Source organism: Brevibacillus sedimenti, assembly GCF_020923495.1.
In the GTDB taxonomy this organism is placed as follows: Bacteria; Bacillota; Bacilli; order Brevibacillales; family Brevibacillaceae; genus Brevibacillus; species Brevibacillus aydinogluensis.
The window spans coordinates 1,667,843-1,783,185 of sequence record NZ_CP064048.1 but is presented as its reverse complement, the minus strand read 5'-3'; the positions used below and the strand labels follow the sequence as shown (position 1 = coordinate 1,783,185).

The window sequence follows — 115,343 nt, the reverse complement described above, 5'->3', positions numbered from 1 at the left end:
CGGAGACAAACCGGCTGGTGTGGAGCGGCCGAATCGCCGAAAACGGCACATTTGCCATACGCTGGACTCATTCCATCAACCGCACGCCCGTGGTGGAGACGTACCGCGTCCGAAACGGGCAGATTATTTTATCCGAACTGACCTTTCAGGATTACGGGATCGGCATGGAAAGCCAACTGGCTCCCGGTGAACAACTGATCAGCCGTAACGGTCTGTTTCGCATCGTCAACATGCACCGCACCTTCCCCGCCCTCCATCTGTTTATCGGACAGGTGAGGGCTCGTCATACACTGCTTTTCGCCGGACGGGAAATCCCGCTCGCCGACGTGGACAATCCCGGCGCGGCGGTCACTGTCCGGGTGGAGAAGCGTTCCATTTTGCAAGCGATTGGAGGGTACTAGATGAGCACGCAACAGATGAGTCAACAGGAAATGGAACAGTTGATTGCGCAGTACGACAAGGAATCCGCCGTGCGTCAACTGACCGGGCCGATGAAGTGGATCACCTTTGTCCTGCTGGTTCTGTTTTCCGTCTACCAACTGGTCAGCACGCTCTTCCTGACGCTGCCGCCGCAGATTCACCGCCCCATCCACCTGGCGTTTGGCCTGGGACTGGTCTATCTGCTCTACGCCGGCCGCTCGAAAGGGAGAAATAGCGGCAAGGTGGGAATCGTCAACATCATCCTGTCCATCGTCGCCGTCCTGGTGTCGCTCTACTGGGTTTTCGATTACGACGGGCTGGTGATGCGTACGGGGAACTACACCACGCTCGACCTGGTGATCGGAGGCGCGGCGATTCTCCTGGTGCTGGAGGGGGCCCGCCGCGTCGTGGGCCTGCCCATCACCATCATCGCCTCCCTCTTTTTGCTGTACACGTACTTCGGCCCGTACATGCCCGGCTTTTTGGAGCACCGCGGCAGCGACATCAGCCGGATCATCGGCCATTCCTTCTACACGCTGGAAGGGATTCTCGGCACGCCGCTCGGGGTGTCGTCCACGTTCATCTTTCTCTTCATCCTGTTTGGCGCCTTCCTGGAAAAGACCGGCGTGGGCGAATACTTTAACGATTTGTCGCTCGTGATCGCCGGACGCCGCATTGGCGGACCGGCAAAGGTGGCCGTCTTCTCCAGCGCCCTGCAGGGAACGATCAGCGGAAGCTCCGTCGCCAACGTGGTGACGTCCGGCGCCTTTACCATTCCGATGATGAAACGCCTGGGCTACCGCTCCGAGTTTGCCGCCGCCGTCGAAGCGTCGTCTTCCACCGGCGGACAGATCATGCCGCCGGTCATGGGCGCCGCCGCCTTCCTGATGGCGGAGTTCATCAACGTTCCGTACATGGAGATCGCCAAATCGGCTGCGCTGCCGGCCATCCTGTTCTTCACCGGCGTCTGGATCATGACGCACTTCGAAGCCAAGCGCCTTGGGCTGCGCGGCCTGACCCCGGAAGAGCTGCCGGACAAAAAAGAGGTGCTGAAGAAGCTGTATCTGCTGCTGCCGATTCTGGTGATCATCGTCGTGCTGATGATGGGCGTCTCGGCAGAGCGCTCCGCGATCATCGGAATCGCGTCCACGGTCGTCGTCGGCGCGTTCCGCAAAGAGACGCGCATGTCGCTCGCGGACATCCTGGAAGCGTTCGCTTCCGGCGCCCGCACCGCTCTGGGCGTGGTGGCGGCAACGGCCTGCGCCGGCATTATCGTCGGGATGGTCACGCTGACCGGCATCGGGCTGAAGCTGGCCAACGGCTTGATTGACCTGGCGGGCGGCATTCTGTTTCTCACCCTGTTCTTCACCATGATCGCGTCGCTGATCCTGGGGATGGGCACACCGACCACGGCCAACTACATCATTACATCGACGATTGCCGCTCCCGCCCTCATCCAGATGGGTGTGCCGGACATCGCCGCGCACATGTTCACCTTCTACTTCGGGATTATTGCCGACATTACCCCGCCAGTTGCGTTGGCGGCGTTCGCTGCGGCCGGTATCGCCAAATCAAAACCGATCCAGACTGGGGTGGAATCAACGAGGCTGTCCATCGCAGCCTTTATGGCGCCCTACATCTTCGTCCTGTCGCCGCAGTTGCTGTTGATCGACACCACGTTTTGGGAATCGGTGTGGGTGTTGATCACCTCCACGCTCGGCATGATTGGCGTTGGCGCCGGTCTGATCGGCTTCTGGATGTCGAAGCTGAATCCGCTGGAGCGTATCCTGGCTGTCTCAGGCGGCGTTTTGGCCGTAATGCCCGGACTTGCCACCGACTTGTCAGGTTTCGCCCTGCTGGCGCTCGTGTTTGGTCTCTCCTACTTCAGGGGGCGCAAGGAAAATCAGCAGATTCAGATCGCTTCCTAAGCCAGGTGCTAGATGGTTTTATAAAACTACAGGCTGTCGATGCCATTTCGACAGCCTGTTTCTTTTTTACGCGAAGCAGTCAAAAAAATAGCTCTCCTCTTATCCCAGACGGGCCAAGTCGGAGAGCTACATTTTTTTATCACGCTGCATCAGTATTGTCCAATGGGGTGAATAAGGGTCTTGGATTTCCCTTCATGTTTCACGGGGTGGTTTGGCCAAATCGGAAGCTGAAAACGGTTAAACACAGCTTGTTACTCTAACATTTGCTCAAGAATTTTTTCACCTTTTTTATAAACGGATCCGTCGAGTGTAAATCGGTACAGAACCATCTTTTTGCTCTTGGTGTCATATATCCATAAAAACCTGCTGCCATCTTCCAAAGTGGAATGCAAGATGACAGCATCACCGCTGGACAACGCCCCATCCTGAGCGAAGAGCGGCTCTGATAACTGCGGTTTCGTCTGAAGATGATAGATGATTTCTCTTGACGTCTCTTTTGCAGTCTCTGCAATCGAAACAATTCCGTAAACAACCGCCACTGTAAGTATCGAAAGTAAAATACCTACCCATATTTGAAACCAGTTGCTTTTCATTGCCAACCTCCTCCTCTCGTGGTCACTATTAAAATATCAAAATTTGTAATCTATTCCATTAATGAATTTTTCCGGGGGGGTATGACTTTTATGAAATGTCCCGAATGCAGCTACGAATTGAATCTGAATGAAAAACATTGGAGTCATGAGGGGGAAAATGTCTACGTTATACACTCACAGTTGCATCATGAAACGATGTACCACGAAATCGTTGAGCATTACTTGGCGTTGCCTGGCAAAGCTCCCGATGGGAACCGCTCATACACTCACATTATCATTGATGATGGTATGTCGCAAATTTGCGGTTGCTCTACCTGCTTTATTCAGAGCCACAGAGTACAAAGCAGAGTGGAGAAGCTCTATAGCGAACAGAATATATATTTTGGTTTTACTTTTTGACAATGTATTATCGCACGGCGGGATGGGCCAAGCGAGTCGCCCCCATCACCCCATGCACCACGGACTTCGTCTACACACTGACGGGCCCCTGTTTAGGGACCCGTCTTTTTACTTGCGAATCAATCTTGTCCAGCCTTCGTCCTGCTCCACCTTTTGCTCCTTCATCAGCTTGCCCAGGGCCCGCTTGAAGGCTGACTTGCTCATCGCGAACTTCTCCCGGATGATGTCGGCCGGGGTGTCGTCCGTGTACGGCATCGCTCCGCCCCGGTCGATCAGGTAGTGGAGAAGCTTGTCCGCGTCTTCTGCGTACCGGACTTCCTTGCGCGCATGCATCGAGCCGTTCAACCGGCCGTCTGCGCGCACGTAGCTCACTCGGCAGCGGACCGACTGCCCCAGGCGAAGCGGTTCCGTCATCTCGTCGCGGTGGACGAACAGCACGTGCTCGTCGTCCGTAAACAGGAACGCTCCCTCCTGGATCACTTTGTAGACCGTGCCTTCCACCCACTTGTTGTGCATGTCGTTGTCGGCCGGGACCGCAATCCGGCTGATTTCCTCCTCCGACACCGGCCTGGCCAGCAGACGTCCCTGCTTGTCCCGCTTCAGCGTCACCAGCAGGCGGTCACCCGCGCGAGGCCATTCCTGCCGCATCTTGGGGAGATCGTCCACGAACAGCAGCAGGTGCTTCTTGATGCCGTTATCCAAAAATACGCCCAGGCGCGGGGACACATCCACCACTTCCAGCCAGCCGTACTCGCCCCACGATACATAGGGCATCTGCATGGTAGCCGCCAATCGATTTTCATGGTCGTGGTAGAGAAAGACGTCCACCTCTTCACCGACCCGGAGCGGACCGTCTGCTTCGCTCCGGTGGAGAAACACCTCCGCCTCTCCCTCGTGAAGAAAATAGCCGAAATCCGTCTGCCGCGCCACCGTCATCGTCACGGTCATGCCCGCCTGGAGGTGGGTCAGAGCGGTGTGCACCCGGTTTTTGTTGTGCCTCTTGTTCATTTGCGTCCTTTCCTCTCTCTCCTGTTTGCATCCTAACTATACCCAACCGGCGGCAATCCATTCCACACCTTTTTGCCCATCCCGCAGAAAATTCGGCTAATCAGGCAAGTCCGGCCGACGGTTGCAATATGTATGGATTGTACCGGTTGTACCTGTTTTGATGTGTAACCAACTGATGACGACTGTCGTAATTACCAGCAGTTATTTCCAGTCTAAATAGATGGGAGCGACTCGTGATGCTTGTGCTTCTGGAACATATCATTCTCGGCATTGTTCAGGGGTTGACGGAGTTCCTGCCGATTTCCAGCACCGGTCATCTGGTGCTGTTCCGCAAGCTGTTCGGTCTGCAGGAAGCCGGCCTGCTCTTTGACACGATGCTTCACTTTGGGACGCTGATCGCCGTCGTCATTGTGTTTTGGCCGGAGATTCGTCACGTCCTGATTAACCCGACCGGCAAACTGGCCCGCCTGCTGGTCGTCGGCACCATTCCCACTGCCGTCATCGGCCTGACATTTGAAGACTATTTTGAGGAGATTTCCCGGACCGGTGTGACGATCGGGTGGGAGTTTCTCGCCACCGGCGTGATTATCTGGGGAGTGGAATCAATGCGCAGGGGGACGCGGAAGTTCGACGAGATCAACTACACAGACGCCCTGATCATCGGTACGCTGCAAGGCGCCGCCATCCTGCCCGCCATCTCCCGCTCCGGCCTGACAATTGCCGGTTCGCTTATGCGCGGCATCAATCGCGCCGATGCAGCTCGCTTTTCTTTTTTGCTGTCGCTTCCGGCCATTCTGGGAGCTACCGGACTGCAGACGCTCAAGCTGGTCAGGCAACCGGTGGAAACGGCCGCGATGATTCCGATGCTGGTGGGTACGATGTGTGCCGCCATCGCCGGATACGTGGCCATACGCTGGATGCTGAAGATCATCAGCACCGGCTCGATGAAAGGCTTTGCCGTTTACGTCTGGATCCTGGGCATTATCATCCTCGGCATGCAGTATTTCGGCGGATAGCCAAACAATAAGCCGGCGCTGCCGCCGGCTCTTTCACTTTATGTGCTCCTTGTCTCCGTACCGGCTGGCCACCAGTTTGGCCACCAGCAGCACGAGGCCGTAAAACGCCGTAGCCAGGAGCGATGTGGCCAGCCAGGTGGCGGTCCCCAATAACAGGTAGAGCAGGACGTGAGCGACAAAAATGCCCAACAGCCAGATCCCGATGTTCATCCGGTTGATAAAGGCGACCAGACTGCGCAACCAACAGACACCTCCCACTTGTGCAGATACTGTTGTTATTGCCCCTGCGGCCGCTTCTTATCCCCGTCCGGCCAAACTTCCGGGTCCCGCTGTCGGTCCTGCACCTGAAAGCCCGCCCGCTCCAGAATTTCGGCCAGCACATCCAACGGTGTGTTGGCCACCTGGGCAAACATCCGCCTTGTATGCAAATGCTGGGCGTGGGGAAAATCGTCCGATAGCTGCCTGCGCAATTTTTTTCCGCTGTGGTCCTCATCCGTAAACACGTACACCTCGTCGGCCGTCTCCAGTTTTTCCGCAAGCCGCCCCGCCTTGTCCGCGCTGTACGACCCGTATGTGCAGTAAATCAATACCGGTTCGGCCAAAACCTGCAGAAGCCGCTCCCTGTCCGTTTTTCCCTCGACAATAATGACACGTTCTTCCACGCGGCCACGCCTCCTTTTCCAGCGAGGTGATACGTTTAGTATACCCGTTACATAAGCGGCCGGAAATAGACCGCCGGGAACATCTGGCTGCGTAACACAGACGCCTGCCGGGGGAAGCTAGAGGTGAACCAGGGGGAAAGGAGCGTGCACCATGGCACAGTGGAAAAGCGCCAAAAATTTGAACCAGAAAGGCTTGGCTGTCACCGGCCTGACGAGCAGCACAATCGCTGACGACACGCACACGGAAGACAACCAGGGAACTTCGCAGCAGCGCAAGCAGAAGGAGCAGCCCGAGCCCCGGCCCATGTAAGGACCGCTTGTCTCTCAAACAGCCGTCTTATACAAGGCGGCTGTTTTGGTACCGACGGAGCGAATCGCTTCCCGCAGTTACCCGTTTTGTCATCCTTCCCACACCCTGCTGACCTCCCGCAATTCTGTGCCGTCAAATGACAATCGGTAGATATCGGGCATGGAAAGTTGTTGCCAGAATGCTCGTCTTCCCACACCCGTGCGACAGCGTATTGAAAATCCTCCACGGGTTTATCAGACAAGATTCTTTCCTTGAACCCTTCCTCGATCTCCACCGCTTTCCCAATGGAATGTGCTATGCCTTCGACGGTTTGAATCGCTCGTCTGTACGGACTTGATATGACATGATCGACGTTTTTCCGCTTGAGCAATTCGGTTACTTTTTTCGCGTCCAGGCAGCCGCGCTCGGACAATGGCCGGTTTCTTTCATCCGGCGTATAAACGGAATGGGCGTGCCGCACAAGATACAGATTGGTTCCCATCAGATGCTCCCCCCAGGGATTCCCATATTTTGTTTTATTGTATCATTTCGGATCCATCTTGACGTGTACCTTAACCCGACACCGACATGTTCGTCCCGGACGGTGCAGTGATTGTCATCATTTCATCTCTTTGCAGAGATGTACGAGCCTTGCGAAAAAATGATTGCATTCCACCATCTCACGTCATATAATCTAACATAAAAAATTAACATGTCAGATTATCTGACACAAAAAAGGAGTGGATTACATGGAACCGACACTGCCTCTTCTCGCTTCCGCAGTGGATGCCACCTGGGTGATGGTCTCCGCCATTTTGGTGATCTTCATGCAGGCCGGATTCGCGCTGTTGGAGGCTGGGTCGACGCGCATGAAAAACGCCGGACACATCGCCGGCAAGACGGTCCTGACGTTTGGAATCTGCACCTTGGCGTTTTGGGCCCTGGGCTTCGGCCTGACGTTTGGCAACGGCAATTCGTTCATCGGACTGACCGGCTTTTTCTTCAACGGAACGGAGGAACAGGCGGCTGCGGCCTACGAATCCCTTTCCTTCGCCAACATTCCGGTCGGGATCAAGTTCCTGTTTCAACTGGCTTTTGCCGGCGTCTCCCTCTCCATCGCCTGGGGCGGCTTCGCCGAGCGCGCCAAACTTTCTGTCTACGTCGTTTTCGGAATATTGTATACGATCTTAATTTATCCGGTTGTCGGCCATTGGATCTGGGGGGGCGGATGGCTGGCGGAACACGGCAAACAGGATTTTGCCGGATCGACGGTCGTCCACCTGACCGGAGCAACCGCCGCTCTCGTCGCCACCATCCTGCTCAAGCCGCGCCTCGGCAAGTACAACAAAGACGGCAGTTCCAACTTGATACCCGGTCACAATCAGGTCTACACCACGCTGGGGGTCATCATCTTGTGGATTGGCTGGTTTGGCTTCAACGCGGGGTCTGCGTTTGGCTCCGTCTCCGGCCTCTTTGGCCATGTGGCGCTGACGACCAACCTCGCGGCCGCGTCCGGTGCGGTTGCCGCTCTGGTCATCGCGTGGGCTGTCACGGGGAAAGCAGACATCCCGAGCATGCTGAACGGCGTGCTGGCCGCCCTGGTGGCAATCACCGCTTCCTGCGCGTTTGTGGAACCGTGGGCTGCGATTGCCATCGGGTCCGTGGCAGGTATTCTTACATTCTATACTGCCATCTGGTTTGATCGGATGGGCATTGACGATCCAATCTACGCCTTCTCCGTCCACGGCATCGCCGGCATCTGGGGAACGCTGTCCAACGGCTTTTTTGCCGCTCCCGCCCTGGTCGAAAAAGTGGGCGTCGGGATGCCGGGCCTGTTCTACGGCGGCGGCTTCCACCAACTGGGCGTTCAGGCGTTGGGTGTATTTGCCGCGCTGGTGTATGTGCTTGTCGCTTCGTACGTCATTCTCGCCATCATGAAGAAAACGATGGGACTTCGCGTAACCGAAGAAGAAGAGGTGATGGGCCTTGACCTTAGCGAACACGGGGGATACGGATATCCCGAACTGCTGCAATCGGAACGCCCTTACGTTTCCGCCCCACAAAGGCGATCCACTCATTCTCTCACTTGAGGATTGTCACCGCATCGCGGACGCCGGTTCGTTTCAGGAACTGCTCTCCCTGCGCCGGGAGCTCTTGGACCTGTACCGGTTGGAAGGGATGAATCGGGCTGGGGAAATGGCACCGTACGCCGTGACTGTCAATCTGATCCACGACAAGGTGATCCGCCAGGGCGTGCTGCTCGCCGTGCGCCACCTGGCGAAAATGGGCGTAGGCACGCCGCCCGTCCCGTTCGCCTTTCTCCAGTTTGGCAGCGGCGGGCGAAGCGAGCAGGCCGTCATCAGCGATCAGGACAACGGACTTGTCTACCGGATTCCGGACGGCATGGACAAACGGGAGATGGAGCGTGTGGAAAACTACTTTCACCTGCTGGGGGCTGCCATCGTGCAGGGCTTGGAACAAGTAGGCTATCCGCCCTGCCGGGGCAACGTCACCTGCGTGTCGGCCCGCTGGCGCGGCAGCACGGACCAATGGATGGAGCGCCTCGCCGCCTGGGCTGCCGATCCGGTGTGGGAGCACACCCGCTATCTCCTGTTGGTGGGCGACGCCCGCATCCTCTGGGGGGAGCCGGATGTGGTCGCCCCGCTGATCAAGCAGTACCGGAGGCTGCTCGCCCACAACCCGATTCTGATCGGCAGGCTTGTGAGCAACACCCGCTTCCACCGGATTCCGCTCACGTGGTTGGGCCGGATCGCTCCGGACATCACCGGCCGCTATCAGGGCGCGATCAACCTGAAATACGGTGTGTATCTGCCGATCGTCAACGTCGTCCGCCACTTCGCCCTGGCTCACGGCATTCACGCCGCCTCCACGCTGGAGCGGCTGGCTGCCCTGCGGGAAGCAGGCATCTGGCCGGTGGCGTTCTGCCGGGAGGTGGAGCACCACTTCCGGCTGCTGCTGGGCCTTAGGCTGATCGCTCCGCTGCACTGGCGGGACGGCACCTACGCCAGCAACAGCTACGTCAAACTGTCGGAACTGTCGTCAGATACGCTCTCAATGCTGCGCGAGGCAATGAAGCTGGCGCTGCGGCTGCAGAAATGGACAAAAAAAATGCTGGCCGCGTACCCGGAGTAGGGAGGTGCCGGCATGCACACCAGAGACCTGTGGGAACGCTTGCGGCAGATGAGCCGGGCCGCTGAGACAGTTCGAATGCCGTCAGCGGACCGGAACCTTGGCAATCCGGGGCTAATCGCCTTTCTCCGCTCGCTGCGGCGCGAACGAAAGGAAGCGGAGGGCCGGCTGCCGCTCGCCGATTTGGAAGTGGTCGTCGTCGATCTGGAGACGACTGGCTTTTCCCCTGACCGCGGTGACACCATCCTCTCCATCGGTGCCGTGGCGATGCGGGGAGACCAACTGCTTTTGGGAGAATCGTTTTACAGCCTGGTCGACCCCGGCCGGCCGATTCCTCCCCACATCGCCTCCCTTACCGGGATACGCGACGAGATGGTTCGCACCGCGCCCGATCCGGCTGCCGCGCTCCAGCGCTTTTTCCAGTTTGTCGGCGACCGGCCGCTGGTCGCCCACCACTCCCGCCACGAGCGGCAGTTTTTTCGGGCGGCGTTATGGAAACATGGCCGCCGGCGGTTTACGCATCGGCTGCTGGACACCATGCTGTTGGTCCGCGTGTCTGGCGAGGTGATCGGCAACAGCTCGCTGGACGCCCTGTGCGCCGCCCACGGCATTCACATCTCCCGCCGTCACCACGCCTACTGCGATGCCGTCGCCGCCGCCTCGCTCTGGGGGATCTACCTGAGAAAGGCGATTGAGCAGGGATATACCGATTTGGGGGAGATCTACGAGGAACTCAGATAAAAAGGCTGTCCGTCAGTCTTGTCGGACAGCCTTCCGTCATGGTTCTTCCACAAATACCTCGTCGCCTTCCGACACCCGCCCCTGGGTGACGACGGACGCGTACACGCCGAAGTGGTTGCGGTGCCGCTTTACCACCGTTTTCAGCACAGCCGGATGCAGCTCCAGCGTATCCGGGTCGATGTTGATGGAGATGCAGCGTTCGCAAGGCTTGTTCACCTGCAGTTCCACGTCATTGATGCGCAGCCGCCTGCCCAGCCAGGCATCCTCGGCAAACGGCGTGTCCTCATCCAGCACGACTACAAAATTGGCCCGAAAGCGGCGAGGGTCCAGACTCTCCCGGCCAATCAGGCGGGCGATCTCCCGCAGCGAGGCATCGGTCACCAGCAGGATGTGATCTTCCCAGTTTTCTCCGCCTTCACGCGGTGTGCTGCGCACAGCAGTCACCGGCCGTCCCGTCGTCTCAGCCACCCTGGCGAACAGCGTCTCCTCCCAGCCGTACACGGTACCGTCCGGCGCGGTCACGCGCACCTCCGGATAGGCGTCCTCGCCGCTCTCCGCTGCCAGCCGGGCGGTGAAGCCCAAGACGCCCGGAACTGCATCCGCACTGAGATACTTGCCGTTCCTGTCCCGGAAGTAATAGCCCCGGTCGCCGTACACGCCAAATGCGTCCACGCGGCACGTCGTCAGCCGCTCGCCGCCCATAGCCTTGACGGGATGACGAAAAATCGCCGCAAGCGTCCCCGCTTTTTTCATCCCAGCCGCCTCCTCCGCCTGTTTTCCAGCGTTTCTCTATCCCGTAATGAACGAATTGCGCACCCGGCTCCAAAACGTGAGCCGCTTGTAGCGGGCAAACTTCACTTTGTCCACGCCGACGCGGCAGGTGATGGAGCACACGTCCTGCCAGACTGCCTGCTCCCGGTCCAACCCGATCATGATCTGTGGATTCATCACGATCAGTTCGACCTCGTGGTGCTTGGGCAGCACCAGCGAGCTGTTGATCGTCCGGTAGGCCTGATTGTTGATCGATGCGATCTCCGAGAGCTGAATCGCTTCGATGGAAGGATGGACGAGCGCTCCGTTCACCGCTTTGTTGTACGCCGTGCTTCCAGACGGGGAAGAGACGATCAGGCCGTCTCCGCGAAACGTCTCAAACTCGTCGCCGTTTATGTACACACAGGCCACCAGCGTGGACAGGGACGCATTGCGGATCACCAGTTCGTTGAGCGCCCATTTGTGAATGATGCGGCCGTCGCGGGTCAGAATGCGGCACGAAACGGTGGGGTATTCGGCGACAAACGGCTTCGTCTGCTCTTTGAGAGCCTGTACGAACGCATCCAGCTCGTTTGGCCGCCAGTCCGCGTAAAAGCCCAAATGGCCGGTGTGGATGCCGACGTATGTCGGTTCAAAGCCGTATTGATGCACCGCTTCCAACAGCGTTCCGTCCCCGCCGATGGAGAGCACGAGATCAGGCGTCTCGCCCTCTTCCCGGACAAAGCAGTACGGGCTGTCCTCGCCCAGCAGTTTTTCCTTCAGCTCCCGTTCTACCTCCCGGGAGTAGTCGTCATTCCGCAGTACGGTGGCAATTTTCATGGTGGTCTACCCTCACTTTACGCACATACATGCCTGCTATTCACAATGTTACAGGAACACTCCGGTGGCCGGGATGCCGACGCGGGCTACCAGCGCTCCGCCGCAAAACGGCCGGAGCGAAACTCCTCCAGCCGCCGCCTCGTCGCAGGCGACAACTGCTCCGGCAATTCTGACCAAGCAAAAAAGCGCATATCCGCCACTTCCGGGTCAGACTTTGGCCGTTCATGCTGGCGGTACCGGGTGACGTGGAACAGCGCGATGTGATCCCGCTTCCCTTCCCGCTCGCTGTAGTAGAGGTGGCAGATCCTCATCTCGCTCGCCTCTATGCCGCACTCTTCCCACAGCTCACGCCGGGCCGCCTCCAAAAACGTCTCTCCCTTTTTCACTCCTCCGCCCGGCAAATACCATCCGCTCACATACGTGTGGCGCACCAGCAGCACGCCTTTTTCATCGTCCGTGACAATCAGCCGGACACCCAGCGTCAGCGGCCTGCGGATACGCCAATACAGTTTGAGCAGCGGGTAGTACCAGGCCATCGTTTTCCACTCCCTGTGATTCCATTCCTGTTGCTACCATTCTACACTACCGCGAAATCCACCGCCATAGCAGGCACACGGCAGGTCAGCGCAGTGCCAGATGGCAGAATCAGGAATTGCAATCCGGTGTTATTCGCAAAAAACGGGCCCTATTCTGGGCCCGTTACAGACTGAAGACAAACGGTTCATTGAGTTAGCGTCCACAAAAAATGATTTCCAGGCCGGAAGGCCTGCCCATTCATCAACCGAAGCGGAAGACAATGGGCATCGCATGGAGGGATGGGCCAAGCGAGCTCCTTTGACGACCGGCTCAGCGGAAAAACGAAGACGCGGGGACCAACAGGGGACACAAGTCTCACTTCCTCGAAATACCCAGATGTTTGTCCCCTGCCCGCGTCTCGTTTTGGAGCGGACATCATCCGCTTCTTTGCTGGGCGTCAAGCGAGCGAGCGGGGCCGATCTCCCATGCGCCGCGGACTTTGTCTACACGCTGAAACGGGCCCTATTCTGGGCCCGTTAATGCTAGGCAAACCGTTTTTCCAACTCCCGGACAATCGCCTCCGCCTTGCGCATCCAGACCTGTTCCACAGGTGCGTCCTTGTCCACCGGCTCCTGAAACTGGTTCATGGCAGCCGAGGCGACAGGCGAGTAATAGCCGATGTCTTCCTCCACACCGGTCTGGTAGACGTGTTTCAGCACAAACGGCGTCCCCAGTTCCAACCAGGCGTCCGGGCTGTCCAGTTCCCCTTCCATGACCGTCACCGGCAGCCGCAGATACACCATCCCCTGATCGTCCAGCTTGCGGTCAAAATACCCCCGGTGGTAATCCCAGTTGGCCAGGGTAAAGCCGTCCGGTTCGAGCGATTCGCGAAAGAATCCAAACGTGCCTCTCGTACCCGCCAAACTGCTTTCAATCGGTTGCATCTCCATCCCTGCCTTTTTCGGATTCTACCCGGTAGTGTGCGACAAACGGCGCGGTTGTACTCAAACATCGGTGAAAATGGAAAAAGCCTCCCGCCGGATACAGCCCGGCAGAGGCTTCGTGCTGGTGTTATGGTCAAATGAGGGAAATCGACAGCAGGGTAAACAGGGCCAGAGGAATCACCTTGCGGCGGCAACGGCGCTTTTTCTTCTTGTGAACAGGCACTCTGAACACGCCGAACGGAACAGGGTAGAAGTATGGATAGCTGGGGTATGGGTATGGACTGAAATCAGTATACGGGCTTACCTGGGAATACGGGTTGCCGTACAAATTGATGTTGTTTTGCAGCGTGACGTTGCCCTGGGGTCCAGCGGTTTCGTAGGGACTGACCGCTTCGTACGGACTTACCATTTCGGCAGGTTGTTCAAACGGTGCGGTTTGCTCGTAGGGGCTCACCATTCCCTCAGATTTGCCGGACGGACCGGCTGACTCAAAGGGACTCACCATCCCGTACGGACTCTCAGCGGGGCCGGTCTCGTAGGGACTTACCATCCCGTACGGACTGACGTTGGGACCCATCTCGTAAGGACTTACCATCCCGTACGGGCTGACGTCAGGCCCCATCTCGTATGGGCTTACCATCCCGTACGGACTGACATTCGGCCCCACTTCGTAGGGACTCACCATCCCGTACGGACTGACGCCGGGCCCCATCTCGTAGGGACTTACCATCCCGTACGGACTGACGTTGGGACCTGTCGTACCGTATGGACTGACGGCACTCTCCCGAGGCGGACATCCGTCTTGCGGTCGTGATTTTTGCGGATACCGGCTGGAGACCGGCTCCACGGCTCCCATAACATCGGCCGGCCCCTCATCGTTTTCCTCAATTTCCACGTAGACGTGGAAATCGTCAACATCGAGAATTTTGCCCTCGTACACGCGACCGTCCATCGCTTCGATCCGTACCTTTTGCCGCGCGTGCTTCTTGCAAATCTCCTGCACGGTTTCACGCATATCCTTTAACATGCTGACCGCCGCCGGTTCAGCCTGAAACAGTTGTTTTTGCGACGACTCCATGAAAACTCCTCCCCTTTTGTCGTTTCTGTATTACGATATACGCCTGCGTGTGGGGAGGTGTCTATTTTTCCAGGCAAGTCTAGCCCATTTTGCGGCCTTGTGACACGACACTCGTAAAGCGTTCGGGCAAAAACGGTTCCAGCCGTTCTGTCCGTCCCTGTTCCAGATAATCCGCCATCAGCTTGGCTGTGATCGGAGAAAGCAGAATGCCGTTGCGAAAGTGTCCGCCGGCGAGCGACAATCCCGACCATCCCGGCACCGGCCCCAACAATGGTTTGCCGTCGGCGGTAGCCGGGCGCAGTCCCGCCCATGCTTCCAAAAACGGGGCCGATGAGAGCGCCGGCACATACGGCATCACGCCGTTCAGCACGCCGGTCAAGCCTTCCAGCGTGACCTCCCGCTGGAAGCCGGCCTCGTCTTCCGTAGCGCCGAGGACGATTTTGCCGTCCCGTTTGGGCGTGATATAGCCCGTGCTGCCAAAAATCACTGTGCGCAGCGGAATCCCCGCCGAGTCGACCGCTGCGATCTGTCCACGCACCGGGAGAACGGGAATGGACAGCCCCAGCCAGCCCATCGCGATGCCGGCCCACGCCCCGGAGGCGATAATGGTTTCGTCGGCAAAGAGCGATCCCGCAGTCGTCTCGACGCCCACCACCCGGCTTCCTTCCGCGACGAAGCCCGTCACCACGCAGCCGGAAAGCAGCGTCACGCCCCGCCGCTTGCACGCCGTCACCAGTGCCTGCAGCAGCATCCGGTTGTTGACATGCCCTTCGGATGGCGAGTGGATCGCCGCGATCGCCCGATCCGTCAACAGCGGTTCAACGTCGCGGATGGCCGCTCCGGTCAGCCAGCGGACATCGTAACCGCTCTCCCGCTGCCAGGTGAACTTTGCGCGCAACTGCTCCGCTTCCTCTTCCGTCAACGCCACGGTCAACAGCCCGTCGATGCAAAGCTGCACATCTCTGCCCGCCTCTGCTTCCAGCTCCGCCGCCCATTCCGGGTAGAGGCGAAGCGACTCGATGCCCAAATCAAGCAGCGGGCCTGGCTGGGAAAATTCCTTGAGCGGAGCCAGCATGCCGGCCGCTGCGGAAGACGCCTGGCCGCCCCACGCCCCCTGCTCTGCCACCGTGACGGACAACCCGCGCCGCGACAGCTCATAAGCCAAACTTAATCCGATGATGCCTCCGCCTACAATCAAACAATTCGTCATGGTTCTTCCTCTCCTCGATGGAACTGCGCCCCGCCCTGCTCAAGCGGCGAAGCCTGGGTAAACGCGCTGTTCTCCTGCCACCCCGCTGATGCCGCCCCACCGGACGAAAGCATGCAAAAAGCCCACCTTCCCCGGCAGGAAAGGTGGGCCGATGCACATCCGCAAACACAGACTGCTCTTTTGCTTGCAACCACTTCCCTGCGCCAGCATGATCTGGATCAGGTGCAAAGGGTCGACGGTCATCGCTTCCGTCCTCTCAGCCCTGCGTGATGGACTCCCCCAGTAGCTTTCCGTTATGTCGTTTACACCCTTCAGTATAGACCTGCGGCCGCTCCCTGGCAAGAGCGCGGCGCTCAGTCCTCGTCTTTCACATCGTAGCTTTCAGGAATGGGCTCGTTTCGGGTCGCCTCCTCCCATTCCCTCAGTTTGCGGATCTGTTCCAGATGATGTTGAAACTGGTCCTTGTTGATCAGGTATTCTTCGCCGTTGTGAACGGCACGGATGCGTCCCTCGCGGATTTTTTCCAGAATAAACGTCTCCGGCAGTTCCAGGTAGGCAGCGGTCTCGGACACAGTCAGGTACGTCTTATTGCTTTCCACGCAGTCTCGCTTCCAGTGCTGCTTTTTGCTGTTCATACCCCGGTTTGCCCAGCAGGGCGAACATGTTCGCCTTGTAGGCTTCCACTCCGGGTTGGTCAAACGGGTTGACCCCGAGCAGATATCCGCTAATGCCGCATGCCTTTTCAAAGAAGTAGATCAGCTCACCGAGATGGTAGGCCGTCGCTTCCGGAATTTCCACCACGAGGTTGGGCACGCCGCCGTCCACATGGGCCAGGAGCGTTCCTTCAAAAGCTTTTTTGTTGACGAAGTCCATGCCCTTGCCGGAGAGAAAATTCAACCCGTCGAGATCGTCCGGATCTTCGCAGATCGTAACGTCCACCGCCGGCTTGGACACAGCCACCACTGTTTCAAACAGGTGGCGCATGCCGTCCTGGATGTATTGTCCCAGCGAGTGCAGATCGGCGGAGAACTCGGCAGATGCAGGAAAAATCCCCTTGCCGTCCTTGCCCTCCGACTCGCCGAACAGCTGCTTCCACCACTCGGCAAAATAGCGGAACTGCGGCTCGTAGCTGACCAGCAGCTCGACGGTTTTGCCTTTGCGGTAGAGCGCGTTGCGGACAGCCGCGTACTGGTAGCACGGATTGTCTTCCAGAACAGGCGTCAGGTAACGCTCGCGGGCAGCAGCAGCGCCCTGCATCAGCGCATCGATATCGGCGCCGCTCACGGCAATCGGCAAAAGACCTACTGCAGTCAGCACGGAGTAGCGTCCGCCGACGTCGTCGGGGATGACGAACGTTTCGTACCCTTCCTCGTCAGCCAGCCGTTTCAACGCGCCTTTCGCCTTGTCCGTAGTCGCGTAGATGCGTTTTTTCGCTTCCTCACGTCCGTATTTTTTCTCCAACCAGGCGCGGAACAGACGAAACGCGATGGCCGGTTCCGTCGTGGTGCCCGATTTGGAGATGACATTAATGGACACGTCTTTCCCTTCGAGAACATCCATCAGATGGGAGACGTAGACCGGGCTGATATTGTTGCCGACGAAGTAAATCTCCGGCGTGCGCCGTTTGGACTTGGGCAGCAGGTTGTAAAAGTGGTGGCCCAGCACATCCACGACGGCTTTGGCCCCCAGGTACGAACCGCCGATCCCGATGACCAGCAGCACATCAGACTCCGCTTGAATTTTCGCGGCTGCCTGTTTGATCCGTTCATATTCATCCTTGTCATAGTGAATGGGCAAATCGACCCAGCCGAGAAAATCACTGCCAGCCCCCGTCTTGTTGTGCAACAACTCGTGTGCCTGTTTGATTGCAGGGGCAAGCTGTGTCCATTCGTGCGGCCGGACAAAGCCCAGAGCATTCGAGCAGTCGAAACGAAGAACTTGGTTCATGGTTCCCTCCATAAAAAGACATGTTTGTATCTGTTTCTCATCTTATCATGTTTACCTTTGAGCCGGCAGAGAAAGAAGTCGGATCTGTCCTGCGGCGAAGAAATCTGCCGCATAATTGTGAACATTTTGTGAACGATTCCAACCCAATTGTTACCTTTTCCCTTCAGCCGCGTAAAACCATTCGAATCTTATCATTTGAATCTTATATCATGATGGATCAAGGAGACAGGATCGTATGAAAAAACGCTGGTGGATCGTCGGCTCCGTCGCTGTCGTACTGGGCGTGGGAGCCGCAAGCATGGCCCTGTTGGGCTCACCGCAGGGAGCAGGAATGCCTGTAAGCGTGGGAAAGGTCACCACGGCCGCGCTGGAGACCAAGGTACTCACCTCCGGGATCGTCACTGTCGCAGACAAGCAACGGGTATACGCCAATGTCAGCGGAATCCTGCGCGAGTTTGCCGTGAAGGAGGGGGATGTCGTCAAAAAGGGACAGGTCATCGGCAAGATCGACACGTCTGACGTGGAAAGCCGGATCATGGAGATCGACGCGCAGATCGAACTGGCCCGGGCCAACCTGTCCAAGGCACAGGCCGGCAGCGAACCGGAAGAACTGGCGCAGGAGCGGGAGCGCGTCGCCCAGGCGGAGCGGGATTACGACAATGCCAAACGGGAGTACGAGCGCATCCGGCAGCTGCATGAGTCAGGCGCCACTACCCAGCAGGAGCTGGACAAGGCGAAGGCGCAGCTGGACTCGGCGCTGTCTCAACTCAACGTGACCAGGCAGCAGTACGCGCTGAAACAAAAAGGGCCGCGCAAGGAAGAGATCGCCTCCCTGCAGGCACAGATCAACTCCCGCCTGGCGGAGAAGGCCCTGTTGGAAAAAGAACGCGTGCAAAGCGTGCTGGTCGCCCCGACCGACGGCACAGTCATCGACCGGGCCGCAGAAAACAGCCAATACGTGAACAAGGGAACGGAAATCCTGACGATCGCCAATCTGAACCACCTGTTGATCGAAGCGGACATCAACGAGTCCGACGTCAGCAAGATCAAACTCGGGCAGACTGCGGTGATCGAAGGCAGCGCGCTGGGCAAGCAAAGGCTGAACGCCAAGGTGATCCGCATCTCCCCGATCGCCGTCACGACGCCAAACAGCTCGGGACAAGGAGAAAAGACCCGGGTAAAAGTGACGCTGGAACCAAGCGGAGACTTGTCCGCCTTGAAACCTGGCTTTCACGTCGACATCGACATATCCGTGCAAAAGATCGACAACGCCCGGCAGGTGCCGATCGAAGCGGTGCAGCAGGAAGCGGACGGCAGCACGTTTGTCTGGGTGGCGGAAAACGGCGCGGCGAAAAAGCGGAAAGTGACCGTGGGCGTGGAAAACGAGCTGTTCGCTGAGATCACGTCGGGATTGAAAGGGGACGAACAAGTGATTCTCGGTCCGTTTGACACCCTCCAGGAGAACGCACCGGTCCTCCCATCCGAGGAACCGCAGAATTCGGGCATCTAACCTGTTCGGAAGAAAGGAGGTCGACCGATGCTGCACGTCGAAGGCCTGACAAAATCGTACAAGACGGGCGAGTCGGTACTGCCCATCCTGAAAGGTGTCTCGCTCACCGTGGAAAAAGGGGAATTCGTCGCCATCATGGGGCCGTCCGGCTCCGGCAAATCGACATTCATGAACATGCTCGGCTGCCTCGACAGACCTGATTCCGGCACCTACACGCTGGACGGGATTGAAGTCAGCAAACTGTCCGACAAGCAGCTCGCGCAGGTGCGCAATCAAAAAATCGGCTTCGTCTTTCAATCCTTTAATCTCCTGCCCCGTTCCACGGCGCTGCACAACGTGGAACTGCCGATGATGTACGCCGGTGTAGGACGGTCGGAACGGCGAAAACGGGCACTGGAAGCGCTGGAGCGGGTCGGACTGGCTGAACGCGTCCACCACAAGCCGACACAGCTCTCCGGGGGGCAGCGGCAGCGCGTGGCCATTGCCCGCGCGCTGGTAAATCGGCCGTCCATCCTGTTGGCTGACGAGCCGACCGGCAACCTGGACAGCCGCTCCGGCACCGAAATCATGGCCATGTTTCAGGAACTGCACAGCCAGGGCGTCACCATCATCCTGGTTACGCACGAGCCGGACATCGCCCAGCACGCGGAACGCATCGTCACATTCAAGGACGGCGTCATCATCCGCGACGAACGGGTGGAAAACCGGCTGATTGCCGTTCCGTCCGACGAGGTGATCACGACATGAACGTCTGGGAAAGTTTTCGCACCGCCCTGGAAGGCATTTGGGCAAACAAGATGCGCTCCGGCTTGACTATGCTGGGGATCGTGATCGGGATTACTTCAGTGATCGCCGTCACCGCCCTGGGGGAAGGCGGACAGAAAGCCATCATCAGCGAGATGGAGAAATTCGGTCAAAACTCGTTCAACGTCTTTGTTGATTACAACAGCAAGCAAGAGCATGCGCCGGAAGACCTTACGGTAGAGGACGCCGACGTGCTGAGCAAAATCAGTCCCAACATCGAACACATCGTGCCGATGAACCAATCCATGGCAATGCTCAAGGGACCAAAAAAGGAAGAGCGCGTCAACCTGTATGCCACGACGGCCGATTTTCCCAAGGTGCAGCCGACCATTAAAGTGTCCAAAGGACGTTTTTTCAGCGCCGCCGATGACAAGGAACTGCGGGCGGTGATCGTTCTGGAGGAAGAACTGGCACAGAAGCTGTTCGGCCAGATGAACCCGTTGGGCCAGCGCGTCCGCATGGGCAGCACCTCGCTGGTGGTGATCGGCACGTTCAAGGAAGACAAGTTTCGCTTTGACGTGGAGCAGTCCTACAGCGCCTACCTGCCCATCCGGTTTGACCAGAGCCGCTACGAAGAGCCATGGGTCAGCTACCTGATCGGCAAGGCCACCGACAAGGAGTCGGTCAATGCCGCCATGCAGCAGGCGATCCAGTACCTGAGCCGCAAGCACCAGAAAGAAAGCCACTACCGGGCCGTGAGCATGCAGCAGCAGGTCAGCCAGTTCAACCAGGTGACCGGCATACTGACGACGGTGTTCAGCGTGATCGCGGGCATTTCGCTGGTCGTCGGCGGCGTGGGCGTCATGAACATCATGCTCGTCTCCGTCACCGAGCGGACCCGCGAGATTGGCATTCGCAAAGCGCTGGGAGCGCGACGAAGTGACATTCTCGTCCAGTTTCTGATCGAGTCGGTGATCGTCTGCCTGATTGGCGGGCTGATCGGCGTCCTGTTCGGTCTTGGCACCGCCGCGCTGATTTCCTACTTTGCCAAACTGCCGCCGCTCATGTCCTGGAACAGCGTGTTGATCGCCTTTGCCTTTTCCAGCGCGATCGGCATCTTCTTTGGCCTCTACCCGGCCAACAAGGCCGCCAAGCTGGACCCGATCGAGGCGCTGCGATACGAATAACGACGCCTTCGCGGGGCACTTTCGCCCAACCGCACGGAAGCGTCCGCCTGCCTGATGGACATATCCCGAATCGAACGCAAAAAAAGCACCTGTAAGCGCTGAAGTGCACTCCATATTGCAGACTGATCAGATCAGCATGTCTCGCCGCCGCACGAAGAACGTCTTCAGCTCAACAAAAAAGCAAACGCCTGCAGCGTACAGGCGTCAGCTTGCTGCCCAACGGCAGGGCGTTTCTTCATGTCTGCATCTATGGGAGTTTGACCATAGCGCTTGCAGGTGCTTTTTCAATAGAGCGCCGGAGTGTCCGTGACCAGTTTCAGGAGAAAAAAGAGCGTTATCCCCACGCTGGCCACCGTCCACCAGAGCCATTTGCTTTCGGGCTTGCCCTCCTTGTATATGCCGATCAGCCGCCAAGTGCCTACCGCCACGCAGAAGATGCTGACAAACAGCAGGATTGTCCCCATGGGGCTCCCCCTTCCCTTCTTATAGCTATATGGGAAAGGCGGGGAAAAAATCCCTGTACGCCTATCTGTCCTTTTTCCCCAGTCGGGACAAGATTTCGCGTCCCCGCTCCTTGAGTGATTCATCCTTGAGTGTGAGCTGCCGCTTTTTCATCAGGCCGTTTTTCGACGTGTCCGGCCGCTGCCTCCGTCCGTCCGCGCCCGCCGTCAATTGTACTTGCCTCCGCCTTTTTTCTCATACTCTTCCAGCAGTTCGGCAAAGCTCTTGTTGCGCTCCCGCTCTTCCTGCTCCCGCCGTCTGCGCTCCGCTGCTTCCTGTTCTTCCCGCTCGCGGGCCGCTTTTACCTCCCGCTCCAGCATTTTCAGCTTGTCTAACGCTTCCTGGCTCAGCATCTCTTTCAGGTTCAGACCCGTTTTCACCTCCGCGGCAGCCGGTTGTGCCGTCGGCCGCTGCGGTTGGCGCCGCTGTTTCTTCGCCATGGTCCATTCTCTCCTTTCACCGTTTGCTTGTTCATCATTACTGCTGCTTCCGGTCATACTAACACCAAGCGACACAAGAGGAGGGCAGATGATGGTACGCAATAAGGAAAAAGATTTCGGCAAGTCCCCCGGAATCAGCAGGCCGAAAGCCCAGTCCGAAGCGATCCGCTCTGACGGCTCCATCAATAGTGAACCACAAGAGCGGCTAAAAGAAAACCGGTAAGAGCAACAGGCGCAAAACCTTCGCCCGGAGGAGATGCTCACGATGGACCGCAAGCAAAAGACGGAACAAAAGACGGAAGTGAATAAAGACGTCTCGATCGATGGCACGCTTCCCCATCAGATTAACGCACCTGATTTTAAAAACTCGACCCGCTCCATGCAAAAACCGTTCGTCAACGAACACGGCGTCGTGATCGGCGACAGCTTTTACAATTCACCCGAATCGCCGCTCAACCAGTGGAGCACAGAGACAGACCCGTTCGTCATGGCCGGCGACAAATGGGTTCACCCGACCAATGACATCGGCTGGAATACGACGGAAAACAAGGAGCTGCTGGAAGACAAGCCGCCCAAAGGAGTGCCGTTCATGCACCCGACTCACGACGTCAGCATGGGCAAGGATTGACGAGAACATGCGCCGCTGTGCCATCAGCGGCGCTTTTTCCCGTATATGGTACAATAGATGGACATGATCTGTGAGAGAGGAGTTCCATCATGAGCATCCACGTGACCATCGAACCGGCGTTTGCCCAGGCCTACCAGCGATACGCTGGATTCCGCCCCGGCGACACGCTGCGCTTGTACGTCCGCACGGGCGGTCCCGGCACCGGCGGCCTGTTTTATGCGATTGAAAAAGACGAGGAGCAGCCGGGCGACGCAATCTTTGAGGTGGAGGGTATGCGCTTTGTCATTCGCCCGAACGACTTCTGGTACTTTGACGGCGCCGAACTGCGCTACAACGCCTTGTACGGGGAATACGGCTTTACCTTTCACAATCCGCGGCTGGACACATAGACACTTCAGCAGCCGCCCGACCGGGCCCGAGATCAGCCGCCCCCTTGCCGGGAAACTTTTCCCGCCGTTGTACGTATACCGAATAGAGTCTAGCATTACCGTTCGGGAGGAACTGGCATGAACAAAACCAGGTCAGCTCTGGTAATCCTTGGCGTTTTTCTGCTGACCAAACTGAAATGGGTTGTAGGACTGTTAAAATTTTCAAAGTTCGGCACGACGCTGCTGTCGATGCTCATCAGCCTGTGGGTGTACGCCTGGATGTACGGGTGGAAATTCGCAGCGGCTCTCGTCTATTTGATATTTGTCCATGAAATGGGGCACGTCATCGCTGCCAAACGCAAGGGGATCAAGGTATCGCCTGCGGTGTTCATTCCCTTTGCCGGCGCGTTTATTGCGATAAAGGACCAGCCGCGTGACGCCGCCACTGAAGCGTATTTGGCATACGGCGGACCGCTGGCTGGCATGCTTGCCTTTTTGCCTGCCCTTCCCCTTTATTGGTGGACGCATGATCCGTTCTGGGTGCTGGTCATCTATCTCGGTGCGTTGCTCAACCTGTTTAACCTGCTGCCCGTATCGCCGCTGGACGGCGGACGGGTCGTCTCTGTGCTGTCCACCAAAATCTGGTTGATCGGCCTGCTGGCGCTGGGGTTCATGATGTTTGTCAGCCCCAGCCCGATGATCGTCATCATTTTTATCTTCGGAGCGATGACCTGGTGGAGCCGTGCGCGGGAAGGGTACCGGCAGCGCGTGCTGCGTTATGAAAAGGAAAAGCTGGAAGGCGTACTGCAGGAGATTGCCCACTGGCCGCAGCTCGACTCGTCGATTGAGACCCGGGAACGGCTCAGCGCCGAAAAACAGAAGGCTTTTGCCATCCCGGTTCCCAAAGGGTTCGCTATCCCGTTTTTGCAGGATGACAAACGTTTTGTCCGCGAACGCATCGCCATGGACAAAGAGTATGCGGATCGGATCTGGGAATTGTTCCGGAAGTGGGAGCACGAACCGGTGCTGTTTGTAGACGGTGATCCGTCCCGTCCCGCTCCCTCTCCGCTGCTCACCGAAGCAGAACAGACCACCCGCCAACAGCTGGCCCGGGTGGAGGAGCAGCTGCACCGTCTGACCACGTATTACGAGGCACCTGCCTCCACCAAGTGGAAAGTGCTGGTCGCCTATCTCGCCCTGGCCGGCGTACTCTCCGCCTTTTTCGTCTACGGCCAGCACCTGCTGGGCGTGCGCTGACAAGCTGCTTTTTTCCGTACAGGCCTCTGCGGTCGGTTGCGGGAGCAAAAACGGGTGAGACGGCCACCTTACCGCTGTTTTTTCCGGACAGCGGGTCCCCAGGGGGCGGAATGACGGTTTTTCGGCTTTGTGCATCAGGGTTCCAATTTTGTAACATAAAAGTATACATCAAAATATTCCAGAGAGGATGACTGTTTACTTGGAGAGTATTCCGCTAGTGCTGAACCTTTTGCTTGTCGCTTTTCTCGTCTTTCTGAACGGTTTTTTCGTTGCGGCTGAATTTGCCCTCGTCAAAGTGCGCCAGACGCGTTTGACCCAACTGGTCAATGAAGGACACAAACGAGCCGGCTTCGCGCAAAAAGTGACGCAACAGCTGGACGCCTACCTGTCCGCCTGCCAGGTGGGAATTACGCTGGCCTCGCTTGGACTGGGCTGGGTCGGGGAACCGGCCATTGCACACATGATTGTCGAGCCGCTGCTGCATAACTTCGCACTGCCCGACTACGTCATTTCCGCGATTTCGTTCGGCGTGGCCTTTGCCTTCATCACGTTCCTGCACATCGTATTGGGCGAACTGGCGCCGAAATCGCTGGCCATTCAGAAAGCGGAAGCGACCTCGCTGTGGGTGGCAGCACCGTTGATGCTGTTTTACAAGATAATGTACCCGGCCATCTGGGTGCTGAACGGAACGGCCAACCGGCTGCTGAAGTGGGCCGGACTGGAACCGGTGTCCGAACACGAAGCGGCCCACACGGAAGAGGAGATTCGCCTGCTGGTCACGCAGAGCCATCAAAGCGGCCACATCGACCAGACCGAACTTTCGCTCGTGGAGCACGTGTTTGACTTTTCCGAAACCCTGGCCCGGGAAGTCATGATCCCGCGCATCGACATGGTTTGCCTGTATACCTCCAACACGTTTGAGGAAAACCTTGAAATTATTCGCACGGAGCGCCACACGCGCTTTCCGGTGGCGAACGAAGATAAGGACAACATCATCGGGTTTGTCCACGCGACCGACTTTTACCTGGCCGCCCTGGAAAACAAGGACGTGCGGCTGGAGAATTACCTCCGCCCCGTGCTGACCGTGCCGGAATCGATGGAGATCAGCCATGTGCTGCGGCTGATGCAGAAAAGACGCTCGCAGTTGGCAATCGTCATCGACGAATACGGCGGGACGGCGGGTCTGGTCACCATGGAAGACATCCTGGAAGAGATTGTCGGCGACATTCAGGACGAGTTTGACACGGATGAACGTCCCGACATCGAAAAAACGCCGGAAGGCCTGTCCGTCGCGGGAAAAACCCTGTTGGCTGATCTAAACGATCACCTGCCCTTTGAACTGGTGTCCGATGACGTCGATACCATTGGCGGCTGGCTGTACAGTCAGCTTGAAGAGGAGATTGCCGTCGGCGCTTCCGTCGAGTGGGAAAACCACCTGTTTACGGTGACCGACATGGACAATCACCGCGTGACGCGGATCGCCATCACACAGTTGGTTCCCCCCGAAGCAGACCAACAAGAATCGCCATTGACCGCAGTGTAACAGCATACGACCGAAAGCCGGCATCTGCATGTGACAGATGCCGGCTTTTTCATGGGGACAGACGTATTCGACCGGATGGATAGCGTGTATGTGTCGCGGGATGCTAAAACAGCAGGAATCCCAGGCTGATAATCGCGCCGGTGACGAACAGCATCATCAGGCAGTACCCCATGATGTCCCGCGCCCCCAGCCCCGCCAGGGCCAGTACCGGCAGCGCCCAGAACGGCTGGATCAGGTTCGTCCAGGCATCTCCCCAGGCGATCGCCATCGCCACTTTGGCATGGGAAACGCCCAGTTCCGTGGCGACCGGCATCATGATCGGCCCCTGCACTGCCCACTGACCGCCTCCGGAGGGGATAAACACGTTGAGCAGACCCGCGCTCCAGAAGGTAAACAGCGGGAAAGTGGCTGGCGTGGAGATGCTGATGAACCACTGGGAGATGCTGGCGGCCAGCCCCGATCCGGTCATCATCCCAATGATGCCGGCGTAAAACGGAAATTGCACAACGATCCCGGCGGTCGCCTTGACCGCTTCGTTCATGGCGTCGAGAAACTTGCGCGGTGTGCCGTGCAGCAATATGCCGAGGAACAAAAATCCGAAGTTGACGATGTCCAGGTTGAGTTTGAAGCCGTTTTTCACAAAGTAGGCAATCAGGAAGATCAGACCCAACGCGGAGACGAGCATGGACACGATGCGGCTGTTCTCCAGCCTGGCGGCGGGGCTGTCCATTGCTGTCGCATCAGACGCGGCTGCCGTCTCCTCATGATCGATGCCCGGCCCTTTGTACACCACCGTATCCTCTTTCGCCGGCATCATCATCCGGTTGATCAGCGGCAGGGCGATCATGATCGCGATGACGATCGTCAGGTTCATCGGCGAAAAGAGCGTTTCCGACGTGGGAATCACGCCGATGACGTCCTGCAGGCTGTGGTTCTCCGTGGCCACCGTCAACGGGACGGAGCCGGACAGTCCGCCGTGCCAGACGACAAAACCGCCATACGCGCTGGCGATGAGCAGACGGTAATCCACGTTTTCCACCCGCCGGGCGATTTCCCGGGCCAGCAGAGCGCTGATGACGATCCCGAATCCCCAGTTGATCCACGCCGCCAAACAGGAGATCAGGCTGGTCAGAACGATTGCCTGCCCCGGTGTTTTGACCGAGGAAGCGACCGCGCGCAATCCCCGCTTGCACAGGTCCGTGCTGGCCAAGGTATGACCGGTGACAAGAATCAGCACCATCTGCATGGTGAAGCTGAGCAGTCCCCAGAAGCCGTCTCCCCAGTACGTTACCATCTCCAGCGGCGACTTTCCGTTGACAGCCATCCCGGCAAAAAACACGACGAATGTAAGGATGATGGCGAAGATGAAGGCGTCGGGCAGGTAGCGCTGCACCAATCGGACCGACGCGTTGGTCAAGGCTTGAAACACGTGACGTTTCCCCCTTTTCAAAAGAATTGGCTGCCTTTCATTTTTGGAAGTAGCAAAAGACATGCCAATCGTCAGGGAGGACAGGAGCCGCAAAAATGTATGCGCTTTCATAACGATGCTTGCGCATCATTGACTACTTTTTGCACACATTGACTCCAGTTTGCACAGTTCGTGTTTGTAACGGTGCAGCCCGTGTGCATGCGGTCGGCGCTCTACTCCCACTCCTGACCGTCCAGCCCATACGCTTCCAGCTTGTACAGGAGCGCGCGACGGGAGATGCCCAGCCGTTTGGCCGTCCGCAGCCGGTTGCCCCGCTCTTTGCGCAGCGCGCGGACGATCGCTTCCCGCTCCACCTCTGAAATGATGTCCCGCATCGTCCGATTCTCGATGCGGATCGCGGTAAGCCCGTCTGCTGCGCCGACCGGTTCGTTTTCCATCGGGTGCACCTCCACGTGCTCCGGCAAGATGGCCGAGCCGGCGGCCAGCACCAGTGCGCGTTCGATGGTGTTCTCCAGTTGGCGGACGTTGCCCGGCCAGTCATACGCCATCAGGACGTCCAGCGCAGCGGGCGAGAGATAACAGCCCTCCTTGCCCAGTTCCCGACCGTATTTGGCGAGAAAATGCTGCACCAACAGCGGGATGTCTTCCTTGCGTTCCCGCAGCGACGGCATGTGAATGGGAACAACATTCAGCCGGTAGTACAGGTCTTCGCGAAACCGCCCCCGCCGAATCAGCTCCCGCAGGTCCCGGTTGGTGGCCGCGATGATCCGGACGTCGACCGGCACGGGTTCCACGCCGCCCAGCCGAACCAGCGTCCGATCCTGCAACACGCGCAGCAGCTTGACCTGCAGCGGCATGCTCAGTTCGCCCACCTCGTCGAGAAACAGCGTACCGCCGTCCGCCAGCTCAAACAGCCCCGGTTTGCGGCCGGCCGCTCCCGTAAACGCGCCCCGTTCGTACCCGAACAGTTCGCTTTCCAGCAGGGTTTCCGGGATGGCGCTGCAGTTGACGGGAATCAGCCGCTTGGCCGCGCGTGGGCTGTTGGCGTGTATCGCCCTGGCGATCAGCTCCTTGCCCGTTCCGCTCTCCCCCTGGATCAGCACTGTTGCTTTGGTCGTGCTGACCCGCCCGACCAGCTTGTACACCTCCTGCATCGCCGGACTCAATCCCACCAGCCCCGGTTGGTCCGTCCGTTCCTCTGTCGGCCTCCTGGCCACCCCTGCCGATTCGTTCGGCTCGCGCTGATGCATCGCCCTGGCCACCACCTGCTTGATCCGGGCCACGTCAAACGGCTTTTGCACGTAGTCAAACGCTCCCAGCTTCATCGCTTCCATCACGTCTGCGGCTGACCCGTAGGCGGTCATCATCACCACGCTGGGACGCGGCCCATCCACCTGCTGCAGCCGCCTCAGCGTCTCCATTCCATCCGGCTCCGGCATCCGCAGATCCAGGAGCATCACCTCGGGCTGAAAGCTGCGCACCAGTTCCAGCGCTTCCTCTCCGCCAGACGCTTCTCTCGTCTCGTACCCCGCTCTGCGCAGCGCCGTCGTCAGCGCCTTGCGCACATTGGCCTCGTCATCCACCAGCAACACCCGTTTTTTCATCCTCATCCTCCTTTCTGTCGGTCCCCGGCAGCGTCACTGTAAACCGGACGCCTCCCGGCACGTTGCCTGCGCTGATCTGTCCCCCGAACGCCTGGACGATTCGCTGGGAGATCGCCAACCCCAGCCCCGTCCCGGCCGGTTTGGTGGTAAAAAACGGCTCAAACACGGACAGCAGGTGTTCTTCGGCGATGGGCGGGCCGTCGTTGGTTACGTGAATGCGCGCCTCCCGCTCGTCTCCCTCCGCCTCCACCCTGAGGCTGCCGCCGTTTGGCATCGCCTGTTGTGCATTGATCAATATGTTGAGAAACACTTGTTTCAACAATTCGGGCGAGGCCAATACAGCCGGCAGCGAAGCGGCGTACGACTTTTGTACCACGATGCCCTGCTTGGCCATGCCCGGCTCCACCAGCGCCAACGTCTGGTCCAGCACGTCGCACACGGACGAGGGGACGTGCCGCTCTTCATTGGGGCGGGCGAACAGCAGCAGCTCGTCGGCAAATCGGTTCAGCCGTTCCACTTCTTCCACGATGATACTGGTGTACTCGCGGTTGTCGTGTCCGGGTGGCCATTCTTCCTCGAGGATTTGCGCAAACGCCTTGATCGAGGTCAGCGGATTGCGCACCTCGTGGGCGATGCTGGCGGCCAGCTCCCCCACCACGGCCAGCCGTTTCGCCTGCGCCAGCTTGGCCTCCATCCGCTTCCACTCCGTCCGGTCGTCCAGCAGTGCGATGGCTCCCAGCATCTCTCCGGCCGGGCTCCGCCAGATGGAGGTGGTGACGTTGACAACCTGTGCTCCCTGCCCGCTGCGGGCGGGCCGCCACTCCGCGTCCCGGACCGTCCGACCGTGATGCAGGGCATCGGTCAGCGCAGCCACCAGCACCTCTTCCTCGGCAAAGATGTCCGTATAGGTCTGCCCCACCGCCTGCTCTACTGCCAGTCCAGTCATCCGGGCTGCGGCACCGTTCCAGGCCGTGATCCGTCCGCAATGGTCCAGGGCGACGATGCCGCTGTCCATGCTCTGCACGATCGTCTCCGTATGGCTGCGGCTCGCCTGCAGGTCACTGGCCAGCTTGTTGATCGCGTCAGAAATCTCCCCCGGCTCTCCGTCCAGCCGTTTCATGCGAAAGGACAGGTCAAACCGCAGCCGCCTCAATCCCGCCTTGATCTCGGCCAGAATCGTTTCCAGACGGTGCATGAGCAGGCCGCTGGCCGCAGCCGCCACCACGCAGCCGATCCCCAGAATGGCGTAGATGCTCCTCCGCATGCCTGCCAGCTGCACGTCGATGCTGCTCATCAGTTCGTTGGCCCAGGCGTATCCGATGATCCGGCCGTCACGGATCAGGGGAAGCATCGCGTTCATGATGTTTCCCCGCACCTGTTGGCCGACCGCCACCTCGATGACGCCGTCGCGCAGTACCCGCCGCCCGGGGTGGTCGGGAGGGATCGGCTCGCCCACGTAACGACCCGTCTCTTCGCTGGGACCGTACGTCACGATCGCATCCAGGCCCGCCGCGTAATAGCCGACCCCGACCCCCGGATGTGCAGCGGCGAGGCGGTCCGTCAGGGGTGCCAGCGCCCGGTTTAACGCTTCGATCTGCTGCTCCCGCGGCGCCGTCAGCATCCCTCGTTCCCGGAGCACGGCGTCAAAATCTTTCGACAATACGTAGTCGAGCTGTTCCGTTACCGCGATCAGTTTTTGCTTTTTCTCCTCCAGCAGCGCCTGCTCGGCCGCTCTCAGCAGCACCGCACCGGTAACGAGAATCGGCAGCACGGTCACGGCGATGACGGAGGCGACAAAGCGGATCCGGTACAGGTATGCTTTCACGCATCAATCACGTCCCTTTTTGCTTTTGCCTTTGGTGTGATCCTATTCTATCATAACAACTGTATCGGAGATTGAGATGCGCGAAAGGAGTTTGTCCATGATTCGAGTCTTGTTTGTCTGTCTCGGCAACATCTGCCGTTCGCCGATGGCGGAAGCCGTCTTCCGCCGGCTGGTGGAGGAGAAAGGGCTGGCGGAGCAAATCGCCATCGATTCGGCAGGCATCGGCGGTTGGCATGCCGGTGAGCCGCCGCACGCCGGCACACGCAAAGTCCTGAGTGAAAAGGGCATCCCGCATGACACCCTGCGGGCCCGTCAGATCACGCCAGCAGATTTTACTGAATTTGACTATATCGTCTGCATGGACGAGGAAAACCTGTCCGCGCTGAAGCGCATGGCCCCGCCCGGCAAAGCTGTTTACCGTCTGATGGACTTCGCGCCGCACCTGCCGGAGAGCGACGTGGAAGACCCGTATTACACCGGCCGGTTCGACTACGTCTACCAGCTGGTGGAGGCAGGCTGCCGCGGCCTGCTCGACCACATCCAGGCAAACGAAAGCCCCTCTGAGTGAGGGGCTTTTGCCTTTATACGGGTTAGTTGCACGTACAGAAACGATTTCCATTTTTATCCGTCCTAACTGGTGAATGGGATTCAAAAGGTGGTCAATTCCAGGCTTTTAATGATTGTTTGCACAATACATCCCTGATCTAATTAGACTTGTATTTTGAAAATAAAAGTATTGTAATTATATACCATTTTTGTTAATACGCGGACGAAAGTGTGTTGTTAGGAGGTAGAATATGTTCAAGAGAAAATCTTATACTTTTGCACTGTCGGGTAAAAAATTATTATCTATATCTATAGTTGCTGGATTGATAATTCTTGCAAAAACGGCAAATGCTTATCCTTCTACATATTCATTGGATGTACCGAATATAAAACAAGAAAAAGATCAATGGTGTTGGGCTGGAACTTCAGTGTCTGTCTTAAAATATTATGGAAAAAGTATCAGCCAAACAAGTTTCGTGAATAAGGTGAAAGGAGCTACTCTAAATCTGCCTGCAACGATGTACGAAGTGAAAAGAGGGCTCAATGCCTACGGGGTAAATTCAAGTGTATCCGAATCTCCAATGTCTTTTTCTAGCCTGATCTCCAATATCTATAGCAATGACAATCCTGTCATGGCACTAATTCAATGGACAAGTGGCGGTGGACACTATGTGAATATCGATGGGTATGACGAGGGATCAACTGATTATATCACTTACATGGATCCATGGTATGGAGATCATTTTGTTAAGTCTTACAAATCTTTTAAAAGTAGCAGTTCTCAAACATGGTATGGTCAAGTATACAACTTTAGATCCTTTTAGGTTTGGAAATATTTAAAATAAGGAGGTACAAATGTGCGAAAAATCCTTTTCACATCTGTAATCGTATTGCTCGCTATTGGCTTCTTTGCAATCGGTTATGCCTCTGACAAACCGGAACAGCAGGCGTTGAAGGATTATCAACGTATTCAGAAACAATTTGAAAAAAGCGTGTCAGCGCAAGCATCAATAGACAATCTGAAACTGTCCAACTTTTCGATCCCCATTTTCTTCACACTCACTGCGGAAGAAATCGCTTCATACGAGGGAAAGGAACTGTCAGATATTCTACAGCCATCGGACCAGTGGCTGTGGTTTATGCAGGACAACGGTGAGACAAAAGGTATCGTAATTGCGGACAGCAAGGAGCCGATTCAGATGGGGGGTGAAAATTACAGTAAAGACTTGATGAAATTGTATAAGGCGATTCAACAAAATGATTCAAAAGACAATGATGTTCGTTACTTTGAATTCCAGGGCGGCGGAATCTTTTTGAGCGTCGACAAGAATAAAGAGGAAGTGTGGTTGACCAGCCGGGCAGTGTCAACGCCGACTTTATTTTGACCCACCATCGCCGGTTTAGAATTGACCCACCCGGCGATTTTTTGTTGGTTAGGTGGTAGAGGGGGAGCCGTAGGCTCCAGTCCTCATCTTCTCACGAAGTCGGTAACTATTCCCCCTAATATTGACGATGTGGGAATGGTGTAAGAGCCGATCCAGGATAGCCGTAGCAAGTATCGGATCGCCCATCAGTTCCCCCCATTCACCGAAACTCTTGTTGCTGGTCAACAGAATACTCCCTCTCTCGTATCTTGCACTTACTACCTGGAAAAAGAGGTTAGCTGCCAAACTGTCAAACGGTAAGTAACCAATTTCGTCAATAATCAGGAGCTTTGGTCGAATATAGATGCGTAGGCGTTTATCCAGCCTGTTTTCCGTGTAAGCTTTTCGCAGATCTTCGATGAGTTGCGAGAGACTGACAAAGTAAACGGATATCCCTTGCGAGATGGCTTCTACAGCCAACGCCACCGCCAGATGACTTTTTCCTACTCCGGGAGGCCCTAAGAACAAGACATTCTCGTGTCGGGTTACAAAAGTCATCGTGGCCAGCTCTCGAATCAACCGTTCGTCAATGCTGGGTTGGAAAGCAAAATCGAACTCCTCTAGTGTTTTTCGGTAAGGCAAGTGTGCAAGTTTGGTGCGTACCTCCATATTCCGTTTTTGACGTTCCGCTATCTCGGCATCAAGGAGCGTGTTAAGAAAGGACAGATAGGTGGGCTGTCCATGACTTGCCGCTTCCAAGTGAGCATCCAAGAGGAGAGCTGCTTGCTGAAGCCCAAGTTCCTCGAGGCGTAGCCGTGCTTGTTCCAGTTCAATCATGCTCCCACCCCTGTTAGCTGCTCATAGACATCCAGCGAACGTACTTCCACTTGCTGCGATGAAATCTGTCGGGCTTGCGGACGTGGATAGGCATATCCTTGAGCGGTCGAAAGACCTGCATACTGGTTTTCGCAAAAAACAGTTGTGCGGGATCGATAGACCTTTTGGTGTCGAGCAATACATGTGCCGTCGGCCCAGATTTCCACCCACCCATTCACTTCTCGAACGGTTACCTCACGTCCACTGTACCTCCATGGAACTCCATATCGTACACCATCGTAGCTAACAAATCCGTCTCGGCTGACCTGTCTTGGTTCATGCAAGTATTTTTCCCACCGTTCAGCTGAAGGGATGGGCGACAGTTTTTCCTCACGGAGTCGGTCAAAGGGACGTTCGCCGGTTGTTCCATGAATACGGCGGTTAATCCGCTCGCACCAGTGTAGGGCTTGTTGATTGAGATCCTGTAAATCAACGAAGCGTTTGCCAGGAAGAAAGTTGTTTTTTACGTATTGAACGCCTCGTTCCACTTTTCCCTTTGTTTCGGGGCGTCGAACTTTGCATACTTTTGGAACAAGCCCAATCGCTGCAGCAAAGTCGGCAAAAAGCGGATGCCAGCGAGGTTTTCGATCATCTTCCATGCCCAGTACGACGGTTTTCATCTGGTCGGTCAGCATTACCTTTGGGATGCCCCCAAAATATTCAAAAGCATGAATCAAGCAACGAAGAAAGCTGTGAATGTCACAACGCTTAGTGAACTCTATATAGGTGGAACGAGAGTACCCCAATACCATGACAAATACCGGCACTTTTCGGACTGTACCGTCCAAATCTACGTAATCACACAGTCCCCAGTCGACCTGTGCGTATTCACCAGGTTTCGTCTCGTAACGAAGAACAGCGGGAACTTGTTTGGGAGGACGGAAGTCCTTCACATAGTCTTTCAAGATGGTACGTCCCCCGGTATACCCCTTTTCTCGTAGAAGATCGAATAAAACCTCGCAGTTATAGATACCTTCTTGAAGACGTTCCTGCAGGAACGGTTTATACGGATCAAGCTTGGAACCACGAGATTTACGGGTTCCCTTTTCGGGGGAGAATTCACCCCGGAGATATCGGCGAACTGTATTTCGAGAATGCCCCGTTAGACGGGCAATTTCACGAATACTCTTGCCTTCTGCCCTCATGGTATGTAACGATATCACTATCCCACTCCTTAGCATGTGTCTCCCTCCGAAGATTAACTTGGCCGTTAATTACGAAGGGGATATATTCGCTATGGGTGGGTCATTTTCTTTCCGGCGAACCTGGGTCAATTATATCCCGGCGGTGACAGGCAGCCGAGCTATTGAACTTATCACCGTACAAAAAATTGTCACCGGAGACGGTCTTGAAGAAGATGAAAGAGCGAATCACAAATACAAAAGATTTATGGGAAGATATATGGGTAAACTCAAGCGAACAAGAGGGCACTGGCGAACAGTATGAATGAGTTCGGGTTACCATTTTCCCCGTCAGCCTCTTCTTCCAACCGTGCTGTCACTTCGCCCGATTTTGCTGTGTCGGCTGCCGCGGCCTGCTCGACCACATCCAGGCAAACGAAAGCCCCTCTGAGTGAGGGGCTCAGCGTGTAGACAATGTTCGCGGCGCATGGGAGATCGGGCCCGCTCGCTCGCTTGACGCCCAGCACAGAAGCGGATGAAGTCCGCTCCAAAACGAGACGCGGGCAGGGGACAAACATCTGGGTGTTTCGATGAAGTGAGACTTGTGTCCCCTGTTGGTCCCCGCGTCTTCGTTTTTCCGCTGAGCCGGTCGTCAAAGGAGCTCGCTTGGCCCATCTCTCCATGCGATGTACGTTGTCTACAGTTTCGGTTGATGAATGGGCACGCCTTTCGGCCTGGAAATCATTTTCTTATGGACGCTTATTCAATGAACCGTTTGTCTTCAGTCTGAGCCCCTCCAAGTGAGGGGCTTTTGCCGATTGTCCCTTAGTGTCCGACACCCGTATCTAGTCGGTGCTGCCCTTTACAGAAGAAAATAAATCACGAGGGCAACAAGATACAAGTAAACAACTCTTATATTGAATCTTTCGCAAACCTTTTGCAACCAACCTGATACGTATTTGTCGACGACTTTCACCACAAGATACAGGATTGCTGCTGCTATTGTTATACTAATAAATCTATTTTGAACTATGAAATCGAACCATTCATGGGACTTAAACGTTACCAATAAGGAAGCAAAATACAAAAACTTGAAATATGGTTCTTTTGCGTTTTCCATTATTTGAATTTGTTTTAATTCCTTCCTGATCTTCTTCTACCGAATGTTTTTGTAGCAATTTATAGAATTCTTCTACCACTTTTCAGAAAGAGGTGAATTACCTGAAAAGTTAATGCCCTTGTAAAAGTAAGAATATTTTTGTTCTATTTGTTGTTCATTCTTCTGAGATGTACTTACTTTAGAAACTGCAGGGGTAGCATTCACAACAACTGGTGCTGTGAGAGAAAATACCGTTATTAAGGTTAGCACAGATAATGAAACTGTCTTTTTCAAAACATTCCCTCCTTATTTTGGGATTTTTCCATTCCAAATTGTATATATATTACAATAATTTGTAAATATCTTGGTAAGTGGATTTACAATTTTGTCATACCGTTAAACACTTGCGGTCATCAGAAAACCGACGTCAGCTTGCTATTAGTCCGCGATGATGGTCAAGACTCAGGTGGTACTGCTCATCACAAAAAAGGACAGGACAGCGTGTTTTGACGCTGTCCTTTCTCCTGCGTGTCTATCAGGAAGCTTGTACCTGTTTGATAAACTCTTTCATCAACTGCGGCAGATCGTTCCAGGCATGGCCGGAGATCAGGTTGCGGTCCACATGGAAGCGGGTTTCCACGTAAGTCGCCCCGGCTGCTTCCACCTCCGGACGGCAAGCAATGTAGGCGGTCATCTGACGCCCCTTGATCTGGTCAGCGATCACCGTCAAGGCCACGCTGGCGTGACACAGAATCATGATCGGCTTATCCTGTTGGAAGAAATGACGGGCGATGCGGGGAAAATCCTTGTGCATCCGGATGTGTTCCGGAGCGCGCCCGCCCGGAATGATCAGCGCGTCGTATTCTTCCGGGTTGATCTGTTCAAACGAAGCGTGGGCTTCCACCTGGTAGCCCCGTTTTTCCGTAAACGTCTGCCAGTCTTCAAAGTCGTGCACGACAGTATGGAGCACCTTTTTATCCGTAGGGGAAGCGATCGTTACCTCAAATCCTTCCTCCAGGCATCGATAGTACGGGTAGTACACTTCCAGTGCTTCGACGGCGTCACCGGTCAGGATCAGCACTTTTTTCGACATTCTGGCTCCACTCCTTTACAATGTGTTTATGTGACAAGCAATATTATAGTCACGTATGCCATACGTCGAAAGCATGCACTTTTTCGTGCGATGGTTACAAAAAGGATACTATTGACGAATTTCAAGCAAACGAGGAGAAGGACATGTCTGACATTCGCAAGGAGATTCAGGAGAAGATCCGCAACGGAGACTTTAACTGCGAGAAGGAACTGACGCTGTCCATTATCAGCGGCAAGTGGAAAATCGTCATCCTGTGGCATCTCGGGGTAGAAGGGCCGCACCGCTTCAGCGAACTGCAGCGGCTGTTCCCCAAAATTACGCACAAGATGCTGACCAACCAATTGAAAGAACTAATCGAGGACGGCATCGTTCATCGGGAAGTCTACCCGGAAGTGCCTCCGCGTGTGGAGTATTCCATGACGGAGCTGGGGATGACCCTGCTGCCCATCATTCAGATGATGTACGAATGGGGAAAAAAACGCATGGCTGCGATCAAAAAAGAGATGGGGCTTGCGGAAGCGGAAGCTGAAACTGAAGAGGTGTCAAAAAAGGGATAGACGCTTGTCGCGCTATCCCTTTGCCTTTGCTTATGGTGATGGTGATGGCTGAACACTGTTTTTCGGTGGTGCCATCAGGTCGCGCAAAATGGCCACTTCCACCCGTCTGTTTTTGGCCCGTCCTTCCGGTGTATCGTTGCTGGCCACCGGATGGTACTCGCCCATGCCGGTCGCGCTGAACTTGCGCGGATCGAGCTGTTTGTTTTCCAGCAGGACTTTTAGGAAGTTGACCGCCCGTTTGACGCTCAAATCCCAGTTGGAGGGAAACTCCGGGCGATGAATCGGGACGTTGTCCGTATGTCCGGTGACGGTCACCTTTTTGGGGTGAGGCACCAGCATCGCTGCCAGTTCCGTCGCCAGCTTCCGCGCTTCCGGCTTAAGGTCGGCCTTGCCGGAATCAAACAGCGCGTTGTCCAGGATGGTGATCAGGAGCCCTTCTTCGGTCATTTGGGTCTGCAGCTTGTCTCCCAGCTTGTTGCTGATAATGTACGCTTCCATCTGCTGCTGCAGCTTTTTCAGGTCTTCCGTTTCCTTGTGAAACGCCTCTTCCAGCTTTCGCTCTTCTTCCGTCTTGTTTCGTTCGGCCTGCTGCCCCTTGTGCAGCGTCTGCTGGGGGAGGGTGGGATCGAGCGGCACCGGGCTCGGCTGATCCAGTACGCTGATCCCGCCGTTTAGTGCGACGTTGAAGGAGCGGACCAGTTGGTCAAATTTTTGCGCATCCAGCTTGCTGGACGCAAACAGGACGATGAACAGCGCGAGCAAAAGCGTCAGCAGGTCTGCGTACGGAATCAGCCAGGTTTCGTCCATGTGCTCTTCGTGACGTACCTGACGTTTGAGTCGTCTAGCCATTTACCACGGCCTCCTCCTCCTTCTTCACATCCCTCGCCTCCACGCGTTCCTGGGTCGGGATGTAGACCAGGAGCTTTTGCTCAATAGCCGCCGGGGATACGCCCGCCTGAATGGAGAGCAGCCCCTCCACCATGATTTTCTTAATTTCGATTTCCTGTTTGGATTTGCGCTTCAGCTTGTTGGAGAACGGGTGCCACAGCACGTAACCCGTAAAAATACCGAGCAGCGTAGCGACGAACGCCGCCGCGATGGATTGCCCCAGCACATCTACGTCGCTCATGTTGGTCAGCGCGGCAATCAGGCCGACCACCGCCCCCAATACCCCGAGAGTCGGGGCGTAGCTGCCCGCCTGGGAAAAAATTTGCGCGCCCGCTTGATGGCGCTCCTCGATCGAATGAATTTCTTCATTGAGCACGTCGCGAACAAACTCCGGTTCGCCACCGTCAATGATCATCTTCATGCCGTTTCTCAGGAACGGATCTTCAATCTCGTCGGAGGTGTTTTCCAGCGCCAGCAGGCCTTCGCGGCGGGCAATGGATGCCCAGTGCATGAACTGGTCGATCAACTCCCGCTTGGACGGCAGCTTTTGTTCGGTAAACAGCACGCGAAACAGCGCCGGTATCCGTTTGATCTCCGACAGGGGAAACGCGTTGAACACGGAGGCAGCCGTACCCACGATGATAATCATAAATGCTGCCGGATTGATTAACGATGTCAGGCTGGCGTTTTTCAGCACCATTCCGACACCAACTGCGAGGATGCCTAGTACAATACCGATCCAGGTCGACTTTTCCATGGTGACACTCCCTACTTCCCGTAATCAAAAATCTCTCTATATATGGTTTCGGTATTTCTGCTCCGGGTTGTGAGAGGAAGTTGAGGAAAAATCGAAACTCTTTGTTACACCGCTAACGCAAAACGGCTTTAGGCAAACCACTGGGTCAGCCCGATCATGACCAGGAGGCCGAGAATAAACGAAAAGGTGGCCGACCGCGCGTGCCCGTCTCCATGACTCTCGGGAATCAGTTCCTTGTAGACAATAAACAGCATCGCGCCGGCGGCAAACGACAGGCCGTAAGGGACCAGCCCCTCCACAAGCGCCGTCAGATGGTAGCCGACCAAGGCAGAGACAACCTCCACCGATCCGGTCAGCGTGGCGAGCAGGAACGCCTTGAAGCGGCTTACCTGCTGATTAATCAGAAACAGCGCGACGAGAAAGCCCTCCGGGGCATTTTGCACCCCGATCGCAAAAGCGATCAGACCGCCCAGTCCGGGATGCTCGGCAGAGTAGCTCACTCCTACGGAGAGCCCCTCCGGTATGTTGTGCAGCGTGATGGCTGACAGAATCAACACCGCCTGCGTATCCATCGAGATGTTGACGCGCGTGTGCTCCAGGTCAATGTGCGGAATGAGGCTTTCCAGCACGGTCAGCACAAGCGTTCCGGTCAACACGCCGAGACAGACGACGACAAACTGCTCGTTCGCCAGCGCCTGCGGAATGAGACTGAAGGTGGCGGCCGCCATCATGATGCCCGCTGTAAAGGCAAGCAGGATATCCCGCCAGCGGTGTGTCACCGAATGAAAGAAGAGAATCGGCAAGGCTCCTAAACCCGTCGCCAACGCCGACAGCAAACTGCCGATGACCAGTTGTTCCATTCCCACTCCTCCAGCGCTTTGAGTCCACGATACCCACATGATACCACGGAGAGCGGACCAGAAGGAAACACTTGGCTGCCCGTCAATCCCGGGTCCTCCCGGCTCCCGCTTGCAGGCAGAAACAGCGCCGTAATAACGGCGCTGTCAGCGTGTAGACAAAGTCCGTGGTGCATGGGTAATGGGGCCCACTCGCTCTCTTGACGACCAGCAACGAAGTCGATAGAGTCCGCTCCAAAACGCGACGCGGTCAGGGGGCAAACATCTGGGTATTTCGACGAAGTGAGACTTGTGCCCCCTGTATTCCCCGCGTCTTGCGTCTTTTCGCTTTGCAGGTCGTCAAAGGAGCTCGCTTTGCCCCATCACCCCATGCCATGTACTTTTTCTCCACCTTCGGTTGATTAATGTGCAGGCCTTGCGGCCTGGAAACGATGGGAAAATCGGTTCCTTGGGAAACTACATCATAAATAAAAGCAGTTTGTCTTCAGTCTGACAGCGCCGTAATAACGGCGCTGTCAGTGTCCGAGAGCAAGTATCTGCTGAATCCGCGATTCTTCGTTCAAAAGCGGGCAGGTGTAGCAGTATCGGCCGCTCGCCAGGCAGTGCTGGAAGCAGCATTGGCGGCGAATGCGAATCTGCCGGTCCGGCTGCTTGGGATGCGAGACGACGGTAAAGTTGGTGTCAAGCGGATTGCCTGTGGTGAGGCCAAACAGGTCCGGCCCGGCTTGACGGCACAGAAAACGGAAATCGGCGGCAAGCTGACCGCGAAGCGCAGCCAGTTCTTCCCGCTGCTGCCACTCCTCGTAATAGTAGTGCACGATGTAGGCGGTATGCGCCCACAAAACCTTGGCGTGAATGCCGGTAACCGCAGACAGGGTCGCAATCAGCGGGTGAATTGTCTCCGCAAAAAAGCGGCGCAGCACCTGTTCCCGCCAGACGTCCCGCCCCTGTCCGCCGGGCGTGCTGACACTCCCATCCCGCAGGACAAACCGGGGAAGGGCCCAGTTTTTCTCAGCAGTCAAAAGAATGTTGCCCAGCGATAAATCAAGCCCGGCCGAATAGACGGACATGGCGTACAAACCGCCGCACAGTACGGTCAGGAAGCGTTTGAAGAAGATGGACGCGGTCACCACGGGCGTGGGGGAACCGATCTGTTCACCCAGCTGGCGCAAAAACGGCTTGACGGTCTCTTTCTGCAGCAGACCGTCTGCGGCAAACACCAGCGGCGCAGTCACTTCGCCTGCGATCGAGAGGCGGTACGTTTGTTCCAAAACGGACAGATTCAATTCGGCGGACATGGGCGACTTCCTTTCGTGTTCTCTCCTTGGCATTATATTCAGCTATAATGATTTTCATTATCATCTTTCTTGCTGACATCCATTATAAGCCGCCCACCCTCCCGGCACAAGGGCACGACGACGAAATCAGCACAATCGATGCATACGATTGCCATATACCGCCAGAATAACAATGTAAGCACGTAAAGGAGGGTTGTTATGTCACTGATTCCTTATGAACCATTTCGCCATCTGGAGAACGTGCGCCGCGAGCTGGACCGTTTCTTTACCACCGGAATGCCCGGCCTCTTCGCCGGCACGGAGGGGTTCCTGGCCACTCCCCGCATTGACGTGTACGAAACGGATACGGAAGTGGTCGCGACGTGTGACATCCCCGGTCTGGAAAAAAAGGAAGACGTGCAGATCGATATCGAGAACAACGTCCTGACCATATCCGGCAGCATCAACAAGGTCAACGAGGTGAAGGAAAACCGGATGCACCGGCAGGAGCGGTTCTCCGGCCACTTTTCCCGCTCCGTTACGCTCCCTGCCCGTGTCTCTTCCGAAGGGGTAAAAGCCACCTACAAAAACGGCGTCCTGGAAGTGCGCATTCCCAAAGCGCATCCGGATGAGAAGCGGCGCATTGACGTGGAGTTTCACTAGGTCCCGCCAGCATGGAAACACGCCTCCCCGCACAGGGAGGCGTAGTTTTTTGGACCAGGCACTCTTTTCAGGAGGCGGAAAACTGTCACGGGAAGATGTGATGTGCGGCGTACGTTCGTTACACCATGTCTCCGACCGGTACGTTTTCCCCAGTTCCGCATGAGCCCAAATAGTGGCGAAAACTGTTCTTTCCACTACTCCCGCCTCTCCTCACAGATAATCAGTGGGGCGAAAGGGAAGCTCGACCTGCGCGCGCTTGTGTAGGATAATGGAACAAACACAAAAGAGACAAAGAATTGCGAAACAGGGTAACGGGAAAAGGAGGAACCCATCGTGCGACACTACGACGCGATTGTCATCGGAGCCGGTTCAATGGGCATGGCAGCGGGGTATTACCTGGCCCGGCAAGGAGTGAAAACACTGCTCCTGGATTCCGGCGATCCGCCTCACCAGTGGGGGAGCCATCACGGGGATACCCGAATCATCCGGTACGCATACGGCGAAGGCAGGCAGTACGTGCCGCTGGCGCTGAGGGCCAAAGAGCTGTGGGCTGAGCTGGCCGAAGAAACGGGAAAGCGCCTGTTCGTGCAAACGGGCGTACTCAGCGCGGGGCCTGCGGACGCGCCGTTCCTACGAGAGGTGCAGGAGAGTGCAGCGCAATACTCGCTGCCGCTGGAAGTGCTGGACGCGGGGAATGTCGGACAGCGCTGGCCGGGCATCCGTCTGCCCGCAGAGTTTCTCGGTTGTTTTGAACCGACAGCGGGCGTTCTCTACAGCGAAGAGTGCATCCGCGCCTACCGCAACCGGGCGCTGGCTGCCGGAGCGGAGCTGCGCACCGGCGAGCGGGTGACCGGCATTCAGGCAAAGAGCGACAGTGTCAGCGTGCAAACGCAAACCGACACCTACAGCGGGAGCGCGCTGCTGATCAGCGCCGGCGCCTGGAGCGCAGGGCTTTTGGTCTCGCTCGGCCTCTCCCTGCCGCTCACTCCCACCCGCAAAACCGTCTCCTGGTTTGCTGCGGACGAACAGCTGTACAGCAGCGACCGCTTTCCGGCCTTCCTTTTCACGCTGGCCGATTCGATGTTTTACGGTTTTCCCAGCCTGGACGGCGCGGGGGTCAAGATAGGGCGGCACGACGGCGGGCAGCCGGCCGACCCGGACCAGCTGGACCGGACCTTTGGCCTTTATCCCTCGGACGAAGCGGATACGCGGTCGTTCCTGGAACGGTATATGCCCCAGGCTGCCGGACCGCTTCGCCAGGGCAAGGTCTGCCTGTACACCTATACGCCTGACGAACACTTCATCATAGATCGTCATCCCGAATATCCCCATATCGTCATCGCCGCCGGTTTTTCCGGTCACGGCTTTAAATTCGCCAGCGCCGTGGGAGAAGCAGCCAGCCAGTTGATCACCCGGGGAACATCAGAGATCGACCTGTCCCTGTTTCGAGTGACCCGCTTCTGAACAAATTGCACGCAAACAGCCTCGCCCAAGTCAGGGGCGAGGCTCAGCGTGCAGACAGCTACACCTCCCAAACGGACGAGCCGATCCGAGCGATAACCAGCTCCCATGCCGGCAGCGGCTCTGCATGTGAAGCCTGGGCGAACGAGCTGCCCTCAAACTGGGACAGGTACGCAAACCCGGGCCGCGTCACCAGATCAGACAGGAAGGCCGACCGGGTGGCGCCCGGTCTCCGCTGCCGGTTGAGATGGCGAATGAACATCTCGGCGGGACCGATGCCGATGCCGTGACCGTAGTACTCCCCTCCTCCCAGCACCACTGCATTCTCTCCCTGCCACTCCGGTGTGGACGGATCGAAGTCGGGATTTTCAAAATACACAATGTCTCCCGGCAGGAAGGACCTCGTCCGAACCGTTGTCAACCGCAGGTCCTGGTCATACCGCCAATCGTACAGAAGCAACCCGGAAAACAGCCGGTCAAAGTCGGACCGCCGTATCGATTGCAGCACGGCGTAGTAGATTATGACCACCATCGCCGTGGCGCATTCCAGCGCGTAGGCCCGGCCGCGGCGGAAAATATCCTCGATGGCGACGGACGGCGGCACGTTTTCCCGGAGCAGGCACCCGCCGTACTCGGTTTTGATCCAAAACTCCTCGTTGCACCTCGTCCGTTCGAAAGTGGCGAATGCCAGTCCGCTGTGGGCAAGTGCCACTGCTGATTTCACCAACCGCTCGCGCAACTTCAGTTCAAACCGCAAGACCTGGGCAGAGGGATAGGCGTATACGTCCCGGCTGCGCGCCATGGCCGTCACCACTTCCCGCTGTCCCCCGGATAACGACCACGCTCCCAGTAACTCGGACGGATCGACCGGCGAACCTGCGATTGTAATCATGCGATCACCCCTCTCTTACCGGATCCTTGTAAATGTCTATGCAACGAGACGGTGAATATCACCCCCATCTCTGCTGCGGATCACAAGTCGAGGAGTGCATTCTCGCTAGGCGAGCCACATCTGAATGGCCGGCAGCAGGAGAAATACCCACACGACCGAGATGAGCGCGCCGGCGATTACGGCCAGCGTCGAGGAGCTTCCCGCCAGATCCCCCCGCTCAAACGCCTTGACCATGCCCAGCACATGTGCCCCCATGCCGTACATCAGCCCGATCGACTCGGGCCGGTTAAGCGCGCAGCGTTTGATGATCACCGGTGCCATAAAGACGCCCGCATAACTGGTCAGCATGCAAAACACGGCTGTCAGCGACGGCACTCCGCCGATCGCCTGCGACAAGCCGACGGCGATCGGCATGGTGACGGAACGGGGGATCACGCTGATGGCCGCCGTTTCCCCCAGGCCCACGAGCATCGTCGTCGAGACACCCGCGATGATGGACACCAGCGATCCGGCAGCCAGACTCAATATGATGATCTGCCAGTTGGCGGCAAGAATCGGCCAATTCCGGTACAGAGGGACGGCAAACGCCACTGTCACGACACCCAGCATTTCGTGTAAAATGGAAGCGTTTTCAATGTACACCTCGTAAGGAAGACCGGAGACAGCCAGCACCCCGATCACCGCCGCCGGAGTCAGCACGGCGGGAGAAAACAGCAGGCCCGGTCTGCGTCGATTTATCCGCTTGCTGAGCCAATAAAAGAGAACAGTCAGCGGCAAACTACACACGCTCCACGCAATCACGCCGCTTCCCCTCCCTCATCCGGTGCAGCCGTTCCGCTATGACACCGGTGGAAACCATCACCAGTGCGGTTCCGCTCAACACGACGAGCAGCACCAACAATCCCTTTGTCCCCAACAGCCACGGGACCTGCACAATCCCGACGATCGTCGGCACAAAGAACAGGATCATCTCGCCAAAGAGCAGCGCCGCTCCCGCTTCCACCCACGTGAGCCGCACCCATCCCGCCTGCAGGGCAACAAACAGCAGCATCATCCCGATCAGGGAGCCGGGCACGTGCAGGTGAAATACCGCCGCGACCGCCTTTCCCAACCAGGAAAACAGGAGCAGAAGCAGCATCTGCGGGATTGCTTGCAGCCATTTTTTCATCGGGACCGCCTCCTACGGACATGCCACATTGTTACGTTCATTCTACGCCGTCCCGATTTCATTCGTACAATACATAATTGTCATCAACTCCATGCCTTGTGGTTATGATGCAAGGTGCTGTTGAACAAAGGCGACAAACGCCCGTGCCGCGCGCGACAAATAGCCGTCCTTGCGGTAGATCAGCGCGTAATGCCAGTCGATCGGCGGCGAAGAGATGCGGACCATTTTCAAAAGACTGTTGTTGAGCCGTCTGGCTACGGAGCGGGGAACCAGTGAGATGCCCAGTCGGGTCGCGACCATTTCCTCGACGAAATCCCAGAGCGAACTCATGTAGGCGACCTGCGGTTCAAACCCGGAGCGCCTGCACGCCTGCCGAACCACATCGTGCAGGGCGTACTCCTCGGTGAACAGGATAAACGACTCGTCCTTCAATTCCGCCAGACTGACCGACTCCCTGGCGGAAAGCCAATGCTCCCGGTGAACGATGGCAACCAGGTCCTCCGCCGCGAGCGGAACGGCGACAAATGATTGCGTGTTGACCGGAAGCACCGTCAGCCCGACGTCGATGTGCCCCTGCTCCACCTGCACCTCCAGCCGCTTGGCGCTGTACTCCCTCATCTCCAGGTCGATGCCGGGGTATTCCTGTTTGAACCGAGCAATCACCTGGGGCAGCAGCAGCGATCCGACCGTCGGCATCATGCCGATTTTGACCCTGCCCCGCTGCAGGTTTCTCATTTCGGCCACAGAGGCATAGAGGCTCTCCATCAGCTGAAGCATTTTGGTCGCATGCTCGTACACCAATTCGCCTGCATCGGTCAGTTTCATCTTCCGGTCGCTTCGCTCCAGAAGCGTCACCCCGAGCTCCGCTTCCAGACTTTTGATCACCTTGCTGATGGACGGCTGGGAGACGTGCAGGACCTCCGCCGCCCGCGTAAAGCTCCGCTGTTTCACCACTTCGGCAAAATACTGAAGCTGCCTGATGTCCATCGCTCTGCCCCCTCTTCGCGCAGCTTGTCTGTCCTTCCAGCTTACCACACATGTCAGCGCGCGCAGAAATCCTCCCGCTCCCGCCTCCAGGTCCGCATCCGATTTCCCGGGGAACTGTCGCGATCTGTCCACGCCCCCAAAAAAGAAACCACCCGCAGTCCGGATGGTTGGCGTCTTCCGGCGCTAGCGGATGGCGTTCCAGTCGTATGGCGTCTCCTGGTAGACGTAGTAGTTGAGCCAGTTGGAAAACAGCAGATTGGCATGGGCACGCCAGTTTACCACCGGCGGCTGGCTGGGATCGTCGTTGGGGAAATAGTTTTTGGGAATGGCGATGTCCAGGCCCTTGCTGCGGTCGCGCTCGTACTCGTCACGCAGCGTCCCCTGATCGTATTCCGAGTGGCCGGTGACGAAGATCTGCCGGCCGTCCTTGGTGGCCACGATGTAAACGCCCGCTTCTTCCGATTCGGAAAGGATCTCCAGCTCGGCCACCTTTTCGATGTCCTCCCGCCGGTTTTCCGTATGGCGCGAGTGGGGGATGTAGAACACGCTGTCAAATCCCCGGCACAGCTTGACGTTTGGCTTGTTTACCGTGTGCGCAAAGACGCCGAACAGCTTCTCGGGCAGCGGGTGCTTGGGCACGCCAAAATGATGGTACAACCCCGCCTGCGCCCCCCAACAGATATGCAGCGTGGAGGTGACGTTGGTCAGCTTCCAGTCGAGAATCTGCTGCAGTTCCTTCCAGTAGGTGACCTCGTGAAACGGCAGTTGTTCAACCGGCGCGCCGGTGATGATCATGCCGTCAAACTTTTCGTCCTTGATCTCTTCAAAAGTCTTGTAAAACGTGGACAGGTGCTCAGCCGGGGTGTTTTTGGAGGTGTGGCTGCCGGGATGGAGCAAAACGATTTCCACCTGCAGCGGCGTGTTCCCCAAAAGGCGGAGCAGCTGGGTTTCCGTCGTCTGTTTGACCGGCATCAGATTCAGGATGACGATGCGCAGCGGCCGAATGTCCTGCGTAAAGGCCCTGCTTTCCTTCATGACAAAAATGTTTTCTCTTGCCAATATCTCTGTTGCCGGCAGTTCGTCAGGTAATTTGATTGGCATGGTTCTCCCCCTTCCATCCGTCGCAGTGATGTCCGCAAGACAGTAATCCGACAAATTCGACAAGTATACTTTTCTTTCCTGCTTCCAGAATAGGTTCAAGGAAAGAAAATGATGACAATTTGTGCAGCAAAAACCCCCAACCACCAGCGGGTCAGGGGCAGATGCCATGTTCGTGTGCAATCGCGGGTTCCTTGTCTCTGTGCGGCCGGCCTGCGTGCCTCACGCCTCAGCCGGCAGCTGTTTCGTTTCGTTGTACACGTCATAATCCAGCTCACCGGTCACTCTGCTGGTAAGCAGGCCGGCCGTCATGCTGCCGCTTACGTTGAGAGCCGTCCGGCCCATGTCGATGAGCGGCTCGACGGAGATCAGCAGCCCGACGATCGCCACCGGCAGATTCATCGTCGACAGCACCATCAGAGCGGCAAATGTCGCACCGCCGCCCACGCCCGCTACGCCGAACGAACTGAGCGCAACGACGAGAATCAGCGTCAGAATGAACGACGGCGAAAGCGGATCGACGCCGGCAACAGGAGCCGCCATTACGGCCAGCATCGCCGGATAGATTCCCGCGCAGCCGTTTTGGCCGATGGACAGACCAAACGACCCGGCGAAGTTGGCAATGCCCTCCGGCACTCCCAGTTCGTCCGTCTGCGTCTTGACGTTAAGCGGCAGCGTACCCGCGCTGGTCCTGGATGTAAAGGCGAAAGTCAGCACAGGGAACGCCTTTCTCACAAAGGTGAGGGGATTTAATCCCGCCAGAGCCAGCAGCAGCAAATGAACGGCAAACATGACGAGCAGGGCCGCATACGACGCCACGACAAATTTGCCCAGGTTCCAGATGGCTTCGTAGTCACTGGTGGCGGTCACCCGTGTCATGATCGCCAGCACGCCGTAGGGTGTCAGACGCAAGATGAGCGTCACCACCCTCATCAAGACCGTGTAAAACGTGTCGACGATGCCGGCGAATTGTTCGGCATGGTCAGGATGCTTCCGCTTCACTCCCAAAAACGCCAGGCCAATGATGGCGGCAAAGATGACGACGGCGATCGTCGACGTCGGGCGTGCTCCCGTGAAATCCTGGAACGGGTTGGCCGGCAGCAGCTCCAGGATTTTTTGCGGCAGCGTCATCGTTTGCAGCTCGCCCAGCTTCTGCTCCACCTGCTCGATGCGCGCAGTCTCCGCTGCTCCCTGCTGCAGCTGCACGCCGTCCAGGTCAAACGCGAATGTGAAGCCAATCCCGATGGCTGCGGCCACTGCGGTCGTGCCCACCAGGATGACGAGAATCAGCGTGCTGATCCTCCCGATGTTCGCGGACAGCTTCATTTTGGTAAAGGCAGCCAAAATGGAGAGAAAGACCAGCGGCATGACAATCATTTGCAGCAGTTTGACGTAGCCTTTCCCCACAATGTTGAACCAGTCGATCGACGTCTGCAGTACGTCCGACTTGATGCCGTATACAGCCTGCAGGATCAGACCGAAAACGATCCCTGCCCCCAGAGCGGCAAAGACGCGTTTGGAAAACGACACATGCTTCTTCTGCATGGCATACAATCCGGCCATCAGAAGCAGCATGAACACAATGTTTACAATGGACAACAACGTCAGCATGATAATTCCCTCCGATTGTCCGGCATGACTTCCTGATTCCGCTCCGATGCGGAACAATACATTTATATGATACAAAAACCGATAGGTCAAGTAGGATTTACACTTACATACATACGCAACACCAGACGCCTATGTCACTATCTCATCTGGCACATACCAGATTGACAGCCAAGGTTACCATCGGTTATTTTATAACCAACGGTTACTAACCATTGGTTATCATATGTCCAATCACATGAAAGGAGCGAGAATTCCCATGCCGAACAGACAGGAAATCCGTTCCGAGGAGACGCGACGGGCGATATTGGCAGCAGCCGGAACGCTGTTTGCCGAACGCGGTTTTGACGCCGTGACCATGCGGGAGATCGCCAAACAGGCTGGATGCTCCCACACGACCATCTACCTGTACTTCAAGGACAAAGAGGCGCTCCTTCACCATCTCTCCATGGAACCGCTGCAATCCCTGCACCAGCAGATGGAGGCCTTCCTGCGCGACCAAACGCTCGCTCCCGCAGACAGCCTGCAGGCAGTCACCCGGACATTCGTCCGCTTTTGTCTGGCGAACCGGAACATGTACACGATTTTTTTCATGGCAAAAGCGTCCCGCGTTGACGAAGAGACGCCGGCGCTGGAGGTCCAGCAGATTCGGAACCGGTTGTTCGGCCTGCTCAGGCAGGCGGTCCGGGCGTGTCTGCCGCCGGATACGCCGGACGATCGGGTGCTGGCCTACACCCGCATCTATTTCTTTACCCTGCATGGAATCATCGGAACGTACACCCACTCCGCCGAGCCGCTCGACCACCTGCTGAAGCGGCTGGAACCCACGTTTGACCTCGCCTGGGACGTCCTGCTGGCCGGATTTCACCATACCGCGACAAAAGGAAGTGGTGCGTAGATGAAGGCGGAACAAATCTCCGAGCACATTTGGAGCCTCAAGGCGTGGCTGCTGATCCCCGTGCGCGTCTGGGTCGTTACCGCTGACGACGGCGTCACGCTTGTCGACGCCGGCCTGCCGTTCATGACCGCCGGCATTTTGCGGTTTATCGACAGGTTGAACGCCGGTCCGCTGCGGCGCATCCTGCTCACGCACGGCCATTCCGACCACGTCGGGGCGATCAGGGGGATTCTGGACAAATACGCCGTTCCCGTATACGCACACCGCATCGAGATTCCCTACATGGAAGGAGCGCTGCCGTATCCCCGCCGCAAGAAACCGGAGCGCAACGTTGCCGCAGGACTGGCGGCACCGCTCGCCGAAAGCGCGGACGGACAGCTCCAACCCATCGCCGGCCTGAAGCCGTATCTGACCCCCGGCCACTCCCCCGGTCACGTCGTCTACTATCATGAGCAGGACCGCGTGCTGCTCGCCGGCGACCTGTTTACCTCCAAAAACGGACAGCTCCGCCGACCAATGCCGATGTTCACGGCGGACATGGCGGAAGCGGTGAAAAGCAGCGCCATCGTGCGGGAGCTGATGCCCAGGCGGCTGGAAGTATGTCACGGCGGACCGGTGTTTGCGGCCGGAGAGCAGGTGGCGGAGTATATGCGCATGTACGGGTAAAGCCGCGCAAGAAAAAGGAGGGGCATCCCCCCTCCTCAGTGTGTAGACAAAGTGACTGCTGGGGGGAGAAGCACATTTCCGGCATCCGCTCCGTGCTTTACCCACCGAACACAAGCTAACGCTCGCGTTCGGCGGGGCCCAGTCAACGCCCAGCCGGGAAGCAGAGACTGCCCGCTCCGCACCGATTTGCGGGGGATCGCCAAAGCCGCATCGCTTTGCAGCCCATTCAGAGGTGGCGCTCCTTTTTCCCGCAAATCGCTGCTCCGCTCGGTTGGGCTCACAAGTCGCTCTGCCTGGAAACATGCTTCTCCTTCGATACAATCGGTTTGCCTACAGTCTGAAGAGGGGGATGCCCCTCCATTCATGGTCTCACCGGTGCAATCGCTACGCCCGCTGCTCCGCTTCCTTGGACCGCCCAAGGAACAGGTTGTCCAGCGCAAGCGCCGGGCTGCCGCTGATCAGCAGGTGCAGCCCCATCGCCATCAGGGCCACGTCCAATTCGTACCCGCCGAGAAATCCGCCTTTCAGCTTTACGGTAACAATCGCGCCCAGCATGATGACGACGAAAGCCCCGGCGATGATCCGCGTGCCCAGGCCAAGCACCAGGCAGATGCCGCCGATCCCTTCGAGAAACGCCACGACATAGGCCAGAAAGCCGGGGATGCCGACGCTTTCAAAGAACCCTGCCGTCTTGTCGAGGCCGCCTTGAAACTTCTGCAGGCCATGCGCAAAAAAGATCACCCCCAGCACCACGCGAACAATGAAAGAGCCGAATCCGTTTTGTTGAATCATCGCCATTTCCTCCCATGATTTTCTAACTACAACCTGTAGTGTAAGCGGTCAAAAAAATTCAGGAGAATTCGATCAGAAACAGGGAACACAGCAAAAGCAGCACCTGCACCGAAATCATCGTCGGCGCAAACGGCAGCCTCAACGGAATGTCCATGTCCGGGTCGAGCAGCCGCAGGATCCGGTAGTTAATCGACGTGTCGGAAAAGGAGACGGCAGCCTGCACCGGAGCCGTTCGTCCGTATTTCAGCATTTTGACCAGGGCGCCTCCCAGGTCCTGCCCCGATCCCAGCCGGTTCACCGCGTAATGGTCCGCCAGCACTTCCCTGGCGATGTTGTAGTGATGTCTGAACCATTTGAGGATCGGCAGGTACCACATCACCGCAGCGACCAGGGACAAGACGAACGTTTTGACCGGGTCCCGATGCTTTTGATGAAACATTTCGTGATAGATGACCGCTTTCAGCTCGTTGTGGTCAAGCAGCTTCACCAACCCGGTGGAGAGGATTATGCGGGGCTTCCACATGCCCATCGTAAAGGCAACCGGTGCCGGGTGTTCCACCACCAGAATCGCCTCTTCCCCCCTGCTGCCGCAAAACGCTTGATTGAGCGCGGTGCAGTGCCCTTCATGCCGAAGATGCCGCAATCGCTTATAGGTTCTCGCGGAGAGGACGATCTGCCTGACGAGCGCAGCGACCAGGAAGAACAGCGTATAAAAGACCAAAGCGTCGAGGACGTAGGCGAGTTCAGGAATAAAGTACGTCCGAATCAACGCGGAGCATACGTCCACCAGGTTGAAATGCAGGTCCCACCCGGCCAGCACCTTCATCGCGTACAACCCCATTTGAACGAGCAGGACACCTGCAATCAGAACCGACGAGCCAAACATCACCTTTGATCGCTTTTCCCACATCGCTTACGTTTCCTTTTTCCACTGCTTCAGTTTTTCTTCCAGCTTGTCCAGAAGTTCCTGATCCACTTCATCCAAGGCGTCGAGCATGTGGTTGACCACCAGCGGACCAAACTCATCCATCAGCTCATGCGTCAATTCCCTGGATTGCGTCTCCATGAATTCCTCCCGCGACAGCACCGGACGGTACAGGGAAGTTCTTCCCTCCGTTCGCTTCACCAGGACCCCCTTCTCCACCAAACGGTTGATGACGGTCATGACGGTGTTGAAATTCAGGTGTTTCTCCCGCTCCAGCTTTTTCTGGACGTCCTTTATGCTCATTTCCGAACCGCTCCACAGCACATCCATCACCTTTGCTTCCAGCGGTCCGAAGAACCGGTTCAGCCCCCTCTCATGACATTTGAAGGTGAGAATTTTCATGATGGTACAACCTCCCACTACAGATTGTAGTGCTGTGATACGCAGTTGTCAAGTATTTCCAAAAGCGAAAGAAAGGACGAAGTTCCCCTGCCCTCTCCGCTTACGATTCAATCCCGGCAAAGGAGAAATTATTGAGAGATGATTCTCACAAATTGAATGATAATCGGAGCGCCTTGTACCGGAACGTCGCTCAGGATCAGGATTCCCGGCTGAATCACATAGGAGTTGGGCGGCTGGAGGATGCCATTGATAAATAGACTGGCGAACGTGAACGTGCCGGGATCAAGAATGCCGGATGTACTGAATTGGAGCACCGCATCTCCGCTGGTATACACGTTTTTTACACCGTCAGCAATCGCCGTATATTGAAACGTTTCGCCTCTCAGCAGCGTCGGACTCTGCGGAGCAGACGGCTGGCGCGGAAAGATTAGCGGGCAGCCCAACGGCCCCATCAACGCCAGCGGACTGCACCCCGCCTGATTTTTGGGGTTGATGTCCCTTGTGACCACATAATGTCTGACCCGATTATGCATGGGTGAACCTCCTTTTCCAACATGACCCTGCTGTTCTCTTTCCCGCTTGTCGGCAGGCTGGAACTTTGAGAGTTGATCCTTTCTGAAACAGGAGAAAAGGGCCTGACCCCAGCAATCCAGCCTTCGGGCAAGCCCTGTTTCCCCCAACCCGTGCCTAGTTTACCACAAACTCAACAATAACCGGCGTAGCGGGGTTTTCTGCATCGCCATCCGGAATGGTGATGGATGTCGTGGTGACGGTCGAGGTATTCCCCGGCTGAAGCACGCCGTTGATGTAGAGGTTGTAGAAAGCAAACGAACTCGGAAACGCCGTGGCGGCTGCGCCCGTGTCGTCGTTGAAGGCGGTTGCGGCAATCGCAAACGTGGCCCCCGTACCCGTTCCGGCTCCAATCGTGGACGTAAACCGCAGCGAGGTCATAAACGGCTTGATGATCGGCATGGTGTCACCCCCTTTTTTGATCGTGAAAGGATCCTTTCACACTGCTATATAATGCTATCTTTCTATCTTCCGAAACGGACAAACGTGATCGGAGAAACGCGGAATTTTGGCCGTGCAGTCACATGCCGCCTCCTGAAGTCGCGTACAGGGACTCTTGTTCGCCCCTGCTTCACGCGGACAGGTTCTTTTTCAGCAGCATGAGACTTGACACCCACTGCGTTACGACGCCGCTCGCGATCTGGAAATAGAAGGGATTGATAGCTATAATAGGGATTGTTTGTTTGTGCAAACCAAGCGAGAGGATGATTGATTCCGATGAAAAAATGGGTAGCGGCTGCATTGTGCGCCTCACTGGCATCTGTCGGCGGTTGGGCACTTGCGAAAAGCTCGGATACCATCGCATTGATCGTCAACGGCAAAAAAGTAGAAACGGATGTGGCCCCGCAGATTATCAACGGACGCGTCATGGTTCCCGTTCGCGCGGTGTCGGAGGCGATGGGCGCTGAAGTGAACTGGGACAGCAAACAGAGGTCGGTGATCGTCAGCAAACCGGAGGGGCCAACACCGATCGCCCGTTTGCCGCATGAGCAGACCACGCTCTATGCCCTGAAACAAAAAGATGACCTGTATACTCCGCTGCTGGCAGAACACCAGGGCCAATTCAAGCTGTTTGACTGGAAAAACGTAACAAACCCCAGCTACGCGCCAACGATCCAATCCAAAGACCTGACGGGTGACGGAAAAGACGAGCTGATCTTCATTCTGACGACCGGATATGGAACCGGGGCACTGACCCAGGACGTCCACGTCCTCCAACCGGACACATGGGAGGAACGAAAGGTGCCTGATCCGGTCGAGACGCTGAAGCAACACATGACGAGCAAGGTCACCAAGGACCACGTCGAGATTTCAATTGACGGAAAGACAACGGTGATCCCCGCAGACAAAATCCCTGCGGAACCATCCAGCTGGTTTTCGTCTCTTGGAATCGGCGGCATCGTGACCTATGAAACGCAGGGAGACGCGCTGCTCGCCCGTGTTCCCGCCCAGTTGTCACCGGCGCATGTCGTGGGCCAGTTTCACATCACCTATCAGTTTGCCAAGGATCAATTCCAGGTAAAGACTATCGAATTCGTGCAGGACTAGCCTGGTCAAACGAAGTTAAAGAAGAAGTGCTAGAGGACAACATCACCCATGACACCACAGACTTTGTTTACAGACTGAACCGGACAGCGTTTTGCTGCCCGGTTTTGGTTTTTTTAATAGCCCTCCACCCGGAAGAAGGTGTGGTTGCCAATCACTTTTTTCTCCACGACCTTCCTTGCAGTGGAACCAGGGAAGGTGAAGTATTCGACACCGTTATTGTATGACACCCTTGTCGCATAGTACGAGTTGGTCACAAACCACAGGCAGTTGCCGATCGGATTGGGCGTCGTGGACATGTTCATGGCGATATTCAAGGAATCCTTCCAGGCCTGCGAGGACAGATCCGGCTTCCGAGCCGCTTCCGTCGTCATTCCCTCAAACTGATACTTCTTCAGCAGCACCCCCTCGTACGTATTCCCGCCAAACTCGGAAAGGTTTTTGGCTTTTCGGTTTTTGGCCACGTGCGCACAACCGCGCTTTCCTTCAAGCGATTCCCCACGCGCCTCGGCATATACCATGCGGGCGAGCAAATCAACGCTGTCGCGCCCTTTCATTTCAGTGAGATCCCACGGATCACTGCCGATATTCGTCAACGGTTCACCATACGGATACGCCATGTCTGATACCCCTTTCATGTTTTGGATTTGAAAGAAACGAAGGGGTGTTCAACTTAAGCGGCCCCACCCCAAGCCGCTCTGTTGAATTTCGTTTCATCTCCATAGGCAGGAACAGGGACGAAAATACAACCCTGGCTGCAAAAAAGAAGGAATCTCTGCCCGGCGGCGAAAAAAAAAAGCCCTCTCCCCTGAGAACAGGCGTTTTTCGCGCATGTGTGAAAAGCGTATCAGCAACAAATTGACGAGTGCGATTCATTCCTGAATAATTATACAAAAACGCATAACAGTGAATCATACGGCAAGCTCAGCGCCTGATGAGCGCACACCATCGGCATCTATTCAAGAATGGATAGGGACAGGGCAAAGGGGGACAGCGACGTGAATGACCAACACACGTGGAGCGAAGATTTGGCCATCCTGCAGTCGCTCAAGGACGATCTGCTGGTCACGAATACGGATGGCATCATCGTGCGGGCCACGGAAAAAACCGGGGAGATTTACGGTGTGGACACGAAAGATTTGATCGGCAAGTCGGTGTACGACCTGGAGAAGGAAGGGCTGTTTACGCCGATTGTCACGCCGATGGTCATCAAGGAACGCAGAAAAGTCACCGTGATACAGACGACAAACAAGCGGAAAAAGCTGCTGGTCACGGGCATTCCGGTGTTTGATCCCAACGGCGAACTGATCTTTATCGTCAGCTACTCCCACGACGTGACCGAGCTGATCAACCTGCAGCACTACCTGCAGGTGCTGGAAGAAGACATCGAGCGCGTGAAAAGCGAGCTGGACATGCTGCGCAACAAGCATCTGCATGCGGACGGAATCATCGCCAACAGCGAGGAAATGAAAACCGTGATCGACACGGCGCTCAGGGTGGCCGAAGTGGACGCCACCATCCTGCTGCTCGGTGAATCCGGGGTGGGCAAATCGCATGTCGCCAAGTTTATTCACAATCACAGCGGACGCGCCAAGGGACCGTTCATCGAAGTAAACTGCGGAGCGATCCCCGATGCGCTGTTTGAGGCGGAACTGTTTGGCTACGAGAGCGGCGCCTTTACCGGGGCCAATCCGAAAGGAAAGCTGGGGCTGGCCGAGCTGGCTTCCGGCGGGACCCTGTTTCTCGACGAAGTAGGCGAACTGTCGCTGATCAACCAGGTCAAACTGCTGAAATTGATTCAGGAGCGTCGGTTCTTCCGGCTGGGCGGCACCAAGGAACGGGAGGCGGATTTCCGCCTGATTGCCGCCACCAACAGGGACCTGGAAGCGGCCGTGAGCGAAAAGACGTTTCGCGAAGACCTCTACTTTCGCCTCAATGTCGTGCCAATAACCATTCCGCCGCTGCGCCGGAGAACGGAGGACATCCTGCCGCTGATCCAGCACTTTTTGCGGCAGTTTGAGCAAAAGTACAAGCGAAAACGGACGCTGGACGAAGCCGTGATCCACCGCCTGATCTACTACGAGTGGAAAGGAAACGTGCGGGAACTGATCAACGTCATCGAGCGACTGGTCGTCACCTCTTCCTCCCCGGTGGTGACGGTCGATCTGCTGCCGGCGTACCTCAATCGGCGATACGATCAGCCGCTGTTCGATGTGCATGAAAATCGGCCGCTGCAGGACATCCTGGATCAGGTCGAACGGCAGGTCCTGCTAAAGGCGAAACGAACGCACAAGACCACGGTGAAAATGGCGCAGGCGCTGGGGATCAGCCAGCCGTCCGTGGTGCGGAAATTAAAAAAACACGGAATCACGTAAGGGGTTGGAACGAAACTTGCAGTTCACTCCCGGCAGACAAACGAGGAGGGTTGCTGCATGTCAAGCGATTGGAGTCATTTGGTTGGTCAGATGCATACCTTGCTGGCGCCAAGCATGGCCAAAGACCACCCGAATCTGCCGGTAGTCAAGGCGGAAGGCGTCTACTACTACGGATTGGACGGCAAGACCTACCTGGACTTTACATCCGGCATTGCCGTCGCCAATACCGGTCATCGCCATCCGAAAGTAGTGAAGGCAATCAAGCAGGCGGCGGACCAACTGGTGCACGGTCCGTCCGGCGTGATCATGTACGAGTCGATCCTGCGGCTGGCCAAGGAATTGACCACCGTGCTCCCGGCTGGACTGGACTGCTTTTTCTTTGCCAATTCCGGCACGGAAGCGATCGAAGGGGCCATCAAGCTGGCCAAGCACGTGACGAGGCGCCCCTACGTCCTCTCGTTTCTCGGCTGCTTTCACGGGCGTTCGATGGGTTCCCTTAGTGTGACGACATCGAAAAGCAAGTACCGAAAATTTCTGCAGCCCAGCGGCTTGTCCTACCAGCTCCCCTACGCCAGAGTGGATGAAGTTCCGCCAGGGGCCGATCCTGACGTATATTGCGCCGAACAACTGGAAAAGGATGTGGCGACACTGTTCGCCCATCAGGTGACGCCCGAAGAAGTGGCCTGCGCAATCGTCGAGCCGGTTCTGGGCGAAGGCGGCTATATTGTCCCGCCCAAGGGCTGGCTGAAAAAGCTGAGGGAGATCTGCGACCGGCACGGAATCCTGTTGATTTTCGACGAGGTGCAGACCGGTTTTGGCCGCACCGGCAACTGGTTTGCCGCCCAAACCTTTGAAGTTACCCCTGACATCATGGCGATCGCCAAGGGGATTGCGTCCGGCCTGCCGCTCAGTGCCACGGTCGCTTCCCAGGAGCTGATGAAGCAGTGGCCGCTGGGCAGCCACGGCACCACGTTTGGCGGCAATCCGATCGCCTGTGCGGCAGCTCTGGCCACGCTGGAAGTGATGAAAGAAGAGAACCTGGTGGAAAACGCGCGCGTGATGGGCAGCTACGCTCAGGAACAGCTTTGCCGCCTGCAGCAGAAACACCCGACGATTGGCAGCATTCGCGCCGTCGGACTGATGATCGGCATCGAAATTGTCGATCCGCGCACGAAGGCTCCCAATGGAGAGGGATTGCTGACCATCCTGAACAAGTGCCTGAGCAAAGGCGTGTTGTTCTACCTGTGCGGGAACCGCGGTGAAGTCATCCGCATGATTCCTCCGCTCACGGTGACCAAGGAGCAAATCGACGTTGGCCTGCGCATGCTGGACGAAGCCATTACGGAATACGAACAGGAAATACTGTGCATCGGCAGCAGTGCCGTGTAACCAACTTTCACAGGAGGAGGCCGTCTATGGTAAGGTACAAACCCAAGGATTCATCCCAATCCCCCCGCTTTTGCGGCGTGCGCACGTTCATGCGGTTGGAACAGGTGCGGACGACGGACGGTGTCGACTTTGCGGTGGTGGGCGTCCCTTTTGACACGGGGGCGTCCAACCGAACCGGTCAGCGGTACGGCCCGCAGCATATCCGGAACGCTTCGGTGCTGCTTCGCCCGTACAATCCCGATCAAGACATCCATATCTTTGAATACTGCTCCGGTGTTGATTACGGCGATATCGACGTGGTTCCATTCAACATTCACAAGACGTACGACAACATGGAGCGGGAGCTGTTTTCGCTCATCGCCAACGACGTGACCCCGATCATTTTGGGCGGGGATCACTCCATCTCGCTCGGCAGCCTGCGCGCATTTGCCAGAAAATTCGGTCCAGTCGCCCTGATTCACTTCGACTCCCACGGAGACACATGGGACAGCTATTTTGGCGAAAAGTACACACATGGAACGCCGTTCCGCCGGGCGGTGGAAGAAGGATTGATCGATACGTCCCATTCCATCCAGATCGGGATGCGTGGACCGCTCTACGGACCGGAAGACATCAACGACGCCCGGGCGCTTGGCTTTGAAGTGATGCCGATGAGCGAACTGCGCGCCATCGGCGGTGAACAGGCAATCCGCCGCATTCATCAGCGGGTGGGAAATCGGCCGGCGTACGTGTCATTTGACATTGATTTTGTCGATCCCGCGTACGCGCCGGGCACGGGAACCCCGGAAGTCTGCGGGCCTACCAGCTACGAAGCGATTCAACTGGTGAGAGGGCTGGACAAGCTTCAGCTGGTCGGGTTTGACCTGGTCGAAGTCCTGCCGTCGCACGACCCTGGCGAAATTACAGCCGGACTGGCCGCGGCCGTAGCCTACGAAATGATCAGTCTGATCGCGTGGAAGCACCGCCGTAAACAGGTACATCAGGAGGGATAATGGATGAACAGCATCGATACGATCGTCATTCTGCTGTATTTCGCGCTGCTGATTGCGGTGGGTGTCATCGGCTCCAGGCGCGCCCGGACATCGGAAGAGTACGCATTGGCGGGACGCAATCTGGGCATGTTCATGTTTCTCGGCTGTTTGTCCGCCGTCATTTTGGGCGGAGCTTCCACCATCGGCACGGCGAAGCTGGGCTACACATACGGCATTTCCGGCATCTGGTTTGTCACCATGATTGGTGCTGGCATCATGCTCCTGGGCGCCTTGTTCATCAAGCGGATCTCCCAGTCCAACGTGACGACGATCAGCGAGTTTTTGGGCAAGCGTTACAATGCCGAAACCCGGCTCGTGAGCGCCCTGGTTGCGGCAATTTACACGCTAATGGTAGCCGTGACGCAGGTGATCGGGATGGGCACCATCATCAACGTGCTGCTGGGGTGGGACATGACTCTCTCGATGGTTGTCGGCGGCGGAATCGTGCTGTTCTATACGATTTTGGGCGGCATGTGGAGCGTAACGATGACGGACATCATCCAATTCATCGTCATGACCGTGGGCGTTTTCCTGGTCATGCTGCCGATGAGCCTGTCGCATGTCGGCGGGTGGGATCAACTGGCATCCAGACTGCCGGCCGCCCATTTTGATCTGACTTCCATCGGCGGCGAGCAAATTTTTCAATATTTCCTGCTGTACGCGCTCGGCATGGTGGTCTCCCAGGATATTTGGCAGCGCGTCTTTACCGCCCGCACGATGCAGATTTCCCGTACCGGTTCCGTTTTGGCCGGTGTCTACAGCATGTTGTATGCGGTTTCATTGACCATCGTCGGAATGTGCGCATTCGTCGCCTTCCCTCAACTGGAAAACCCGCAAAATGCGTTCACCACCATGGCCATTTCCATTCTGCCCAATGGCGTGCTGGGCCTCGTGCTGGCCAGCGTCTGCTCGGCGCTGATGTCGACCGCCTCCGGGACGCTGCTCGCCTCCTCCACATTGCTTACTCACGACATCATGAAGCCGTACTGGTTTCGGGACATGGACGATCGGCAGCTGCTGCGGCTGTCCAGGGTAACGACGCTGTTCATCGGCGCGCTCGCCATTGTCTTTTCAATCTGGATTCAGGACGTGCTGGTCGCGCTTGACGTGGCGTACGCCATTTTATCCGGTGCGATATTCGTTCCGCTCGTGGTCGGATACTTTTGGAAGCGGGCGACAGCGAAGGCGGCCTTTTCCTCGATCATTGCCGGCACCGTCGTCGTGCTGGCCGGATTGGCGATCGAAGGTCTCAGCTCGACGAATCCGATCATGTACGGCATCGCCGTCAGTTTGGCCGTCATGATCGGCATGTCGTACACAACCGCCCCGAGCGTTTCCGACAACGTCCATTCAATCAAGTGACGGGACGCTTCCACCCGCGAGCCTGCGGCGACGGGCCCTGGGACAAGCTCGCCGCGAACGGATATAAATGAGCCACGAGAGAATATGAGGCTGACATCCTCCGTGCATCCGGAGATGTCAGCCTCCTTGTTTTCCGGGCGATGCCGGTTTGTCGTATCAGCGCTCAGGCGCGCTTGCTTTCAACTGAATGGTGGCGGTTCGTTTCTGCTGATCCCACTCGATTTTCCCATCCAGCAGTTCCGCCACCAGCCGGAGCGGGACCATTTCCGTACCGGCAATTGTCCGCTTATCCGCCGACAGGGGCAGCGCCTTTCCATCGCGAAACACCTTGCCCTGTTTTGTGATCCGGATGACCGTGCCCTCTATGGCTGCCACCAGTGCGCCGTCCTGCTGGTCTATGTGAACGGCCGCCCCCAGTTTCTCAAAGGCCTCCATAGTCGGAACGTAGATGCTCCCGCGGATCAGTACGGGCGGCGTGAGGAAGGAAATCTTCTCCGACTGCCGCATGACCTGGATGGGAGCGACTATGCGGGGGACGACCACCAGGGCGTTGCTCAATTCCCTGCCCGGCGCCGTCAGCAGCTTGCCATGCGCGTAAAGGCCGGATGACGCTCCGCCGTCCAGGTTCATCGCCGCCACCAGCCCCATCGACTGGCAGATGCCGGCCAATTGGGCCAGGGTGACATTGGGGACCGTTCCCATCATCAGTTGATTGTTCGCCGTGTAGCCAATAAACGAGCGCTGCCCGCTTGCCTTGGTCAGCTTGGGATCATTCATTCCCTCTGCGACCGGATTGACGACGATTTTCCCGTCCTTTACCAAAGTGGGGCCCGCACTGGTGACGTGTTGAAACGAATCTGCATTAAACCGGGAGGTACGGTCGATCACCGGCAGGGCGTTTCCGTTGAATCCGATGGACGACCCGCTGACGCCGTCGTGTTTCTTCTCGTAGTCGATGACGATCAATCCCCAGGGCGGCTTGTAATCCCCCTTGTTGTAGGCCATGAAAAACGTTCCGTTAATCGCAGCCAGTGCTCCCGTTCGTTTTGCCATCCCCGCCAGGCTTTCCGTCCGGCCCAGCTCGTCCCGCGCCAGTACCGGACGGACTTCCAGCCGGGGATCGTTCAGATTGATCGTGACGAACTGGACGGTTCTGCTTCCGGCAGACGTGGAAACCTTTTTGCTGCCCGCCATCACACTTTTGGATACATCCTGTGCCGCTCCCTGCGCGGCCAGATGAGCCGGCAAGGCAAGCGCGACGAGCAACACGATGGATATTAGCCATTTCCCTATTTTCATTTCACATTCACCTGTTCCGAAACGTATGTATTTCTGATTAAATTTTATCATAATTTTCCATCGACGAGCAGCGCGTATGACATCCTCTATGTACGCATGGAACGGGCTTGGTTATAATGAAACTCATCATCCGCCGGACACAGAAAGTTCAGGTGATCAATCATGCTGTCGATTCGGGTCGTACGCATGCCGGCCAATCTGCCGCCGGACTACGTGGATCTGTTCCTGTCCAGGGTATCCGCAGAACGAAGGCAGAAAATCGCCCGGTTTGTTCGCAAGGAGGACGCTTACCGCTCCTTGCTGGGCGAGGTGCTGGTCCGCTCAACCCTCTCCGAGCATACCGGTGTGAGGCCCGATGCGCTTCAATTTGTCTACAATCCCTATGGAAAGCCGTTTTTGCAAAACAACCCGGATGTGGGCTTCAATCTCTCCCACTCCGGGAACTGGATTGCCATGATCTGGGGCGACAGCTCTTGTTGCCCGGGTATTGATGTGGAGCGGATCGTGCGCATGGATCTGCACATCGCCGAACACCTCTTTACCCCGCAAGAAAACCGGATGCTTGCCTCCAAAACGGGAGATGCCCGGTTGGAGTATTTCTATCGCGTATGGACGTTGAAGGAAAGCTATGTGAAAGCCGTCGGCAAAGGCTTGTCCATTCCGCTTGATTCGTTTTCCGTGGTGTGTACGGAAGAACAGACGTGGTATTCCCCGGAGGCGGACGGTTTCCATTTTACAAGCATCAGCTTGGACGAGGAGCACATCCTGTCGGCCTGCTCGTGCAAGGCTGCGCTCCCTGATCACGTCCAGCACGTCTCCCTATCGTCCTTGTACGAAACCCTCCTGTAGGGAAATGCAAAACAGCCGGATTGCCTTGGCAACCGGCTCAGTGTGTAGATAATGTAGCTGTTGCGAGGAGAACACGTTTCCGTCAGCCGCTCCGTGCTCGCCCAGCAGGAAAGCCCAAACTGCACGCTTCGCATCGATTTGCGGGGGATCGCCAAAGCCGCATGGCTACGCAGCCTGTTCAACGGTGGCGCTCCCTTTTCCCGCAAATCGCTGCTCCGCTCAGTAGGGCTCACAAGTCGCTCTGCCTGGAAACGTGATTCTCCTTCGGTACAATCGGTTTGTCTTCAGTCTGACAGCCGGATTGCCTTGGCAACCGGCTGTCAGTGTGTAGACGAAGTCCGTGGCGCGGTGGAGGCGCGCCCCATGGAAGCCGGAGGAATGTTGGCGAAGGCGGCGATCTGCACCGCTCCGACCGTATGGCCCGGGAAAACGCCGACGCCGAACAACAGCGTGCGAATCAGCCACGGGTTGGTGCCAGCCCGCCACGTATATGACGCACACGACTGCTTTCGGGTTCAGACGTGCCTTCATTGTCCTTGTCCGACAACAGCCCCTGACCCGGCTTGCAGGCTGCGGGGCCGCAGGTCGGTCCATTGTGAGCGGATGTAGTCCAGGCATTCCTGACGCGTCTGCGGCCCCAGCACAACAGTCCAGCCTTCAGGCACTGCGATGAATGCCGGCCACAGGGAATACTGCCCCTCGTGATTGATCAGCACCAGAAAGGTGCCATCCGCTTTTTCAAAAGGATTGGTCATCGAATCATTCCCTCCTCGAGTGTCCGGATGCCGGACGGTCCAAGGCCTTCAGCTTGGCCGCCAGTATCTGGCCGATTTCGGCAAGCGGGCCGGGCTGACACAAATCCTTGTGCCGGCACGCGATGTCATGCCGTTCGATCCGTCCGCTTACATAGGGAATCCACATATCCGGTTCAATCGGATCAAACCAGTCCGGGATGATCGTGGAGCGGAAAAACAGCAGGTCTCCCTCGTATCGCTCCGGTACATACGCTCCCAGAATGCGGACCGAGTTCACATACGTTTGTTTCAGATTCATGATGGTCGATTCATCCAGGCTGGCCAGTGCGCTGGCGTCGCTGCGGAGGATTTCGAGCGCGCTGGCCATGGTGAGCGGGCCGCCACCCAGGCTGTCCGGATCATAGCCGCCCAAGGCGAGCAGCGCGATCAGGGCCTCCTCTTCATCCGGTTCTCCGCGAAGCGGCAGGAGGTGGCTGGGGTACGAATCGAGCATGGCCAGGAACGAGACTTCTTCTCCCTCTTTCTGAAGCTGCACGGCCATCGCATGCGCTACATTGCCGCCAAACGACCAGCCCAGCAGCCGATACGGACCGGCAGGCTGAACGGAACGAACATGTTGAAGGTAATCGGCCGTCATTTCTCCCAGCGTTTTCGGAAACTCCTCGGTCCGGGCAATGCCTCGGGCCTGCAGGCCGTAGATCGGATATTCCGTGCCGAGATGTTTCATCAGCCCGGCATAGCACCAGCTGAGTCCGCCTGCAGGATGTACGCAGAACAGCGGGAGCTGCTCGCCGTGGGCGCGGAGCGGCAGCAGCACCTGGAGCGCGCTTTTTCCCGTGTCCATGTCAAGCCGTTCAGCAAGCCCGGCAACAGTAGGCGCCTCAAACAGCACGCCGATGCCGATGTCCCGGCCCATGGTCTCGCGGATGCGGCTCATCAGGCGAACGGCCAGCAGCGAATGGCCCCCCAGCTCGAAAAAGCTGTCATCAATACTTACACGCTGCAAACCCAGCACCTCGGCAAACAAATTGCACAAGACCTCTTCCTGCGGCGTTCTGGGGCCGCGCCCGCCTGAAGTCAGGGAGAAATCGGGCGCCGGAAGCGCCTTGCGGTCCAGCTTGCCATTCGGCGTGAGCGGCAGGACATCCATTTCCACGATCGCTGACGGCACCATGTAATCAGGCAGACTGGAGGCGGCAAACCGGCGCAGTACAGCAGGTTCGACGCTTGTGTCCGCGGCCGGAACGACGTAAGCCACCAGGCGTTTGTCTCCCGGCTGATCCTCCCGCACCACTACCGCCACCTGGGCCACAGCGGGATGTCTGGCGAGCACGGCCTCGATCTCGCCCAGTTCGATGCGGAACCCCCGAATCTTCACCTGCTGGTCGGCACGGCCCCAATACTCTAAAGACCCATCGCTGAGCCGCTTGGCAAGATCGCCGGTGCGATACATCCTCGTACCGGGGGGACCGAACGGATCGGCAACAAACCGCTCCGCCGTCAAATCCGGCCGTCCCCCGTAACCGCGGGCCAGTCCGGCACCGGCGACGTACATCTCCCCCGTCACTCCCGGCGGAACAGGCTGCAGGAAATCATCCAACACGTACACCCGCAGATCCGGTATCGGGCGGCCGATCAGGCTGTTGGCACCGGAAGCTGCATGGTGACGGTCAAGCTCGATATAGCTGACATGCACGGTCGTCTCGGTGATACCGTACATGTTGATCAGCTTGGGAGCATCGTCCGGATGGCGCTGATACCAGTCCGCCAGACGTCCCAATTCCAGCGCCTCGCCGCCGAAAATCACGAAGCGCAAGGAGAGCATCTGACCCAGGTCAGGATGTTCCCGATCAGCCTGCATCAATTGATAGAACGCTGACGGCGTCTGGTTCAATACCGTCACGCCCTCCCGCACGAGAAGCTGGAGGAACTCTCCCGGCGACCTGCTGATCGCATGGGGCACCACTACAAGACGTCCGCCATGCAGGAGCGCTCCCCAAATCTCCCACACCGAGAAGTCGAAGGCATAGGAATGGAACAGCGTCCACACATCGTCAGAGCCAAAGCGGAACCAGTGATCGGTGGAAGCAAACAATCTCACCACGTTCTGATGCGGGATGACGACGCCCTTGGGCCTTCCCGTGGAGCCCGAGGTGTAGATGATATACGCCGGGCTGTGTGCAGACAGACGTCCGCGGCGTTCACGGTCACCAGGATTGGCAGGAGAATGCTGCCTGAGCCGCTCTTGCGTCTCCGGTTCATCCAGCACGATCAGGGGCAGACCGCCAGCATCAGGCAGTCTGGTGACCACCTGCGTGCTTGTAATAATGGAAACCGGTCTTGCGTCCTCCAGCATATATGCCAGCCGGTCGGCCGGGTAATCCGGATCGAGAGGCAGGTAGGCGGCTCCGGCCTTCAGCACGGCCAGCACGCCGACAACCATTTCAAACGACCGCTGCAGCGCCAGGGCCACAACCTGCTCCGGACCGACCCCCTCTGCAATCAGCAGATGCGCGAGCCGATTGGCCCGGGTGTTCAGCTCATCGTAGCTCAGGGAGACATCCTCATGGACGACGGCCACAGCCTCAGGACTTCGGACAACCTGTGCCTCGAACAACTCCGGCAGCACGGTCTGCGGCACATCGTTTCCAACCGCGCTCCATTCCTGCAGCATGCTTTGGCGCTCTTCCGGCATCAGAATATCGAGTTCTCCGATCGACTTGCCCGGATCAGCAGCCACAGCCTCCAGTACTCGCAGGAACCGGCCCGCCAATGTTTCAGCCGTACTGCGTTTGAACAGATCGGCGCTGTATTCCAGAATGCCATCCAGACCCGCAGGAGTGCCATCCGCCGAACGGCGCTCCTTCAACTCCACGGTCAGGTCAAATTTGGCCGTGCCCGCACTTTCAATTGTCAGGCTGCTCTCCACACCAGTAAGTTCCAACGCCGCATCAGGCGTGTTCTGGAGCACCAGCATGATCTGAAACAGCGGGTGTCTGGACCGGGAGCGGACGGGGTTCATAACCTCCACCAGCCGCTCGAAAGGCAGGTCCTGATGCTCGTACGCAGCCAGATTTACCTCACGGACTCTGGCCAGCAGTTCTCGGAAGCTGGGGTTTCCAGACGTGTCGGTACGAAGCACCAGCGTGTTGATGAACAATCCGACCAGGCTGTCCAGCGCATCGTCGGTCCGCCCGGCAATCGGACTGCCGATCGGAATATCGGTGCCTGCGCCGAGGCGGGTGAGCAAAGCGGCGAGGGCAGACTGCAGGACCATGAACAGGCTCGCTCTGTTTTCACGGGCCACTTCCAGCAGTCGGCCGTGCAGTTCCTCGCTGATGTGGAACGGAATGACACCGCCCCGGTAGCTGGCTTCTGCCGGTCTTGGATAATCGCACGGCAGTTCCAACTGATCCGGCAGGTTGGCAAGTGTCCGCGTCCAGTACGCAAGCTGTCTGGCGATCAAACTGTCGGGATCGCGCTCACTCCCCAGAAGCTGTTCCTGCCAAACCGCGTAATCCGCATACTGTACCGGCAGCGGCGGCCATGACGGGAGCTCGCCCCGGCAGCGGGCTGCGTAAGCGGTGGAGAGATCGCGGGCCAACGGGGTCAGCGACCAGCCATCTCCGGCGATATGGTGCAGCAGCAGCAAGAGTACGTACTCGTTTTGTCCAAGTACGAACAATTGGGCGCGGAGTGAAGGCTCCGATGAGAGTTGGAAGCTGTAGCGCACGGCGTCGGCAAGCAGCCCGGGCAGTTCAGCCTCGTTCGTTTCCGTCACAATCAGCTCAGGTCGAGCGTCGGCTGCGTCCAAAACCAGCTGGTGCGACGCGCCCGACTTGTCGGGAAAGATGGTGCGCAGGGTTTCATGGCGAGCGACGACATCGCCAATCGCCTCCTCCAGCGCCTGTACATCCAGTTCGCCGGACAGGCGGGCCACGAGCGGAATGTTATAGGCCGGATTGGGTCCATCCAGTCGGTACAGGAACCACAAGCGGCGCTGGGCAAACGAAAGCGGCACTGCCTCCGGACGCGCGACCGGCCGCACAGGCGGTCTGACATCCCGCGCATGATCGAGCCGCTTGACCAGCCCTGCTACCGTGGGTGACTCAAAGAGGCTGCCAATGCTCAATTCGACACCGAAGACATCGCGGATACGGGCGATTACCCGTCCGGCAAGCAGGGAGTGACCGCCCAATACAAAAAAGTCCTCGTCTATCCCCACATGAGCCAGGCCGAGCACTTCGGCGAACAGGTCGCACAACATCTCTTCCTGCGGCGTCCTCGGTCCGCGCCCTGTAACCGTATGGAGATCAGGCGCCGGCAGTGCCTTGCGGTCAATTTTTTTATTCGGCGTCAACGGCATTTCGGCAAGTTGGACAAACGCGGACGGGATCATGTAATCGGGCAGTTCGGCGGAGACATGCCGGCGCAGCTCGGCTGGGTCTATGCCGGCGGATGCATGCGGGACCACATATGCCACCAGCCGTTTGTCCCCTGGCTGGTCTTCCCGGACGACTACTGCAACCTGGGCGATCGCAGGATGCCGGGACAGAAGCGACTCGATCTCGCCGAGTTCGATCCGGAACCCGCGAATTTTCACCTGGTGATCGACACGGCCCACGTACTCAAGGGAGCCGTCCGGCAGCCATCTCACCAGATCTCCCGTGCGGTACATCCGGGAGCCCGGCGCGCCGTACGGGTTGGCCACGAATCGCTCGGCCGTCAGCTCCGGCCGTCCCAGGTAGCCGCGAGCCAAGCCGGCACCGGCAATGTACAGCTCTCCCACCACTCCCGGCGGAACGGGCTTCAGTCCGCCATCCAGCACATACACCCGCGTATTCCAAATCGGCCTGCCAATCGGGGGTGTTCCCGCTCGCTCATCGCCAAGGTGCATGGCAGTGGAATAAATGGTGGTTTCCGTCGGACCGTATTGATTATGGACATCGCACCCCAGTTCCTGCAGGGCGAGTTTGAGCCCGCTGGGGAACGCCTCGCCTCCCGTAATGATGCGCAGGCCGTCAAATTTGTCGGGCCTGCTCGCTGCCAGCTCGTGCCACAGGGTCGGCGTCGCCTGCATGATCGTCGTGCCGGTCTCGCGAATCATTTTCGCCAGAGCCGACGGGTCCATGATCGTATCCTTCGCGGCGATGACAACACGGGCCCCGCTCGTGAGCGGCAGGTACAGCTCCAGAACCGAGATGTCAAATGAAATCGTGGTAACCGACAGCCACGCATCCCGTTCGTCCAGCGCAAACCGATCCTGCATCGCCAGGATCAGGTTGGTCAGATTGCCAAACGTGACCATGACCCCCTTGGGTCTTCCGGTCGAACCGGAGGTGTACAGCACGTAGGCAGGATGAAGCGGCGACAAGCAGTTTGTTCGATCAGCATTGCCGGGATTGTGAATCGCTTGCCGCATCAGCCTGTCGATGGTTTCCGGCTCGTCAAACACGAGTCTTGAGCCCGTACCACAATCCGGCAGCCGATGGGCAACCTGTCTGGATGTGATGACGCATACGGGTCTGGCGTCCTCCAGCATGTAGGCTAACCGGTCGGACGGAAAGTCCGGGTCCAGCGGCAGGTACGCCGCTCCCGCCTTGTGAACCGCCAGTATGGCGACGACCATCTCCGGTGAACGCGGCAGCGCAAGCGCGACCACACGCTCCGGTCCGACACCGTGCGCCATCAGCAGATGGGCAAGCTGATTGGCTCGTTTGTTCAGCTCGGCATAGCTGAGCGAAACGCCTTCAACCTCCACGGCGACAGCCTCAGGCGTGCGGGAGGCCTGCTGCTCAAACTGCTCGTGCGCGCTGGTCGTCGGCAGGTCATGAGCGGTTTCATTCCATTCAAACAGCACCTTCTGGCGTTCCTCCGGCAGGAGCAAGTCAATCTGCGAGACTGGTTGGCCGGGGTCAGCCGACGCCATATTGTCCAGAAAACAAAGAAAGCGCCGCTGATGAACCGCCAGCTCGTCGGCGCCGTAAATCGCCGGATTGGCGTCAAAATTGAAATGCAGCCCGCTGCCGTCTGATCTGTCGTAGACGTTTATCGTCAGGTCGTCCACGGGGCCGGCCGACAGGTTTCGCGTTGTCGCGCGATGGCCGGCAAAGCGCACATCATAGTCAAACGGCATCACATTGATCATCGGACCAAACAATCGCCGGTTGTCCCCCAGCAGTTTCAGATCGCGCCGCAGATCTTCATGCCGGTAACGCTGATGCCGTCTGATCTCGCGGATTTCCTGCGAGACCTGCTGCAGGAGAGCTGCCAGACTCATGTCCGGCCGCACCGTCAACCTTAGCGGCAGCACGTTCATGACCATTCCCGGCACGCGCAGCGATGCAGAGCCGAGTCGGCACATCATGGGCAAGCCGAGAATTACATCGTTTGCGCCGGTCAACCGCTGGACATAAGCCGCCGCAGCGGCAATCACGACGTCAGACCAGGTTGTCCCCGTCTGGCTTGCCAGCCCTTTTAGCGCAGTCATGCTGGTTGGCGGAAGCTGTGCCGACTGACGCAAAAAGCCGCGGGATGTCCTCGCCGCCCTGTCTCCCAGACTGACCACCTCGGGCTCATCGGCGAAGCGTGACAGCCAAAACTGCCGATCCCGCTTTATTTGCTCCGAGCTGCGATAGGCTGCCTCTTCCTCCAGGATGGAGTGAACAGACCCAAAGGCCGCCTCGTCGTACGGCCGGCCATGGACGAGTGCCGTATAGATGTGTGCCACCCTTTGTGCCAACAGCGAATAGCCAAAGCCATCAATCGCAATATGATGGATGCGCTGATACCAGAAGAACCGGTCAGGCGCCAATTTCAACAGCGCTTGTGCAAACAGGGGACCGCGGGTCAGATCAACCGGTTGGGCCATGTCCTGCTTCATCCACGTTTCTGCCGCTTCCTGCGGATCTTCATGGCCGCTGACGTCCTCGAAATGCAGCGGCCAGTCAGCAGACGGGCAGAGGCTCTGCCACGGACCGTACCAATCCTCGCCGAAGCGCAGATGCAGCGTTTCCGCCTCCGTCACGGCCCGGCGCAGGGCAGCCTCGAACAGCGCAGGATCGACGGGGCCATGGATTTCGATGCACTCGGCGGTGTTGAAGACCGGATTGTCCGGGTCGAGCTTTTGTGCAAACCAAATGCCATTCTGCGCACCCGACAAGGGCCAGCGTACATCCTGATGATCCGGCATGAACATCACCTCTTTCATACGACGAAGTAATCCTGATTGGGCAAACTCTGCTTCAATCGTGATGACAACAGCGCCCACCAGGCGGCCAGTGTCGGCTGCTCAGCCAGTTCCACAAAGGTCACCTCTGCACCGCTGCGGCGCCATCTCTCCACCAGCGACATGATCCTGACGGAATCAAGCCCCCACACGTTAATCAGGTCGTCGTTTTTCCCAAGGTTTGCCGGCAGTTCCTGGAGCAAATCAGCTACTTGCGCGCGGATCGCTTCCTGCGTGATCGGCTGCGTGTCACTTTCACGGGCGGCCGGCGCTTCAGCCTGCACGCCGCTCAGCTGATCGATCAGACGCTGCGTCGTGATCGTGACCGCGCAGCGCTCAGCCGCGTAGGTCAGCGCCATCATGTGCTTCTCCCGAGAGAAATCCGCTACCGCATCTGCAACGAAGAACGGCTGCACATCTTTCATGAACGCTTCGCACGCGGTCATCAGGCAGCCGATATGGGCGTAGATGCCGCACACGATAAGCTGATCCCGTCCGCGCTGCTGCAACATCTCCAGCAAATTGGTCTGTTGAAAGGCGCTGTACCGCCACTTGGTCAACACCAGATCCTGCCCGCCCGGCGCAAGCTCATCGACGATCTTCTGCTGATCGGGGCACTTCGTCAGTCCCGGCCCCCAGAAATCCTGCAGCAGTCCGCGCTGCTCTGGGGACTGTTTGCCAGGCTGCGCCGAATAGATGACGGGGATTCCCTGCTCGGCGCAATAGGCTTTGAGCTTTTGGATATTGGCCAGAAGCTCCACGACCGGAGACTCCGTAACGGTGAACGCATTCAGAAAATACTGCTGCATGTCATGAATCAGCAGAGCCGCCCGCTTCGGATCAGGTGTCCACGCCACCCTGTTCTTCGGCAGGTCAGACTCTACAGGCATCGGATACGGCAATATGGCGGGAATCGCCATGCTAACTCCTCCCTTGCTTGTGTTGGTGCGTACGCGACTGCAATTGCTGGGCGATGCGTTCACGCAGCATTTTTTTGCTGATCTTGCCGACTGCCGTCATGGGGAACGAATCGACAAATTCCACTCGATCCGGTATCTTGTAAGCCGCCAATCCACGCTCCCGCAGGAACGCTTTGAGTTCGGCCGCTGTGGGAGCCGGATGATGCGGAATCACGAAGGCGCACGTGCGCTCGCCCAGATAATCGTCCGGCATGGCGACCACGGCGGCGTCATGTACGCCGGGATGAGCGAGCAGATGGTTCTCCACTTCTTCAGCCGCCACCTTGTCTCCGCCCCGGTTGATCTGGTCTTTGGCACGTCCCTCTACGACCAGATGACCTGTTGGAGTCAACCGTGCCAGATCGCCCGTGCGGTAAAAACCGTCAGCAGTGAACGCCTTGGCGTTGTGCTCCTCGGCCTTGTAATAGCCGCGAATGGTATAAGGTCCCCGGGTCAGAAGGTGTCCCACCTGGCCCGGCTCGACTTCGCGATCATTGTCGTCAACCAGGCGAATCTCATCATACGGCGACATGGGTCTGCCCTGGGTGTTCACGATGATCTCCTCGGGATCATCCAGCCGCGTGTAATTAACCAGTCCCTCCGCCATCCCGAACACCTGCTGCAGGGTGCAGCCCATCGTCGGTTTGACCATCCTGGCAGCCTCAGCAGCGAACTTGGCCCCGCCCACCTGCAGGACCTGCAGGCTGGACAGATCATGCCTTCGCGATGCCGCCGCATCCAGCCAGACCAGGGCCAGCGGAGGCACTACGGCCGTAATCGTGACCTGCTCCCGCGCGATCAGCGGAAACGCCTCGTCCGGGCTGCCGCTGCGCGCGAGAACCACTCTGCCGCCGGCGTACAGCGTCCCGAGTACGCCGGGCGAGCTGAGCGGAAAGTTGTGGGCAACAGGCAGTACCGCGAGATACACGCTGCTCTCATCAAGCTGGCAAATCTCGGCGCTGACCCGCAAACTGTAGATGTAATCATCGTGCGTCCGGGGAATCAGCTTGGGCAGTCCGGTGCTGCCGCCGGACAGCTGGAGAAACGCCACATCGCTGGCGCTCGGCCCTTCCGGCAGACTGACGGGATCTGTGCGCATTTCATCCAGCGCGTCAAACTGTCCCGGGTCGCCCGCCACAATCACGTGACGCAAGGTGGGAACGCTCTCCTTGACATGAGCGGCAAGCTCGCGGTAGTCAAACCCCGCTTCAACGTCTGGGATGACGTACGCAACCGCTTTGGTGAACTCGCACAAATAGGTGATCTCACTCTTTCGATGCAGGGGAAGGGCAAACACAGGCAGCGCCCCCAGCCGAAACAGTGCAAAAATCACTTCAAAAAATTCCAGGATATTGGGAAGCTGCACGACGACCCGGTCCATCGGCTTGATTCCCAGCTTCTGAACCCCCGCTGCCAAGCGGTCGGCCCGGGCGTCAAGTTCCGCGTAGCTGATCCGCCTGTCACCGCTGACGATGGCGATGCGTTCCCCGTAAGCGGCGGCACGCTTCCGCAGCATCTCTCCAAACGTCTCACCCTGCCAGCACCCTGCCGCCCGGTATCGATCGGCAAATTCCTTGGGCCACGTTGGGCATCCTGACAGCATGACTTACCCCTCCTTTCTTCCGGCCAGCACCGGCTGGTTCAGCCCCATGGCCAGAAGCATGGTGCGAAACTTCGCAGATGTTTCCAAAAGTTCTGCCTCCGGATTTGAGCCGAGGACGATACCTGCTCCGGCAAACAGACGAATCACGCGCCCCTCCACTTCGGCGCAGCGGATGGTGACTGCCCACTCCCCATCGCCGTTTGCATCGCACCATCCGACCATTCCCGTAAAGAACCCCCGATCAAACGGCTCCAACTCCTGAATCACCGCACGCGCCTGATCGACAGGCGTTCCGCATACAGCGGGAGTCGGGTGAAGCGCTGCCGCCAGCTGAAGCGACGAGGTGGAGGGATCGATCAGCTCCCCGCTTATTTCCGTGGAAAGATGCCACATGGTGTTGGTCTGCACCAGCGAAGGCTCCCGGGGAACGTCCAGATGCTTGCAATAGGGACGGAGCGCTTCGACGACTGCCTCGACGACCACCGCATGCTCATGCCGGTCCTTGGCGGAAGCAAGCAGCGAAGCCGCGCGCCGCTCATCCTCGCGGGGATCGTCACTGCGGGCCGCAGAACCTGCCAAGGGATTGGCCATGATGTACGGTCCTGTCTTGGCAACGAGCAGTTCCGGGCTGGCGCCGATCAACGTCCGCGATCCTTCGCTGTCCGCCGCAGCGCTGCGCACGCCCTTTGGCGTCAGGTTTGCCGCGAATGTGTAGCCGCGCGTGTTGTGCCGGGCCAGGTTGCGGAGCAGTTGATGGATATTCACGGAGTCAGAGGAGGTCAGGTGCAGCGATCTCGCCAGCACCACCTTCTGAATGTCACCTTGTTGAAGGCGCGCCAATATCCGGTTTACGCCCTCCTCATATTCCGCCGGCGCCGGTATTTCGCGAATCTCAAAGGCAGATGCAGCGTTCTGTTCAGCCAAAACGTCCGGTGTGAATTCAAGCGGTCCTGCCCATTGGAGGGTTTGCGGCACGACGAGTTGGGCTGGCTTCGTGTGATCAAACGGAACCGCGCCGACTGCGACCGACGTGCCGTGCCCGGACCGCTCAGCGCTGGCAAGCAGCTCGGCAACTCTTCGGGCCAGGCTTCTCAACGCATCCGGTCCCTCGTACTCCGGCAGTCTGGCCCATTCTCCCTCTGCGAGCAGGGTACGCTTGGGCGAAGAGAAAAAGAAGGCGGAGCCCACTTGATATGCTTCGAGCAGCGCTGTGGCGCTTGCCGCGGAACCAGCAACTTGTTTCAGCATTCATCGTCATCTCCCATCCATTTTTACATTCCCAGGGTTGCACCGCCGTCGACGCACAGGTCGTGCATCGTAATATGCCGCGCCTGGTCGGATACCAGAAACAGCACCGCATCGGCAATGTCCGAGGGCTGGGCCATCCTTCCAAGCGGTATGCCCAGGCGGTACTGCTCCAAATTGCCGGCGATGACAGCCTGCGCGCCATGGTCATCCGCCCATAATGCCCGCTGCATGGCTGTGTCGGTTGAGCCGGGCGATACCACATTGCAGCGGATATTGTACCGGGCGTACTCCAACCCCAGGCACTTGGTGAACATCGTCGCAGCTGCCTTCGAGGCCGCGTAGGCCGACATCTGCATGCGCGGCACCCCAGCGGCGTTTGAAGCGACGGTCACAATCGCACCGGATCGGCGGGAGGCCATGCGCCTGACGACCGCGCGGGAAACATAGAACACTCCGTTTGCATTCACCGCGAACGTGGCCGCCCAATCCTCGTCGCTGAGCGATTCGATTGGCCCTGTGCGCAGCACGCCGGCGACGTTGACCAGTATGTCGATCGGACCGAGCTCCTGTTCGATTCGCTCTACCATCGCTTCGACGGCGCCGCTGTCACGAATGTCTGTGGGAAAAGCTGCTGCCTGATGACCGCCGGCACGCAGTTCTTCCACGAGTGCTTGGACGCCTGCGGCCTGCTTGTCTGCCGCCGCAACCAAGGCTCCACGCTCGGCCAGGGCCGCTGCTACCGCTCTCCCGATCCCCTGCGCGGCTCCTGTGACCAAGGCAACTTTACCCGTAATTCCCGCAATCTCCATAAAGGTCTCTCTCCTCTTACTCCCATCGGGGCTGCAATGATGCGGCGCACTCTCCACTCGTCACGCGCCGCATGGCCTCGTTATTTCTCTGGATACAAGGCAAAACGCAGGGCCCTGCTGATCAGGACCGGCAGCACCGATACATGGTTTTCGTCCTCAAACTCTTTGAACACCACCTGCAGCCCACGTGCAGCATGGGCGGACAGACGTTCTGACAACTCCCGGGCATGATAGCAATTTTGGGATACGTGATCTTTTTCCATTTCTCCGAACCCAAGCAGTACCTTGATGTTCAGCGATTCCTGCTCCAGGCGGGCTGCGAACTGCTTCTCCGCCTGCATCAGATGCTGCCGGTTCCAATGGATCGAGGGGCTGCCGGCGATATAGCACTGAAAGGCATCCGGCTTCGTAAACAGCACGTGCAGGGTGAACAGTCCGCCAAGGGAATGGCCGAAGAGCGTTTGTCTGCTGCGGTCGATCTTGAATTCCCGTGCGATCCGCGGCTTCAGCTCTTCTTCAATGAACTGCAGGAACGCTTCAGCTCCCCCTTGCGGAGGCAGGGCAGCCCCGTTCGGAAGTTGCGTAAATTCCGTGGTGGGCATGGGCGTCAGATCGTAATACCGGGCCGGGGCAAACGGGCCGTCCGTTTCATAGCCGATGCCGACGACCAACGCCGGTACAACCCCTGTCTTCTCCGGGCGGCCGCTCTGCAGGCGAACGGCCTCCACCATCGTTCCGAAAACGGAATTGGCATCCAGCACGTAAATGACCGGATATCCCGAGGGAGGCGGCGCTTCCGCCGGGGTGGCCACCATGATCTGATAGCTGCGGTTTTCCGCGCGCGACTGCATGATCCATCGTTTGGAACGGGGGATTTCCGCCTTGCCGCTCGCGGTCTCCTCGAGCGAGACAGCGCGCTGTTCAGGATGATCGAAAGACATGGATGACATTTCCTACCTTTCTTCACTTACATTTACATCTGGACGGCGTGAAAATCTCCCTTCCAGGCTGCAAGGTGGCCCCATCGATGTGATGTTGTTTCACTTGTTTGCCATACAGGGAGACGTTCAGACATGCGTTTGCTTCCGCTTATTTGGCAAGCAGTTTGACCGTATCGTCAATAATCTTTTCATAGGCGATCAGACCGCTGCCAAGCCAGTACTCGTCGTTCACCTCGTACACGTGCCCCTGCTTCACCGCCGGGATGCTCTTCCAGATGGAACTTTCCGTCATCTCCTTCATGCGCTGTGTCCCTTGACCATACGCATTGATGACAAATATGTAGTCAGCGTCAAGATTCGATAACGTCTCCAGCGTCACGTTCGCACTGTTTGCGTTCTCCACCAGCTTGGACTTTCCGACCCCCAACTGCTGGTGCACAACATTCCCGCACAGATAATTTGCTCCCATCAGGCTGACGCCTTTGGCAGCAAAGCGCATAATCGCGACCTTTTTTCCCCCGACCGCCTGATCCAGCTTTTCTTTGGCCTCCTGCACTTTCTGCCGGTACGCTTTCAGCGCTTGATCGGCTTCGGCAGATTTGCCGAGCAGCTCTCCCAGCGTGACGAGCGACTTTTCGACGTCGCCGGACGCATTCTGAAACACGTAGGTCGGTGCGATCTTGGCATAGTTCTCATAGGTGCCATTGGCGGCGTACGTCGCGGTGTGCAGGATGATCAAATCGGGATTGTAGGACATGATCACCTCTGGAGACGGCAGTCCTCCCGAGAAGTCCAGCTTCGGCACATCCTTCAGCTCCTCTTGCAGATACGCGTGTGCCATGTTGCCGTTGGACCATTGGACCACTGGCTTGATGCCCAGCTTGAGCAGCGAATCCTCGAGATAAGGGGCAAATACCCGCTTGGGTTCCGCTGGCACGGTGATTTCATGGCCAAGTTCGTCCTTGACCGTTCGCTCACCAGACGATGCGGGAGTGTTTGCTCCCGTTGCAGAAGTATCAGCGGCAGTTGACACCGATTGCGGCTGTTCGGACGACTCCGCACGTTGAGCCTGATTGGAGCCGCAGCCGGTCAGCAAACTGACTGCCAGCACCAGGCACAGCCAGACGGTAAACGGAAAACGAAAGACAGTGCCAAACCGATTGGCCAGATGAAACATGGTGTTCCTCCTCTTGTGATAATCATTCTCACCGAGAATGATTATAGATGATGCCGCTCAAGCGTCACCATGGGTTCTATCCAGAAGAACATTTGGACATTTTCCCGTAAACAGGAGCATGGCTTCATCCAGCATCCGGAGAATGGACATCGCCGAGTACTCAAACCACGGATCAGCAGAGATCAGGTGCACATTCAGGTTTGTGACTGCTTTCAACTGGCGCCAGGCCGCCTTGTGCTGCAGCGCCAGCCAGTACGCCCGCGACGATGCCTCGGGACACACCACCAGCAATATCCGGTCAGGATCAAGCTCCGCCACCTGCTCCAGCGTAAGCTGCGCATGTTCGGACGGTTCCGGCCGAAATACGGTCCTGATCCGCAGATCCCGGTGCAGCACGTCCTCCAGCCCGCGGTTCCAGTAGGCATGGATCGCCTGGCCGTAGATACGCAGCACCAGAATGCTGTCGTGTCCCAGCTTTGCCTCAATCTGCTCCCGGGCCGACTGAACCCTCTGTTCATATCGCCGGATCCACATCTCCGCCTGATCCTCCCTGTCCAAAAAACGGGCGATCATGCGGAGCTGGTCTCTCCACCCCAACTTCTCTGTCGGAACGAAAAACGAAGACGCCATGTCCGTCAATTTGTCTTTCTCGGCGGGCAGCAGTTGGTCGGTTCCGACAATGGCGTCCGGTCGAATTCGTATGATCTTGTCCAGGTTTGATTCAAACTGCCAGCTCGTGTACGGGTCGGTCAGCGTTAAATGCGCCTTGATCTGCGTGCGATAGGCGTTGTAGTAATAGGGCGTCCACTTGGGGTCCAGCGGCGCTGCAATCGGCACCACGTTCAACGCAAGCAGATGACCCGTAACCGCAGCGGAGCACGCAGCGATGCGTTTCTTGAAATGTTTCGCGAAATCGGACGGTGATACGCCCACTTCCTTTTTAAACTTGCGGCTAAAGTAAAACTCGTCGCTATACCCAACTTTTGCGGCGATATCCCGCAAGCGCTCCCCGGATTCGGCCAAATAGCGCTTCGCCCGGTTGATGCGCAAATCCGTCAAATATTCCATGGCGCTCTGACCAAATGTCTTTTTGAAAAGATCCACAAAATACTTGGGACTGATGTTCGCCATCTGCGCAAGCTGCTTGATCGAAAGAGGTTCGTTGTAGTGCTGGTCCATGTATTCCTTGATTTTGGCCAGGTTTGCTTTGGGATTCCGTCTCGGCCTGCACGAGCTGATGTCCGCTGCCTGTCCGTTGTCTGTACGCATGAGACGCCTCCCCCTCCCAAACACCAATAATGAGAATCATTATCACTAAAAAGGTAGCACAGGCGGCTCTTCCAGTCAATCCCATTATGGAAAATGAATCATGTGCACCACTGTCTGGACAGCAAAAAAGGCACGGAGCAACTGTTTCCGTGCCTCAGACTGAAGACAAACTGTACTTTTTCATTGAAGTTCCGCAAGGAAACGATCTGTCCATCGTTGTCAGGCCGAAAGGCCTGCACATTCATCAACCGAAGATGGAGAAAAAGTACATCGCATGGAGTGATGGGCCAAGCGAGCTCCTTTGACGACCGGCTCAGCGGAAAAACGAAAGACGCGGGGAAAAACAGGGGACACAAGTCTCACTTCGTCGAAACACCCAGATGTTTGTCCCCTGCCCGCGTCGCGTTTTGGAGCGGACATCATCCATCTTCTATGATGGGCGTCAAGCGAGCGAGCGGGCCCGATCATCCATGCGCCACGGACTTTGTCTACACGCTGAGGCACGGAGCAACTGTTTCCGTGCCTTGTTTCATCTGCTTTTACTTCTCCAAAAGCCGTCCTCCGGCCACCACGACGCGCCCTTTCTTGATCACCGTGTCCACGTGGTTGATGCCGAAGTGATACGGCACATACGCCAGGTTTTCGGCGTTGAACAGCACCAGGTCCGCCAGCTTTCCGGGCTCAAGACTGCCCACCTGGTCTCCGCGGCCAATCGCATAGGCTGCGTTGATCGTCATGGCAGTAAATACTTCCTCCGGTGACATGTTCAGATTCAGGCATGCCAGGGTCATCACCAGCTGCAGCGATTCCGTGGGCGAACTGCCCGGATTGTAGTCAGTGGACAGCGCAACCGGCACTCCCAGCTCGATCATGGTTCGGGCCCGAGCGTGGGACTTGGCGCGCAGGTTGAATGACGTTGCCGGCAGGCAGACGGCGATCACGCCCGCATCCCGCATCGCCTTCAATCCTTCATCGGTAGCGGCCAGCAGATGCTCTGCGGAAATGCAGCCCATCTCTGCGGCCAGCTGCGCCCCGCCGAGCGGTTCAATCTCGTCGGCATGCAGCTTCAACCCGAACCCCAGCTCTTTTGCGGCGGCGAGAATCGCCCGCGACTCGTCCACCGAAAACACCCCGTGCTCGCAAAAAACGTCGCAAAACTCGGCCAGTCCCTGCCGCATTACCTCCGGCAGCATCTCCTCGATCACCAGCTTGACGTATTCGGCGGAGCGGCCCTTGTACTCCGCCGGTACGGCGTGTGCCCCCATAAACGTCGACACCAGGTCGATCGGATGCGTTTCATCCAGCCGCCTGGTCACACGAAGCTGCTTCAGCTCGTCTGCCAGCGTCAGTCCGTAGCCGCTTTTTGCCTCTACAGTCGTCGCCCCGTACAGCATCATGATATCCAGACTCTTCCGTGCCTTTTCGTACAGTTCGTCTTCCGTCGCAGCCCGTGTAGCCCGCACCGTGCTGAGAATCCCGCCGCCCTGGGCGAGGATGTCCAGATACGACATGCCCTTTAGTTTCAACACCAGTTCGTTTTCCCGGGAACCTCCATGCACCAGATGGGTGTGCGGGTCCACCAGGCCCGGCGTCACCAGACGCCCATTTGCATCCAGGCTCTGCTCGATGGGCAGCCCGGCGATTTCCGCCCGGACGTCCGCTTCCGCACCGGCGGCCACGATTTTGCCATCCGCAATCGCCACAGCTCCGCCCGTCACGAGCCCGACATCCGACATCTCGACTCCCCGTCGCGGCCCATGCTTGCCGCCCATCGTCACCAGCACACCGATGTTGTGTACCAACAGATCAATCCGTTCCGGCTTCACGCTTTCTCTCCTCCATGGAAGCATCCCGAGGAAAAACTCCCTCGGGATGCCGCTTTTTTCGCGTTGTTTCGCTCGTCTTTCCCCAGACGGTCAGATGTCCAGCATCGGCACGCGAACACCGCGCTCCTTGGCCGTCTGGATCGCCTTGTCGTACCCGGCGTCGGCGTGTCGAATGACCCCCATGCCCGGGTCGGTGGTGAGCACACGGGAAAGCCGCTCTTCCGCTTCCTGCGAACCGTCAGCCACTACCACCATGCCGGCATGCAGGGAGTAGCCCATCCCCACGCCGCCGCCGTGGTGCACCGACACCCAGCTGGCGCCTGCTGCCGTATTGACCAGCGCGTTGAGGATCGCCCAGTCGCCCACCACATCGCTGCCGTCTTTCATGCTCTCCGTTTCCCGGTTGGGAGACGCCACCGAACCGCAGTCGAGGTGGTCGCGGCCGATGACGATCGGTGCGGATATTTCTCCGCGTCGCACCATCTCGTTGATGGCCAGACCCATTTTGACCCGCTCGCCGTATCCCAGCCAGCAAATGCGCGCAGGCAGGCCCTGGAAGGCCACTTTTTCGCGGGCCATGGTAATCCAGCGGCGCAGGTGCTCGTTTTCCGGGAACAACTTGAGCACCAGTTCGTCCGTCTTGTAGATGTCTTCCGGATCGCCGGACAGCGCTGCCCAGCGGAACGGGCCTTTCCCTTCGCAGAACAGGGGACGGATGTAGGCCGGGACGAAGCCGGGGAAGTTGAACGCGTCTTTCACCCCTTCGTCGTAGGCCACCTGGCGGATGTTGTTGCCGTAGTCGAATACGACAGCTCCCATTTTTTGCAGGTCAAGCATCGCCTGCACGTGCACCGCCATCGACTCGCGAGAAAGGCGGACGTACTTGTCGGGATCGTTCTTGCGCAGTTCGGCCGCCTCTTCCAACGTAAAGCCGCGGGGCACGTACCCGTTGAGCGGATCGTGCGCGGATGTCTGGTCGGTGACGAAGTCCGGCACGATGCCGCGGCGCACGAATTCGGGATAAATGTCGGCAGCATTGCCAACGAGACCAATGGACAGCGGCTTGCCCTGTTCCTGCGCCTCCCGGGCCAGCTTCAGCGCTTCGTCCAGGTCGTGCACCATCACGTCGCAATACCGGGTGTCTATCCGGCGCTGAATGCGGGACGGATCGACGTCGACGCCAATTACCACCCCTTCATTCATCGTAACGGCAAGCGGCTGAGCTCCACCCATGCCGCCCAACCCGGCTGTCAGGGTGAGCGTCCCTTTCAGCGTGCCGCCGCGGTGCTGGCGGGCCGCTTCCGCAAAGGTTTCATACGTCCCCTGCAGGATGCCCTGAGTGCCGATGTAGATCCAGCTGCCGGCGGTCATCTGGCCGTACATCATCAGCCCCTTTTGCTCCAACTCCCGGAACGTTTCCCAGTTGGCGTACGCCGGCACCAGCACGGAGTTGGAAATCAGCACGCGGGGCGCGAGCGGATGCGTTTTGAAAATGCCGACCGGTTTTCCCGACTGCACCAGCAGGGTCTCATCCCCCTCCAGGTTTTTCAGGCACTCCACGATCTTGTCAAAGCACTCCCAGTTGCGCGCCGCTTTTCCGATCCCCCCGTACACCACGAGGTCTTCCGGACGCTCCGCCACTTCCGGGTCCAGATTGTTCATCAACATCCGCAGGGCTGCTTCCTGCTGCCATCCTTTCGCGTTCAATTGGCTGCCGCGGGGTGCGCGGATGATGCGTGCCTTGGTTTCTGCCATAGGGTCCTCTCTCCTTTTCCTCATTGTTTTCTCGTCATGACGCCTGCCATGAACGTAAGGATTACGTGCAGCGCCGTACGAACCGTCGCCCGGCGCGGGTCCTGCAGGGGATCAATGCAGACCACGTCAAATCCTTTGACTTTCGGGTTTTGGCCAAGCAGGTACACAGCGTCGAGCAGCTGCCACGACGTCATGCCAGCCGGCACCATGGCCGGGACACCCGGTCCAAACGCCTGATCCAGCACGTCCATGTCCACTGTCACGTAGATGGCGTCCGTGCCGCTGCCGGCAATCTCCATCGCCTTGTAAATCAGCGGCTCGATCCCTTCCCGGGCCACCTGCCGGGCGGTAAACTGGGTAATGCCCTGTGAAACCGCGTATTCCCTGTACGCCCTGGAGTTGGCAAAGCTGTGAATTCCCACCTGGGCGATGTGCTTCCCTTCCACCGTCCCCGACTCCAGTAGGCCGCGGATCGGAGTGCCGTTGGTCGGTCCGCCGTCTTCCAGATTCCGTACATCCATATGCGCGTCAATTTGCACGATGCCCACCTTTCCGGCAAACCGCCGCTTAAACGCCTTGACCGACGGGCAGGTGATGGAGTGGTCTCCTCCCGCGATGATCGGGAGCAGGTCGGGCAGCGCTTCGTAGACATTGGTCAGCGCCTGCTCGATGTTGGCGTGGCATCGGTACAAATCCGTAGGATGCATCTGGACGTCCCCCAGGTCGCGTGCCCGCAGCGCCGTCAGGTCGATGTCGTAATCGATGCTGTACGTCGTCACAGTGGGAAACAGCTCCCGCAGCGCATTGGGCGTCATGGAGGCCGCCGACACGCTGATCGACGTCTTGGAGAGCGGCACGCCGATAAACCCGACGTCAATCGGCTCCTCTCCGTCCCACGGTGTCAGCCACTGGGCCACTTTGGTCTCATAGCGGTCCCGCCAGTTGGACTGGCGCACCAGTTCCGGAGGATTCATCAAAGCAATCCTCTTTTTCAATAAAACCCCTCCTTGTCTCACCACGATCCAGCACTAGCCACCGAGATACGCTTTTTTCACGATGCCCTGCTCCTTTAGCTCCTCAGCCGTTCCGTGGAAACGGATCTCCCCGTGCTCCAGGACGTAGCCGCGATCAGCAACAGAGAGAGCCATCGTCGCATTTTGCTCGACCAGGAGGATCGTCATGCCTTGCCGTTTAATCTGCCGGATCGTCTGAAAGATGTCTTTCACTACGATCGGCGCCAGTCCCATAGACGGCTCATCCAGGATGAGCAGACGCGGTTTGGCCATCAGTGCCCGACCGATCGCCAGCATCTGCTGTTCGCCCCCGCTCATCGTGCCGGCGAGCTGGTCTTTTCGCTCGGCCAGCCGGGGAAACAATTCGAACACGCTCTCCATCTCCCGCTCCAGTTCTGCTTTGGAAGCCCGGCGCGAATACGCCCCCATCATGAGGTTATCGGCGACGGTCAGCCTGGGAAAGACCCGCCGTCCTTCTGGCACCATCACGATTCCTTCCTGCACGATGCGGTGGGTGGGAACTCCGTTTAATTCGTTCCCGCCATAACGGATCGAGCCCTTGGCCGGGAGCACCCCGCAGATCGCGTTAAGCGTCGTGGTCTTGCCCGCCCCGTTGGAGCCGATCAGCGTCACCACCTCGCCTTCCTCGACGGAGAGCGACAGGTCGCGCACGGCGTGAATGCTCCCATACCAGACATTCAGCATGTCAATGTGCAGCACCGCTGTCCACCTCCTCTCCCTCTTCCTTGCCGATGTACGCTTCGATTACGGCCGGATGGGAGACCACCGCCTCCGGCACATCGTCGGCGATCTTCACCCCGTGGTCCAGCACGGCGATGCGGTCGCACAAGCCGACAACCATGGAGACGTTGTGCTCGATGAGGATGACAGTCGTGCCCTGCTCGCGGATAAGGCGGATGAGCCCCATCATCTCCTGCACTTCCTCGGCGTTCATGCCGGCGGTCGGTTCATCGAGCAGAAGCAGCTTGGGCCGGGAGACGAGCGCACGGGCGATTTCCACCCGCCGCTGGTTGCCGTAAGACAGGTTTCCCGCCTGCTCGTGCTCGCAGCCCGCCAGTCCGACTATCTCCAGCATGCGCAGGCTTTCTTCCGTCACCATCCGCTCTTCGTCCCGGGCGGAACGAAGACCCAGGATCGACGCCCATAGCCCGGCGCCGGTTTTGTGGAACATCCCCACCTTCACGTTGTCCAGCACTGTCTCTTCCTTCAACAGCCGGATATTTTGAAAAGTTCGAGCGATCCCGCACCGGGCGATGCGATAGGGACGCAGCCCTTGAATCTCCCGTCCTTCGAATGCGATCGTTCCTTCATCCGGCTTGTAAATGCCCGTCAAAATATTGAAAAACGTCGTTTTCCCTGCGCCGTTGGGACCGATGAGCCCGACGATTTCTCCCTGGCGGACCTTGAGGCTGACATTGTCCACCGCCGTCAATCCGCCGAACCGCTTGATGATCCCCTGCATATCAAGCAACCCGATCACCGCCTTTGTCCAAGGGTTTGACCGCTGACCGGCGAATATTCACAAGTTTTGCGCCGGTTTTGCCAAATAACCCTTTCGGCCGGTACCGCATGATCAGCACCATGAGAATGCCGTACAGCATCATTTTGTAGGTGTCGAGGTACTTCGGATCGACGAGTTCGAACTCAAAGAGCCGAAACATCTCAGGCAGCATGTACAGGAGCGTTACCCCAAAGAAGGTACCGAAGATGCTGCCAAGCCCTCCCAGCACCACCATGCTCAGTACCGTGGCCGAAACGGTGAAGCCGAATGATTCGCCACTGATAAACGACACCTTGTGAGCAAACAGCGCCCCGGCCGCTCCCGCGTAGGCCCCGCCAATGGCAAACACCAGCACCTTGTAATACGTCGTGTTGATGCCCATTGACTGAGCTACCGTCTCGTCCTCACGAATGGTCATCCAGGCCCGGCCGATGCGCGACCCGGTCATCTTTTTCATGATGACCACGGCGGCAATCAGCACAACCGTCACCAGCAGCAGGTACCCTGTGTTTTTCAGCGCTGTCCCGAACAGGGAAGGCGCCGGGATCGCGTCAATTCCGTAGGCCCCGCCGGTGATCTCCGCGTTCTTGAAGAAGGACTGAGCGATCAGCCCGAGCCCGAGCGTGGTGATCGCCAGAAAGTCTTCCCGTACCCGCAGGCTGGGAAGCCCAAACAGCGCGCTGATAAGGAAGGTGACGACCACGGCGGCTGCCATGGAAAGCCAGGCATTCCACCCGTACTTCACAGACAGGATGGCGGAGGTGTAGGCACCGATGCCGTAGAACGCGGCGTGCCCCAGCGACACCTGTCCTGCGTAGCCCGTGATCAGATTCAGGCCCAACCCGAGCAGCAGGTAGATCATCCAAAAGACAACGATGTCAACGTAATAGGGATTGAAGAGATCGTCCATCGCCACCACCTACACTTTCTCCACGTGCTTGCCGAACAATCCGGACGGCCTCAACAGCAAGATCAGAATCAGGATCACAAAGGCGATCGCATCCTTGTCGACGACCATTTTGGTCATGAAACCGTCGCTAAGCGATTCCACAATACCCAAAATCAGGCCGCCGGCGATGGTTCCCGGGATGGACCCCAATCCGCCGAGGACGACCACGCAGAATGCCTTCAGCCCGGGGATTGCCCCCATTGTGGGAAAGAGCGAGTTAAAATTCCATGCGACCAGCACGCCAGCGACCGCCGCCAGTGCCGATCCGATCATAAACGTTACCGACACCACGCGGTTGACGTTGACGCCCATCAGCGACGCCGCTCGCATGTCCTGAGCGGCTGCCTGGATGGCGATCCCCATCCGGGTACACTTCAGGAACGCGTACAATAGTCCCAGGCCGATCAATCCGGCCAGAATGATGAACAACTTCACGTTGGTAAACGTGACCGATTCCGTTAACGGGATGACGGACACCTCGACACCCGTCTCGGGAAACGCCTGGGTATCGGAGGTGAAGATCACCTGGAACAGGTTTTCGAGGAAAATGGCAACACCTACGCCGCTAATCAAGGTGGCGATGGGATGGGCTCCCCTAAGAGGCCGGTAGGCAAAGCGCTCGACCGCCACTCCGGCCAGGGCAGCCACCGCCATGGCAAACAGGATGGCAAGGATAAACGGCAGGTGCAGATACGTGATGGCAATCATCGCTGCAAACGCGCCGACCATGTAAATGACCCCGTGAGCAAAGTGGAGCAGTTTCAATACCCCGTACACCATGGTCAGCCCGACGGACACCAAAATGTAGATAAAGCCGAGCGCCACTCCGTTCAAAATTTGCTGTGCCAGCACCCGTCTCACTCCTTTCCTGGCGAGAGTCAACGTTGTGAGAAAAAAAGGAGGACCACCGGGCGATCCTCACCTGCATATCACACCAAACCTAAACTCAGACAAAACGATCAGTTAGTGGTACACCTTGGATGTGACAAACTGGAACGTGCCATCCTTCACCGTCATGAAGATGACCGGCTTGATCACCTCGTGATCAGGGCCGAAGGAGATCTTGCCCGACGTGCCCTCAAAGTCCTTCGTCTCGTTGATCGCTTGTGCCAGTTTCTCGCGGTCCGGGCCCGCTTTCTTGAGCGCCTCAAGAATCACCATGGCGGCGTCGTAGCTTTGCGAGGAAAGCATGTCCGGTTCTCCCTGATACTTCTCCTTCCACGCTTTCACAAACTTCTGCACGACCTCGCGCTGGTCGGTGGTGTAGAACGACGTCGTGAAGACCGAATCTTCCGTATTTTCTTTTCCGAGCTCCAGATACTTGGGCGAATCAAACCCGTCCACCCCGAGCAGTTGGGCGGTGATCCCCGCTTCCCTGGCCTGCTTTACAATCGCGGCCGCCTCATTATAGTACCCGACGATATACAAGGCATCCGGGTTGGCTGCCTTGACCGCAGTCAAAAGAGAGCTGAAGTCCTTGTCCCCCATCTTGAACGGACGGTCAATGACGATGTCCGCCCCCAGTTTCTTCGCCTCTTCCTTGAATGCGCCGAAGATGGACTGGCCGTAGTCGATGTCCACATACAGCACAGCGAACTTTTTCTTGCCCAGATCGTTGACGGCGTAATCAGCCATAGCTTTCCCCTGGATCGGGCCGGTGTAGATGATCCGGTTTACGTAATCCCCGCCGTTGGTAATCTCCGGGTGAACTGCGTACGCAACTGTCATGGGTACTTTCGCTTCCTGTACCTTGGGCGCTACCGTCTTCGAGGGGCCGCTGTACGCTCCTCCGACGATTGCCACCACCTTGTTGCTGTTGATCAACTTTTGCACAGCTTTGAGCGCCTCTTCCGGCTTGCCCTGATCGTCTTCAGCAATCAGTTCCACCTTTTTCCCGTCAATCCCGCCTGCCGCATTGACCTGCTCCACAGCAAGCAACGCGGCATCACGGCTGTGCGTCCCGTCGGTCGCTGTGGGGCCGGTCAGCGGGCCGAACCAGCCGATTTTAATCGTATCGCCACCGCCGCCAGAACCTCCTGTGCCGCCACTGCCAGAACTGTTCCCTCCGCAAGCGCTTACAATCAGAGCCAAACTTACCAATCCCGTCAGCAACAACGAAGCTTTTCTCAAACTCACGCGACCCCCTCTATTGTTTTCCGACAACTCGCCCTACTGCGAATTATCTGAGTCTTACGCGATGTCGTTATCTCGTATTCTACTGCATTGATTGGTCCTCTCCACTAGGCGATATTGTCAACTGTTAGCACAATTTTGCTCGACGGTAGGCAGTGGGGGAACAGTTCGCGTACTTTTTAAACGTCCGGGTAAAGTAGTTGGCGTCCTGAAAGCCGACAACAGCCGCGATCTCCTGGATGGTGCAGTCGGTCGAACTCAGGTAGTACTTGGCTTTTTCCACCCGCAGCCTGTTGAGAAAGTCGATTGGGCTCATGCCTGTCTCCCGCTTGAACAGGCGGCTCAGGTGATACACACTGACGCAGCAATATTGTGCTACTTCTTCCAGCGTGAGCTTCCGGCGCAGGTTTTCTTTCAGGTAGCGGACGGCCTGACGAATGATCGGCGAAACATCGCTCAGGTCGTTTTGCTCCATGTACGCTGTCAAGCGGCGGGCGTATTCGCATACTTTTTGCACGAACTTGTCATACCGGATGGTCACGTACAAATCCTGAATAAATCTGGCGTTTTCCGACAGGATGAGGGCGGCATTGGCCCCCGAATCCAGCACCTGACGGGACATCGTAATCACCAATTCCACCGCTTCCGATTTGAACATGTTCACGTCATGGCGGTACGTCTGCGCCATTTTGTCCAGCAGCGCCCGCAGAGACGCGACCGTTCCCTCTTCATCGCCGATCCGAAGGCGTGCGACCAGTTCCGCCCGCTCTGCCGGCGTGAGCGGCGAGTCCCAGCCGGCTTCCCGTCCCTGCTTCTTTTCGTAGTGGAAAATGAGGGCGTTGCCCTGAAAAAACCGGTCCACCATGGCCTCTTTCGCTTCTTCGTAGGAAAAGTGAAGCTGGTAGGGGTTGTCGTAATAGCTGCCGATCCCGATCGATACGTTTACTCCGCGCTTCTTGCACCGTTCTTGAATCTGCCGGGCTATCCGGCCGGTGACCTGCCGGAATCCCGACTCCTTAGGAGAGTGCAGCGCCAGTTCCACCAGGACTGCGAGAACGCCCTCGGCCACCCACATCCAGACAAACGGTTCGCTGATCGCCTCGCATACGCCTTCCACCACCTGCTGGCCGATCTCCATGCTCCAATGAAACGGCTTGCCGATCACCAGATCGGTATAGCGGTCGATCGAGACCACCATCACCACCTGCGGGTGCACCCGGATGCCGAACGATTCCTGCATCTCTTCAAAACTGCCTTCGTGCACCAGCGTCCCCGACAACAGCAGGTGAGAAAACGTCGCCTGTACAGGGTCCTGTTTCATTGCGCTCACTCCTCGCTTTAGACTGCGATTGTGGCTCGGGCGTGGACCGGTGAACCGTGCCTGCAGCCGCAATCAAGGTCTTAGCCCTATGGTACAGTATTTCCGGCATGTTTGAGGATCGGGAAGCATTGAAAAATCCTGCCAATCGCCAGCCGGAAAGCTTGTCTCCACCGTCACCAACCCCCGTACGACATTCTGTCACACGGGGGTTGGTTTGTTTGCAGTCGCGTTATTTTTCGCGCTTTCTTTTATACTTGTTCAGGAATTCCAGAATGAGGCTTTATAAGTTTCTTATCAGCTTTTCAGCCTTGATATCTTTTTTCACTTCAAGATTCGCATTCTTATAATCGGACCACGATTCCAAAATAATTCTTGGTTCCGCTTCTATGATGTCCTTGGCTTTCTCCAAATCGCCTTGCTTGAACGCATTGATAATTGCGATTAAATCCTGACGATCTAACAATTTTACGTGATTGATGCCCGCTAACGTTTCACATGAAGTTGTGAAACTGGTTGACGCAATCACAATAGACTTTTTTGCTTTGTAATATCTCATTGAGGAATAGACCTGTTGGACAGCAGCGATTCCAACTGGATTATTGATATCTTGGCGCTTAGCCTGAATCACGTTTCGTACTCCGGAACGATCCGTGAAAACAAGGTCAGCGCCAAAATCTCCGCTTCCTACCGTCTTATAGACTCCCGTATACCCCAACGCAACAAAAAGGCGGTAGAGATACAGTTCGAATTCATGACCATCTGTCATCTTGTCAATATCTTTTATATCGATGTTTAACGGGTCAAAATCCTTCTGCACAGGAATAGAAAACTTCTTTGAACCAAATAGTTTGGCACCGGCAATAAAGATCATCATGAGAACAATTACAAAGATGGCTAAGATGGAATAAAACATGCTTCCTCCAAAACTCCTGCTAATTGCTCGTCTTTTCGACAATCAATTCCTTGAATGACCTTATTCCGTTACGTACTATCACATTTTTACGATTTCCGCCAAAACGTTGAACAGTCTGCTTTATCCCGAATGTTAAATTCAATGATTTTCGCAAGCAGATCGTAATGGACCGGCTTATTCCACGGGATTCGAAACAATCCCTTGGTAGCGCTGTAGCCGGCCTGTGCAATCTCATCGGCAAACCGCGCAATGCCCGCTTCTTCCGGTGAAACGCTCAAATGCTGCTTCGCTGTGGAAAAAGCGATGATAAATGTGCCGTGGTCGGTAAACATGGGCGTATTCCACTTGATATGCGGTTCCAAATTGGGGAATGTATTCGCAACCCACGCCAACACTTCCTTTGTCCGCTCACGGTGGTCGGGGTTATCAATGCCTGCCAAATACGCTGCAAAAACCTCCATGCGTCTGCCTCCCATCATCATGTCGTGCAACGTACTCCAACTTGCCTGTTGGCGATATGATTGCCGTCAGTCTCACACGTTATGTTCAGCAGAAATACGTCATAAACGTCGACCAACTGGCAGCGATGACATTCGCCTGCTGTACGCCGCCTTTTTAGTAATCGGCATACACTTCGCGGTACCTAGAACAAGAGAGGGAGCAGGATCACTTGATTGATGACGTGCGTAGTGACATGTCCGAGCATCGCATATGCCAATCCATGCTTCCAATATAAATAGCCGAACCCAATCCCTGGCAAAACGTTGAGCAGCATCGTACGAGTGACAGTTACCATGCTTACACCCAGCACTTGTGCAGTCGCGGGAAGATGCCCGGCAGCAAACAGAAGCGCGGCGATGACAATACCCGCCATGTACATGCCGCTGCTAGTTGCAGATCTCGTCATTTTGCTGACAAGCCATACAATGAGCGTCATGAGTCCGAACCGCAGCAGTATTTCTTCAATGATGCCTCCGTACAATACGCTGCCCAAAAAATAAAGCCAGGAAAATGCAAACTTCTCATCCAGTCCCAACGCTTCGGCAAAGACCAGCTTTTCCGGAATGGCGATCAAGCAGGCAGACAAAAGTCCGATGGCGGCTGCCGCGGCAAGGCTTTTGCTGTTATAAACAAACGGTTTGTTCAAACCTACTTTTGGCGAAGCCCACAAGCCTGCGATCGTGGCAATCCCCGCCAATACTGCTGTTTGCAGCATCGCCACGATGATCATGACGTTTTTTGACCCCAGTTTGGCGACAATTTCTCTTTCCATTTCAGGCGTTAACGACATGACTTGATGGGCGCCGATCACCCCACCGGCCACCAACCCTAAAATGAAAACAGCGATCACTTTTTTCATCGTTACCCTCTCCCAATAATCCCATCGCGCGGCGTTCCTGCTCGATGCCCCCGCAACAAGATTTGATACCTTGCCATATCCTCTGTTGAGTTGCAGCCGCCATAGATGTCGCATACGCCCATTTTGTCATATATTACCTGTATAAAGCAATTCGCGAATGAGAGACTGCGTTACATACGCTCCCGTTCGTTCAAAGGCTTAATCATGCAATCCCTTACCGTTGAGAATATGCGGCACGTATTTTTCAATCCTTGACTCACGCGTTTTGGATTGTTTGGGTTTGGAAAAATAAAGAATGTATGCTCTTTGCCGTCCCGGCGTCAATGCTTCAAAGGCAGTTTTCAAGGCAGGCATTTCAGCAAATTTCTTTTGCAGTTCCTCAGGAATGGTGAGTTCTGCCTTCTTGCTGCCATCCACTTTCAAGCCGGCTTTTTCCACTTCAATCGCTTCATGAATATAGGCTTTCAAGATGGGTTCCATCTCGATGATTTCTTGCACATTGGTGAAGCGAATCTGGCGCGCCGCCTGTACATGTTCCGTTTGTCGGATGAGAATGCCGTGAGTATCCTGCAGCAATGCTCCTTTGTGAAACAGCAGCGCACAGTATTCTTTAAATCCATGTATGAGAACTACGTTTTTGTTCTCATACGTGTAACAAGGATGCATCCACTTAAAATCTTCGGTCAGGCCGCAGTCTAGAACGATATTGCGCAGCGCCTCAAATTCTGCCTTCCATTTCGTCGCGTTCCTGATAAATTCATCGACTTTCGGATTCATGCTGCTGCTGGTCATGAAGTACACCCCTTTTCAATGTTTGATCACTATTGTCCGTTAGTTTCATCCTTTCCGTCAGTCTAACATGTTATTTTTCTGTCGGAAATGAGATAATCTTCTAACAACTAGGACCTCGGAGAGCAAAATCAGCCCAACGAGAAAAGGATTGAGCTTCGCCCGAGGCAAAGTTCAATCCCCTCATAGCTTTTCATCTAAATTGACAGACCGCCATCGACAGGTATGACAGCGCCATTGATATAGCTGGCCTCATCACTGGCCAGGAATACATACACATTCGCGACATCCCTTGGTTGTCCCAGCCGTCGGAGAGCGATTTTCTCCTTCATGCCTTGAAGTACAGATTCCGGCATTTTGTCTGTCATCGGGGTCACGATAAAGCCGGGAGCCACAGCGTTCACGAGAATTCCCTTCCTGCCAAGCTCTTTTGCCCACGTTTGGGTCATGGCGATCACCGCTGCTTTCGATGCGGCATAATTCGTTTGTCCGAAATTCCCCATCCTCCCCACAATGCTGCTGGTATTGATGATTCTGCCGGCGCCTTCCCTGATCATATGGGGTACCACCGCTTGCGTGCAGTGAAAGACACCGGTCTGGTTAATGGAAATCACGCGGTCCCACTGTTCCTGCGTCATCTTTACGAGCGTAGCGTCCATGGTGATTCCGGCATTATTGATCAAGACATCAATCTTTCCATAGCGGTTGATTACTTCACTGACCATCCAATCCACTTGCTCGCGGTTGGATACGTCAACGGCCAGTCCGAGGCCATTCACCTCGTTTGCCACTTTATCCACCTGCTGCGGATCACGGTCAACGACAACAACATGTGCCCCTTCGTTTGCAAATATTACACTCGCTTCTTTGCCTATTCCTCCTGCTCCTCCCGTAATGATGACAACTTTCCCTGCCAGTTTCATGCACGACACTCCTCATCACATTTTTGAATCCATTCCTTATGAGTTGCAATCAATTTGTCAAAATTATCCGAACATCATGTCCAATGCCAAAACGCCGAGTATGCCGTAAATCGCGACAAGGGTGTACATGAAACATACAGATTTGATGGTTTGTCCAATCGTCAAATTAAAATACTCCTTTGTCATCCAGAACGAGACATCGCTCGGCGGAGCCCAGGCAATGGAAGCACTTCCGATGGCAAGTACCATCAATTCAGGGCTCACACCTGTTTCTTGGACGATGGGCAGCATAATTCCTGCTGTCGTTAACACCGTTACGGTTGCCGATCCTACAGCCAACCGAATGATCAGCGCAATCAACCATGCCAGGATAAAGGGAGAGATATCCCATCCGTTTGTGACATCGGCAATGTATTGTGCCATGCCGCTGTCAAGAATTACTTGCTTGAAGGCGCCGCCGCCACCGAGGATGAAAATGATCCCTCCCATGGAGATCAGTGCACCCTCGGCAATTTTCATGATTTCAACCATCGTCTTTCTCTTTTTACGCAGCCCAAACACGTATACGGCGACAAGCAGGGAAACAAGCAGGGCGATATCCGCATTCCCGATAAAGGTCAGGGTTTGATTGATGATCGACTCTTTCGGAAATGCGAACTCTGCAATCACCCCGATCAAGATCAAGATAACGGGTAACAACGTCGTGAATACTGACGTTGCAAAGGATGGGACCTCAGCCATGTTAAATTCTTTCTTGGTGACCAAATGATTGGGGATGTTGATCTCCCAATTCCGATACAGCTTGGCAATCAACGGACCAAAAATCACCGTAGCGGGGATGGCCAGCAAAAATCCGTATCCCAACACAACACCCAAATTCGCCCCTAACGCAGCGGAGATTGCGGTTGGTCCCGGATGCGGCGGCAAGAAGACGTGGGTAATGGAGATTGCAGCCAGAAAGGGCATGCCCACCTTCATCAACTTCACTTTTGCTTCATTGGCGATTGTATACACGATGGGAATCAGCAAAATGTAACTGACTTCATAAAACAAGATTACCCCCAACACAAATGATGCGATACAAATCGCCCAATCCACCCGTTTTTCCCCGAAAATCTCAATCAAGGTAGAAGCAATTCGGTTCGCTCCGCCGCCTTCCGAGATGATTTTTCCAAAAACCGCTCCCAATCCAATAATAATCGCCAGATGCCCCAGCGTACCGCCAAGTCCCGCTTCAATGGATTTTACGATCGCTAACGGCTCCATTCCCAGGAAAAGTCCGACGAAGATTGCGGACAACATGAGCGATAAAAACGCATTGAACTTGCATACGATAACGAGCAGAAACAACAGGACAATCCCTAAAAACAATGCGACAAGCGGCATACCCGTACACTCCTTTCCATTTTCGAGGATTTCAACATCAGGGGCTTTTCCCGCTTTCCTATAGACGCGAACCAAAATAGACAATATTGTCTTCGAATTTCGGAGGTCTGCCCTTTTTCTCCGCTTCTTTCACCAACTGAACGACCAAATCGTTGTACGGCGTTTTAAGCCCTGCCTCCCTTCCTTTTTTGCTGACGAAGCCGTTGATGTAATCAATTTCTGTCGGTCTCTGTTTCTCCAAATCTTGCAGCATGCTGGCTTTTGTATTGCTGTGCGGTCCCCATACTTCCCGGTAAAAGCTCATTTTATTAGGGACGTCATCGAGATCCCGCAGCTCAAGGAATTCCATGTCTTTTCCCTGCATCGGCTCCAGGCGGATTCCGTGCGCATGTGCCACCTTGATCGTTTCATCGGCGATATGGGCCAAATGAAACATCGCTGCCTCATTCCTCAAAATGTCACCGAAACGGCAGCCCAATGCCGCCGACATTCCGCTAAATGTGGCATTCATCAAGAGTTTTGCCCACTTGATTCCCTGAATGTTGGCTGAAATATGACAATGCCCAACGAGATCCAGCACCTTCTTTACTTCCTGGATGCGAGGCGTTATCGATCCGTCCAGTTCTCCAATGTCAAACGCATAGTTTTGCATCGTATGTACTTCCGTCGCCAGCTCTGAAATCCCAGGTCCCAACCATGTCGCCCCGAACCCGACCACGCCTCCGATCGTTCTTTCGCGCCCGATCACGGACGAGACATAATCTTCAGGCACACCATTTTGCAGCGTACACACGATGCTGTCCTCAGACAGATGGGGGAGCAGTTGTGCCAGCGTCGTCTTGTTATAAACCTGCTTGGTCAGCAGAAAAACCAAATCATACGTACCTGTCATTTCGCTCGGCACAATCGCTTTTACGGGTACACACAGATCCAAAAAGCCGGTAATTCTTGCTCCTGAATTGTTGAGTGCGTCCACATGCTCCTTGTTAATATCGATTAACTCTATCTCTCGCCCCCCTTTCGTAATCAGCGCTCCGATGATCGTCCCCAACGAACCCGCACCCATAATTGCCATTCTCATCTGTTCTCCTCCTCACTCGCTGATTCTCTTCATTGGTCTGGTGTGAAGTCTGGTCCGATGTGAAATCGCTTACATTTTTTTCGTGTAAGATCGTTCTCATAACGTGCTCGCTGTTAGTGTTTTGCTGCACGTTTCGATTGCTTCAAGCCCAAAATCTCTCTCGCTTCATTGGGTGTTGCAACGTCTCTCCCCAGCATGTTTGATAATTGAACGATTCGTTCCACAAATTGCGCATTCGTCTTTGCCAGTTCACCCTTCCGGAAATAAACACTGTCCTCCATGCCCACGCGGACATGTCCCCCCAACAGAATGCTCATGGTATTGATCGTCAGTTGATCTTTGCTGGCCCCGATTGCTGACCACGTGGAACCAGGGGGAAGGCTTTCAACCAAAAACATCAGATTTCTCGGGGTAGCCCGCATTCCTCCCTGTATGCCCAGGACAAATTGAAAATGTGCGGGCAAATCAATCAGACCTTTTTCCGCCAACCTCAACGTATTCTCCAGCATGCCGACTTCAAATATTTCAATTTCCGGCTTGATCTGATGTTCTTTCATTTTTAACGCCAACCGCTCCAGAAACTGTGGAGTGTTATAAAAGACATGCGAGCCAAAATTCATCGTACCGGCATCAAAGGTCGCCATCTCCGGTTCCAATTCACAAACCTTCAGCCTGTCTTCATCGTTCATAAACAAACCGCCAGCCGTCGTTAAGTTGATAATGATATCGCACTTGTCCTGAATGCGAGCGACGACTTCCCTGTACGTATCCAAATCCAAGGTATTGTTTCCGTTTTCATCTTTCACATGAATATGTGCGATTGATGCGCCCGCTTGCCAAGCCTCATAAACGGAATCGGCGATTTCTTTCGGAGTAAGCGGCAGATAGGGCGTATGCTCACGAGTCGTCTGAGAACCTGTGGGAGCAACGGTGATAATCAATTTTTCCATCGCAATTCCTCCTCGCATCGTTTTTGAATGCTTGCTCGCCAAAAAGCCTCATCGAAACGTTTCGATAGAAAGCGTAAAAAAAGACGTGGAACCTCTGTGATTTTCAGGCTCACATGTTTGTGAACAAAGCAAAAACATGGATGTTTACTTCTCTTTTTCACTGTTTTCAGCAATCCTCATCGACGGACAGACACTACACTTCTAGCGAAACGTTTCGCTGCTTGTGATTCTGATTATAATGACCACTATGTATAAAATCAATATTTTTTGCAGAAAATTTTTATAATTTCTACTACAACCACAAAAAAACCATTTTCACTTTCACCAAGAAAGGAAAATGGTTAAGACTGAAGACACACAGATTGTTCGAAGGAGAATCACGTTTCCAGGCAGAGCGACTTGTGAGCCCTACCGAGCGGAGCAGCGATTTGCGGGAAAAAGGAGCGCCACCTTTGAATAGACGGCGTAGCAATGCGGCTTTGGCGATCCCCCGCAAATCGATGCGTAGCGTGCCGCCTGGCTTCCCTGCTGGGCGAGCACGGGCCCCGCCGAACGCGAGCGTTAGCTTGTGTTCGGTGGGTAAAGCACGGAGCGGATGACGGAAACGTGTTCTCCCCGCTACGGCTACTTTGTCTACACACTGACCATTTTTCTTTCATAAAGAAAGGAAAATGGTTATTCAGCTCATTTTCTTTTTTGTGCGCCGCAGCTTTCACGGATGACCAGGGATGGCGTGAGGATAATTTGCCGCGCCACCATCTGTTCCTTTTCCTGTATCATCTGCAGCAGCAATTCCATCGATAGTTTCCCCATCTCATACGTGGAGTGATCGACGCTGGACAGGGGGACCAGGAAATTTTCCGAAAAGGAGCTGTTATCATTGCCGATAACGGCAATATCCTCGGGTACGCGAATACCCGCTTCTCTCAGCCCCTTGATCACCCCGAACGCGACAATATCGCTCACCGCACAGATTGCCTCGGGCAATTCCTTCACCTGTTCGAGCATCTTTTTTACATTCCGGTACCCCGATTCCATGGAGTATTCCCCGTCATACAAAAGCATGGGGTCTACCTCTAATCCGTGTTGAGCCATACATGCGATAAATCCGTCTTTTCTCTCCCGTGCCGTGTTGATTTCCAAATTGCCGCCAAAATAGGCAATTCGTTTGTACCCCAGTGAAACCAGGTGATTTACGGCTAATTCAGAGCTGAGCGGATTGTTGATTCCGACGAAATTTTTATCATACCCGGGCGGCTTTCGGTTGATTAACACATACTTTAACCCTGTTTTTTCAATTTCGTTTAAATCCTTTGCTGTAGCAATATTCGCCAGAAGAATGCCGTCGACCTGTTTTTCGACCATCAGCTCCAAATATGCCTGAATGCGATTTCGGTCATTAGAGATATTGCATAAAATTACGTTGATGTTATGGTCAAACGCCACATCTTCAATGCCTTTGATCATCGGCGGGTAAAAGGGATTTAAGATATCTGTCACGATGAAGCCAATGGTATTCGTGGACTTCTTTTTCAGGCTCCGCGCTACTGCATTTGGCCGATAATTCAGTTCCTCAATCGCCTGCATCACTCGCTTCGTCAGTTCCGGACTCACATATGCGGATTGATTAATGACGGCCGAAACGGTCGAAAGTGACACTTTCGCTCTCTTGGAAATGTCCTTCATCGTAGCCATGTGAACCCTCCACGAAAACGTTTCGATACTGTTACTGTATACGAAATGTAGAACAATTGCAATTTTAATACGGTTAAAAAAATACAGTACATGTAATCAACCAGAAGCATTCGTTATGGATTAATGTCAGCATGATTTGCTTTTGAATCCTTTCCTTGGGTGCAGATCACCTATTCAAACCCAAAAAAGACAACCAGAAGACACTCACGGGGAAATCCCCCTGCACGTGCTTCGAGTTGTCGCGTAAGTGCGGATATTATATTGAAGATTTATGTAACGCATCCGGCTATGCTGGATTCGGAATGAGTCCAAGGCTGCGGACCCGCTGTCTGCGCATCCACTGCGTTGCGACCCATTTTTCCCCTCGAACAACGGGAACGCTGCTGTGCAAGGTCAAGTCGTTCAAGGCTTGGTCGCGGTAAAAATATTCAAAGTACACCGCAGAGCCGCGTTTTGGTTTCACCGATAACCGCAGTAACGGAAAGACTGTCTCTCCCCCTTCTTCCACATCGTTCAAATAGATGACCAGCGTGCTGATCCGATTATTCTTGGCCGAAGGAGTATTTGGACGGAAAAAGTCATGATGAGCCTTGTATTCTTGACCGGGAGCGTAGTGAAGCACTTGTAATCCTTCTGCGTGTTCGATCGGCACGTTCATCAATTCGGAAATTCGCCTTTCAATGCGCCGAATCAACGGGTTTTCCTCTTCTTCAAAAAACATCCCGCGGCTCGAGCGAATCTGGCTGACCACCTTGTTGACAAGTCTGGATTCTTTTAGACGGGAGGCGGCTGCCTCAATCAACTGCTGGCATTCGTCGTCACTCAGCACCGGTTCAAACCGCATGACCAACGGCACTTTGTTGAGGAGCTCTGCCGCTACGACGCAATCATTGAGGGAGTAGAACGATTGAATCGGCAAGATGGAAATCTCATCGCTCATATCTCTCACCACTGCTATTCTGAACAGATTGAGATAACGAACTTGCATCAATGATTATACATCAGCAAAGGTTTTTCTGATAATATCCCCTTTTCGTTGATTTTTTCGCATAACGCTGCAGGAACACGCGATTGTAAGCCTCTTTCCCGCATAAGTGGTAATTGCGTTGTGCAGACCGGCGCGGACTTTTGCAGCGGGATGGGCGGATTGCCGTTATCCGTTTTTCCAGATGTACCTCGGCCCCTCAGCTCCAATCACTCCGCTCGGTATAAACCCCGCTTTTTCAAGCACTCTTTGGGAGGCAATATTGTCCGGCTCTGTCTCGGCTTCTATGGATAACACGCCTGGCTGTTTCGATGCCCAGCGAACCGCTGCGGATACTGCTTCCGTCATCAACCCTTTTCCTTCGTATTCCGGATTTATTCCGTAGCCGATTTCAACCATTCCATTGTCGTTCAGTCCTTTGAACGACAAACTGCCAATAATTTTCCCGCTTCCATCGTTCAGCTGCAACACCCACAGCGCATGCCAAATGCGCTGCTCCGGATTCTCCAGGCAACCGGCAAGCATTTCTGAATAGGCGGCTTTCAGCGCTTCGTTTGATTCGTTTTGAATCACGTCACGCATTTCTTCATCAGAAAGCGGATAAATGTTCAGTCTCTCTGTTTGAATCATTAATATACTTCCCTTTCTATCGTTTCATTCAGGGTTATGATGGTTGGCAAGAAACTGTTTCGTTCAAGTATAACGTTACATATAGGATCGTCAGTCCAAATCTCATTACGAACCCAGATGCAGCTTTACTGCATAGATGGCATCATCCCATTCTGCTGGTACAGTGCCTATTTCTTTCCAAACTGTGAGAGCCTTGCACGGGCATCGGCAAAGTCCCCTAGACTCGAATAGCCGTATAGCGTCTCCAGTCTCAGTGCGTCGTCCAATGGGCGTCCGATCAGTTCAAGGATGGTCTCCTTGGCGGAACGAACGGCATTGCGGCTGTTGCGCCGTATCATGTGCGCCGTCTCCTCGGCGGTCTTCATCAGTTCTTCAGGCGGCACGACGCGGGTGACCAGTCTTAGCGCGAGCGCCTCCTGGGCCGAGACCTCCCGTCCTGTCAGGGTGAGATCAAGCGCCACGCCGATTCCGGCTACCGCCACCAGGCGGACAAGGCCGCCATCACCTTGGTGCAGGCCATAGCGCACCTCGAAGACGCCAAATTTGGCCTGTTCGGAAGCGATGCGGATATCACAGGCCAGGGCGATTTCCAGCCCGGCGCCGACGGCATAGCCGTTGATCGCAGCAATGATAGGCTTGTAGATACGGTGCTGCCCACGAGTCAGCCCACCGCCGAGGCCATGGGGGATATTCTTGCGGATATCCAACATGTTGGCCCCCTCCCACTTGGGGATAAAGGTCTTCAGATCGGCGCCGGCGCAAAAAGCCCGCCCACTGCCGGTGAGAATGGCCACATCCACGGCATCGTCGGCGGCGAAATCCCGCCACACTTCCGCCAGTTCTGCGTTGGTGGCCTCGTCAATGGCATTCATCGCCTCGGGGCGGTTGAGGGTGACATAGGCGATGCCATTGCTTTTTTCATAGAGAACATTGCTCATAAGGATGTACCTCCCGGCGTCCCCTGCAAGGGGACATCAACATTTTTTGTCCAGCTTCGCCTTGGCGATGGTCAGGCTGGCGTGGGCAACGGTCTTGCCGTTCATACTGCAATGTCCACGGAAGACGCGACCTCGGTGAAAAAGCACCGTGCATCCAGTAGTAATGTGATGATCTCCCCAGTAATGCTACAAGACAGAAGATTGACTATTCAGATAATGAAGTCCCTATAATTTTAAAGCCCGCTGGTTTTGTCTGCAACACACACAACCATTTTAGAGATAAAAAATAAAAACCCTTGATACACAAGGGTTTTCTGCTCTATTTCAGGGTCAGCAGCGCCACACTCTCCACATGTGTTGAGGTGACAGTACAAACAAACCGAAGGAATGGCATTTGCTCTAACAAAAAAAGCCTCTCCTAAAAAAGGAGGGCTTTGCTTTTTAATAAATCAATGTAATCTTGGTATGCCTCAGAAGTAAGTTCATTTAAGTTTATTTTGTCAGAAAAAGGTTGAAGTGTAATTAAGATATCATCAAGAGTTAATTGTTCTGTAGCTCTATACAAGTCAATTCGCATCAATAAATCCTTAGTATAGGGACGTTTTTCATCGAGGAAAACTACTCCAGAAAGAAAATCCCTTACAACCTGACTATTCAATATCGCGTAGGTAAAGACTGCTGTTTTGTAATCATTAAAAGCAAGGAAATAACATGTGTCATCTAACATAACAGGTCTATTATTGATTGGATATATTAAAGTGAATTCTGGATTTTTATACATCCCAGAAATAGCGACTTTATAGGGTGAGAAAGAATAGTCACCTACCCCAAATATTGAAAAGCTAGGCTTTCCTTTATAGATACTAGACTTTCTCGCGTCAAGTTTGTTTTTATGGGATAGCAAATAAGACCAGAGTTTGGGATATTCTTTCTCAATATAATCGGTACATTCTCCAATATATTTTTGAGTTACAATGATCTTTTTTCTGACAGAATCAGATAAAATTCCTCCTTTTAGGTCAGAACTTTTAAGTAAGTCGTATACTAAATCCGTTTCAATATCCACAATTTCTTTTAACTTGTTAGTTAATTGACCGCCCTTTGTTTCTAATTCCATGACACTGGAACAATCGTGTTTTATTCCAGATCGCCATTCAAATTGACATTGATTATCGATCAGATGGGTACGTTGATACTTATCGATGTTTGATACAAATTTATCATTATACCATCCAAAAGTAGAAATATGTTTTTGTGGCTCGTCTAGTTTATAAGTTTTACAAACAGAATCTTTTAATGGTTTTCCAAGTCTTACAACAAATAATGAGGCTTCAGTAGCTGCGTTAAACTCCTTTTTTGCATCTATATTTAGCAGCTTGATTTCAGTGATGTTAAACCTTTTTTTTGGGAGGTCATGAACAATTTTTTTTGCAACTGAGTTCTTACAAAGCATTGCAAGTGTGCCATTAACATTGGAAAAAGACTCTAGCATCCTAAGGATAATATACTCGCAAATATCAAAGTTACTTTTTCCTGTTAATGCATCTAACCCTTTATATTCTTTAAAATTGCTTTTATGGGGTAAGTTTTTTGCATCGAGACCACCTAGTTCAGAGTTAGTTACCCATGGTGGGTTACCAATTATTAACACCTCTTCATTAGAGTTAAAAATACTCTTATCAAAAACATGACTAAAAATGTCATCGTGATGCAAATAAATATCCGGTTTTCGATTTGAAGATTTTTGTTTCTCCAATAAGGTTTTCTTACAATACCAAACGTACCCCTTATTAATTTCAACTCCATAAATCATTTTTACGCTAGAAAAATAATCCAAGGCAGAATATATAAAGTTACCTTTTCCAAAAGTAGGTTCTATGACAATAGTAGGGGTACAATCGTAATTTTTAACCAAGTATTCACAGACTTGATTAGACAAATGTAGAGGGGTTTGATAATCACCAAACTCCCTCTCACCCTGTAACAATTCTTTGTTCGCAAAATTATCATAATGACTAATATCATCTACTGAGGTGTAGTAATCAACGATACCCGTTTCTTTATAGATTATATCGTTAAGAGTCATAATGTCTGTAATAGTCATGTTAGTAGGATACCCCATTAAGATATTATTGTTCTGAATCATATAATCTTCACTATTCCATCTACTTTATTCTTTGGTAAATCAACTATACGTTTATACTGCAATCGCCATTGTAGGGCATTCGATATAGTTAAGTAACCCTGCTCGGGTGGATTACTTAGAATTTCTTCTGCAAGCCCTTGATAAATAATTTCATCACCTGGCAATGCTCTATCATAAAAATAGGCTATTAAATCATCAATATTACCATCGTTTTCGAGAATTTGACGTATACCTCTAGTTGTTTGATAATCACCCGTTCTAGATTTATCGATGAAAGCACAGCTTACAAAATCTAATGTAGTTGTTTGGGTTGAAGGGTCGTCCTTTTTATCATAAACAAAAAGTAATAAGTTATATCCAAGTCCGTAGATTTTTTCTCTTGGAGACTTAAATGGACAAGATGATTGAGGTTGTTTAATTGAAGTAACCTTAATATCAGTATTTATTGACTCCGAAGGTAGGTCTATTCCCCTCGCAGAACTCCCAATTTCGATGGTAAAAGATTCTTGTAAAAACTGTTGAAATGAGTGTTCAACATATGTACCAACTGCTTTTCCGTCAGTAATTCCATATAATGAAGGATTCTGCTTTTGTGACTCAAGTTTACAGAACTCTTCTGCCTTAGCTATTAAATCTGAAATCGTTAATACCGGCTTCATCTCAAAATTACTCCTTCTTGAATTTCAAGCTCATAATATCATATTGCTCTTCGTTATTCCAAGCTATTTATGTAGCTTTATTCCGCAATATATAAAGAAATATCCCCGCCCCAGTGCCTAGTGATTGACTTTTTAATAATATCGCGGTTGTTACACTTGTTAACAGCATGAGGAGTATTGTGAAAAAACGTGTACGTACAAAAAAGCCCCACCATTGGTAGGCGGGACGTATTAAAAGAGCGTGATACCGTCTATTATTAGTCGCTCTCCCCGTTAATATACCTTCTTGCAGTTCTAATTCATAGATGCTTGAATTTTTTCCCCTATTTTATATTACCCTCTATCCTCTCCTATTTTTAATTTACTTAGATGATTCCGTTTTTTCATTAAAATATCTTAGTTTCATTTTGTCCGAGTCTAATAAAAAAACAGATGTATATTCGCTTCCTAGTTGATCCTAAATTTTTCTTCCTTTACGCATGTGTGTTAAAACTCCCCATGAACAACTTATATTGAAAACAAACGAAACAAGGATGGTGAGAGAATTGGAAAGGATGTTTACGGTAAAGGAAGCAATGGAAGTATTGAATCTTTCCAAAAGCACAATTTACCGTTTGGTTGAAAACGGTACTATTAAAGCCGTAAAAATTGGCGGTTCTATACGTATCCCTCAAGCTGAGTTAAGAAGATTCATTCTTGAGGACAGAACAGGGAGGTAAGAAGAATGATAATTAATAGTAATTCGGTTTCCCTTACAGAAGCATCAGAATTATTGGTGATACCAGAAACCGAAGTATTGCGTCTCAGTCAATACGGTTATTTAGAACAGTCAAAGACTTTAAACGGAAAAACAAGGATAGCCCTCCACAGCATAGAGAAGTACGCCCGCCGCAATAATCCTCTACAACATAAGCAGGGGGGAGGGCTAACAACGATGGATTCGGGACGGTAAACTCTCCCTCTGTGTCACCGCCGGGATATAATTGACCCAGGTTCGCCGGAAAGAAAATGACCCACCCATAGCGAATATATCCCCTTCGTAATTAACGGCCAAGTTAATCTTCGGAGGGAGACACATGCTAAGGAGTGGGATAGTGATATCGTTACATACCATGAGGGCAGAAGGCAAGAGTATTCGTGAAATTGCCCGTCTAACGGGGCATTCTCGAAATACAGTTCGCCGATATCTCCGGGGTGAATTCTCCCCCGAAAAGGGAACCCGTAAATCTCGTGGTTCCAAGCTTGATCCGTATAAACCGTTCCTGCAGGAACGTCTTCAAGAAGGTATCTATAACTGCGAGGTTTTATTCGATCTTCTACGAGAAAAGGGGTATACCGGGGGACGTACCATCTTGAAAGACTATGTGAAGGACTTCCGTCCTCCCAAACAAGTTCCCGCTGTTCTTCGTTACGAGACGAAACCTGGTGAATATGCACAGGTCGACTGGGGACTGTGTGATTACGTAGATTTGGACGGTACAGTCCGAAAAGTGCCGGTATTTGTCATGGTATTGGGGTACTCTCGTTCCACCTATATAGAGTTCACTAAGCGTTGTGACATTCACAGCTTTCTTCGTTGCTTGATTCATGCTTTTGAATATTTTGGGGGCATCCCAAAGGTAATGCTGACCGACCAGATGAAAACCGTCGTACTGGGCATGGGAGATGATCGAAAACCTCGCTGGCATCCGCTTTTTGCCGACTTTGCTGCAGCGATTGGGCTTGTTCCAAAAGTATGCAAAGTTCGACGCCCCGAAACAAAGGGAAAAGTGGAACGAGGCGTTCAATACGTAAAAAACAACTTTCTTCCTGGCAAACGCTTCGTTGATTTACAGGATCTCAATCAACAAGCCCTACACTGGTGCGAGCGGATTAACCGCCGTATTCATGGAACAACCGGCGAACGTCCCATCGACCGACTCCGTGAGGAAAATCTGTCGCCTATCCCTTCAGCTGAACGATGGGAAAAATACTTGCATGAACCGAGACAGGTCAGCCGAGACGGATTTGTTAGCTACGATGGTGTACGATATGGGGTTCCATGGAGGTACAGTGGACGTGAGGGTACCGTGCGAGAAGTGAATGGGTGGGTGGAAATCTGGGCCGACGGCACATGTATTGCTCGACACCAAAAGGTCTATCGATCCCGTGCAACTGTTTTTTGTGAAAACCAGTATGCAGGTCTTACGACTGCTCAAGGATATGCCTATCCACGTCCGCAAGCCCGACAGATTTCATCGCAGCAAGTGGAAGTGCGTTCGCTGGATGTCTATGAGCAGCTGACGGGGGTGGGAGCATGATTGAACTGGAACAGGCACGGCTACGTCTTGAGGAACTTGGGCTTCAGCAAGCGGCTCTACTCTTGGATGCCCATTTGGAAGCGGCAAGTCATGGACAGCCCACCTATCTGTCCTTTCTCAACATGCTTCTAGATGCAGAGATAGCGGAACGTCAAAAACGGAATATGGAGGTACGCACCAAACTCGCACACTTGCCTTACCGAAAAACGCTGGAGGAGTTCGATTTTGCTTTCCAACCCAGCATTGACGAACGGTTGATTCGAGAGCTGGCCACGATGACTTTTGTAACCCGACACGAGAATGTCTTGTTCTTAGGGCCTCCCGGAGTAGGAAAAAGTCATCTGGCGGTGGCGTTGGCTGTAGAAGCCATCTCGCAAGGGATATCCGTTTACTTTGTCAGTCTCTCGCAACTCATCGAAGATCTGCGAAAAGCTTACACGGAAAACAGGCTGGATAAACGCCTACGCATCTATATTCGACCAAAGCTCCTGATTATTGACGAAATTGGTTACTTACCGTTTGACAGTTTGGCAGCTAACCTCTTTTTCCAGGTAGTAAGTGCAAGATACGAGAGAGGGAGTATTCTGTTGACCAGCAACAAGAGTTTCGGTGAATGGGGGGAACTGATGGGCGATCCGATACTTGCTACGGCTATCCTGGATCGGCTCTTACACCATTCCCACATCGTCAATATTAGGGGGAATAGTTACCGACTTCGTGAGAAGATGAGGACTGGAGCCTACGGCTCCCCCTCTACCACCTAACCAACAAAAAATCGCCGGGTGGGTCAATTCTAAACCGGCGATGGTGGGTCAAAATAAAGTCGGCGTTGACACTCTGCAAATTGGGCGGTTCAGTCATTTGGATTGCTGAGAAAGAACTAATTTACTATTCTATGCAATCGCATTCGTTTGGAGTGGAGAAAATGAAGGTATGGACATTAGAACAAATTGCGCGGTCTTTAGGTTGCTCAGTTCAACAAATTCATAGATTATGTGTTTTGGATAAATTGCCTAGCTACAAGGAGTCAAATGATAGGCTTAGGTCTATTTATTCTTACAGGGTAAAAGAAGCGGATTTACTAAAATTCTTTAATTGTGACACTGTTGAACAGTTTAAGCGGTTAAACCGATAAAAGAGAACGCCTTCGAGTGGCGAATACTAAAAACAACATATCAAATTCCCCGTGGTTTTACGGTAGCACACGTAAAATAACCGTCTCGGCATCAATCTGCCGATGTGTCGCTCGTTAGAGGAGCATGTCCCTGTACTACTGGTTTTAATACTTTTAATACCACACGGTACAGGGCTAAATAAATTATCCCAGATTCTACATTTGTAGCCCCGTCACGGTCGTCGAAAGGCGAGGGAGTCATGACAGAGTGTACTTTACCGTACACACGTGGTAAAGCCGTACCTGGGCACGTCAGATGTCATGTAGGAAACCTCAAACCACCTGTTTCCTTACTCTCCCCCTAAAATGGGGGGAGTTAAAGTTTCCTAAACCACCTTTTCTCTTGTTTGATCATAAATAAAGCCCAGAGAAGAGATATTGGGTGAGCGAAGCGAAACCCGTGGGTGTAGACCGGAGCGAAGCGGAGGGCTACCCCACCATTTGAAAAGTCAAAATAAGCGCCCCCACCGAAGGTGGGGAAAATGATGAATCAATGCTAGTACTTCAATACGGACTGCTAACTGTATGGTAGCTTGATTGGTTGTTGTTTAAGTAGCACGTTGCACACTTTAACCTACCTTACTGACTGTAAGAATACATAGGAATAAAGCACCAAAAAACTACATCCTTCCCTTTTTTCGTTGCCGCAACTTTTCTCCGACATGGAACGACCACTCCCTGTAGGGGGGATGAAAGAATGATAATTGAACGAAACTTTACGGGAACAGCTAACCTTGAGGACATTTTACTATCCATACTAAGTGGTCAAATTGACAAAATTATCATGAATCCCTACGATGAGGATAGAGCAAATGCCATTCCTTCTGAAACGAAAGGAGTGGCGAAATAGATGAGGTGTGCTATCTATGCACGTGTCAGTACACGGAGGGAGGAACAGCAGAACAGTCTGCAAAATCAAATTGCCCTTGCAGAAAGCATAGCTAGGGAAAACGGTTTTACGGTTGTTGGTCAGTACATTGATAATGGAATAAGCGGTTCAGGTTTGAAAAATCGTAATGAGATTTTACGCTTATTGGATGACGCGAAGAAGAAAAAATTTGACGTTGTTATTGCTAAATCCGTTTCACGTCTAGCGCGAGACACTCGAAAAGGTATGGAAATAGCCTATCAATTGGAGAGCACTTCCATCCGTTTGATATTGCCCGAAGATAACTACGACACTGAAACAAGCAAAAGTAGACTGATGTTTAATTTGAAGGCAATCCTAGCCGAAGAAGAAAACTCTAAACTGTCTGAACGGATTAAACTAGGCTTACAGTCCAGTGCTAGACAAGGTAAACGTATAGTATCATTACCCCCGTACGGTTACACTGTTAATCCTGTTACCAAACGGCTAGAAGTCGATGAAACCACCGCTCCAATAGTAAAGGAGATATTCAGACTCTACCTACATGAAGGTTGGGGTATGTTTAAAATCAGCAACTACCTGATGAGGAAAGGTGTTCCCACTCCTAGAACAGTTTCCGGGGCGGCTAATGCGGGAACAAAATGGCATCAAAATACTATTAAGGGCATCTTGTCTAATCCTGTATATACCGGTAAACTTGTCTTCCATCGAGAAGAAACTACAGGTATTCTAGCTGAATCTGAACTTTACAAGATTAGACGTAAAGTTGAGCCTGACAAACAGATTGTCATTGAAAATGCCCACCCTGCCATTATTACAGAGGATGACTTTCAAGCCGTTCAGGAACTAATGAAAAAGAAAGGCGAGCGTAAAAGTAACGGGAAAGAAAGCCTGTTTGCTCATATTGCTAAGTGTGCTGACTGTAAAAGCGGTATGCACTTCAAACCTGATAGACGTAATGGGGCATATGTGTGCGGGGGCTATGTAAAATACACTTCCTTATATTGTTCCTCCCATATCATCGAAGAACAAGCGAGTCTATAAACTATTTTGTGTAAACTCCTAACCTTCAAAATAGAGTACAATGAATTCTAAGAAAGGTTGGGAGAGCCCATGAGCCTGATGACCAAAGAGCAACTCAAGCAGTGGATCAAGGAAAAGAACATGCAATCGGTGGAAGACGTCCAATCGGCCCTGAAGGAGTTGTTTGCCGACACCCTTCAAGAGATGCTGGAAGCCGAACTGGAGACATCTCTTGGCTACGCCAAGCACGACACGAAAAACAAGAAAACCACCAACAGCCGGAACGGCTACAGCAAGAAAAAGGTGCGTTCCGAGTACGGCGATGTGGACATTCAGGTTCCGCGTGACCGGGCCGGTGAGTTTGAGCCGACCATCGTCAAAAAGAACCAAACGAACGTGACGGGTATCGAAGACCAAATCATTGCCATGTATGCCAAGGGTGTTTCTACCCGCGACATTCAGGATCACCTGCAGCAGCTCTACGGCATCGAGGTTTCTCCTACCCTCATCTCCAACGTGACCAACAAGATCGTCCCGCTGATCAAAGAATGGCAAAACCGTCCTTTGCAGGCTGTATATGCGGTCGTGTTCCTGGATGCCATTCACTTCAAGGTGAAACAAGACGGTGCCATCGTCAACAAAGCCGCCTACATGGCCATTGGCATTGACTTGGAAGGCCACAAAGATGTACTTGGCATCTGGATCGGGGAAAATGAATCGGCAAAGTTCTGGCTTCATGTCGTAAACGAGTTGAAAAACCGGGGCGTGCAAGACATCCTCATTACCTGTGTGGACAATCTTCGCGGCTTCTCCGAGGCCATTTCCGCTTGCTATCCCATCACGGAAATCCAGAAGTGCATCATCCACCAGATTCGCAACTCGATCAAATACGTTTCCTACAAAGACATCAAGAAGATCACGTCGGCCCTGCAGCCGATTTATAAAGCGGCCACGGAAGAGGCCGCCTTGGAAGAACTGAATCAATTCGAGCAGACGTGGGGACAAAAGTACCCCCTTATTGTCCGTTCCTGGCGTACGAACTGGGCGGAAATCTCCACCTTCTTCAAGTACTCACCCGAAATTCGCAAACTGATCTACACAACCAATGTCATTGAGAGCTACCATCGCCAACTGAGAAAAGTCACCAAAGGAAAAGCCATTTTCCCTACAGACGAAGCCCTGCTCAAAATGCTCTACCTGGCAACCATGGATGTGTTACGAAAGTGGACGGGGAGAGTTCAGAACTGGGGCCAAATTCTGTTACAACTGTCCGTTCAGTTTCCGGAGCGAGTTCAACCATATCTCCGCTGAGCCTAACGGCTATTGGAGTTTACACAAAATCATTGACAGACCCGAACAAGCCTTATTACAAGCGGTCAAAAATGACCTCAGAGCGTTAATACAGGACAGTGTAAGAATAGAACGCTTTTACGGACTGGCTGAGGAAAAAGCTAACATTTTACAGTCCTCTATCAGAAGAGAACTGAAGCGGATTGACAAACAGTTAGTTGAACTAGACAAACGCTTTGACAAGTTGTTAGGTCTTCATGTTGAGGGGGCGATAACTACAGAACAATTCAAACAGCAAAATGAACGTATTTCCAAACAACAGCAAGCCCTAGCGAACAAGAAGGCTGAACTGAAATCCGCTTTAGAATCAAGAAAAGACTTTAATGAACAGTTGCAAGCCTTTATGAAAGAAGTTGAACGCTTCATTAAGCTTGACATTGATGATGAACAAGTATTAAAGCAGGTTCTGCAAAGGCTTATCCACAAAATTGAAGTATTCGAGGGCGGAAAGATTAAGATTCACTACAATCTTTCCCACCCTCTCCCCTTAAATTAGGTACAGTTTAGTTGACTGTATCTTTTCTTTCAAGTTTTACTATCACCTCCACATGCCCCGTATGCGGGAACATATCCACCGGCTGCACTTCCTTCAGCTCGTACAGCTCCGCCAGCACCTTCAAATCCCGGGCCAGCGTCGACGGGTTGCAGGAGACGTACACCACCCGCTGCGGTTTCATCTGCAAAATGGTTGTCAACAGCGCCTCGTCGCAGCCTTTGCGCGGCGGGTCGACGACGATCACGTCGGGGCGGATGCCCTGGTCTTTCCACGCAGGGATGACCACCTCGGCCGGGCCGGTTTCAAAGGTGACGTTGGCGATGCCGTTCAGTTCGGCATTGCGCTTGGCGTCGGCGATCGCTTCCGGCACGATCTCCACGCCGTAGACGTGACGGGATTTTTGCGCCAGAAAGAGCGAAATTGTCCCGATGCCGCAATAGGCGTCGATCACCGTTTCTGTCCCGGTGGCGCCGACGTACTCCAGTGTTTTGTTGTACAGCACTTCCGTCTGCACCGGATTCACCTGGTAGAACGAGCGGGTAGAGATGGCAAATTTGATCGGGCCAATGTAGTCGTAGATCACGTCGCTGCCCCAAAGCGTAATCGACGTTTTGCCGAAAATGACATTGGTCTTGTCCGGGTTGATGTTTTGCACGATGCTGGTCACACCCGGCACCTGGGCGCGGATGGACTCGATCAGCATCTCTCGCTGCGGGATGAATTCCTCTGTCGTCACCAGCACCACCATCACTTCGCCTGTACGCGCCCCCACCTTGGCCACCACATGGCGCAGGAGGCCGGTATGGCGCACTTCATCATACGGCTGGATGCCCAGCCGGGCGGCGATCCGCTTGACGGCGGCGACCGCTTCGTCGTTGGCCGGGTGCTGGATCAGGCATTCGTCCATGTCGACAATCTCGTGGGAGCGCTCGGCGTAAAAGCCGCCCACCAGCGCCCCATTCTGCTCGCCGATCGGCACCTGGGCTTTGTTGCGGTAGCGCCACGGATCGCTCATCCCGATCGTCGGATGGACGACGACCGCTCCTTCCCCGTCCACGGGAAAGCCGCCAATCCGGCGCAGGTTGTCTTTGACGATCTGCTGCTTGTGCCGGATCTGCTCCTCATAGGCGAGGTGCTGCAGCGAACAGCCGCCGCAACGGTCATACACCGGACAGGGCGGCTGGGCGCGGTGCGGACTGGCTTCGATCACGTCCAGCAGCGAGGCAAAGCCGTAGCTTTTTTTCACGTGCTCTATCCGTGCACGCACCCGCTCTCCGGCCAGCGCTCCCTGCACGAACAGGGTGTAGCCGTCCACCCGGCCGACGCCTGCACCTTCGTGATTGAGTCCGGTTATCTCCACTTCTACGGTTTGTCCGACGCGGACCGGCAGGTCAAGCTCCGGCTTGACCGCCGTTCCGCGTCGCTTCTTTGCTGTCTTGGCCACTACTGTTGCTCCTTTTCACTTTCATACTGAAAAACAGAAGGGGTTCCCCGCCGCCTTTGACCGCGTCATGGCGAGGGGCCTGACCTCACTGGCTCACGGTACAAACAATTCGAGATGCCCTGGCAGCGCTTCGCATACGCACGGAAGCTCGCCGCCCAGTTCCCCGTCCAGATTGAGCTGAACCGTCTCGCCTGACGGGGATGTCGCCTTGATGTAGTCGGTTTGAAAATACAGCAGGTTGGGGTCTTTTACATGCTCCCCTCGTATAGCCTGTGCCGCCAGGCGGATAAAATCGCCCAGGCCAACTTTTTTGACGACGATCAAATCCAGCTTGCCGTCGGAGATGTCGGCGTTGGGGGCAAGCCGGTCGAAACCGCCGACCGAATGGCTGTTGGTGATCAGGAAAATCATGATTTCTTCGTCGACCAGCACTTTGTCCCGCGTCTCCAGTTTGACGCGGATGGGATGAAGCGACGGCAGCTTTTCCAGTCCCTTGACATAGTAAGCCAATTGGCCCAGAAGGGTTTTCAGCTTGCTGGGCACTTCGTAGGTCAGGTTGGTCAGCGACCCGCCGCCGGCGATGTTGATAAAATACCGGTTGTTGATGCGGCCGACGTCCACCCGCTTCCGCTTTCCTGCTGCGATGATCTTGCAGGAACGAGTAATTGATTTGGGAATGCCGAGAGCACGCGCAAAATCGTTGCTCGTTCCGCAGGGGATGATGCCGAGAGCGGGCCGTGCGGGCTTTCCGGCCATGCCGTTCACCACCTCGTAGATGGTGCCGTCTCCGCCGGCGGCGATGATCACGTCAAAGCCGCGCTTGACCGCCCGTTCCGCTTCTTCGGTGGCGTCGTCTTCCCCTTTTGTCGCGTAGCACGACGTCTCGTAGCCGGCAGACTCCAGCAGTTCCAGAATGTCCGGCAGCCGCCGGCGCACGATTTCCCGGCCGGAGCTGGGGTTGTAAATCAATCTGGCACGTTTCAACGCATGTCCCTTCTTCCTGTACTCGCTCATGGCTTCTCTCTTTTCATCATATCCTGTATAGCCATTTTTGGGAATCGCTATGCTGTACCCGACATGTTATCATAAGAGGATAGGAAAAGATTACAATCGGAGGAGATAGGAGGAGCTTGTGTGAAACCCATCATCGTAGGCGTTGACGTAGGAGGAACAGCAATCAAAATGGCCCTGCTCGACACGGAGGGCAACATCCTTGCCAAAACCCAGGAGCCGACACCCGTGGCGGACGGCGAAGACAGCGTCCTGCAAAAAGTGGTGGACATGGCAACGAGCATGTTGCACCAGCATGGCTTTTCCAAGGAACAGGTGGCCGGCATCGGCGTAGGGATTCCCGGTCCGGTCGACGCGGCCAACGGCATCGTCTATCAAGCGGTAAACCTGCACTGGAAGCGCCCCGTACCGCTGCGCGACAAACTGCAAGCGCTCATCGGCCTGCCGGTGGCTGTCGACAACGACGCCAACACTGCCGCGCTTGGCGAGATGTGGCGGGGGTCCGGACAGGGTGCCAAAGATATGGTTCTGATCACACTGGGCACTGGCGTTGGCGGCGGCGTGATCCTGCACGGCAAGGTGGTCAACGGCATCCATGGCGTAGGCGGTGAAATCGGCCACATCACGATGGTGCCCGAGGGAGGTCCGGCCTGCAACTGCGGCAAGACCGGCTGTCTGGAGACGTACGCCTCCGCCACCGCGATCATCCGTGAAGGCCTAAAAGCCGCGCAAGAGGGGACAAGCCCGCTCCTGGCAGAAACACTCGCCCGCCAAGGCGACATCAAGGCCAAGGACGTCTTGGATGCTGCCAAGGCGGGAGATGCTGCCGCCCTGGCGATCACCGACCAAGTCGCTTTCTATCTGGGTCTGGCCCTCTCCCATCTGGCGGCTACACTCAACCCGGCCAAGTTCATTATCGGGGGCGGCGTCGCGGCAGCCGGCGAGTTTCTCTTTTCCCGGGTGCGCGAGTCGTTCCGCCGGTTTGTTCCGTTCTCTCACGTAGCGGAGTCGACCGAAATCCTGCCCGCAACGTTGGGCAACGATGCCGGTGTAATCGGCGCCGGTTGGCTGATTCGCGACTCCCTGGTGATAAGCGACTCCGTGGTTAAGTAGGCAGCATGCCGTATCCCCTCTCACCGCAACTGCTGCTGAACGGCGAAGACAAAAAAGGTGCGCCGGGCCAAGCGAACTGCCGACATTGAACGGCATCCGCCGCCCGGCGTCAATATCTCACGAACTATCTCACGACCGCTCCTTCCCGGCGGAACAGACGGGCGGTCGCGGCGATGATGGCGGTCACGTAGAGCAGCGACGTCCCCAGTCCGATCAAGGTGTGCAAGGGATCGACCTCACCGTAAAACGCCTCCTTGCACAAGGCCACCCCGTTGAAGACCGGCAAGACGTAGTACAGCGCAGGAATGTCTACAGGGTGGATGGGCATCAACATGTAGGACGGAATCATCGCCAGGATGACGACGCCGGTCATGTAGGTCTGCCCCTCCTTAAACGATTTGGCGACGGTGCTGAGCGTCAGCTCCAGCCCAGCGAACAAGGCGGCCAGCAGCACAATGGTCGCCGCCAGCACTGCAAGTGAGGCCGGGGACAAAAAGCCGAAAGAAAGGTCGGTCCCGTCCACCTTCAGAGGTCCCCACCGAAACACAAACGAGAGGGACAGCAGCGAGGCGGTGGCGCTGATGCAGCTCATCACCATGACCGCCAGCAGCTTGGCCGTCAGGATCTGGTTGGCAGCAATCGGAGTGGTCAACAGCGAT

112 protein-coding genes, 1 pseudogene and 1 riboswitch (2 of these 114 running past the window's edge) are annotated in these 115,343 nt (G+C 55.4%); of the genes and pseudogenes, 38 read left to right on the top strand and 75 right to left on the bottom strand.

Going from position 1 to position 115,343, the window contains the following annotated elements:
- A protein-coding gene (locus tag IRT44_RS08770) for a DUF1850 domain-containing protein (RefSeq protein WP_230077772.1) crosses the window boundary here: on the top strand, positions 1–401 show its 3' portion. It extends 130 nt beyond the left edge of the window; 401 of the gene's 531 nt are visible here — the last part of the coding sequence; its start codon lies beyond the left edge, outside the window; it ends in the stop codon at positions 399–401.
- Positions 402–2,348 (top strand): TRAP transporter permease, encoded by a 1,947-nt coding sequence (locus IRT44_RS08765; RefSeq protein ID WP_230077771.1) that lies wholly within the window; start codon positions 402–404, stop codon positions 2,346–2,348.
- Between the two features lie 251 nt (positions 2,349–2,599).
- Here the strand turns inward: IRT44_RS08765 and IRT44_RS08760 are convergent, their stop codons facing one another.
- Both IRT44_RS08760 and IRT44_RS08755 read right to left on the bottom strand, forming a co-directional pair.
- Positions 2,600–2,941, bottom strand: coding sequence for a hypothetical protein (locus IRT44_RS08760; RefSeq protein WP_230077770.1), 342 nt, complete (start codon positions 2,939–2,941; stop codon positions 2,600–2,602).
- A gap of 507 nt (positions 2,942–3,448) precedes the next feature.
- A complete protein-coding gene (locus IRT44_RS08755; RefSeq protein ID WP_171565116.1) occupies positions 3,449–4,348 on the bottom strand; it encodes a CvfB family protein in 900 nt (299 codons plus the stop codon).
- A gap of 236 nt (positions 4,349–4,584) precedes the next feature.
- Between IRT44_RS08755 and IRT44_RS08750 the strand changes: the two genes are divergently transcribed.
- A complete protein-coding gene (locus tag IRT44_RS08750; RefSeq protein WP_230077769.1) occupies positions 4,585–5,364 on the top strand; it encodes an undecaprenyl-diphosphate phosphatase in 780 nt (259 codons plus the stop codon).
- A 33-nt stretch (positions 5,365–5,397) separates the two neighbouring features.
- On the opposite strand, the gene IRT44_RS08745 is transcribed toward IRT44_RS08750, so the two are convergent.
- The gene (locus IRT44_RS08745; RefSeq protein ID WP_171565118.1) at positions 5,398–5,604 is read right to left on the bottom strand and encodes a hypothetical protein; all 207 of its coding nucleotides are present in this window, start codon (positions 5,602–5,604) and stop codon (positions 5,398–5,400) included.
- A gap of 35 nt (positions 5,605–5,639) precedes the next feature.
- Positions 5,640–6,026 carry a toprim domain-containing protein gene (locus IRT44_RS08740; protein ID WP_171565119.1) on the bottom strand — a complete coding sequence of 129 codons (387 nt, stop codon included), beginning with the start codon at positions 6,024–6,026 and terminating at the stop codon, positions 5,640–5,642.
- Between the two features lie 151 nt (positions 6,027–6,177).
- Here IRT44_RS08740 and IRT44_RS08735 point away from each other — a divergent pair, with 151 nt between their 5' ends.
- Positions 6,178–6,336 (top strand): hypothetical protein, encoded by a 159-nt coding sequence (locus tag IRT44_RS08735; RefSeq protein WP_171565120.1) that lies wholly within the window; start codon positions 6,178–6,180, stop codon positions 6,334–6,336.
- A 301-nt stretch (positions 6,337–6,637) separates the two neighbouring features.
- Here IRT44_RS08735 and IRT44_RS19470 read toward each other — a convergent pair.
- Positions 6,638–6,817, bottom strand: a pseudogene (locus IRT44_RS19470) (SixA phosphatase family protein); the annotation flags it as partial.
- Between the two features lie 247 nt (positions 6,818–7,064).
- Here IRT44_RS19470 and IRT44_RS08725 point away from each other — a divergent pair.
- From IRT44_RS08725 to IRT44_RS08715, 3 genes are read left to right on the top strand one after another with little or no spacing between them, the layout of a single operon-like run.
- Complete coding sequence (locus tag IRT44_RS08725) at positions 7,065–8,405, top strand: ammonium transporter (protein ID WP_230077768.1); 1,341 nt, start codon at positions 7,065–7,067, stop codon at positions 8,403–8,405.
- Complete coding sequence (locus IRT44_RS08720; RefSeq protein ID WP_230077767.1) at positions 8,302–9,468, top strand: DUF294 nucleotidyltransferase-like domain-containing protein; 1,167 nt, start codon at positions 8,302–8,304, stop codon at positions 9,466–9,468. Before IRT44_RS08725 ends, IRT44_RS08720 begins: the two co-directional genes overlap by 104 nt.
- 12 nt (positions 9,469–9,480) lie before the next feature.
- On the top strand, positions 9,481–10,206 hold the full coding sequence (locus IRT44_RS08715; RefSeq protein WP_230077766.1) for an exonuclease domain-containing protein: 726 nt from the start codon (positions 9,481–9,483) through the stop codon (positions 10,204–10,206).
- 36 nt (positions 10,207–10,242) lie between these two features.
- Here IRT44_RS08715 and IRT44_RS08710 read toward each other — a convergent pair whose 3' ends face one another.
- The 8 genes from IRT44_RS08710 to IRT44_RS08675 all read right to left on the bottom strand — a co-directional run bounded on the left by IRT44_RS08710 (position 10,243) and on the right by IRT44_RS08675 (position 17,491).
- Positions 10,243–10,959 (bottom strand): MOSC domain-containing protein, encoded by a 717-nt coding sequence (locus tag IRT44_RS08710; RefSeq protein WP_171565125.1) that lies wholly within the window; start codon positions 10,957–10,959, stop codon positions 10,243–10,245.
- Between the two features lie 36 nt (positions 10,960–10,995).
- Positions 10,996–11,796, bottom strand: coding sequence for an NAD kinase (locus tag IRT44_RS08705; RefSeq protein ID WP_171565126.1), 801 nt, complete (start codon positions 11,794–11,796; stop codon positions 10,996–10,998).
- Positions 11,797–11,882: 86 nt separating this feature from the next.
- On the bottom strand, positions 11,883–12,332 hold the full coding sequence (locus IRT44_RS08700; protein ID WP_171565128.1) for an NUDIX domain-containing protein: 450 nt from the start codon (positions 12,330–12,332) through the stop codon (positions 11,883–11,885).
- A 522-nt stretch (positions 12,333–12,854) separates the two neighbouring features.
- Complete coding sequence (locus tag IRT44_RS08695) at positions 12,855–13,256, bottom strand: YugN family protein (protein WP_171565130.1); 402 nt, start codon at positions 13,254–13,256, stop codon at positions 12,855–12,857.
- Between the two features lie 133 nt (positions 13,257–13,389).
- Positions 13,390–14,334: a S1 domain-containing protein gene (locus IRT44_RS08690; protein ID WP_171565132.1), complete on the bottom strand. Its 945-nt coding sequence runs from the start codon at positions 14,332–14,334 to the stop codon at positions 13,390–13,392.
- Between the two features lie 79 nt (positions 14,335–14,413).
- Positions 14,414–15,544, bottom strand: coding sequence for a glycine oxidase ThiO (thiO, locus tag IRT44_RS08685; protein WP_230077765.1), 1,131 nt, complete (start codon positions 15,542–15,544; stop codon positions 14,414–14,416).
- A 178-nt stretch (positions 15,545–15,722) separates the two neighbouring features.
- Positions 15,723–15,835, bottom strand: a riboswitch (TPP riboswitch).
- Between the two features lie 62 nt (positions 15,836–15,897).
- A complete protein-coding gene (locus IRT44_RS08680; protein ID WP_171565136.1) occupies positions 15,898–16,179 on the bottom strand; it encodes an excisionase family DNA-binding protein in 282 nt (93 codons plus the stop codon).
- Positions 16,130–17,491, bottom strand: a complete 1,362-nt coding sequence (locus IRT44_RS08675) for a glucose-6-phosphate isomerase (protein ID WP_230077764.1) — start codon at positions 17,489–17,491, stop codon at positions 16,130–16,132. Before IRT44_RS08675 ends, IRT44_RS08680 begins: the two co-directional genes overlap by 50 nt.
- Positions 17,492–17,726: 235 nt before the next feature.
- On the opposite strand from IRT44_RS08675, the gene IRT44_RS08670 reads away from it, so the two are divergent.
- From IRT44_RS08670 to IRT44_RS08660, 3 genes are read left to right on the top strand one after another with little or no spacing between them, the layout of a single operon-like run.
- On the top strand, positions 17,727–19,001 hold the full coding sequence (locus tag IRT44_RS08670; protein ID WP_212132645.1) for an efflux RND transporter periplasmic adaptor subunit: 1,275 nt from the start codon (positions 17,727–17,729) through the stop codon (positions 18,999–19,001).
- Between the two features lie 27 nt (positions 19,002–19,028).
- Positions 19,029–19,748, top strand: a complete 720-nt coding sequence (locus IRT44_RS08665) for an ABC transporter ATP-binding protein (RefSeq protein ID WP_171565140.1) — start codon at positions 19,029–19,031, stop codon at positions 19,746–19,748.
- Positions 19,745–20,932, top strand: coding sequence for an ABC transporter permease (locus IRT44_RS08660; protein ID WP_171565141.1), 1,188 nt, complete (start codon positions 19,745–19,747; stop codon positions 20,930–20,932). The genes IRT44_RS08665 and IRT44_RS08660 overlap by 4 nt, the downstream gene beginning before the upstream one ends.
- Positions 20,933–21,216: 284 nt before the next feature.
- On the opposite strand, the gene IRT44_RS08655 is transcribed toward IRT44_RS08660, so the two are convergent.
- The 3 genes from IRT44_RS08655 to IRT44_RS08645 all read right to left on the bottom strand — a co-directional run bounded on the left by IRT44_RS08655 (position 21,217) and on the right by IRT44_RS08645 (position 21,873).
- Positions 21,217–21,396, bottom strand: coding sequence for a hypothetical protein (locus IRT44_RS08655; RefSeq protein WP_171565142.1), 180 nt, complete (start codon positions 21,394–21,396; stop codon positions 21,217–21,219).
- 61 nt (positions 21,397–21,457) lie between these two features.
- Complete coding sequence (locus IRT44_RS08650) at positions 21,458–21,604, bottom strand: hypothetical protein (RefSeq protein ID WP_212132644.1); 147 nt, start codon at positions 21,602–21,604, stop codon at positions 21,458–21,460.
- On the bottom strand, positions 21,601–21,873 hold the full coding sequence (locus IRT44_RS08645) for a DUF3886 domain-containing protein (protein WP_171565145.1): 273 nt from the start codon (positions 21,871–21,873) through the stop codon (positions 21,601–21,603). Before IRT44_RS08645 ends, IRT44_RS08650 begins: the two co-directional genes overlap by 4 nt.
- An 88-nt stretch (positions 21,874–21,961) precedes the next feature.
- On the opposite strand from IRT44_RS08645, the gene sspK reads away from it, so the two are divergent.
- The 5 genes from sspK (at position 21,962) to IRT44_RS08620 (ending at position 25,669) form a co-directional block, all read left to right on the top strand.
- Positions 21,962–22,096: a small acid-soluble spore protein K gene (gene sspK, locus IRT44_RS08640; RefSeq protein WP_230077763.1), complete on the top strand. Its 135-nt coding sequence runs from the start codon at positions 21,962–21,964 to the stop codon at positions 22,094–22,096.
- Positions 22,097–22,138: 42 nt separating this feature from the next.
- On the top strand, positions 22,139–22,501 hold the full coding sequence (locus tag IRT44_RS08635; RefSeq protein ID WP_212132643.1) for a DUF3905 domain-containing protein: 363 nt from the start codon (positions 22,139–22,141) through the stop codon (positions 22,499–22,501).
- Positions 22,502–22,590: 89 nt separating this feature from the next.
- The gene (locus IRT44_RS08630; RefSeq protein WP_171565147.1) at positions 22,591–22,890 is read left to right on the top strand and encodes an iron-sulfur cluster biosynthesis family protein; all 300 of its coding nucleotides are present in this window, start codon (positions 22,591–22,593) and stop codon (positions 22,888–22,890) included.
- 117 nt (positions 22,891–23,007) lie between these two features.
- Positions 23,008–24,126 (top strand): site-2 protease family protein, encoded by a 1,119-nt coding sequence (locus IRT44_RS08625; RefSeq protein WP_171565148.1) that lies wholly within the window; start codon positions 23,008–23,010, stop codon positions 24,124–24,126.
- 199 nt (positions 24,127–24,325) lie between these two features.
- Positions 24,326–25,669 carry a hemolysin family protein gene (locus IRT44_RS08620; RefSeq protein WP_171565149.1) on the top strand — a complete coding sequence of 448 codons (1,344 nt, stop codon included), beginning with the start codon at positions 24,326–24,328 and terminating at the stop codon, positions 25,667–25,669.
- A gap of 103 nt (positions 25,670–25,772) precedes the next feature.
- Here the strand turns inward: IRT44_RS08620 and IRT44_RS08615 are convergent, their stop codons facing one another.
- The 3 genes from IRT44_RS08615 to atoS all read right to left on the bottom strand — a co-directional run bounded on the left by IRT44_RS08615 (position 25,773) and on the right by atoS (position 30,527).
- Positions 25,773–27,098 carry a short-chain fatty acid transporter gene (locus IRT44_RS08615; protein ID WP_212132642.1) on the bottom strand — a complete coding sequence of 442 codons (1,326 nt, stop codon included), beginning with the start codon at positions 27,096–27,098 and terminating at the stop codon, positions 25,773–25,775.
- A 212-nt stretch (positions 27,099–27,310) separates the two neighbouring features.
- Positions 27,311–28,702, bottom strand: a complete 1,392-nt coding sequence (locus tag IRT44_RS08610) for a sigma-54-dependent transcriptional regulator (RefSeq protein WP_230077762.1) — start codon at positions 28,700–28,702, stop codon at positions 27,311–27,313.
- Positions 28,674–30,527, bottom strand: a complete 1,854-nt coding sequence (gene atoS / locus IRT44_RS08605; protein WP_230077761.1) for a two-component system sensor histidine kinase AtoS — start codon at positions 30,525–30,527, stop codon at positions 28,674–28,676. Before atoS ends, IRT44_RS08610 begins: the two co-directional genes overlap by 29 nt.
- A gap of 97 nt (positions 30,528–30,624) precedes the next feature.
- Between atoS and IRT44_RS08600 the strand changes: the two genes are divergently transcribed.
- From IRT44_RS08600 to IRT44_RS08590, 3 genes are all read left to right on the top strand, one after another.
- Positions 30,625–31,095: a low molecular weight protein-tyrosine-phosphatase gene (locus tag IRT44_RS08600; protein WP_230077760.1), complete on the top strand. Its 471-nt coding sequence runs from the start codon at positions 30,625–30,627 to the stop codon at positions 31,093–31,095.
- Between the two features lie 229 nt (positions 31,096–31,324).
- Positions 31,325–31,897, top strand: coding sequence for a C39 family peptidase (locus IRT44_RS08595; protein ID WP_171565154.1), 573 nt, complete (start codon positions 31,325–31,327; stop codon positions 31,895–31,897).
- Between the two features lie 33 nt (positions 31,898–31,930).
- Positions 31,931–32,458 (top strand): hypothetical protein, encoded by a 528-nt coding sequence (locus IRT44_RS08590; protein WP_230077759.1) that lies wholly within the window; start codon positions 31,931–31,933, stop codon positions 32,456–32,458.
- Between the two features lie 48 nt (positions 32,459–32,506).
- Here IRT44_RS08590 and istB (IRT44_RS08585) read toward each other — a convergent pair whose 3' ends face one another.
- Positions 32,507–33,274, bottom strand: a complete 768-nt coding sequence (gene istB, locus IRT44_RS08585) for an IS21-like element helper ATPase IstB (protein WP_230076768.1) — start codon at positions 33,272–33,274, stop codon at positions 32,507–32,509.
- Complete coding sequence (istA, locus tag IRT44_RS08580) at positions 33,271–34,494, bottom strand: IS21 family transposase (RefSeq protein WP_230076769.1); 1,224 nt, start codon at positions 34,492–34,494, stop codon at positions 33,271–33,273. The genes istB (IRT44_RS08585) and istA (IRT44_RS08580) overlap by 4 nt, the downstream gene beginning before the upstream one ends.
- Before the next feature lie 55 nt (positions 34,495–34,549).
- Here istA (IRT44_RS08580) and IRT44_RS08575 point away from each other — a divergent pair, with 55 nt between their 5' ends.
- A complete protein-coding gene (locus IRT44_RS08575) occupies positions 34,550–34,759 on the top strand; it encodes a hypothetical protein (protein WP_230077758.1) in 210 nt (69 codons plus the stop codon).
- Positions 34,760–35,626: 867 nt separating this feature from the next.
- On the opposite strand, the gene IRT44_RS08570 is transcribed toward IRT44_RS08575, so the two are convergent.
- Both IRT44_RS08570 and IRT44_RS08565 read right to left on the bottom strand, forming a co-directional pair.
- Positions 35,627–35,827 carry a hypothetical protein gene (locus IRT44_RS08570; protein ID WP_171565156.1) on the bottom strand — a complete coding sequence of 67 codons (201 nt, stop codon included), beginning with the start codon at positions 35,825–35,827 and terminating at the stop codon, positions 35,627–35,629.
- 241 nt (positions 35,828–36,068) lie between these two features.
- Positions 36,069–36,626, bottom strand: a complete 558-nt coding sequence (locus tag IRT44_RS08565; RefSeq protein WP_171565158.1) for a DJ-1/PfpI family protein — start codon at positions 36,624–36,626, stop codon at positions 36,069–36,071.
- Between the two features lie 143 nt (positions 36,627–36,769).
- Here IRT44_RS08565 and IRT44_RS08560 point away from each other — a divergent pair, with 143 nt between their 5' ends.
- Positions 36,770–37,183, top strand: coding sequence for a winged helix-turn-helix transcriptional regulator (locus IRT44_RS08560; RefSeq protein WP_171565160.1), 414 nt, complete (start codon positions 36,770–36,772; stop codon positions 37,181–37,183).
- A 30-nt stretch (positions 37,184–37,213) separates the two neighbouring features.
- Here IRT44_RS08560 and motB read toward each other — a convergent pair whose 3' ends face one another.
- From motB to IRT44_RS08540, 4 genes are all read right to left on the bottom strand, one after another.
- On the bottom strand, positions 37,214–38,032 hold the full coding sequence (gene motB / locus IRT44_RS08555; RefSeq protein WP_171565161.1) for a flagellar motor protein MotB: 819 nt from the start codon (positions 38,030–38,032) through the stop codon (positions 37,214–37,216).
- Positions 38,025–38,828: a flagellar motor stator protein MotA gene (motA, locus tag IRT44_RS08550; RefSeq protein WP_171565163.1), complete on the bottom strand. Its 804-nt coding sequence runs from the start codon at positions 38,826–38,828 to the stop codon at positions 38,025–38,027. The genes motB and motA overlap by 8 nt, the downstream gene beginning before the upstream one ends.
- 128 nt (positions 38,829–38,956) lie before the next feature.
- Complete coding sequence (locus tag IRT44_RS08545; RefSeq protein WP_171565165.1) at positions 38,957–39,688, bottom strand: ZIP family metal transporter; 732 nt, start codon at positions 39,686–39,688, stop codon at positions 38,957–38,959.
- 512 nt (positions 39,689–40,200) lie between these two features.
- Entirely contained in the window at positions 40,201–40,983 is a 783-nt protein-coding gene (locus IRT44_RS08540; RefSeq protein ID WP_171565167.1) for an IucA/IucC family C-terminal-domain containing protein, read from the bottom strand.
- A gap of 198 nt (positions 40,984–41,181) precedes the next feature.
- On the opposite strand from IRT44_RS08540, the gene IRT44_RS08535 reads away from it, so the two are divergent.
- Together IRT44_RS08535 and solA are read left to right on the top strand one after the other, a co-directional pair.
- Entirely contained in the window at positions 41,182–41,625 is a 444-nt protein-coding gene (locus tag IRT44_RS08535; protein WP_171565168.1) for an Hsp20/alpha crystallin family protein, read from the top strand.
- Positions 41,626–41,958: 333 nt separating this feature from the next.
- On the top strand, positions 41,959–43,089 hold the full coding sequence (solA, locus tag IRT44_RS08530; RefSeq protein ID WP_171565170.1) for an N-methyl-L-tryptophan oxidase: 1,131 nt from the start codon (positions 41,959–41,961) through the stop codon (positions 43,087–43,089).
- Between the two features lie 58 nt (positions 43,090–43,147).
- Here the strand turns inward: solA and IRT44_RS08525 are convergent, their stop codons facing one another.
- From IRT44_RS08525 to IRT44_RS08500, 6 genes are all read right to left on the bottom strand, one after another.
- Positions 43,148–43,978, bottom strand: a complete 831-nt coding sequence (locus IRT44_RS08525; RefSeq protein ID WP_171565172.1) for a protein-glutamine gamma-glutamyltransferase — start codon at positions 43,976–43,978, stop codon at positions 43,148–43,150.
- 105 nt (positions 43,979–44,083) lie between these two features.
- Positions 44,084–44,764: an LrgB family protein gene (locus IRT44_RS08520; RefSeq protein ID WP_230077757.1), complete on the bottom strand. Its 681-nt coding sequence runs from the start codon at positions 44,762–44,764 to the stop codon at positions 44,084–44,086.
- Positions 44,757–45,146, bottom strand: a complete 390-nt coding sequence (locus IRT44_RS08515) for a CidA/LrgA family protein (protein ID WP_171565175.1) — start codon at positions 45,144–45,146, stop codon at positions 44,757–44,759. The genes IRT44_RS08520 and IRT44_RS08515 overlap by 8 nt, the downstream gene beginning before the upstream one ends.
- Positions 45,147–45,248: 102 nt before the next feature.
- The gene (locus IRT44_RS08510; RefSeq protein ID WP_230077756.1) at positions 45,249–46,133 is read right to left on the bottom strand and encodes a LysR family transcriptional regulator; all 885 of its coding nucleotides are present in this window, start codon (positions 46,131–46,133) and stop codon (positions 45,249–45,251) included.
- Between the two features lie 183 nt (positions 46,134–46,316).
- Positions 46,317–47,234 (bottom strand): homoserine O-acetyltransferase MetA, encoded by a 918-nt coding sequence (metA, locus tag IRT44_RS08505; protein ID WP_171565179.1) that lies wholly within the window; start codon positions 47,232–47,234, stop codon positions 46,317–46,319.
- Positions 47,235–47,453: 219 nt separating this feature from the next.
- Positions 47,454–48,842 carry an L-cystine transporter gene (locus IRT44_RS08500; RefSeq protein WP_212132153.1) on the bottom strand — a complete coding sequence of 463 codons (1,389 nt, stop codon included), beginning with the start codon at positions 48,840–48,842 and terminating at the stop codon, positions 47,454–47,456.
- Between the two features lie 256 nt (positions 48,843–49,098).
- Between IRT44_RS08500 and IRT44_RS08495 the strand changes: the two genes are divergently transcribed.
- Entirely contained in the window at positions 49,099–49,737 is a 639-nt protein-coding gene (locus IRT44_RS08495; RefSeq protein WP_212132154.1) for a TetR/AcrR family transcriptional regulator, read from the top strand.
- Entirely contained in the window at positions 49,738–50,403 is a 666-nt protein-coding gene (locus IRT44_RS08490; RefSeq protein ID WP_230077755.1) for an MBL fold metallo-hydrolase, read from the top strand. It abuts the gene before it with no gap.
- Between the two features lie 384 nt (positions 50,404–50,787).
- Here IRT44_RS08490 and IRT44_RS08485 read toward each other — a convergent pair whose 3' ends face one another.
- The 5 genes from IRT44_RS08485 to IRT44_RS08465 all read right to left on the bottom strand — a co-directional run bounded on the left by IRT44_RS08485 (position 50,788) and on the right by IRT44_RS08465 (position 53,494).
- On the bottom strand, positions 50,788–51,195 hold the full coding sequence (locus IRT44_RS08485; RefSeq protein ID WP_044897068.1) for a DoxX family protein: 408 nt from the start codon (positions 51,193–51,195) through the stop codon (positions 50,788–50,790).
- Between the two features lie 58 nt (positions 51,196–51,253).
- The gene (locus IRT44_RS08480) at positions 51,254–52,105 is read right to left on the bottom strand and encodes a M56 family metallopeptidase (RefSeq protein ID WP_029100730.1); all 852 of its coding nucleotides are present in this window, start codon (positions 52,103–52,105) and stop codon (positions 51,254–51,256) included.
- Between the two features lie 3 nt (positions 52,106–52,108).
- On the bottom strand, positions 52,109–52,522 hold the full coding sequence (locus IRT44_RS08475) for a BlaI/MecI/CopY family transcriptional regulator (RefSeq protein WP_065067724.1): 414 nt from the start codon (positions 52,520–52,522) through the stop codon (positions 52,109–52,111).
- 128 nt (positions 52,523–52,650) lie between these two features.
- The gene (locus IRT44_RS08470) at positions 52,651–53,055 is read right to left on the bottom strand and encodes a DUF4183 domain-containing protein (RefSeq protein ID WP_035290389.1); all 405 of its coding nucleotides are present in this window, start codon (positions 53,053–53,055) and stop codon (positions 52,651–52,653) included.
- Positions 53,056–53,209: 154 nt separating this feature from the next.
- A complete protein-coding gene (locus tag IRT44_RS08465) occupies positions 53,210–53,494 on the bottom strand; it encodes a DUF4183 domain-containing protein (RefSeq protein ID WP_029100732.1) in 285 nt (94 codons plus the stop codon).
- A gap of 315 nt (positions 53,495–53,809) precedes the next feature.
- On the opposite strand from IRT44_RS08465, the gene IRT44_RS08460 reads away from it, so the two are divergent.
- Complete coding sequence (locus tag IRT44_RS08460; RefSeq protein WP_230077754.1) at positions 53,810–54,640, top strand: copper amine oxidase N-terminal domain-containing protein; 831 nt, start codon at positions 53,810–53,812, stop codon at positions 54,638–54,640.
- A gap of 113 nt (positions 54,641–54,753) precedes the next feature.
- On the opposite strand, the gene IRT44_RS08455 is transcribed toward IRT44_RS08460, so the two are convergent.
- Positions 54,754–55,257 (bottom strand): cell wall hydrolase, encoded by a 504-nt coding sequence (locus IRT44_RS08455; protein WP_171565188.1) that lies wholly within the window; start codon positions 55,255–55,257, stop codon positions 54,754–54,756.
- Positions 55,258–55,602: 345 nt separating this feature from the next.
- On the opposite strand from IRT44_RS08455, the gene IRT44_RS08450 reads away from it, so the two are divergent.
- The 4 genes from IRT44_RS08450 to IRT44_RS08435 are packed head-to-tail and all read left to right on the top strand — an operon-like array spanning position 55,603 to position 60,794.
- The gene (locus IRT44_RS08450) at positions 55,603–57,012 is read left to right on the top strand and encodes a sigma-54 interaction domain-containing protein (RefSeq protein WP_171565190.1); all 1,410 of its coding nucleotides are present in this window, start codon (positions 55,603–55,605) and stop codon (positions 57,010–57,012) included.
- 57 nt (positions 57,013–57,069) lie between these two features.
- Positions 57,070–58,401 carry an aspartate aminotransferase family protein gene (locus IRT44_RS08445; RefSeq protein ID WP_171565192.1) on the top strand — a complete coding sequence of 444 codons (1,332 nt, stop codon included), beginning with the start codon at positions 57,070–57,072 and terminating at the stop codon, positions 58,399–58,401.
- Positions 58,402–58,427: 26 nt separating this feature from the next.
- The gene (gene speB, locus IRT44_RS08440; protein ID WP_230077752.1) at positions 58,428–59,393 is read left to right on the top strand and encodes an agmatinase; all 966 of its coding nucleotides are present in this window, start codon (positions 58,428–58,430) and stop codon (positions 59,391–59,393) included.
- A 3-nt stretch (positions 59,394–59,396) separates the two neighbouring features.
- Positions 59,397–60,794: a sodium:solute symporter family protein gene (locus IRT44_RS08435; RefSeq protein ID WP_171565195.1), complete on the top strand. Its 1,398-nt coding sequence runs from the start codon at positions 59,397–59,399 to the stop codon at positions 60,792–60,794.
- 156 nt (positions 60,795–60,950) lie between these two features.
- On the opposite strand, the gene IRT44_RS08430 is transcribed toward IRT44_RS08435, so the two are convergent.
- Positions 60,951–62,093: a phosphodiester glycosidase family protein gene (locus IRT44_RS08430; protein WP_230077751.1), complete on the bottom strand. Its 1,143-nt coding sequence runs from the start codon at positions 62,091–62,093 to the stop codon at positions 60,951–60,953.
- A 162-nt stretch (positions 62,094–62,255) separates the two neighbouring features.
- Here IRT44_RS08430 and IRT44_RS08425 point away from each other — a divergent pair, with 162 nt between their 5' ends.
- A complete protein-coding gene (locus IRT44_RS08425) occupies positions 62,256–62,942 on the top strand; it encodes a 4'-phosphopantetheinyl transferase family protein (protein WP_230077750.1) in 687 nt (228 codons plus the stop codon).
- A gap of 527 nt (positions 62,943–63,469) precedes the next feature.
- Here IRT44_RS08425 and IRT44_RS08420 read toward each other — a convergent pair.
- The 32 genes from IRT44_RS08420 to IRT44_RS08265 form a co-directional block, all read right to left on the bottom strand.
- Positions 63,470–63,697, bottom strand: coding sequence for an MbtH family protein (locus tag IRT44_RS08420; protein ID WP_212132160.1), 228 nt, complete (start codon positions 63,695–63,697; stop codon positions 63,470–63,472).
- Positions 63,698–63,701: 4 nt separating this feature from the next.
- A complete protein-coding gene (locus tag IRT44_RS08415) occupies positions 63,702–70,889 on the bottom strand; it encodes an amino acid adenylation domain-containing protein (RefSeq protein WP_230077749.1) in 7,188 nt (2,395 codons plus the stop codon).
- Positions 70,890–70,903: 14 nt separating this feature from the next.
- Positions 70,904–71,845, bottom strand: a complete 942-nt coding sequence (locus tag IRT44_RS08410) for an isochorismatase (RefSeq protein WP_230077748.1) — start codon at positions 71,843–71,845, stop codon at positions 70,904–70,906.
- Position 71,846: 1 nt separating this feature from the next.
- The gene (locus tag IRT44_RS08405; RefSeq protein ID WP_230077747.1) at positions 71,847–73,487 is read right to left on the bottom strand and encodes a (2,3-dihydroxybenzoyl)adenylate synthase; all 1,641 of its coding nucleotides are present in this window, start codon (positions 73,485–73,487) and stop codon (positions 71,847–71,849) included.
- 3 nt (positions 73,488–73,490) lie between these two features.
- The gene (dhbC, locus tag IRT44_RS08400) at positions 73,491–74,735 is read right to left on the bottom strand and encodes an isochorismate synthase DhbC (RefSeq protein WP_230077746.1); all 1,245 of its coding nucleotides are present in this window, start codon (positions 74,733–74,735) and stop codon (positions 73,491–73,493) included.
- Between the two features lie 23 nt (positions 74,736–74,758).
- A complete protein-coding gene (locus tag IRT44_RS08395; protein ID WP_230077745.1) occupies positions 74,759–75,544 on the bottom strand; it encodes a 2,3-dihydro-2,3-dihydroxybenzoate dehydrogenase in 786 nt (261 codons plus the stop codon).
- An 80-nt stretch (positions 75,545–75,624) separates the two neighbouring features.
- The gene (locus IRT44_RS08390; RefSeq protein ID WP_230077744.1) at positions 75,625–76,485 is read right to left on the bottom strand and encodes an alpha/beta hydrolase; all 861 of its coding nucleotides are present in this window, start codon (positions 76,483–76,485) and stop codon (positions 75,625–75,627) included.
- A gap of 148 nt (positions 76,486–76,633) precedes the next feature.
- Positions 76,634–77,662 (bottom strand): ABC transporter substrate-binding protein, encoded by a 1,029-nt coding sequence (locus IRT44_RS08385; protein WP_230077743.1) that lies wholly within the window; start codon positions 77,660–77,662, stop codon positions 76,634–76,636.
- Positions 77,663–77,719: 57 nt separating this feature from the next.
- Entirely contained in the window at positions 77,720–78,931 is a 1,212-nt protein-coding gene (locus IRT44_RS08380; RefSeq protein WP_230077742.1) for an AraC family transcriptional regulator, read from the bottom strand.
- Between the two features lie 539 nt (positions 78,932–79,470).
- Complete coding sequence (gene hutI, locus IRT44_RS08375; RefSeq protein ID WP_230077870.1) at positions 79,471–80,703, bottom strand: imidazolonepropionase; 1,233 nt, start codon at positions 80,701–80,703, stop codon at positions 79,471–79,473.
- A 144-nt stretch (positions 80,704–80,847) separates the two neighbouring features.
- Positions 80,848–82,512, bottom strand: a complete 1,665-nt coding sequence (gene hutU / locus IRT44_RS08370) for a urocanate hydratase (RefSeq protein ID WP_171565213.1) — start codon at positions 82,510–82,512, stop codon at positions 80,848–80,850.
- 20 nt (positions 82,513–82,532) lie between these two features.
- Entirely contained in the window at positions 82,533–83,507 is a 975-nt protein-coding gene (locus IRT44_RS08365; RefSeq protein ID WP_230077741.1) for an agmatinase family protein, read from the bottom strand.
- Positions 83,508–83,540: 33 nt separating this feature from the next.
- A complete protein-coding gene (locus IRT44_RS08360) occupies positions 83,541–84,245 on the bottom strand; it encodes an ABC transporter ATP-binding protein (protein WP_171565214.1) in 705 nt (234 codons plus the stop codon).
- On the bottom strand, positions 84,232–85,008 hold the full coding sequence (locus IRT44_RS08355; protein WP_371808876.1) for an ABC transporter ATP-binding protein: 777 nt from the start codon (positions 85,006–85,008) through the stop codon (positions 84,232–84,234). Before IRT44_RS08355 ends, IRT44_RS08360 begins: the two co-directional genes overlap by 14 nt.
- A 1-nt stretch (position 85,009) precedes the next feature.
- Complete coding sequence (locus IRT44_RS08350) at positions 85,010–85,957, bottom strand: branched-chain amino acid ABC transporter permease (protein ID WP_171565216.1); 948 nt, start codon at positions 85,955–85,957, stop codon at positions 85,010–85,012.
- 9 nt (positions 85,958–85,966) lie between these two features.
- Positions 85,967–86,848 (bottom strand): branched-chain amino acid ABC transporter permease, encoded by an 882-nt coding sequence (locus IRT44_RS08345; RefSeq protein ID WP_171565217.1) that lies wholly within the window; start codon positions 86,846–86,848, stop codon positions 85,967–85,969.
- Positions 86,849–86,959: 111 nt separating this feature from the next.
- Positions 86,960–88,126, bottom strand: coding sequence for an ABC transporter substrate-binding protein (locus IRT44_RS08340; protein WP_171565218.1), 1,167 nt, complete (start codon positions 88,124–88,126; stop codon positions 86,960–86,962).
- Positions 88,127–88,256: 130 nt separating this feature from the next.
- Complete coding sequence (locus IRT44_RS08335; RefSeq protein ID WP_230077740.1) at positions 88,257–89,450, bottom strand: helix-turn-helix domain-containing protein; 1,194 nt, start codon at positions 89,448–89,450, stop codon at positions 88,257–88,259.
- A gap of 280 nt (positions 89,451–89,730) precedes the next feature.
- On the bottom strand, positions 89,731–90,363 hold the full coding sequence (locus IRT44_RS08330) for a restriction endonuclease (RefSeq protein WP_171565220.1): 633 nt from the start codon (positions 90,361–90,363) through the stop codon (positions 89,731–89,733).
- Between the two features lie 86 nt (positions 90,364–90,449).
- The gene (locus IRT44_RS08325; protein ID WP_171565221.1) at positions 90,450–90,824 is read right to left on the bottom strand and encodes an iron chaperone; all 375 of its coding nucleotides are present in this window, start codon (positions 90,822–90,824) and stop codon (positions 90,450–90,452) included.
- Between the two features lie 182 nt (positions 90,825–91,006).
- Positions 91,007–91,723 carry a CPBP family intramembrane glutamic endopeptidase gene (locus IRT44_RS08320; protein ID WP_230077739.1) on the bottom strand — a complete coding sequence of 239 codons (717 nt, stop codon included), beginning with the start codon at positions 91,721–91,723 and terminating at the stop codon, positions 91,007–91,009.
- A gap of 198 nt (positions 91,724–91,921) precedes the next feature.
- Positions 91,922–92,515, bottom strand: coding sequence for a YdeI/OmpD-associated family protein (locus tag IRT44_RS08315; protein ID WP_230077738.1), 594 nt, complete (start codon positions 92,513–92,515; stop codon positions 91,922–91,924).
- Between the two features lie 194 nt (positions 92,516–92,709).
- A complete protein-coding gene (gene fabG, locus IRT44_RS08310) occupies positions 92,710–93,435 on the bottom strand; it encodes a 3-oxoacyl-ACP reductase FabG (protein WP_230077737.1) in 726 nt (241 codons plus the stop codon).
- Between the two features lie 63 nt (positions 93,436–93,498).
- Positions 93,499–94,821, bottom strand: coding sequence for a gluconate:H+ symporter (locus IRT44_RS08305; RefSeq protein WP_171565227.1), 1,323 nt, complete (start codon positions 94,819–94,821; stop codon positions 93,499–93,501).
- A 58-nt stretch (positions 94,822–94,879) separates the two neighbouring features.
- Positions 94,880–95,902: a ketopantoate reductase family protein gene (locus tag IRT44_RS08300; RefSeq protein WP_212132174.1), complete on the bottom strand. Its 1,023-nt coding sequence runs from the start codon at positions 95,900–95,902 to the stop codon at positions 94,880–94,882.
- A 113-nt stretch (positions 95,903–96,015) separates the two neighbouring features.
- Positions 96,016–96,852 carry a beta-keto acid cleavage family enzyme gene (locus tag IRT44_RS08295; RefSeq protein ID WP_230077736.1) on the bottom strand — a complete coding sequence of 279 codons (837 nt, stop codon included), beginning with the start codon at positions 96,850–96,852 and terminating at the stop codon, positions 96,016–96,018.
- A 684-nt stretch (positions 96,853–97,536) separates the two neighbouring features.
- Entirely contained in the window at positions 97,537–98,547 is a 1,011-nt protein-coding gene (locus tag IRT44_RS08290; protein ID WP_171565230.1) for a LacI family DNA-binding transcriptional regulator, read from the bottom strand.
- Positions 98,548–98,833: 286 nt separating this feature from the next.
- A complete protein-coding gene (locus IRT44_RS08285; protein ID WP_212132255.1) occupies positions 98,834–99,487 on the bottom strand; it encodes a 2OG-Fe(II) oxygenase in 654 nt (217 codons plus the stop codon).
- 213 nt (positions 99,488–99,700) lie between these two features.
- Complete coding sequence (locus IRT44_RS08280) at positions 99,701–100,162, bottom strand: GNAT family N-acetyltransferase (RefSeq protein ID WP_171565231.1); 462 nt, start codon at positions 100,160–100,162, stop codon at positions 99,701–99,703.
- A gap of 167 nt (positions 100,163–100,329) precedes the next feature.
- On the bottom strand, positions 100,330–101,100 hold the full coding sequence (locus tag IRT44_RS08275; protein WP_171565232.1) for an enoyl-CoA hydratase/isomerase family protein: 771 nt from the start codon (positions 101,098–101,100) through the stop codon (positions 100,330–100,332).
- Positions 101,101–101,518: 418 nt separating this feature from the next.
- Positions 101,519–103,204, bottom strand: a complete 1,686-nt coding sequence (locus IRT44_RS08270; protein ID WP_230077734.1) for a hypothetical protein — start codon at positions 103,202–103,204, stop codon at positions 101,519–101,521.
- 38 nt (positions 103,205–103,242) lie between these two features.
- Entirely contained in the window at positions 103,243–103,905 is a 663-nt protein-coding gene (locus tag IRT44_RS08265; RefSeq protein WP_230077733.1) for a type II restriction-modification system restriction endonuclease, read from the bottom strand.
- Positions 103,906–104,384: 479 nt separating this feature from the next.
- Here IRT44_RS08265 and IRT44_RS19465 point away from each other — a divergent pair, with 479 nt between their 5' ends.
- From IRT44_RS19465 to IRT44_RS08235, 7 genes are all read left to right on the top strand, one after another.
- Positions 104,385–104,624 (top strand): helix-turn-helix domain-containing protein, encoded by a 240-nt coding sequence (locus IRT44_RS19465; RefSeq protein WP_409978429.1) that lies wholly within the window; start codon positions 104,385–104,387, stop codon positions 104,622–104,624.
- Between the two features lie 357 nt (positions 104,625–104,981).
- On the top strand, positions 104,982–106,205 hold the full coding sequence (gene istA / locus IRT44_RS08260) for an IS21 family transposase (protein ID WP_008409807.1): 1,224 nt from the start codon (positions 104,982–104,984) through the stop codon (positions 106,203–106,205).
- The gene (gene istB, locus IRT44_RS08255; RefSeq protein WP_008409491.1) at positions 106,202–106,969 is read left to right on the top strand and encodes an IS21-like element helper ATPase IstB; all 768 of its coding nucleotides are present in this window, start codon (positions 106,202–106,204) and stop codon (positions 106,967–106,969) included. The genes istA (IRT44_RS08260) and istB (IRT44_RS08255) overlap by 4 nt, the downstream gene beginning before the upstream one ends.
- A 1,107-nt stretch (positions 106,970–108,076) precedes the next feature.
- Positions 108,077–108,229, top strand: coding sequence for a hypothetical protein (locus IRT44_RS08250; protein ID WP_230077732.1), 153 nt, complete (start codon positions 108,077–108,079; stop codon positions 108,227–108,229).
- Positions 108,230–109,291 (top strand): recombinase family protein, encoded by a 1,062-nt coding sequence (locus IRT44_RS08245; protein ID WP_230077731.1) that lies wholly within the window; start codon positions 108,230–108,232, stop codon positions 109,289–109,291.
- Between the two features lie 69 nt (positions 109,292–109,360).
- Positions 109,361–110,581, top strand: a complete 1,221-nt coding sequence (locus tag IRT44_RS08240) for an IS256 family transposase (RefSeq protein ID WP_230076618.1) — start codon at positions 109,361–109,363, stop codon at positions 110,579–110,581.
- A complete protein-coding gene (locus IRT44_RS08235) occupies positions 110,481–111,116 on the top strand; it encodes a hypothetical protein (RefSeq protein ID WP_230077907.1) in 636 nt (211 codons plus the stop codon). Before IRT44_RS08240 ends, IRT44_RS08235 begins: the two co-directional genes overlap by 101 nt.
- A 7-nt stretch (positions 111,117–111,123) precedes the next feature.
- On the opposite strand, the gene rlmD is transcribed toward IRT44_RS08235, so the two are convergent.
- Both rlmD and IRT44_RS08225 read right to left on the bottom strand, forming a co-directional pair.
- A complete protein-coding gene (gene rlmD, locus IRT44_RS08230; RefSeq protein ID WP_230077730.1) occupies positions 111,124–112,560 on the bottom strand; it encodes a 23S rRNA (uracil(1939)-C(5))-methyltransferase RlmD in 1,437 nt (478 codons plus the stop codon).
- A 93-nt stretch (positions 112,561–112,653) separates the two neighbouring features.
- Entirely contained in the window at positions 112,654–113,544 is an 891-nt protein-coding gene (locus tag IRT44_RS08225) for a diacylglycerol kinase (protein WP_230077729.1), read from the bottom strand.
- Positions 113,545–113,694: 150 nt separating this feature from the next.
- Here IRT44_RS08225 and IRT44_RS08220 point away from each other — a divergent pair, with 150 nt between their 5' ends.
- Entirely contained in the window at positions 113,695–114,684 is a 990-nt protein-coding gene (locus tag IRT44_RS08220) for an ROK family glucokinase (protein ID WP_230077728.1), read from the top strand.
- Between the two features lie 124 nt (positions 114,685–114,808).
- On the opposite strand, the gene IRT44_RS08215 is transcribed toward IRT44_RS08220, so the two are convergent.
- On the bottom strand, positions 114,809–115,343 hold the end of the coding sequence (locus tag IRT44_RS08215) for an ABC transporter permease (RefSeq protein ID WP_230077727.1). Its footprint extends 644 nt past the window's final position; 535 of the gene's 1,179 nt are visible here — the last part of the coding sequence; its start codon lies beyond the right edge, outside the window; it ends in the stop codon at positions 114,809–114,811.

Coding starts and splice junctions, on each gene's coding strand:
- IRT44_RS08560 (WP_171565160.1), top strand. CDS start 36,770: ATGTCTGACATTCGCAAGGAGATTCAGGAGAAGATCCGCAACGGAGAC.
- IRT44_RS08675 (WP_230077764.1), bottom strand. CDS start 17,491: ATGAACCAAGTTCTTCGTTTCGACTGCTCGAATGCTCTGGGCTTTGTC.
- IRT44_RS08600 (WP_230077760.1), top strand. CDS start 30,625: ATGATTCGAGTCTTGTTTGTCTGTCTCGGCAACATCTGCCGTTCGCCG.
- IRT44_RS08460 (WP_230077754.1), top strand. CDS start 53,810: ATGAAAAAATGGGTAGCGGCTGCATTGTGCGCCTCACTGGCATCTGTC.
- IRT44_RS08755 (WP_171565116.1), bottom strand. CDS start 4,348: ATGAACAAGAGGCACAACAAAAACCGGGTGCACACCGCTCTGACCCAC.
- IRT44_RS08750 (WP_230077769.1), top strand. CDS start 4,585: ATGCTTGTGCTTCTGGAACATATCATTCTCGGCATTGTTCAGGGGTTG.
- IRT44_RS08475 (WP_065067724.1), bottom strand. CDS start 52,522: ATGAAAATTCTCACCTTCAAATGTCATGAGAGGGGGCTGAACCGGTTC.
- IRT44_RS08235 (WP_230077907.1), top strand. CDS start 110,481: ATGTGTTACGAAAGTGGACGGGGAGAGTTCAGAACTGGGGCCAAATTC.
- IRT44_RS08395 (WP_230077745.1), bottom strand. CDS start 75,544: ATGGAGATTGCGGGAATTACGGGTAAAGTTGCCTTGGTCACAGGAGCC.
- IRT44_RS08710 (WP_171565125.1), bottom strand. CDS start 10,959: ATGAAAAAAGCGGGGACGCTTGCGGCGATTTTTCGTCATCCCGTCAAG.
- IRT44_RS08655 (WP_171565142.1), bottom strand. CDS start 21,396: ATGGGGACAATCCTGCTGTTTGTCAGCATCTTCTGCGTGGCGGTAGGC.
- istB (WP_230076768.1), bottom strand. CDS start 33,274: ATGATTGAACTGGAACAAGCACGGCTACGCCTCGAGGAACTTGGGCTT.
- IRT44_RS08500 (WP_212132153.1), bottom strand. CDS start 48,842: ATGCTGACGTTGTTGTCCATTGTAAACATTGTGTTCATGCTGCTTCTG.
- IRT44_RS08575 (WP_230077758.1), top strand. CDS start 34,550: ATGGGTGGGTCATTTTCTTTCCGGCGAACCTGGGTCAATTATATCCCG.
- istA (WP_008409807.1), top strand. CDS start 104,982: ATGCTAAGGAGTGGGATAGTGATATCGTTACATACCATGAGGGCAGAA.
- IRT44_RS08450 (WP_171565190.1), top strand. CDS start 55,603: ATGGATAGGGACAGGGCAAAGGGGGACAGCGACGTGAATGACCAACAC.
- IRT44_RS08410 (WP_230077748.1), bottom strand. CDS start 71,845: ATGGCGATTCCCGCCATATTGCCGTATCCGATGCCTGTAGAGTCTGAC.
- IRT44_RS08295 (WP_230077736.1), bottom strand. CDS start 96,852: ATGGAAAAATTGATTATCACCGTTGCTCCCACAGGTTCTCAGACGACT.
- IRT44_RS08510 (WP_230077756.1), bottom strand. CDS start 46,133: ATGGACATCAGGCAGCTTCAGTATTTTGCCGAAGTGGTGAAACAGCGG.
- IRT44_RS08630 (WP_171565147.1), top strand. CDS start 22,591: ATGAGCATCCACGTGACCATCGAACCGGCGTTTGCCCAGGCCTACCAG.
- IRT44_RS08415 (WP_230077749.1), bottom strand. CDS start 70,889: ATGCCGGATCATCAGGATGTACGCTGGCCCTTGTCGGGTGCGCAGAAT.
- IRT44_RS08595 (WP_171565154.1), top strand. CDS start 31,325: ATGTTCAAGAGAAAATCTTATACTTTTGCACTGTCGGGTAAAAAATTA.
- hutU (WP_171565213.1), bottom strand. CDS start 82,512: ATGGCAGAAACCAAGGCACGCATCATCCGCGCACCCCGCGGCAGCCAA.
- IRT44_RS08270 (WP_230077734.1), bottom strand. CDS start 103,204: ATGACTATTACAGACATTATGACTCTTAACGATATAATCTATAAAGAA.
- IRT44_RS19465 (WP_409978429.1), top strand. CDS start 104,385: ATGTGTGTTAAAACTCCCCATGAACAACTTATATTGAAAACAAACGAA.
- IRT44_RS08765 (WP_230077771.1), top strand. CDS start 402: ATGAGCACGCAACAGATGAGTCAACAGGAAATGGAACAGTTGATTGCG.
- IRT44_RS08300 (WP_212132174.1), bottom strand. CDS start 95,902: ATGAGAATGGCAATTATGGGTGCGGGTTCGTTGGGGACGATCATCGGA.
- IRT44_RS08715 (WP_230077766.1), top strand. CDS start 9,481: ATGCACACCAGAGACCTGTGGGAACGCTTGCGGCAGATGAGCCGGGCC.
- IRT44_RS08660 (WP_171565141.1), top strand. CDS start 19,745: ATGAACGTCTGGGAAAGTTTTCGCACCGCCCTGGAAGGCATTTGGGCA.
- IRT44_RS08355 (WP_371808876.1), bottom strand. CDS start 85,008: ATGCAGGGGATCATCAAGCGGTTCGGCGGATTGACGGCGGTGGACAAT.
- IRT44_RS08420 (WP_212132160.1), bottom strand. CDS start 63,697: ATGACCAATCCTTTTGAAAAAGCGGATGGCACCTTTCTGGTGCTGATC.
- IRT44_RS08670 (WP_212132645.1), top strand. CDS start 17,727: ATGAAAAAACGCTGGTGGATCGTCGGCTCCGTCGCTGTCGTACTGGGC.
- IRT44_RS08490 (WP_230077755.1), top strand. CDS start 49,738: ATGAAGGCGGAACAAATCTCCGAGCACATTTGGAGCCTCAAGGCGTGG.
- motB (WP_171565161.1), bottom strand. CDS start 38,032: ATGGCTAGACGACTCAAACGTCAGGTACGTCACGAAGAGCACATGGAC.
- IRT44_RS08545 (WP_171565165.1), bottom strand. CDS start 39,688: ATGGAACAACTGGTCATCGGCAGTTTGCTGTCGGCGTTGGCGACGGGT.
- hutI (WP_230077870.1), bottom strand. CDS start 80,703: ATGGGCGGCAAGCATGGGCCGCGACGGGGAGTCGAGATGTCGGATGTC.
- IRT44_RS08250 (WP_230077732.1), top strand. CDS start 108,077: ATGATAATTGAACGAAACTTTACGGGAACAGCTAACCTTGAGGACATT.
- IRT44_RS08695 (WP_171565130.1), bottom strand. CDS start 13,256: ATGCAACCGATTGAAAGCAGTTTGGCGGGTACGAGAGGCACGTTTGGA.
- IRT44_RS08535 (WP_171565168.1), top strand. CDS start 41,182: ATGTCACTGATTCCTTATGAACCATTTCGCCATCTGGAGAACGTGCGC.
- IRT44_RS08445 (WP_171565192.1), top strand. CDS start 57,070: ATGTCAAGCGATTGGAGTCATTTGGTTGGTCAGATGCATACCTTGCTG.
- IRT44_RS08565 (WP_171565158.1), bottom strand. CDS start 36,626: ATGTCGAAAAAAGTGCTGATCCTGACCGGTGACGCCGTCGAAGCACTG.
- IRT44_RS08465 (WP_029100732.1), bottom strand. CDS start 53,494: ATGCCGATCATCAAGCCGTTTATGACCTCGCTGCGGTTTACGTCCACG.
- thiO (WP_230077765.1), bottom strand. CDS start 15,544: ATGACGAATTGTTTGATTGTAGGCGGAGGCATCATCGGATTAAGTTTG.
- IRT44_RS08280 (WP_171565231.1), bottom strand. CDS start 100,162: ATGATTCAAACAGAGAGACTGAACATTTATCCGCTTTCTGATGAAGAA.
- IRT44_RS08455 (WP_171565188.1), bottom strand. CDS start 55,257: ATGGCGTATCCGTATGGTGAACCGTTGACGAATATCGGCAGTGATCCG.
- IRT44_RS08380 (WP_230077742.1), bottom strand. CDS start 78,931: ATGCGTACAGACAACGGACAGGCAGCGGACATCAGCTCGTGCAGGCCG.
- IRT44_RS08735 (WP_171565120.1), top strand. CDS start 6,178: ATGGCACAGTGGAAAAGCGCCAAAAATTTGAACCAGAAAGGCTTGGCT.
- IRT44_RS08435 (WP_171565195.1), top strand. CDS start 59,397: ATGAACAGCATCGATACGATCGTCATTCTGCTGTATTTCGCGCTGCTG.
- IRT44_RS08680 (WP_171565136.1), bottom strand. CDS start 16,179: ATGAACAGCAAAAAGCAGCACTGGAAGCGAGACTGCGTGGAAAGCAAT.
- IRT44_RS08305 (WP_171565227.1), bottom strand. CDS start 94,821: ATGCCGCTTGTCGCATTGTTTTTAGGGATTGTCCTGTTGTTTCTGCTC.
- speB (WP_230077752.1), top strand. CDS start 58,428: ATGGTAAGGTACAAACCCAAGGATTCATCCCAATCCCCCCGCTTTTGC.
- IRT44_RS08265 (WP_230077733.1), bottom strand. CDS start 103,905: ATGAAGCCGGTATTAACGATTTCAGATTTAATAGCTAAGGCAGAAGAG.
- IRT44_RS08245 (WP_230077731.1), top strand. CDS start 108,230: ATGAGGTGTGCTATCTATGCACGTGTCAGTACACGGAGGGAGGAACAG.
- metA (WP_171565179.1), bottom strand. CDS start 47,234: ATGCCAATCAAATTACCTGACGAACTGCCGGCAACAGAGATATTGGCA.
- sspK (WP_230077763.1), top strand. CDS start 21,962: ATGATGGTACGCAATAAGGAAAAAGATTTCGGCAAGTCCCCCGGAATC.
- dhbC (WP_230077746.1), bottom strand. CDS start 74,735: ATGCTGAAACAAGTTGCTGGTTCCGCGGCAAGCGCCACAGCGCTGCTC.
- IRT44_RS08700 (WP_171565128.1), bottom strand. CDS start 12,332: ATGGCCTGGTACTACCCGCTGCTCAAACTGTATTGGCGTATCCGCAGG.
- IRT44_RS08690 (WP_171565132.1), bottom strand. CDS start 14,334: ATGGAGTCGTCGCAAAAACAACTGTTTCAGGCTGAACCGGCGGCGGTC.
- IRT44_RS08405 (WP_230077747.1), bottom strand. CDS start 73,487: ATGCTGTCAGGATGCCCAACGTGGCCCAAGGAATTTGCCGATCGATAC.
- IRT44_RS08635 (WP_212132643.1), top strand. CDS start 22,139: ATGGACCGCAAGCAAAAGACGGAACAAAAGACGGAAGTGAATAAAGAC.
- IRT44_RS08645 (WP_171565145.1), bottom strand. CDS start 21,873: ATGGCGAAGAAACAGCGGCGCCAACCGCAGCGGCCGACGGCACAACCG.
- IRT44_RS08320 (WP_230077739.1), bottom strand. CDS start 91,723: ATGAAAAAAGTGATCGCTGTTTTCATTTTAGGGTTGGTGGCCGGTGGG.
- IRT44_RS08760 (WP_230077770.1), bottom strand. CDS start 2,941: ATGAAAAGCAACTGGTTTCAAATATGGGTAGGTATTTTACTTTCGATA.
- IRT44_RS08325 (WP_171565221.1), bottom strand. CDS start 90,824: ATGGAGGTTTTTGCAGCGTATTTGGCAGGCATTGATAACCCCGACCAC.
- IRT44_RS08525 (WP_171565172.1), bottom strand. CDS start 43,978: ATGATTACAATCGCAGGTTCGCCGGTCGATCCGTCCGAGTTACTGGGA.
- IRT44_RS08665 (WP_171565140.1), top strand. CDS start 19,029: ATGCTGCACGTCGAAGGCCTGACAAAATCGTACAAGACGGGCGAGTCG.
- IRT44_RS08725 (WP_230077768.1), top strand. CDS start 7,065: ATGGAACCGACACTGCCTCTTCTCGCTTCCGCAGTGGATGCCACCTGG.
- IRT44_RS08515 (WP_171565175.1), bottom strand. CDS start 45,146: ATGAAAAAATGGCTGCAAGCAATCCCGCAGATGCTGCTTCTGCTCCTG.
- IRT44_RS08390 (WP_230077744.1), bottom strand. CDS start 76,485: ATGTCTTTCGATCATCCTGAACAGCGCGCTGTCTCGCTCGAGGAGACC.
- istB (WP_008409491.1), top strand. CDS start 106,202: ATGATTGAACTGGAACAGGCACGGCTACGTCTTGAGGAACTTGGGCTT.
- IRT44_RS08330 (WP_171565220.1), bottom strand. CDS start 90,363: ATGTTTTATTCCATCTTAGCCATCTTTGTAATTGTTCTCATGATGATC.
- IRT44_RS08705 (WP_171565126.1), bottom strand. CDS start 11,796: ATGAAAATTGCCACCGTACTGCGGAATGACGACTACTCCCGGGAGGTA.
- IRT44_RS08425 (WP_230077750.1), top strand. CDS start 62,256: ATGCTGTCGATTCGGGTCGTACGCATGCCGGCCAATCTGCCGCCGGAC.
- IRT44_RS08540 (WP_171565167.1), bottom strand. CDS start 40,983: ATGTCCGCCGAATTGAATCTGTCCGTTTTGGAACAAACGTACCGCCTC.
- motA (WP_171565163.1), bottom strand. CDS start 38,828: ATGGAAAAGTCGACCTGGATCGGTATTGTACTAGGCATCCTCGCAGTT.
- IRT44_RS08480 (WP_029100730.1), bottom strand. CDS start 52,105: ATGTGGGAAAAGCGATCAAAGGTGATGTTTGGCTCGTCGGTTCTGATT.
- IRT44_RS08240 (WP_230076618.1), top strand. CDS start 109,361: ATGAGCCTGATGACCAAAGAGCAACTCAAGCAGTGGATCAAGGAAAAG.
- IRT44_RS08350 (WP_171565216.1), bottom strand. CDS start 85,957: ATGGACGATCTCTTCAATCCCTATTACGTTGACATCGTTGTCTTTTGG.
- IRT44_RS08625 (WP_171565148.1), top strand. CDS start 23,008: ATGAACAAAACCAGGTCAGCTCTGGTAATCCTTGGCGTTTTTCTGCTG.
- IRT44_RS08315 (WP_230077738.1), bottom strand. CDS start 92,515: ATGACCAGCAGCAGCATGAATCCGAAAGTCGATGAATTTATCAGGAAC.
- IRT44_RS08290 (WP_171565230.1), bottom strand. CDS start 98,547: ATGGCTACGATGAAGGACATTTCCAAGAGAGCGAAAGTGTCACTTTCG.
- IRT44_RS08610 (WP_230077762.1), bottom strand. CDS start 28,702: ATGAAAAAACGGGTGTTGCTGGTGGATGACGAGGCCAATGTGCGCAAG.
- IRT44_RS08385 (WP_230077743.1), bottom strand. CDS start 77,662: ATGTTTCATCTGGCCAATCGGTTTGGCACTGTCTTTCGTTTTCCGTTT.
- IRT44_RS08275 (WP_171565232.1), bottom strand. CDS start 101,100: ATGAGCAATGTTCTCTATGAAAAAAGCAATGGCATCGCCTATGTCACC.
- fabG (WP_230077737.1), bottom strand. CDS start 93,435: ATGAAACTGGCAGGGAAAGTTGTCATCATTACGGGAGGAGCAGGAGGA.
- IRT44_RS08285 (WP_212132255.1), bottom strand. CDS start 99,487: ATGAGCGATGAGATTTCCATCTTGCCGATTCAATCGTTCTACTCCCTC.
- IRT44_RS08485 (WP_044897068.1), bottom strand. CDS start 51,195: ATGATTCAACAAAACGGATTCGGCTCTTTCATTGTTCGCGTGGTGCTG.
- IRT44_RS08430 (WP_230077751.1), bottom strand. CDS start 62,093: ATGAAAATAGGGAAATGGCTAATATCCATCGTGTTGCTCGTCGCGCTT.
- IRT44_RS08470 (WP_035290389.1), bottom strand. CDS start 53,055: ATGCATAATCGGGTCAGACATTATGTGGTCACAAGGGACATCAACCCC.
- IRT44_RS08335 (WP_230077740.1), bottom strand. CDS start 89,450: ATGAAACAGGACCCTGTACAGGCGACGTTTTCTCACCTGCTGTTGTCG.
- IRT44_RS08495 (WP_212132154.1), top strand. CDS start 49,099: ATGCCGAACAGACAGGAAATCCGTTCCGAGGAGACGCGACGGGCGATA.
- istA (WP_230076769.1), bottom strand. CDS start 34,494: ATGCTAAGGAGTGGGATAGTGATATCGTTACATACCATGAGGGCAGAA.